The sequence below is a fragment of the Desulfoluna spongiiphila genome, from assembly GCF_900101345.1.
In the GTDB taxonomy this organism is placed as follows: Bacteria; Desulfobacterota; Desulfobacteria; order Desulfobacterales; family Desulfolunaceae; genus Desulfoluna; species Desulfoluna spongiiphila.
On the sequence record NZ_FMUX01000011.1, the window covers coordinates 1 to 115,343 of the forward strand.

Sequence of the window (115,343 nt, forward strand, 5' to 3'; positions counted from 1 at the left end):
GCCTTTAAAACGGCATTCATTCAAAAAGAGTTTTTAGAGCTGTTTGTTTAACTTTTTGTAACTATTCAGCTTGCCTCCGGCAGGTCGCTTTTTTGAAAAAAAGCTCCGCAAAAAACGTTTCTAATGCGAAAAAATGGAAATTATTTCGGCGGAGCCTGGAAAGGCTTGCTTAAGACCTGTTTGTCAAACTTTTTAAAAGTTTGGCCCCCGGCGGTGAGACTGTAGCGAAAAGAACCTCGAAAGCCGATCACCTATAACCTATTTCCTATTATCTATTACCTAAATCACCTGTTTCCCATGGCTTGAAATCATGATTACACTCATCATCGACATCTCCGGCAATCACCTGCCAGCCGTCTCCATGGAGTTGGCGGCCCTGGCCCTGCGGCTGAACAAAACCAATAAATCCGGCATAACGGCACTGGTGTACGGAAAAGAGGCAGCCCTTGGCGCCCGACAGTTTGCCGAAGCATCGGGGATAAAAACCCTGGGCCTGGTGTGCACCCCGGAGGAGCACTCGGCCATGGCCGTGGCAACGGCTCTCAAGGACGTACTCTCCGCAGAGGCCGCCCGATACCTTCTGCTCCCCCACACCCCGTGGGCCATGGAGGTAGCCCCTGCCCTTGCCGTTGTCCTGGGACTTCCCACGATCTCTTGCGTGACGGAATACGACACAGAGACGGCAACCTTTTTCCGGTCCGCCGGAGGTGGCACCTCCCGCCTGCACACCAAGGCCCCCCAAGGCGGGGTGGTCACATTGCAGCCCGGGGCCATCTCCCCGGCACCGGAGGCTGATGCGCCGGGGACTGTCACCGTGCGCCCCTTGCCCGTGCCCCCGGGAGCTGTCCGCATCCAATCCACATCGGCCCGGGAAAAAGGTAGCGCCGCCCTGGCAGGCGCCCGGGTGGTGGTCTCCGTGGGCCGTGGGATAAAAGCCAGGGAACACCTGCCCCTGTTCCACCGGTTCGCAGACGCCCTCCCCGGGGCTGCCAAAGCATGCTCCCGCCCCCTTGTGGACATGGGCTGGATGCCCTACCCCTGCCAGGTTGGCATCACGGGCACCTCGGTCTCTGCCGATCTCTACATCGCCCTGGGCATCTCAGGCTCCACGCAGCACCTTGCAGGAATCCCCCAAAGCACGACCGTGGTCTCAGTAAACCAGGATCCCGACGCCGCCATCCATGCCGTCAGCGACCTCATCATCGAAGCCGACCTCCTCCCCTTCATGGAGGCGACCCTGGTGCTGATGGCTGAGAAATAAAAGCGATGCCTCCGGCGGCGAGGTGTGCCACCTCGAAAGCAGGTTGCGAATGCGCTTTCCCCTTCGTTCCTCAGGGAAAATCACATTCGCCTTTGATTTTGATTGGCCTAAATCTATTTTTTAAAGCCTGTTTATCTAACATTTCAAAAACTTGCCCCCCTCGAAGCCGACGCAAGCCCTTCCCCCAAATAAAAAAGGGCACCGACCCCAAGGTCGGTACCCCTTATTTCATGCATGTAACGCTAAACGAATCAGGCTTCGGCGTCAGCCGCTTCCTTTTTTTCCTCTTTGGGTGCTTCCACTACTTTTTCAGGTGCGGCCGCCTCGGTGGCCTTGGCCTCGACCTTGTCTTCAAGTTCGGTCATCTTTCCGGTGAGGAACTTGATGGGGGCGCCATAACCGGGGGCGATAACCCCGGGCTTGCACTGCACCTGGAGACAGGGAGCGTCTTCACAGAACTGGCACTTGTCGTAGTCGATCTCGCAGAGGTTGTCCACCACCTTCATGGCATCGTGGGGGCAGGCTTTCACGCAGAGACGGCAACCGATACAGCCCACGTTGCAGACCTTCTTGGTCTGGCCGCCCTTCTGGCGGTTCTGGCAGCCGATGACGCTGACGGCGTTGTCGGGGACCAGGGCCATGATGCCCCTGGGACAGGCCGTAACGCACAGACCGCACCCCACGCATTTGCCCACGTTCACCTTGGGTACGTTGAGCTCGTCGATGACAAGGGCGTCGAAGGGACAGGCGCGAACGCAGTTACCCAGACCCAGACAGCCGTATTCGCAGCCTTTTTCCCCGGCAAAGAGATTGGCAGCGGCTTCGCAGTCGTTCAAGCCGTTGTAGATGTATTTGGTGGTGCTGTTGGTTTCGGGACAGCCCTTGCAGCGGGCCACAGCCTTCACAGGCTTGATCTCCGCAGCTTTTTTTCCGGTGAGGGCGGCAATTTTCTGGGCCACCTCATTGCCCCCCGGCGTGCAGAGGTCAGGGCGCACGTTCGGGTCTTCCACCACGGCTTCGGCATACTGACCGCATCCGGCAAAGCCACAGTTGGCGCAGTTACCCGCAGGGAGAATGTCGGAGACCTCGTCAATAAGAGGGTTGGTCTCGACGGCAAGTTTTTTGTCGGCAAGGGCAAGCAGAAGGCCGATGGCAGCTCCCAGCCCACAAAGTACCAGTAAAGGAATCACAATGGTCATAACTACCCCATAAAAGGATATTAGGTGTTGGTTCCGGCAACCACCGGGGTCGCCTCGTATCACCCGCCACACAGTCTTGATAAACGTGTCAAAAGTCAATGAGACGACGGGTCGTCCCGACCTCTTCACTCCGTAAGGTCGAGGTCACTTTACAGCTGGTTTCCCAAAATGTAAATACCTGACTTTTTACAACGATACCATTTCAGTAAATGGTGACCCGGTAAACAAGTACCGGCACATGGAATGGCCCCGTTGCCATACAACCTGTGGCTTCACCGGGGACACACCCTGCATCGGGCTTTTCCGGCCACCCCTTTCCACGGACGGGTTCGTGACCCGTCGTTGTCCCCTACTTCATACAAAAATTATGCCACTTTTTCAAATGCATCTTTTTTCCCACGGGGCACCCGGGGCCACCCAACGCTTGAAAATCCCATCTCTTTTGGCCGCACAGGCCTCGCCATTTTCCAAAAATCCGTACAGCCCCACCCACGCATCCGGTATTTCGGACACCCTGGGGACATCGGGCCGTCGCCTCCCCCTGAAATAGTTGGGAAAATTTTTGTGCGCCACCTGGCACGCATGTTGTAACGTTCTTTCGTTGCCTGCATTGGCACCGAACCCGCATCGTCCCGGCCCCTTGTCTGGAGAAACGAAAACCATCCCCCCGTTTTTCATTCTCCAGACCAGTCTCGGCCGCGGTTGACGATGCGGGTTTTTTAATTACCCCCCATGGCCCGAAGGGTGAGATAATCGAGCAGAAAGCGGTGAATTCCATTTGCGTTTTTGAAGCGTCTCAATCTCTCCCAGTAACACCCTGTCATGATCTCTTATTGCTTCGGACTGATCGTTTTTACATGAACTATCCGGAAGAGCCCTTCTCGCCACACACCGTTCTTTTGCCGGCACCCGATGCCGAAGGGACCGGGCCTTTGATTTTTATGCGGGCATCTTATATGGTGCCACTGGCCCCCTGAAAAGAGGCAGGCCGGATTGAACCTCTCACACCAAGGACACACCATGAGACAAGAAGAAGGCATCATCATTAAAAAAGCATCCCACGGCCGCGCCTGGGTGGAAACCGTCCGCACCTCCGCCTGCGAGGGCTGCGCCTCCAAGGGCTCCTGCCATGCCTCCGGAAAATCCATGGAAGTCTGTGCCATCAACGATGCAGGGGCCGACATCGGTGACCGTGTCCTGGTCTCCATCGGCACGGGCACCCTCATCAAGATGTCACTTCTTGCGTACATCTTCCCGGTGTTTGCCCTCATGGCAGGGGCTGCTGCGGGAAACACCCTGGGACCGGGCCACGGGATAAACCCCTCCCTTGCCGCCGGAATCGGCGGATTCGGCGCCCTGGCCGTCTCCTTTGTCATCATTCGCCTCTTCGAAGGAAAAATTGCCCAGGGCGAAACCTACACCCCACGCATTACTCGCATTCTTCCCGGCGCTCCCCTGGCCTGAGGACGGTCCTATCTCATCGATAATGCCCCTTTCAGGGAACGTTTTTCAAAAAGGGGCGCTCTCTTTTTTCTGGAATTGCTCCTGTAAATGAGACCTTTTTTGTCCTGATTTGCGGAGTCAATCCACTGTCAATTGCAGCTTTCCGGCAACCCGGAGCAAAAATCCCCCCCTGCCTTGTCAAATCCATCGCTACACAATAAGAAGGTTTTCTGGTACAGTTCTTGCGATTAATTGCTCGATGATTTTTCACCTGGCCCAAGGGTGTGCCCGGTTTCTACATAGATTCACAGTGGTTCCCCCAGGACGGCCAAAAAACAGGGATTTCTCAAGCTTGTGGAGCGACACGGAACGGCTGCCCCATTTTTTTACGGGCATGCCAAACCGGACCAAGGCGTCATCACATGAAGGGGGACAGTCAGGAAATCGGGAACAGGAACGTCGCATATACGTACGTTGCGGCCATCTTGGTCACGATACGTGACATCGGTCAGCTATCCGACCGGTGTTTCAGGACAACCGCCTTGGCGTTGTGCGCCATGGATTCCCATGGCCCTTCCGCTTGACGCTGCCTTGAGAAACACACTCACTATTTAACCACCCAGGACTTTATTGGAAGAACGGATGCAACACCCGTCGACATGCCGGAGGGTTTTGCACATGGGCGCCGGGCTCCGGCTCGCCCATGGCCGAAAAACCAAGGGGCTCACGCCTTCCACCAAGACCTGCAAGGATGAGAGAGGAAGTTGACTTAGGATGCGCCCAGAAAACGAGAGGAAACTGGCCGTAATACTGGGATTGGTTCTGCTGGCGACGGCGGCGCTGTGTTACACGGTGCTGAAGCCTGATGCGCCGGAAGAACCGGTTCGTATGCTCTTCAAGGGAAGCGCGGGGGATGTGCTTTTTACCCACCAGATCCATGTCAATGAGTACGACACGGACTGCGCTTCATGTCACCACAACCTGGATGACGGTGATGAAGAGTACAACTGCAGCGAATGCCATGAGCCCGGCGCGTCGGAAGACGACGATGTGATGGGTCGAACCGACGCTATACACGCCCAGTGTATCGGTTGCCATGAAGAGATGGAGGCCGGCCCCACCGAGTGCGCGTCATGCCATGCCACGCCAAAGTAAAGGGCCAATTCGTCATGTGATGATGCCACGACCCAAGCCTTGACGGACCGGCCTGCGAGCACACGGCCGCCTCAGGCGGGTGGACACATCAACAAAACACCATCACAACATAGGGACTGAGACTACTACAATGATACGACGATCGTTTTTCGGCTACCTGGCGGCAAAACTGCCCTACGAGACGGTGCAGGGCGGACTTCCCGACCCCGTGGACACCGGTCTTCCCGGGGAAGTCACCCTCCAGATTCAGGTGGGTGCCGATCAGAAAAGCCTCGTGGATAAAAAGAAAACCATCCTGAAAAAAGGGGTGGAGGTTCAACGAGGAGCCCTCTACGGACTGTTTGATGAAGAGAAAAAAGACCTGACCGTGCCCGTCTCCGGCACCGTCACCAGCGCGGAAACCCGTACCGGAAACTACGGACGGCACTTCGCCCTGATCAACATCGCCACAAGCGAAGAGGGGGAGGCCTCCCCCGTATTCGCCGAGGCCCTGGATCAGGACCCCAAAGGCGAGGCGAGCCTCACCTGCCTGTCCCATCTCCCCGGCTGCCCGCCCTTCACCCGGCTTGCGGACGAGGGCATCCACACCGTGATATTAAGCGCCATGGAGAAGGACCTCTTCACCAACGTGAACCAGTACGCCCTGCAGGCGCGGAAAGCCGACTTCAAGCGCGGTGCGGACTTTATCAAAGAGCTGGCCCCCAAGGCCCGCGTGGTTCTGGTCCTGCCCAGGTACCTGGAAGCCGAGGCCGGAGACACCGGCTGCGAAACCGTCGGGGTAAAAAACCTCTACCCCAACGGCAACCCCGCCCTTTTGGCCGCGCGCCTTTCCGGCACCCCCATTGAGGCAGGAAAAACCCTGGAAGAATCCGGCTTCCTTCTCTTCAGCGCCGAATCTGTGGCAGCTGCCGGAAAGGCCCTTCGCACCCGCAGCATTCCCCAGGAAAAACTCGTCAGCCTCACCCTCAAGGACAAACAGACCAAGCTGGTGAATGCCCGCATCGGTACTCCCATTGCTCGAATCTTTGAGGCGGTGGGAGAGACCCTTGTCAAGCGGGACCACCTCATCGTGGGCGGCCCCCTCACCGGCATGTCGGTCTACACCCCGGAGTTCCCCGTGGACCCCGACACCGACGCCATCCTCTGCTACGGCCCGGATAACATGCCGCGCCTCACCGACACCTACTGCATCAACTGCGGCAAGTGCGTGCGCGTCTGTCCGGCCAACATCCCGGTAAACCTTCTTATCCGCATGCTGGAAAACGGCCTCTACGAAGAGGCAGTGGAAAAGTACGACCTCGACGCCTGTGTGGAATGCGGCCTCTGCAGCTTCATCTGCGTGGCCAAGATGCCTCTGTTCCAGCAGATCATGCTGGCACGGCACACCCTTGCCGAGAGTAAAAAGAGTGCTGAAACGGGAGGCTCCAATGACTGATTCGACCAAACTGATTGTATCCCATGCGCCCTTTTACAGGGACGCCTGCACCGTCATGAAGCGCAGCTACCTCATCATGGCCGCAGCCCTTGTGGCCCTGATCCCCGGCTGGGTGATGTTCGGGGCCCCTGCCGTGGGCGTCTCCGCCCTGGCCGTTGCCTCGGCCCTCTTCTGGGAGCTCATCGCCAACACCCTCATGAAGCAGCAGCCCACCGTCGGAGACGGCAACGCGGCCATGGTCGGCCTCATCCTCTCCATGCTGCTGCCCGCAACAGCCCCCTGGTGGATGGTCATCACCGGCACCTTTGTGGCTGTCATCATGGGCAAGGTGGCCTTCGGCGGCATCGGGGGCAACCCCTTCTGCCCGCCCGCCCTTTCGGCGGCGGTCCTCACCGTCTCCTGGCCCTCCCTCATGAACTTCAACGGCATGCTCGTGGATTACGACATGCTGTGGACCATGGTGGACCCCCTGGTCAACGTGAAGTTCTTCGGCGCTGAAATGGCCGACCTCTACGCCCCCATGGAGCTCCTCATGGGCCACCAGGCCGGAGGCATCGGGGCGGTCTGCGGTGCCGGGCTCATCGCCGGCGGCATCTTCCTGATGATCCGCGGCATCAACCGCTGGGAGGTCTCCCTCTCCTTTCTGGCGGGCGCCTTTATCAGCGCCTGGCTCTTCAACATGAGCAACCCGGACCTTTACGCGGGGCCTGTTTTCCATCTCCTCAGCGGTTACACGCTGGTGGCCGCCTTCTTCCTGGCCACGGAAGACGCCTCCTCTCCGGTAAACGTCATCCCCATGCTGATCTACGGCTTCGGGGGCGGGGTTCTCACCGTGCTGATCAGAAACAAGGGTGCCTGGGTGGATGGAGCCCTGTTTGCCGTGCTTCTTATGAACCTGGCAAACCCCATCCTCGACATGATCCGACCGAAAGCTTTGGGAAAGGTGTAAAATGAACGACATGTTTAAGATGGTACTGGTTCTTGCCGTCCTCACCTCCGTCTCGGGCGGGGTGCTGGCCGGGGTTCGAACCCTGACGATGGACCGCATCGAGTACCAGCAGCTCAAATTTCAAAAGGAACCGGTCATCCGAAACATCCTTGCGGATGCGGAAAATGACCCCATGGCCGATCGTTTCAAGGTCAAAGACGGTGAGGTGTCCCACACCATCTTCCCCGGCAGGATCGGCGATCAGAAAATTGTAACCCTTGAAGCCTTCGGCAAAGGATTCTCAGGGCCCGTCGGGCTCCTGGTGGCCTTTGATATCGAAAGCGACACCATCGTCGGCAGCGGGGTCACCATCTCCACCGAGACCCCCGGATTCGGCTCCAAGGCCAAGGAGGACCCCTCCTTTGTGGCCCAGTTTGAAGGAACCGGCATCGACCAGACCGCCTCGGTCAGCAAGGACGGCGGTGACATCGACGCCATCTCCGGAGCCACCATCACCAGCCGTGCCGTCTGCGTGGCCGTGAATGAAGCCAACGCAATCTACACGCGCCTGAAGCCGGAACTGGTAAAAAGCATGGACAACCTCGCGTCTGAAGGAGGGACCAACTGATGGCCAAATCATTATCCCAGGAGTTCGTTAAGGGTCTTTGGGAAGAGATCCCCCCATTTCGCCTGGTGCTCGGCCTCTGCCCGGTCCTGGCCGTCACCCGGTCCGTGGAAAACGGCATCGGCATGGGCGTCGCCACCACCTTCGTGCTGGTCTGCTCCAACATCCTTATCTCCATGCTGCGGAACATCATCCCGTCGAAGATCCGCATCGCCTGCTTTATCACCATCATCGCCACCTTCGTCACCGTGGTGGAGTTTCTCATGCAGGCCTTCTCCTACCCCCTCTACCTGAAGCTGGGGATCTTTATTCCCCTGATCGTGGTCAACTGTATCGTTCTGGGCCGGGCCGAAGCCTTTGCCTGCAAGAACGATGTCGCCCACTCCCTGGCCGACGGCCTGGGCATCGGCCTGGGCTTCACCCTCTCCCTGGCGGTGCTCGGCACCTTCCGTGAGGTGCTCGGTGCAGGGACCTTTCTGGGGCACAGCGTTTTCGGAGATGCCTTTCAACCCTTCACCTTCATGGTTGAGGCCCCCGGCGCGTTCATCGGGCTGGGCATTCTCCTCTGCCTCATGAACATCGCATCGTCGAAATAGAAAGGAGGGCGACACACCATGACCGAATACATTATGCTGGCCATCAGCTGTATCTTCGTCAACAACATCATGCTCACCCAGAACCTGGGGGCCTGCCCCTTCCTGGGGACCTCCAAGAGCATGGACACCGCCGTGGGCATGAGCATGGCCGTCATCTTCGTTCTCGTGATGGCGGGCATCACCACCTGGACGGTGGAGGCGGCCATTTTGAAGCCCCTGGACCTTCAGTTCCTGAGGACCGTGGCCTTCATCCTCATCATCGCCTCCCTGGTGCAGTTTGTGGAGATGTTCCTTAAAAAGAGCATGCCCTCCCTCTACGCGGGCCTGGGCATCTTTTTACCCCTTATTACCACCAACTGTGCGGTAATGGGGGTCTGCCTCATCAACATCAACGAAGAGTACACCTTCATGCAGGCCCTGATCTCTTCATTCTGCTACGCCACAGGTTTCGGCCTGGCCCTTGTCCTCTTTGCCGGGGTCAGGGAGCGCGTGATCCTGGCCCGTGTCCCCCGCCCCTTGCGGGACACCTCCATCGGCCTCATCACCGCAGGCTTCATCGCCCTGGCCTTCTTCGGCTTCAAGGGCATGGGATAAGCGGTCTGAAGCGGAACCTGTAAGCACGCAAAAGGGCGACCCCGGGGGTCGCCCTTTTTTTATGGCCCCTTCGGAAAAGGACCCGTGGCCTCTGCCCGCCCAAAAACCTTGACCCGCAGCACCTATTCTGACAACGTGTTACCTCAAAGCGCCCCTTTTCAAACCACCCCTTTTTTTCTGTCCGGGACCGCGCACCCAACCACACGTACCGCCGTCCCGCACCAAAGACCGACCAAGAGACCCTCACCATGGAACACACACCGCCCCCGGGCACTCACAACCTGCCCCTCGGCACGGTCATCCATGACAAATGGATCGTGCTTGAATTTATCGCCAAAGGCGGCATGGGAGAAGTGTACCGTGCGCACCAGGCCAACCTGAAACGCGATGTGGCCATCAAGGTCATCTCCCAGGAGTGGCTCCACTCCTTTCAAGGGGACGACGAAGAGCGGGAGACGGCCCTCAAGCGCTTCAGGCGGGAGGTGGAGGCCATGGCATCCATCCGGCACCCTTACGTCGTCCAGGTCTATGACCACGGCATCTACACCCCGCCGGACGGCAGCGATGCCCTTGAGTTTATCGCCATGGAGTTCGTACCGGGGGCCACCTTGCGGGATACCATGCCCGAGAGCGGCTTCGACCCGGAAGATGACCTGGCCGCCCGGTGGATCCGGCGCACCTTTCTCCCCCTGCTGGAAGGGGTGGAGGCCATGCATGCCGGGGGCATTGTCCACCGGGACCTGAAGCCCGAAAACATCCTCATGGACGGGACAAAGCCCAAAATATCCGATTTCGGACTGGCGCGATCCGGAAAATGGCAGGGCCTCACCCACACCATGGACATGCTGGGAACCCTCCAGTACATGTCACCCGAACACATGGCCGATTTTCGCCAGACAACCCACCAGTCCGATGTCTACGCCCTGGGCAAGATCCTCTTTGAGGCCATGGCCGGCCCTGATGCCCTGAGACCCCTGACCTTCAAGCAGGCAAGGCTCTCATCCCCGGAATCCCCTTTTTTTATAGCCCTCGACAGGGTCATCGCCTCAACCACCGCCGAGGCCCCTGAGGAGCGCCCCGCCTCCGTGGCGCACATGAGTCGGCAACTTACCGAAGCCCTGCCCCTGGCCGGGGCCCCTTCGACCGCAAATGCAAAAAAAACACGGCACCCCCTGTACGCATGGGCCATCCTGTTTCTTCTTTCCGCCCTGTGCCTCATCCTTCTCTGGCACTTCTCCGGGCCGGATCTGGACGATCAACCCGATGGCATTCCGGCTGAAATGGCCGGCCCCTCCGGAGAACCCCCGGCGGGCCAGCCCCTCCTGGCGGAAAACAACACCACCATGTTCCGCGTCACCGTTCCCCCGTCCCAGAACGGTGGGAAAACCATTGCCCCCTTTTACATGTCGGAGACCCAGGTCACCAACCTCCAGTTCATCTCTTTTTTAAACCAGCAGCCCAGGGCGCGGGTCACCGTGACGAACAACCGGGTGCTGGGAGACGGGATACTCTGGATGGTCATCAATCAGGGGTCGGGGCACACGCCCCCGGGGGGCGTCAACCACCAGGCCCCCATCGCCTATGAAAACGGCCAGTTTGTCCTCATAAGCGGGGACAGCGCAGCCTGTCCCGTGGTCAATGTCTCGGGCCATGCGGCGCGTGCCTACGCCACATTCTACGACAAAACACTGCCCACCAGGGCCCAGTGGGACGCCGCGGCATCGGGTGCACCCTCCAACCCCGAGGAGCCTGCACCGGAGCGATTCCCCTTTCCCTTCCCCGTGCTTGTCTTCGAGCCAAACACCTTCGGTCTTCGGGGCATTGACACGTCGGTGATGACCGAGTGGATCCTCTCCGAACGCGATCCATCCGAAACCGGCCCGCCCCTTGCCCGCCCCGGCATGTACCCCGAAGCCACCCTTCAGGACACCTTCCCCAACGTGGGATTCCGACTGGTCACCCCGCCCCCCCAACGCCAGGACCAAGGGTAACCCTTCTATTGTAACGTGGACAGAAAAAGAGAGCCCCCGGCAGGACCGCCGGAGGCAGACAAGGAATGAACCGCTGTGACCAGGCTGGGGAGGCCCTATGGTTTTGTCCGGCGGAAACTGTTCAGTGCAACGGTGAGGCACACAGCGGCCGTGACGGCAGCCCAGGCCATGGGATGGGGTTCCCGAAGCATGACAGGAAGCCCGGAGACTCCGCGGCAAAGGCCCGCTGCAAAGGGGAAAAGAAAAAGGAAAAAAGCAAGGGAGAGGCCCAGGTTCTGGCGCAGGGAGCGACAAAAAGCGCGTCCCATGCCCACAACCCGGGAAACGTTTTCAAGGGTCCCGGAACCCAGCACCACGTCGGCGGCCTCTGCCGGCCCCTGGGAGGCGTTTTGAACGGCAATGCCCAGGTTGGCCTCAGCCAGGGCCGATGCGTCTTCAGCGCCGCCTCCGACCACACCGACCCGCTTTCCCCGGGCCCGAAGCGCGGCCACGGCCCCGCCTTTTTCCCCCGGGGCCAGATCGGCTACCACGCCGTCCATACCGAGGCGTAAAGCCAGCCCCCGGGCTGAGGCGTAAGGGCTACCGGTCATAAAAAGCACGGTGAGGCCCATGCGCTGAAGGTCTGCCACCACCGATTCCGCTCCGGGGACGATCCCATCGGAAACAGCCAGAAACCCGAAAATCTTGCCACCCGATTCCACCACCAGGGTGGTGTTCCCATCGGCTTCAAGGGCGTCGAGAACCTCGCCTTCATGATGAAAGCAGACCCCGAGGGACGTAAGCCAACTCGCCTTGCCCACCCGCACGATACGGCCGTTAACCTCCGCCTCGACACCACGCCCCCCATGGGATTGAAAACCGGTTGCCCGGCTCCGGAAATTGCCCACGCGCTCAGCGTACAGGGCCACGGCCCGGGCCAGCAGGTGGTCGGATCCCGCCTCCACCGCATCGGCAAGACGCACCAGCCGGGACTCGGTCTCGCCGTTCATGGGAATCGCGTGGATCACCCGGGGCCGCCCCCGGGTCAGGCCGCCACCGCTGCAAAACACCACCGTGTCAAGCCGGTCGCAGTGCTCCAGCGCCCGGCGGTTGACCAGGCCGATCCCCCTTACCGAAGCGCCCCGATAAGCGGCCATGGGCAGTGCCACCCCCAGGACGCATGGGCAGGCCAGCATCAGCACCATGGCTCCGTGCGTCAAGGCAGGGGCAAGGTCCCCGGTGGCTGTAAACCACCCCACGAAGGTGATCACAGCGGCAAGGGCCGCCAAAGAAAAAAACACCCACGCCACCCGACGGACGCCCCGAGGCATGGGAATCCTTTCCACAGCCATCGCCCCAGGACAGGGCTCCCTGGACGCTTCGCCCCGCCCTTCATCAACCGCCACAAGGGATTTTGCCCCCCCGGCACCTCCGGTGCCGTGCACCCCGTCAACGGGTGCCCTCATCTCTATGTCGCCCATCGTTACCCTAATCCGTTCGTCACTGTTCAAATCCCTCCCACACAAAAAACCTCCGGCGGCAAGGTGTGCCACCTTGAAAACAGGTTGCGGATACACTTTTGATTTGGATTGGTTTGAATGTTTTTTTTTAACCTGTGTAACTATTCAGCTCAAACAAGCCTCCGGCGGCCCTGCCGGGGGCCAAACTTTTAAAAAGTTTGACAAACAGGTCTTAAGCGAGCCTTTCCAGGCTCCGCCGAAATAAATTCCACTTTTTCGCATTAGAAACGTTTTTTGCGGAGCTTTTTTTCAAAAAAGCGACCCGCCGGAGGCAAGCTGAATAGTTACAAACCTGTTTATATAATTTTTAAAGTACTTACCCCCGACAAAACCGACGGAAACTCTTTTTGGCTGATGGGTTACCATCCGCCCATCATAATAAACGCACCCTCCACACACCGGGTACGGCGTCACGATAGTCGAACCCACCGGGAATGGCAATGCCGGGGGATGCCCGGATCGGGTCGAGCCACAAGGTTCAGAACCCTCAGCGGCGCAGCACCCGGGCCCAGCGCCAGACGTTGAAAAAACCGGCCAGGGCGGCAGCCACATAGGTAAGGGCGCAGGCAACAAGAATCCGTCGCGCTGCGGGAAGGTCCTCTTCGGGAATGTACGGGCCGGACTTGAGAAGGGGCAGGGCCCGGTTAAAGCTGGCGTCAAACTCCACGGGCAGGGTCACCAGGTGCACCAGGACCGGCATGAGAAGAAGAATCCCCGCCCCCACCAGAATGACCCGCCCCATAAAGGGAGCCTTGAGCACGATACCCACAAGGGGAAACACGATAAAGATAAGGGTGCCGCACCGATCCACGGCATTCGCCAGCCTGATGAGCCGGCCCCGGGCCAAGAGGGGAGGATAGCCCCGGGCATGCTGGAGGGCGTGGGCCACCTCATGGGCGGCCACCACAACGGCGGACAGGGTCCGTCCTTCGGCAAAGGCCGGTCGCAGCCCCACACTCTTTTGCTCCGGGTCATAATGATCGCCCAGGGGGGACACCGCCACGGTGACACCCTTTAACCCCAGCTCTTCTATCAGCAGCCGGGCAAACTCGGAGCCGGTACCCGAAAAATAGGCATCCCGGTTGTAACGGGCAAGGGTGTACCGTGCCCACGCCTGCGGGCCGAAGAGGATCACCAGTATAAGCAGCGCTGCAACAAGAAGAATCATGAACACTCCCGTAACATCGGAAGGCCCCGGCCACCTCACCATAGCCAGCCGTCATGAAATTTATTGATTTAGACCGGCCGTTTTCGCGTGAAGTATCCGGGATAAGGTGCAGATCAGATGGTGAGCCTCCCCCCAGCAAGGGATCGGTAGCGCACCTCGGCCGGGAGGGCGCATTTTTGCCCCTCCTCGTCCAGCCGGACGAAGGTGATGGTGGTGGAGAACACATGCCGCTCATCCGTGGCCCCGGGCTCATCGGAGAACACCTCCACCCCGTACCGCACCGACGAGCCGCCCTTTTTCACCGGCTCAATCTGAAACCTCAGGATAGCGCCGCTGATCACCCTCTGCTTGAAGACGATGTCTGCCATGCCGATGGTCACCAGGGTGCAGCCGGGAAAATCCCGGGAAGCCACGAGCCAGGCGTATTCGTCGATCCATTTGAGCAGGGCCCCTCCAAAAAGGTACCCGTGGTGGTTGAGGTGTTCGGGGCGCACAATGGCATAGGTATCCATAGACAATCTTCTCCAAGGTCTGACGTAAAATAAGCCGGAGCGGAACCGGGGGACCTCCTGCACTCTACACAGGCTTTTTCGTGGATTCAATGCAGATTTTTACGCCCCTTTAAGGTCGCTCCCGATCTGTGGTATACTGACACATTGCAAGTGCATCATGCGATGCCTGCCAAATGCCCCCACCGTCAGGGGCCCCGAGTCTTCGTGCAGGCCCTCTTCAACAAAGAACACCCCGACCAACAGACAGGCACCATCCCTTCGTTCGCGGCCCCTGCCCTCATGTTCCGCCGTCCAAAGGAAACCTGCCATGAGCCTTCGCCTTAAAATCACTCTTTTTATGGCCCTTTTTACGCTCATCCTGCTCTCCTGCTACCTCTTCTGGTGGCTGCCGTCCTACACCCGCAGGGTAGAAGCAGAGCTCCTGGTCCTGGGGGAGGCCGAGGTCTCCATCCTCGCCGAGGCCATGCGCCCGGGGATCATTTCCGCCCCTCCGGGGGGTCTTGTGGGCTCCCTGGAGCATGCCCTTGAAAGCTCACCGGTCTGGAGCCGCATCGCCCTGTCCGATGCCCGGGGAAAGCAGATCTACCCCCTGGCCCCCGAGCCCCCCGAGACCACCCCCCTGACCTGGTTTGAGGCCTCCATCACCCACGGGGTCGAAGAGATTGCCATCCTGCGCCTAGGAGCGGATGTCAAGGCCCTCACCGCAAAACGAACCCGGGCAGCCGCCCGCATGGGCCTCCTGTTTATTGCCCTGCCCGGAGCCCTGATGCTTGCCCTCCTGTTTTACACCACCAAACGAATCACCCGCCCCTTAAACAGGCTCGGCATTGCGGCCCACCACATCGCCAACGCCAAATTTGACATCGCCCTGCCCCAAAAATCGGGGGATGAAATCGGCCTTCTGACCCAGTCCATTCACACCATGAAAACCCGACTTGCCCTCCGCGATAAAGCATTCACCGAAAACGAACGACGCCTCTCGGCCATCATCGACACGGCGGCGGCCGGCCTGATCACCATCGACCACGCCGGAACCCTTCGTTCCTTCAACACCGCGGCCGAGCGCATGTTTGGGTACGCCTCCGGCGAGGTGTTGGGACAGAACATCCGCATCCTCATGCCCCTGCCCTACCGACGGGAACACGACCGCTTTATCCGGCGATACCTCCTGTCCGGAGAAAAACGGGCCATCGGCATCGAGCAGGAGGTCAAGGGCAGGAGAAAAAACGGAGAGGTGTTCCCCATATGGCTTGCCGTCTCTGAAATGAAACAGACCGAAGAGACCCTGTTTGTGGGCTCTGTCCTGGAGATCACCCACCAGAAAACCGCAGACGCCGAGCTGGTCAAACACCGGGACAACCTGCGTGCCATGATCCATGAACGCACAAAAGACCTGAAAGTCGCCATGGAAAAGGCCGAGGCCGCCAACCAGGCAAAGTCCAATTTCATCTCCAACATGAGCCATGAAATACGTACCCCCATGAACGCCCTGCTGGGGTTTCTGGCCCTGGCCCTGGAGAAAGACGACCTGCCCACGGAACTTCGAAGCTACCTGGAGGTTGCCCACCGCTCCTCCTGGAGCCTTTTGGGCCTCCTTGACGACATCCTGGACATCTCCAAACTCGAAGGAGGACGCATGGAGCTGGAGCTCACCCCCTTCAACCTGGCCGCCCTGCTGCGTGACGTGTGCCATACCATGGCTGTTGCCGCGCGGGAAAAAAAGCTCTCACTGCGGTTGTTCATGGCCACGCCCCTGCCCCGGTACTGCTCGGGTGACCCCATGCGCCTCAGGCAAGTCCTCTTCAACCTCCTTTCCAATGCCGTCAAGTTCACCCACAACGGAAGCATCACCATGCATGTGGAATCCCTCCAAAACAACGAGATCCATTTTGCCGTCGACGACACAGGCATCGGGATTCCCCAGAACCAGCTGAAACGCATCTTCGAACCCTTTGCCCAGGCCGACGACTCATCCACACGGCGATACGGGGGCACCGGCCTGGGCACGGCCATTGCCAAGCAGCTCACGGAACTCATGGGGGGCAACATCTGGGTAAAGAGCACGGTGGGTACGGGGAGTACCTTTCACCTGACCCTCACCCTGCCCGAAGCCACGGCCATGCAGCCGGAGCCTCCGTCTCAGCCTCAACGCCCGGCCTCCTTGCCAATGGTCCTCTCCGTCCTTGTGGCCGAGGACATCGATGAAAACGCCAAACTCATCATGATCCGCCTGGAACAGCAGGGCCACCGGGCCGTCTCCGTCAGCAACGGCCTTGAGGTTTTCGCCGCCCTTTCCCGTGGCCCCTTTGATCTCATCCTCATGGACGTCCACATGCCCGAGATGGACGGCCTGGAAGCCACCCGGGAGATCCGTCGGGGCGGCGCGGGAGAGGCCTGCCGAACCATTCCCATCATCGGCCTCACGGCCAGTGCCGGCAAGCAGGATGTCAAAGAGTGCCTGGACGCAGGCATGAACGAGGTGGTCACCAAACCCATTGACTTCATGCGCCTCTACGCTGCCATGGAGACCTCTCTGCCCGTTAAGGAGTTCTCCGGGCCCACCGTGAAAGAACCCCCGTCCCCCTCACCCGAAGAGTGGCCGGAGATTTCGGGGGTTGATACGCGGCAGGCCATGACCACCTGGGGAGACCGGAACGTTTACCTCAAGGCCCTTACCTCCTTCGTACACAAATTCAAGGAAGCCCCCAGGACCATGCTCAGGGCCATGGAAACCGGAGGTACCGATGCGGTTCACCAGACACTCCATGCCATCAAGGGGGCGTCGGCAAACCTGTGCATGACCGAGGTCCACAAGGCCTGCCAAGATCTCACCCCCCTTCCCGGCCCCGAAGAGATCGAGAAAACACGCCCCCTGATTGTTTCCCTTCACAGCGCTTTCCAGCGGTTGGTTCACACCCTGGATCCCCCGGCCACGGAAACCCCGGACCTGGCCACGGAACACCCCGAACGACCCTCCGACCAGGTGGCCACCTGGTTTGAAGAACTCCTTGGCGCCCTGTGCTCGGACAACCCGGACCGGGTCATCCCCCTTCTGGAGCCGTCTGCCGCCTGCATCTCCGAGGCTCACACCCGGCGGCTCCAAAACCGGGTGGATCTTTTTGACTTTCGAGGGGCTGAAGAAGAGGCCCGGAAAACAGCCCGCGAGATGAACATTTACCTAAACGGGAGAGCCCATGGTGCAGAGACATAAGATACTTGCGGTGGACGACGAGCCCGGCAACCTTCAGATCATCCGCCTTATTTTAAAGGAGAGCTACGACCTGGCCTTCTCCACCAGTGGTCGGGAGGGGCTCCACGCCGCGTACAAACATCAGCCGGACCTTCTGCTCCTGGACGTGATGATGCCGGACCTCAACGGGTACGATCTGTGCCGGAGCCTCAAGGAAGACCCCCGGACCCGACGTATCCCCATCATCTTTGTCACAGCCATGGGAGATGTGGAGGACGAAAAAAAAGGATTGCAGTTAGGGGCCGTGGACTACATCACCAAGCCCATCAGCCCCCCCATCTTAAAGGCACGGGTGAACACCCACCTGGCCCTCTATGACCAGAACAGGGAGCTTGAACATGCCGTTGCCAAACGGACCCGTGACCTCAACACCAGCCGCCTGAAAATCATTCAGCAGCTGGGGCGGGCCTCGGAGTACAAAGACGATGAAACCGGGGCCCACATCATCCGCATGAGCCACTACTCCAGGCTGATCGCCCTGGCCGCCGGCCTCACCCAGCAAGAGGCGGAACGCCTCTTCACCGCCGCTCCCATGCACGATGTGGGCAAAATCGGCATCCCCGACAAGATCCTCCAGAAAAAAGGCCCCCTCACCCCCGAAGAGTGGGCCACCATGAAGCTCCACCCCGAGATCGGAGCGGAAATTATCGGCGAAGATGACTCCGAACTCCTGAAATACGCGCGCACCATTGCCCTGACCCACCATGAAAAATGGAACGGTACCGGCTACCCCAGGGGTCTTGCCGGTGAAGCCATCCCCTATGAAGGACGCATCGTTGCCCTGGCCGATGTCTTTGACGCCCTGACCAGCAAACGGCCCTATAAAAACGCATGGCCCGTGGAAAAAGCCATGGCGCATATTGCCGAAGAGTCCGGAGGCCACTTTGACCCGGCGCTGGTAAAGGCCTTTATGGGCATAAAAAAACACGTTCTCTGGGTTCTGAACAAGTGGGGGGACAAAGCCTGACTGTCCCTGCCTGACACCCCAAGGCACCGTCAAAACCACCACCCATACCAGGAGACCACGCGTGGACAAATGGACCATCTTGACCGTGGATGATGAACCCATCAACCGAGAGGTCATCAAACATATCCTCAAAAACCATTATCACCTGATGTTCGCCGAAAGCGGGGCCAAAGCCCTGACCATGGCCACGGGGAGCCTCCCGGACCTCATTCTCCTGGATGTGATGATGCCGGGCATGAGCGGCTACCAGACATGTATCGCCCTTAAAAAAGACCCTCGAACCCGAAACATCCCCGTCATCTTCGTCACCGCCATGGCTGAAATCCAAGACGAAACAACGGGCCTTGAGATGGGGGCCGCCGACTACATCACCAAACCCATCAGCCCCTCCATCTTAAAAGCACGCATCTCCACCCACCTCACGCTCTACAACCAGAACCGCGTCCTGGATGCCAGGGTCAAGGAACGGACCGTGGAACTCAACGACACACGCCTTGAAATCATCCAGCGACTGGGAAGGGCATCGGAATACAAAGACGATGAAACCGGGCTCCACATCCTGCGCATGAGCCATTACGCCCGACTGCTCGGCCAGGCCATCGGCCTGCCCGAAGTTGAGGTCAATCGGCTCTACAACGCCGCCCCCATGCATGACATCGGAAAAATAGGTATCCCGGACCGCATCCTCCAGAAACAAACCGCCCTCTCCGAAGACGAATGGCAGATCATGAGACGGCATCCGAAAATCGGTGCGGAAATCATCGGACGCAACCCCTCTCTTCTTCTCCAGATGGCCCGCGCCATTGCCCTCACCCACCACGAACGCTGGGACGGCAGCGGCTACCCCCGCCGGCTTAAAGGGGAAGCCATCCCCATCGAAGGCCGCATCGTGGCCGTGGCCGACGTCTTTGATGCCCTGACCTCCAAACGCCCGTACAAAGAAGCCTGGGAAATGACCCGCGCTGTGGACTACCTCCGAAAGGAGTCCGGAGGCCTCTTTGACCCGGAGCTGATCACCCGGTTCATGGGCATTCTTCCCCGGATCATCGCCGTCAAAGAGCGCCTGGCAGACCACCCTGAGGCCACCCGTAACGCTGCCGCAAACTGACCCTGCCCCATGTGGAAAACCCCCGGCACGGGATGTCCTGGAGCCATGGAGCGCCCCAGTGGCCACCCGACACCCTGCCACAGCACCCCACCATTTGCCCAACAATTCAAGTCATTGCGCCCCATACCAAACAAAGACGCCAGCAGTTTTGAACGTCCCTTGACATTAAATGAACGATCATTTATTAAAATACCATGAGACCTAAAGACGAAACAAAACGAGAAGCCATCCTCAACGCCGCCATGGTGCTGATCAACAACCTGGGGCTGGCCCACACCTCCATGTCCAAGATCGCACGGGAAGCCGGTGTCTCCCCTGCTACCATCTACATCTACTTCGAAAACAAGGATCACCTCCTCCTCACCCTCTATATAGAGGTAAAGCGGGAAATGAGCAGGGCCATCTTAGACAGCCTGGACGACGAGCTGGACATCCGCGACGCCTTCCGCCTCATGTGGGAAAACCTCTACGCCTATTACCTCGCCTACCCGGACCACTTCGTGTTTGCCGAGCAGTTCTGCAACGCCCCCATTGCAGATGCAGTGGAAGAGGAAGAGGCCAAAGGATTTTTCGCCCCCTTTACCCACCTCATCGAACGAGGCCAAAAGGAGGGGGTCCTCAAACAGGTCCCCATGGAACTCCTTGTGGCCTTTGCCTTCCACCCCCTCACCCAGCTGGCCAAACAACACGTGAAAGACGGAATTGCCATGGACGACGACGGCCTCGAAGCCGCCTTCTCCTGCGCCTGGGATGCTGTGGCAGCCCCCGAGGCATAGCCTGCCGTCTATGGTCAACGTTGAACGGACCACAGAGGGCTCAGGAAAAAACAAAAGCAATGCCTCCGGCGGCAAGGTGGGGGCACCTTGAAACCCTATGGCGAATGCATGGAAGCTGTTGTTATGCATGCGTTCTCGGTGCATTCGCGTGATGTGTGACATGCCCTAACCGTTTTTGCAGGAGAGACCCATTTCATTCTTCTGAAAACACGATGAAGGGTATTGGGTGTAAACCCGTCGAATCCTCGACAAGGATCGATAAGGCCCACCGGAGGCAACGACAAGCTGAATCGTTACCGTTTTTTTGAAAACCTCGCCTTGGTCCGGGGAATCATTCCCCGGTCACCAAGACGGATCTACCCTTCACGTTCCCCATAAAAAGCATCGCCTTTCTATCTCACCTTTTTGGCCGCCCCAATGCACACCAGATCTGGACATCCTGTCAGCGACATTTGTCGTATCTTGATGATAACCTCCCCGGAAATGTGGAAGCGCCCCATGAATGCCATCCCTTTCCAGTCCAGAACGAAAGGCACGAAAAAGCTGAACTTTTGAGCCCTTATAAATAAACAATCGTTCATTCATTATTAAGTTTTTCAATCTTTCTGTGTATCGCAATGGCGCAAGGCCAACTCCCTTTCCCCTTAAAGGCCCCATGCCCCTCCGGCTTTCACCAAACCGTATGGCCATGCAAAATGGCAATCCCGTGATTCCTTGGGTATACGTCTCAAGGCCAAAGGACCTTCTCCCTTAGACGCACCCGGACCATCGCATAGTGTGTGATCGCACTTTTCATCCGTAAGAGCTAAACGATCGTTCTTTTATTATTTATTTTTTAAAACAGTATGATGATAACAGGGTCCACGGTCATAATACCCGATGCTACCGACACCCTTATCTTGAAAAGGGTCCCAGGAATGATCATGGGCGTCTTATGGACACCTATAAATAAACGATTGCTCGTTTATAGTTGGTATCCCGGGCACACGGCGTTTTTTTATGGATGATGGGGGTACCGATTCAGTTGCCGCCAGCGGCTCTGCAGAGACGTTCCGGTTCAGCCATGTCGTAAAGAACGTTCCTGTTAGCAACAGCTTGCAACATGCCGAACCATTCTCAAGACCTGTTTATCAAATTTTTATAGAATTTGGTCCCCGGCAGGACCGCCGGAGGCATAGGCGGAATCGTTGCAAAACCGGTGTACCAAAAAGACTAAAAGGAGAGCACAGGGGTGGGCAGGTTCTGCTTGGCGACGGTGATGGAGGTGTTGCTGCCGTTCAGGACCCCGTAGGCGGCGGCAAGGGCCAGATCAGGGGTATTGTTCTCTTCGCTCAGGTGAGCAAGGACGAGGTGGGAGAGCCTGGACCTGTCGATGGCATCGAGGAGGGTGGCGGCCTCTTCATTGGAGAGATGGCCCACGCGGCTGCGCACGCGCTGCTTGAGGGGCCAGGGGTAGTTGGGGTTGGCGTAGAGGAGTTCCGGGTCGTGGTTGGATTCCAGAACCAGGGCATGGCAACCGGACAGATGCTCTTTGACGAGATGCCCGGCAATGCCCAGGTCGGTGGCGATTCCGAGAACCGCCCCGGAGGAAGCGGTCACGCGAAATCCGGAGGTATCGGCCGCATCATGGGAGATGGAAAAGGGATGGATCTCAAGGGACCCGACGGAAAACCGCTTCCCGCACTCCATGGCCTGAATATCCATGGCCTTGGTCTTACCCAGCTTCTTGGTCGACCCGGTGCGGGTCGCCTCGGTGATGTACAAAGGGATCCCGAACCGGCGGCATATCACCCCGGCCCCGCCCACATGGTCCGTGTGCTCATGGGAGACCACCACGGCAGAAAGGGTCGTCGGATCAAGGTCCCGCTCGGCCATGCGCCGCTCAAGCTCCCGACCCGATAGCCCGCAGTCAAACAGCACCGCCGTCTCTCCCCCCTTCACATACAGGGCGTTGCCCTTGCTCCCGCTGGCAAGCTGGCAAAAACAGTTTTCCGGTTCCAGAATCTCAGTCATCTCACGTCATCCCAAAAAGAAACATGCCTCCGGGGGCGCTACCGGGGACCAACCTTTTGAAAAGGCTGTCAAACAGGTTTAAAAAAACGTAACTATTCAGCTTATGCCTCCAGCGGCCCTGACGGGGGCTAAACTTTTAAAAAGTTTAACAAACAGGTCTTAAAAAGACTTCTTGATTGAATTCTGTTTAATGGCGAATGTGCTTTGACCCGAGGAACGAGGGGTAAAGCGCATTCGCAAGCGGCTTTCAAGGTGGCACACCTTGCCGCCGGAGGCATCGCTTTTTTTATGTTTTGGTTTTGTACCGGCCTCATACTCCGGTGTGGCCGAAGCCGCCGTCGCCGCGCTCTGTGGCGTCAAGGTCGTCCACCACGGTGATTTCGGCCTGCCAGACGCGAGTCACGATCATCTGGGCGATGCGTTCGTTGCGGTTGATGGTGAAGGGATCGGCGCCAAAGTTGATAAGGGCCACCTTCACCTCGCCCCGGTAGTCGCTGTCGATGGTGCCCGGGGCGTTGACGATGCCGATACCGTATTTGACGGCCAGGCCGCTCCGGGGTCGGATCTGGGCTTCAAACCCCTTGGGAAGGGCCATGGAAAAGCCGGTGGGGATCAGGGCCACGGCTCCGGGAGCCAGGGTCACGGGGGTCTCGTTGGCGGCGTGGATGTCCATGCCGGCAGCCTCTTCGGTCATGTAGCGGGGCAGAGGCACGTCGCTGTTTTTCTGCGGGTCGAGGCGCTTAAAGGCCACCCGGGGTCTGTCGGTCATATCGGGCTCCAAATGAAAAATAAGAAATAAACTAAAAACGCCTCCGGCGGCCCTGCCGGGGGCCAAACTTTTGAAACGTTTGACAAACAGGTCTCAAGAGCGGTTACGGCATATTCGCAAGACGGTGCTACCATGAAAGAGGAACCGAAAGACAAGAGAGTGTGGACCAGACTTTTTTGCGGCGTCGTCAAAAAGCTACCGTAACAGGCAGAGACAAAAAAAGGTACCCCCCAAACGGGAGGTACCCTTGATTTTTTTCTCTCACGGAGCCGGCACTGGGGGTCAGCCTGCAGTCATCACAGCCCGAAGACCTTTCGGATCTTTGCTTCGGACGGATCGGGACCGAGGACGGCCACGGCCGGTTCCTGGCTGAAGGCCATCTCCGCGACACGCCGGACCTCTTCCACGGTGACGGCGTCGATCTGTGCCACCACCTCTTCCATGGGAAGCTGTCGGCCGAAGTGGAACTCGCTGGAGGCGAGACGGGCCATCTGGCTGTCCACGCTCTCGGAGGCGAGGAGGATGTTCCCCTTGGTAAAGGCCTTGGCCTCGGCCAGGGTCTCTTCATCCACGCCGTGTTCGCAGAGGCGGGTCAGCTCGTGTTGTGTCACGTCCAGGCATTCCGTCAGCTTGTCAGGACTCACGCCGGCGTAGACGCCAACCATGCCGCTGTCCACGTAGGATGCGTTGAACGAATAGACGTTGTAGGCAAGGCCCCGTTTTTCCCTGATCTCCTGAAAAAGCCGGGAACTCATGTTCCCGCCCAGGATGGTGTTCATCAGGGAGGAGGCAAAGCGCATCTCATCGGTGACCGGAAGACCGGGCCAGGCCAGGCTCACATGGGTCTGCTCGATGTCCCGGGACAAAACGCTCACCCCGGAAGAGGGCGTGGGCACTTCCCGAACGGGAAAGCCGTCGCGGGCCTTGATCCCTTCAAAGGCCGGAGCCAGAAGGGAGAGGATCTCATCGTGATCCACATGCCCCGCGCAGGAGATCAGCACCCGATCGGGCTGGTAGAGATGAGAAAAAAAGCTCACCAGATCCTCTCGGTTGTAGGCCAGGATCTGATCCCGTGTGCCGAGGATGGACCGCCCCAGGGCATGTTCACCCCAGAAACGCTCTTCAAGCAGGGTGTGGATATGGTCCTCGGGGTTGTCCTCCACCATGCCGATCTCAGACAGGATCACGGGTCTTTCGCTCTCCACCTCTTCTTCCGAAAAGGTGGAGTTCAAAAAGATATCGCTCAGGAGATCGGCCATGGTGACGAGATGCTCGTCCATCACGCGGGCGTGATAGCAGGTGTTCTCCATGGAGGTAAAGGCGTTGGTCTGACCGCCGATGGCATCGAATGCCTTGGCAATGTCGTAAGCCGAACGCTTTTGGGTCCCCTTGAAGAGCATGTGCTCGATGAAGTGGGAAAGTCCCCCTTCCGTCACGGCCTCGTCACGGGCGCCTGCGTCTACCCAGACGCCCATGGAGACAGATCGAACGTGGTCGATCCGTCTCGATACGATGCGTACACCATTTGCCAGTGTGGTCTTATCGACGGCCCCTGTCATTGCCCCCTCGACCGCCTCTTCCACCGCGTCCACGGTCATCCCGTCGTCCACCTCGGTCGTCCCGTCGCCCACCGCGATCTTCGCGGGGAGGACGCGGCTCGACACCTTCGGGAACGGGCAGCATGGCTTTGTGGCTCAGGCGGATCTTTCCGTCACGGGTCACTTCAAGGACACGGACCTTCAGCTTATCGCCTTCGCTGACGATGTCGGAGACGCTGTTCACACGGTAGTGGGCAAGCTCGGAGATGTGGACGAGGCCGTCCACACCCGGGCGGATGGCAACAAAGGCGCCGAAATCGGCAATCTTCACGACGGTGCCTTCGTACTCTTCACCGGGCTCGGGGTCGGTACCGATGTCGTTAACGATCTGAACCGCTTTGGCGGCGTCTTCGGCATTAACGGCGGTGATCTTCACGGTGCCGTCGTCGGAGACTTCCAGGCGGGTATTGGTGTCGGCCTGGATCTGACGGATGTTCTTGCCGCCGGGGCCGATGATGTCACGGATCTTGTCCGGGTTGATCTTGACCACGTGCACCTTGGGTGCGTGGACGGAGATCTCCTCACGGGGAGCGTCGATGGCTTCAAGCATCCTGTCGAGGATGTGGAGACGACCGGTTCGGGCCTGCTCCAGAGCTTTTACCATGATCTCCTTGGGGAGCTCGTTGATTTTGATGTCCATCTGAAGGGCGGTGATGCCCTCTGCGGTACCGGCCACTTTGAAGTCCATGTCGCCGGTGTGGTCTTCGTCGCCGAGGATGTCGGAGAGAATGGCCACCTTGTCGCCCTCTTTCACGAGTCCCATGGCGATGCCGGAAACGGGAGTGGAGATGGGCACGCCGCCGTCCATAAGGGCCAGGGTGCACGAGCAGACGGTGCCCATGGAGGAGCTGCCGTTGGACTCGGTAACCTCGGAGACGAGGCGCACGGTGTACTCAAAGTCTTCCTTGGTGGGCAGGATCGGCTCGATGGCTCGGAAAGCCAGGGCACCGTGACCGATTTCACGTCGGCTGGGAGCCCCTACGCGCTTGCACTCACCCACGGAGTAGGGAGGGAAGTTGTAGTGCAGCATAAACGGCTTGGTGGTGTCCCCGGAGAGGGTCTCCACACGCTGCTCGTCCATGCCGGAACCCAGGGTCAGGATACCCATGACCTGGGTCTCGCCGCGGGTGAACAGGGCGCTGCCGTGGGGGCGGGCCAGAACGTTCACGTCGCAGGAGATGTTTCGGATCTCATCAAAGGCACGGCCGTCGATGCGGTGTCCGTCTTCGAGGATGATGGAACGGGCCACTTTCTTGCTGAGCTTGCCGAAGATCTCGGAGATCTCGTCCTTGCGCTCGGCCTGCTCTTCGGAGAGGCCCTCAACGAGCTCTTTCTTGACAGCGGACACAGCGGCTTTGCGCTCCATCTTGTCTTTGACCTGCAGGGCCTCCTTGATCTTGGCTGCCACCTGACCTTCAACGAAGGCGTACAGGGACTCGTCCATGACGGGGGCTTCCACCACGCGCTTTTCACGGCCCACAGCGGCCCGCATCTGCTCCTGGAGTTCGATGAGGGGCTGAATGGCGTTGTGACCTGCTTCGAGGGCCTCGATCATGTCGGCTTCGGAAACCACTTTGGCTCCGGCCTCCACCATGGTGACACCGGTCTTGGAGCAGGCCAGGACGATGTTGATGTCGCACTCGGCAATCTGGCTCAAGGTGGGGTTGATGACAAACTCACCGTCCACACGGGCCACTCGCACGGCGGCGATGGGGCCTTCAAAGGGCAGCTCGGAGATGTGGAGCGCCGCAAAGGTGGCGATCATGGCCAGCACATCGGGCTCGTTCTCCTTGTCCATGCTCATGACGGTGGCGATGACCTGGGTCTCGCAGCCATACCCGTCGGCAAAGAGGGGACGGATGGGGCGGTCGATCAGACGGCAGGTGAGGATCTCCTTCTCGCTGGGACGACCCTGCTCACGCCTGAAGTAGTTGCCGGGGATACGGCCGGCGGAGTAAATCTTCTCCTGGTACTCCACGGAGAGGGGAAGGAAGTCGATTCCCTCCTTGTTTTTATCGGCACCCACAACGGTGACCAGAACACTGGTTTCGCCCATCTGTGCGATGACGGCCCCGGAGGCCTGCTTGGCGATTTTTCCGGTTTTAAGGGTCAGTGTCTTTCCATTCAGCTCGGTTTCAAAGCTGTATTCTTGCATCTATTGCTCCTTGGTTAGGTGAAACCGCTGCGTCATATAGAGGCCCCTCATCGAACGTCCTCATAAATAACGGCACGCGTGAGCCATCCACCCAGGTTACGGGGGTCGATACCTCAGGTGTGCTTATTTAAAAGGAGTTCGGTTACGAGTTGCCTCGTGTGCGGCGGTAAGGGGTATGGGAGAGCGGAAGGCACGGGAACTATTTCCCGCGCCTCCCGCTAAAAACCATCTATCGTTTGAGGCCGAGTCGTGCGATCAGCTCACGGTACCGAGTGATGTTCTTCTTCTTGAGGTAGTTCAGAAGACGACGGCGACGCCCGACGAGAATCAGAAGGCCACGACGTGAGTGGTGGTCTTTCTTGTGTACCTTGACGTGATCGGTGAGGTACTTGATTCGGTCGGTCAGAAGCGCGACCTGCACTTCGGGTGAGCCGGTGTCGGACTCGTGTGTTTTGTACTGCTCGATGGTTCCCAGTTTCTGCTCAGTGGTAAATACCATGGTACTGCCTCCTGTCTGGACGTGCACCCTCGGGAGGGATCCTTTCCGCTCCGTCGTGCATAATCGCCCTTAATGAATAAATTGGAATAATGAAAACCGGCAAACCGTTTGGCAAACGAATCCGCCAGCCCCGCCCGGCCTTATCCGATCCGATATTCCATTCAGACCGGCTGCATCATCGGGCAGTTGCTTCTGCTTTATGCATGCACCGGCAGGCCCCACAAGGGAACCCCGACGCACAAATAACGAATAATTATACCTTTATGCGTTAAAAACACAACAATATTTATGATGTGACCCGCATTTTGCTGCCTCCACCATGGCGATCAAGGCCCCCTCGGTGTCCAGGACCCGGCAAAAATCCGCCCCGGCCTCTTCGCCGCAGGGCGTCCAGGCAAGGGGATTTCCGTTCATCACAAGGGCCCGGGTCTTCTCGTCCACAACCATGGCAGGAAGGTGGGAGAGGGCGTCAGCCATGGGAATCAGGTTCAGCTCTTCCCTGTCCATGGTCTCTGTATCGGAAAGGGGCAGGGCTTCTTCCACATGGAAGCCGGAACTTTCGATGCGGCGAAGGGAGGTAAGGTGCCCCACGGTGCCCAGGGCTTCTGCCATGTCCCGGGCCAGGCTGCGGATATAGGTTCCCTTGGAGCAGTTGACCTCAAAATCGATATGGGGAAAGGAGAAGGCGATGAGCCGGTTCTCATGCAGGGTCACGGGCCGGGGGGGTTTTTCCACGGCCTGGCCCTTACGGGCCAGCTTGTACAAAGGCACCCCGTTGTGTTTCAGGGCGGAGTACACCGGGGGGACCTGCATAAAGTCACCGGTAAAGTCGGCACACAGGGCCTCCACCCTGGAGAGCTCCAGCCGCGCCTCAAGGGCGGTCATGGCCTCCGGGGTTTCGGTGGTGAGAACCTCTCCTTCGGGGTCCAGCGTGTCGGTGAGGGTGCCCAGGCCGAGGCGTGCGGTGTAGCGCTTGTCCGCGTCGAGAAAAAACCGGGAGAGGCGCGTGGCCTTCCCCACGGTGATGACCATCAGGCCGGTGGCAAAAGGATCCAGGGTGCCCGCATGGCCCACCTTGGAAAAACGAAACCGCTTCTTGATGCGATAGACAACCGACGCCGATGAGATTCCCGCCGGCTTGTCGATGAGTAAAATACCGTCGTTCATCTATTTTCTACAGTGCATCGGAGATCCGAAGCACTTCCTTTTTGATGTCCTTGAGGCTGGTGAAGGAGGTAAAGGCGGCTGCGCCCGGGTGCCCGCCGCCACCGTAGGCCGCGGCAATGGTTCCCACGTCCACGGGGCCGTTGGACCGCAGGCTGACGTGATAATGGGGCTTGGGGCTGTCTCCGGAAAGGGGTCGGGACTCCTGGATGAGAACGGCCACCTGCACATCTTCGATGTGCTTGGCATAGTTCACCAGGCCGTTGATGTCGTCCACGCTGGTCTCGGTCTCACGCAGCATTTCCTGGGTCAGGTACATGACCGAGAGCTTGCCGTTACCCGAGATCTCAATGGTGTCCAGCACCATGTTCAAAAGCTTGAGGCGACCCAGGGAGTAGGTGGCAAAAAGGGTCTGGGCCACCTTGTAGGAGTCCACCCCCATCTCCACCATGCGGCCGCAGATAAAATACGCCTCCGGGGTGGTATTCTGGAACAGGAACGAACCGGTATCGGTGAAGATGGCCGTGTAGATGGCATAGGCCATGCCCTCATCGATATCAGCATCCAGGTCGGTCAGCAGGCGGTACACCAGCTCCCCTGTGGAGGAAGCGGAAGAGTCCACCAGGCGATGGCAACCGAAGCCGGTGTTTGTCATGTGGTGATCGATGTTGAGAAGGGTCGGAATCCGCCCCACCTCATCGGCAAGGGATCCCACCCGGGAGAGGTCGCTGCAGTCCAGCACCACTGCGGTGTCGTAGGCCGACAGGTTGCCGGGGTCGGACACGATCTGTTCGATGCCGGGGAGAAAACGAAAAATGGCGGGAATGGGACTCTCGTTGTAAAGCCGCACGTGTTTGCCCATCAACGTCAGGGCGCGTCCCAGGGCCAGAGCCGACCCGATGGCGTCGCCGTCAGGCCGGACATGGGTCAGTAAAAGCAGACTCCTGCTCTCTTTCAGGGATTCCAGAATCTTCATCCTGATGGCCTCGTATAGCTCTTAAACGATCCGTCTGTATAAGGTCACAGGAAAAACCACGGAACCCTGCGTACCAACGCGTGACGTCGTCACTGAAGTTACCGGGTTACGAATCCGACTCGCCTTCTGTATCGGAATCACCATCCACCGAGAGGGACTTGAGTACCTCGTTGATATGCGACCCGTAATCGAGGGATTCGTCATACACGAAGGTCAACGCCGGCATGAACTTCAGCCCGAGCTTACCGGCCAGGGATTTCCTCAGGAACCCCGAAGCGCTCTTGAACCCTGCCAGGGCCTCGTACTTGGCTTTTTTTCCGCCGGAAACGCAGAAAAAGACCTGGGCATGGCGCAGGTCGTCGGTGAGCTTCACGCCGGTAACGGTGGCCATCTCAAGGCGGGGATCGCTCACCTTTTTATGCAGCAGCTCCGAGAGGGTGGACTGTATTTTTACGCTGACCCGTTCAGCACGAGAAAACGGCTTCATACTGGGTATGTATCCTTTGGTGTCAAACGCTGAAATGCCCCGTCATGAAAAACCGGTGAGGTGTATGGCGGGGCATTGCAACGAAGAATTCTTTTGAAAAGCATCAGAAAGAAATGCCGGCCCGAAGGCCGGCAGGTCGTTCTAATCGAGGGAAGGCTTGATCTCTTCCAGGTAGTAGCAGTCGATGGTGTCACCGAGCTTGACATCGTTGTAGTTCTCGATGCCGATACCGCATTCGTAGCCCTGGGCCACCTCTTTGGCGTCGTCTTTAAACCGCCTGAGGGAGCCGAGGTTGCCGTCGTAGACGATGACCCCGTCGCGCAGGAGGCGGACCTTGTTCCCGCGGACGATCTTGCCTTCGAGGACGTAACACCCTGCGATGGTCCCTTTCTTGGGAATCACAAAGGTGTCGCGAACTTCGGCCCTGCCGAGGATCTTCTCTTCGAAGGTGGACTCCATGAGTCCGACCATGGCATCCTTGAGGTCCTTGATGGCATCGTAGATGATGTCATAGAACCGCATATCCACGCTCTCTTCCTTGGCCATGTTCTGGACCTTGGTTGCAGGGCGTACGGCAAAGCCGAGGATAATGGCGTTGGACACCGCGGCCAGGGAGACATCGGATTCGGTGACGGTACCGGTGGCGGCGTGGATCACATTGACCTTGACCTCACTGGTGGTGAGCTTGCCCAAAGACTCCCTGAGGGCTTCGATGGAACCGTGAACGTCGGCCTTGATGATAAGGTTGAGATCCTTGACCTCGCCCTCTTCCATCTGCTCAAAGAGACGATCCAGGGTCACGCGGCTGTTCTTGGCCAGTTCACGTGCACGGGCCTTCTGGACACGGTGCGCGCTCACCTGCTTGGCGTCTTTGTCGTCCTTGACCGCAACCATCTCATCCCCTGCTTCGGGAACACCGGTCAAACCGATGATCTCAACAGGCATGGAGGGACCGGCAGTGGCAACCTGCTCGCCTTTGTCGTTGAACATGGCTCGGATCTTGCCGTGGTACATACCGCAGACCACGGACTGCCCTGATTTCAGGGTGCCCTCCTGGATCAGCACAGTGGCCAGGGGACCGCGCCCGATATCGAGCTTGGCCTCCACCACATGGCCGATGGCCAGGCGATCGGGGTTGGCGGCCAGTTCCAGGACTTCCGCCTGGAGAAGGACCATGTCCAAGAGATCGCTGATCCCTTCGTGGCTCTTGGCGGACACGTTGACAAAGATGGTATCCCCACCCCAGTCTTCCGCCAGGACCCCGTGCTCGGAAAGCTCGCGCTTGACGCGATCCGGGTCGGCATCGGGCTTATCGATCTTGTTCACCGCCACGATGATGGGAACTTCTGCTGCCTTGGCGTGGTTCAGGGCCTCAACGGTCTGGGGCATGACGCCGTCGTCGGCGGCCACCACCAGGATAACCAGGTCGGTAACCTTGGCACCGCGGGCACACATGGCGGTAAACGCCTCGTGGCCGGGAGTATCAAGGAAGGCGATGGCTCCGTTTTCGGTCTGCACATGGTAGGCACCGATGTGCTGGGTAATGCCCCCGGCTTCCCCGGAGGTGACGGAGGTCTTCCGGATCACGTCAAGGAGCGAGGTCTTGCCGTGGTCGACGTGGCCCATGATGGTGACCACGGGGGACCGGGTCACACGCTTTGAGGGATCCTCGTCCACGACGGAGGTGCTTAAGATGGTCTCCTCTTCGAAGGCCGCACGCTCCACTTCAAAACCGAACTCCACAGCAACAAGTTCGGCGGTATCGTAATCGATGGTCTGGTTTACCGTGGCCATGACACCCATGCCCATGAGCTTGATGATCATGTCATTGGCTTTGATGCCCATGCGCTTTGCAAGCTCGGACAGGGCGATGGTATCGTCCACCTTGATGCGGCGCTTGATGGCCTTGGGTACGGTAATCTGGGTTTTCTGGCCCACGGGCTGCTGCTTGTGCCTGCCGCCCTTGCGCCCTTTGCGGCCGCGACCTTCGGAGTAAAGGGCGTTGCCCTCCACCACGGTCTTCTTGCGGCCCTTCTTGCGAGCCCCGTAGGCATCGCCTCCGGCTTCCCCGCCACGTCCGCGACGGCCTTTCTTGCCGCGGGCATCGCCGGCCGCTTCTCCGCCCGTGGGCGGCATGTTCGGCTCAGCGGGTCGCTCATTGCGATCACGGGAAGGCGCTGCAGGTCGGGAGTAACCATTGCCACGATTGGTGGGTGCCTCTTTCTCCTTGAGGAAGGAAGGCTTGGTGCCCGGCTCGGGAAGCTTGATAATCTTGGCAGCGGTGAATTTCTTCACTTTTTTGCGCTTCTTCTTGGGCTCGTCTTTATCAGCCGCAGAAGCATCCGCCTCATCAGATTCTCCCGTCTTACCGGCATCTCCGGCTTCAGGAGCCGGAGTCACGTCTTTTTCAGCGACTTTCTCAGCCACCGGTGCCGCCTCTTGGGCGGGTTCGGCATTCATTTCTGCGACACTCTCCTCTTCGTTCTTAACCTCAGCAACAGGCTCTTCCGGTGCTTCGGCAACGGGAGCTGGCGTCACGCTTGCGGGCTCAGGGGCGACCTCGGGTACTTCGGGCTCTTCCGGGGAAGGCTCGTCAGCCACGGGGCGCTTGATGATGCGGGCCGGCTCACTTTTCTTAGCTTTCTTGGGTTTCACGGAATCGGACTCCGCATTGGCATCGGGTGCCTCGTCGTCCGCCGCGACCACAGGCGTATCCGCCTCTACCGCCTCTTCAACAGGGGGAGTGGTCTCGGGGGCGGCTTCGTCAGCGGTTTCTGGCTGAGGAGGCTCGACCTCGGGACGCTCCACCTCTTTTTCCGCCCCGGCGGGGGCTTCCATCTCGGAGGCCTCGTCGGCCTCGGCGTTTTCTTCATCGTTACTGCGCTTGCGTCGCCTGATAACGGTTTTTCGAACGCGCTTGTCCCGAGTCTCCGGATCTGTATCGCCAAAGAGATTCTTTCGGATCAACTCAACGGTCTCATCCTCAAGAGAACTCATATGACTTCCAACCTCAATGCCCATTGCCTCAATCTTGTTGAGCAACGCTCGGTTGGTCATATTCAGGCTTTTGGCAAGTTCATAGACTCTGATTTTTGCCATTCACTCCCCCTAATATATTCTGCAATATATTCTGCAACAACTCCCTGTTCACACGGCTTACCGAAAAACCAATCCTTGTGTGACGCCCGCCCGGGTTTTAAGGCTTACGCGTCGGGATTCGGCTCGGGGTCTGATTCCTGCTCCGGGCTATCGCCTTCCTCGTCGGCCTCATCGGCGTCCAGGGGTTCCGGCTCGGGTTCTGATTCCTGCTCCGGGCTGTCGTCATCCCCGTCGACCTCATCGGTCGCCGAAGTCTCCGGCTCGGATTCCACTGACATCTCGTCTTCAGGGATGTCGGTTGCAGCGGCGTCGTCTGCCGCTGACTCGTCTTCTTCGCTTCCCGTCTCCGCAGGCTCCGGATTTCGGGCGGATTCAAGGACCAGGGTTGCCCGTTCCTCGTCGAAGCCGTCAATATCAAGGAGATCGCCCATGGAGGCATCCGCCACATCTTCGACGGTGTAGTACCCACTGGAATGAAGGGCTTCGGCCTGGGCCGCGCCGACACCGGGGATACTCATCAGGTTATTGAACTCGTCCTTGAGAGACCGGCTGTGCTCTTCTTCACTGACCACATCCAGCTGCCATCCGGTCAAAATGGATGCAAGCCGGACGTTCTGGCCTTTCTTTCCGATGGCCACGGAGAGGTAGTCCACAGGGACAATCACTTCCATGGTCATGGTATCTTCATCAATGATCACCTTGGCGATCTCGGCAGGGGCCAGGGCGTTGCAGACGTAGCGCGCGGCATCGGGATGCCAGGGAATGATATCGATCTTCTCCCCTTTAAGCTCCTGAACCACGTTCTGGACGCGGCTTCCCCGCATGCCCACGCAGGCACCCACGGGATCGATATCCGAATCGATGGAGCTGACGGCAATCTTGGCGCGAACACCTGACTCCCGGGCAGCGCCGTTGATCTTGACCACCCCTTCCATGATTTCGGGGACCTCGGTCTTGAACAGGGCGATGAGAAACTCCGAGCTGGCTCGGGTCAGGACCACCTGGGGACCACGGGACTCCAGGAGGATGTCCTTGATCAGGGCGCGTACGCGATCGCCCCTGCGGAAGGTCTCCCGGGGGATCTGCTCCCGAACGGGAAGCACGGCTTCGGTGTTGCCGAGGTTGACGATGAGGTCTCCCCGGTCCACACGCTGAACAATGCCGTTGATGATCTCACCCTTGCGGTCAATGAAGCTTTCGTAGATGGCTTCACGCTCGGCGTCCTTCATCTTCTGGATGATGACCTGCTTGGCCGACTGGGCGGCAATGCGACCAAACGTGGAGGTGTCGACCTTCAGGCCGAGGCTGTCCCCCATTTCGCAGTCGCGGTCCAGCTTGCGCCCGTCTTCGAAGGTGATCTCCACATCGGGGTCCACCACCTCGTCCACCACTTCTTTAAACTGGAAGACCTCGATCTCACCGGATTCTTCGTTATACTGAACCTCGATGTCGGCATTCTTGCCCAGTTTTTTCCGGGCAGCAGACGCAAGGGCCTCTTCCATCGTCTTGATCAGCACATGAAAATCGATACCCTTGTCTTTGCTGACCTGCTCAACAACTCGTTTGATCTCTGAAATTTGCATCAGCTCTCTCCAATATTTCCGACAAGTCTGGCACGTTTGATGTTCTCAAGGGCAATCTCGTGCGTTGTTCCATCCACGTCCATGCATACCATCTCACCCGGGGCCAGCCCGAGGAGAGTGCCTTTGAAGCGGCTTCTCCCTCCGATTGGAGAGTGCGTCGTGATCATAGCCAAGCGGTCTTTAAAGCGATCAAAATCCGACGGCTTGGAAATCGGACGATCAAGGCCCGGTGACGAGACCTCCAGGCGATATTCGCCCCGGATCTCCAGGGAAACATCCAGCAGATCGCCAAGCTGGCGGCTCACGCCGGTGCAGTCTCCCAGGCTCACCCCGCCTTCTTTATCAATATAAAGGCGCAGGATCGACTGGCCGAGCTCCGTCACGGTCTCCATGTGAACAAGCTCCAGCCCTTCCCCCTCGCACAGGTCATCGGCTATACGCCGAGCCTCGGCAAGGTGCCTTTCGGTGATAACCGAACGCGGTCGGCTCTCTTTTTTTCGATTTTTCTGTTTTTTGGAGCTGGTACCCATACCGCCTATCCGTTCATCCCACTGTAACACAGCGCAGTAAAAAACAAAAAACGGGCGTTTTGCCCGTTCCCGAATGCAACAGACCTTCATGTAACGGCAGTGACCCGAAGATCACATGCCACTGCCGAATGGCCTCAAGGAACGGGGCTCACCCAGCAAAAGCCCCGAAAAATGGGACTGTTCCGAGGGGCGCACGAATGGTGAATACGACAGGGCAAAACCCTTCGACGCCCGGTGCCGGCGGGATTCAACCCACCGGAGCAAGCGTTGCGCGCAGCTCCCTCAAATTTCCAGCCTATTCTAATAAGATAAAAAAAGTGTATTGTCAATACATTAATCAGAGGCGCGGCTCATGCGGCCCCTCCCGGCCTAAACCATGGCCCGAATCAACCGCAATTCATCGACAATCTCTTTGAGAAAATCACGGGTCCCCGCCGGGGAGGCATCTTTCTCTTTGCCCCTGGCCCCGATCATTTTTTTGGCCCCTTCAATGGTATAACGCTCATCGTGAAGCAGGCGCTTGATCTCCAGGATCACGTCGATGTCTTTCCTGCGGTACATCCGCTGACCGGACTCTGTACGCTTGGGCCGAATGGCGGAAAACTCGCCTTCCCAGAAGCGCAGAACATGGGATTCCAACCCGGTCAGACTGCTCACCTCACTGATCTTAAAATACTTTTTCTGAGGGACAATACCCATTTTCTCCTCCCCTCCATGAAGTATCCAGGCAACTGGACCGTCTTTGCGGAAAGCCCGCACCAACCTCCATTTATCACCGCCTGACACATCGCGTGCCCCGCCCCATGGCAGGGGGCGCAGCAACGCCTGACTCCCTTCGGCAGGGCGCTTTGCCCGGCCCCGCCCAAGGGCGGCCCCGGGCTCGGCAACCTCAAAAAAAAGGGGCGCCATAGACGCCCCTCTTCTGCCCGATCACAGCGTTTCCTGTGCTATCGGCTCCTGAGTGGAACGTTAGGGAAGGACACCATCGAAACGCGTAAGCAGCATCTCCATGATTCGGGTATGGATCTTGTTGACGGCCTTGTCGTTGAGGGTCTTGTCGGCAGATCGATAAACCACCCTGAAGGTAAGGCTCTGCTTGCCTTCGGGGATGTTCTCACCGGCATACCGATCCAGGAGCCACGCCCCCTCAATGAGGGGCTGCTTTTCATCCAGGATGGATGCCACGGCATCACCTGCACGAACGGAAGCCTCACAGATCATGGTCACGTCCCGGGTCACGGAGGGAAATTTCGGGATGGGCATCGCCTGACGGTCCCCTGAAATACGGGCCGCAAGGGGCGCCATGGCCATTTCAAACACATAGACATCCTGCTTGAGCTCAAAGCTTTTCAGGACCTCGCCGTGCACTTTACCGGCAAGACCGATCACCTCATCGTCCAGCAGAATCTCAGCCGTGTAACCGGGGCGGGTATAGCTGCAATCATCTGCCGCCATGGGCCGGAAAGCGACCCCGGAAACGTGCAGCGCCTCAAAAAAACCTTCGAGGGCCCCTTTGAGATCGAAGAAGTCACACGGCTCCTCCTTGCCGAACCAGGAAGCGGACCGGCGGTCACCGGTAACAAGACCTGCCAGCATCTCGGGCTCCCGGGGAAGGGACTCCCCCTCTCCGGCGATGAAGGTGGCCCCGACTTCAAAAAGCCTCAAGCTGCGTTCCTGCACGCTGATGTTCCGAACGGCGGAGGACAAAAGCCCTGCCACAAGGGAAGTTCGCATCACCTTCTGCTCTTCGGAGATGGGGTTCAAGATGGTCACCAGGCAACGCCTGGGGTCCCCGTCTGCAAACCGCAGGCGATCCACGGCATCTTCCCGGATAAAGCTGTAGTTGACGGCTTCATTGAATCCAAGCCCCACAAAGGCACTGCGAACCGCCTGGCGGGCCACAAAGGCAGGTGGGTAACTCTCGTTGGCAGCCACCACCTTGGCATAGGAGGTCTCGATGTTGTTGTACCCCCAGAGACGGGCAATCTCCTCGGAGATATCCTCGGGCCGTTCCACATCCACGCGGAAGGAGGGAGGAATCACTTCCAGGGTATTGGCGTCCGCAACGGTGACGGCAAAATCAACACGGGCAAGGTACCCGGCCATCTCCTCGGCCGTCAAAGAGGTACCGAGACGGTTGTTCAGGGCCTCGACGTTCACCGAAATGGTCCGGGGCGCATAGGGCACCGGGTTCTCGTCGATGAGCCCCTCCACCAGGGCACCGCTGCCGAGCTCTGCAATGAGAGCCGTGGCCCGGTTCAGGGCATACAGCACGCCTTCAGGGTCGCTGCCGCGCTCAAAGCGGTGGGAGGCATCGGAGTGAATCCCGGTGAGCTTGGAGGTCTTGCGCACCGACGTGGGGTTGAAGCAGGCACTCTCCAGGAGCACACGGGTGGTCCCCTCTTCGATCTCAGAGTTCACGCCACCCATCACCCCGCCGATGGCAACGGGCTTTTCGCCGTCGCAGATCATCAGCATATCCGAGGAGAGCTTGTGCTCTTTGTCGTCCAGGGTGGTAAAGGCCTCGCCCTCGGTGGCCCGCTTGACCACAATGCGGTTTTCCGCCAGGCGGTCAAAATCAAAGGCGTGCAGGGGCTGTCCGGTCTCCATCATCACAAAGTTGGTGATGTCCACGATGTTGTTGATGGGCGTAAGCCCCACGGAGAGCAGGCGCCGCTGGAGCCAGGCAGGAGAGGGCCCCACCGTGACGTCGAAAACAAGGCGGGCGGCATAGCGCCAGCACAGGTCCGCGTCTTCGATGGTGACCGAGGTGTGATCGGCGATGGTGCCCAGGGAGGCCTTGGCCTCGGGAAGGGCAACCTCAGGAAGGGTGAGCTTCACCGGCGGCTCCTGAAAAGATCCGGCCTCACGGGCCACACCCAGCACGCTCAGGCAATCGGGGCGGTTGGGAGTCAGGTCGATCTCCACCATGGAGTCGTAAAGCGCCAGGGCCTCCTTTATGGGCGTGCCGGGCACAAGGTCGGCAGCGAGCTCCATCAAGCCCGAGGCATCGGTGTCCAGCTGAAGCTCCCGCGCACTGCAGAGCATGCCGCCGGATTTTTCACCGCGGATTTTCCCCTTCTTGATCTTGACGCCCCCGGGCAGCACCGCACCGGGAAGGGCGCAGGGCACCACAAGGCCCTCGGCGGCATTGGGTGCGCCGCAGACGATCCCCACGGGCTCTTCGCCCCCGGCGTCCACCTGACAGAGCCGAAGCTTGTCGGCGTTGGGGTGGGGCTTTGCCTCCACAATCCGGGCAACGACGACACCGTCAAGGGAGTCATAAAGAGGGGTAACGGAGTCGACCTCCAGGCCGGCCATGGTGAGCCCGTCGGTGAGGCCTTCGATCCCCATCTCCAGGGGTATGTATTCTTTTAACCAGCTTAGACTGAATTTCATCTTAGAATTGCCTCAGAAACCTGATGTCGTTTTCGAAATATTTCCGGATATCATCCACGCCGTATTTCAGCATGGTGATACGCTCAACGCCCATGCCGAAGGCGAAGCCGCTCACCTTGTCGGTATCGTAGCCCACGTTCTCCAGGACCGCCGGATGAACCATGCCGGACCCCAGGATCTCAAGCCAGCCGGTATGGGAACAGACACGACATCCCTTGCCCCTGCAGATCACGCACTTGATGTCCACCTCGGCGCTGGGCTCGGTAAAGGGAAAAAAACTGGGACGGAACCGAAGGGAGATGCCCGGATCGAACATCTGATGGATAAAGGAGGTAAGCACCCCCTTCAAGTCCCCGAAGGAGACCTTTTTATCCACGTAGAGCCCTTCCACCTGGTGGAACATGGCGGTATGGGTCAAGTCGGAGTCGCACCGATACACCTTGCCCGGAGCGATGATCCGCACGGGCGGCTCGCTCTTTTCCATCACGCGGGGCTGGGTGGGGGAGGTGTGGGTCCTGAGAACGGTTTCAGGGGAGATATAGAAGGTGTCCTGCATGTCCCGGGCGGGATGGTGCTTGGGGATATTGAGAGCTTCAAAGTTGTAGTAGTCGCTCTCCACCTCGGGCCCTTCAACAACGGAAAATCCGAGACGGGTAAAAATCTCACAGATCTCGGTGGTAATCCGGGTGATGGGGTGGAAGGAGCCGGCTTCGGCCTGGCGCCCGGGAAGGGTGACGTCAATCCCGGGATCAGACGCCTCGGCTTCCGCCGCAAGGACGGCAAGGCGCTGTGTGATCGCGCCGTCGAGACCCCGCTTCATTTCGTTGGCCCGCTTGCCCGCCAGGGGACGCTCCGCTTCGGGAAGCGAGGAGATGTTTTTAAGGTACTGAGTCACAAAACCCTTTCGACCCAAATAGTGGGTGGAAAGGGTTTTCACGCTTTTCTCATCGGAGGCCGCCTCAATGTCGGAAAGGGCCTCACTATAGATCTGTTCGATATTAGTTTCCACGGTCGCGCTACGTGTCCCGTTTGGATGGCCTCAACCTTCAAGAGGGTCGGGACCTGTTAAAAAAACGAGGCAAGGCGGCTTGCTTCATCAAAGCGAGCGCCTTACCCCGAAAAAGTCCCATCCGAAAGAGCGGGTCGACATGCGTGGCACCAAGGCCGCCAATGCACGACCCGACTGTGGCAGGGAATCGATCTCCTTAAAGCTGCTGGGACGCTCGCTCTGCAATCACGGTAAACGCTGCAGGATCGGACACGGCCAGTTCAGCCAGAACCTTTCGGTCCAGGTCGATCTTGGCCAGCTTCAGGCCGTGAATGAACTTGCTGTAGGAGAGGCCGTTCATTCGGGCACCGGCATTGATTCGGGCGATCCAGAGCCTGCGGAAGTCACGTTTCTTCTGCTTGCGGTCGCGGTATGCGTACATCAGCGCCTTGTCTACGGAGTCGGCCGCCGTGCGAAACAGTTTGCTGCGACCTCCACGAAAACCTTTGGCCAGCTTAAGAACCTTATTTCTGCGCTGCCTCGCTTTAGTTCCTCTTTTTACTCTCATTGTCTTTCTATCTCCTTCGTTACATCACAGCCCGACTTCTTTACCTTGAAGGGGTCAGCGATGTCCGCCGTTTTTTCTGGTGATGGTGGCTGAGGCTGAAACCGTGTCCAGCTGCAGTCCGATAACTTTCAAGATACTGCAGGCCAACCCGCTTCAACCCGTGATCGCATGTTTCATGCGCTACTTCTGCTGCACACAACATGGATTCTTAGGTGGGGTGACCGTCTCCGTCAAAGAACTATCCGTTGGGAAGCATTCGCTTGACAGCTTTTACGTTGGTTGCATCAAGCACCTGTGCAAGCCGCAAAGACCGCTTACGCTTGGTGGTCTTTTTGGTAAGGATGTGGCTTGAGTTGGACTTGTTGAACTTAATTTTACCGGAACCGGTAATTTTAAAGCGCTTTGCAGCCGCTCTGTTGGTCTTGATCTTGGGCATGGTGTAAAACCTCTTTCACTTTTAAGATGGCGCAGACATCTGCAGGCCAAAGGCCGTAAAATGACAGGCTCACCGAACGTGCACGGTACCGCCTGCGCCGAATGTCATCACGTTGACGCCCCGAACCGGGAAACGGGGGACCCCGGAGTCGAAGGCATTATGATGACCCCGCAAAAAAGCCGCAAGTCACCGGCCAGGCCTTCCGGGTATCCGGGGGGACCAGGGGGTGACGTGTGCGCTTTGCGAAGACATCTTACTTGGGAGCGAGGATGATGAACATGGTACGCCCTTCAAACTTGGGCATCTGCTCTACCGTCGCGACGTCTGCAGTCTCTTCGGCAACACGGGCAAGCAACTCGCGCCCCAGGGCGGAGAGGGTAATTTCACGCCCGCGGAACATACAGGTTACCTTGACCTTGTTCTTTTTACCGATAAACTTTTTGATGTGACCGACCTTGGTCTCCAGGTCATGGTCACCTGTCTTGGGCCGGACCTTGATCTCCTTCATCTGGAAGGAGCTCTGCTTCTTCTTCGCCTCCTGCCGCTTCTTGGTCTCTTCATACTTGAAACGACCAAAATCCATAATCTTGCAAACAGGAGGAGTCGAGTTCGGTGCCACCTCAACAAGATCGAGTCCGCCTTCAGCGGCTGTGTTCAATGCCTTCTGAATAGGAAGCACGCCAAGTTGTGTTCCATCGGAACCAATGACGCGTACTTCTCTTGCTCTGATCTTGTTGTTGACGTTGATTTTGCTGCGGTTAGCTATGTTCTCCTCCTCGTGGTCTACTGTTTCAAGCTATCGTTCCGCAATCACAGTCTATTTTGCGGATAATGTATCATTAACAAACGTTCTATTTATAGAAGATTTGGCACAAATGCAAGAAAAAAGATACTTTTTCCGGGTTGTTAATCGTGGAAACCCTACCGGGCCGGGGCTCACCGACGCCCCGCCCCCGAAGCATCAAACAGCCTCAAGGGTATACTTCTCCAGAAAACTGTCCTTCCAGTACCCGTTATCGGGGTTGGCGAAAAACGATTTAAACAGCGCCAGACTCTCTTTCCGCAGAACCCGGCCCCGAACCTCGACGCCAGCCTGGGCATACAAAGGCCCCACACTGGCAAGATCACAGGACGCCCCGCCCCCCATGGCGTCTTCATAGGCCCACACCACGCGGGACACCCCGCTGAGCAAAATAGCCCCAAAACACATGAGACAAGGCTCCATGGTGCAGTACAAGGTGGCGTCCGCCCCTTCGGGCAACCCCCCGGACTCCAGCAGGCACCTCAGCGCCGTCACCTCGGCATGATCCAGCTCATTGCCGGGCCCGGCGGCGGTTCCGCTGCGCCTGCCGGTGGCAACCACGCGCCCGCGTGCCACCACAATACAGCCCACAGGGAAATCTCCTCCCTCAAGGGCCTTTTCCGCCTCGTCAAGGGCAACCCTCATCCAACGGACATCCTCTCCACACACACTCACACCCCGCTTCCGGTTGAATCAAATAAAAAAAGCCTGGCTCCGGCGGCCCCGCCGGGGGCTAAACGTTTAAAAAGTGCAACAAACAGGTTTTAAAAAATCTTTTTGGGCAAATCACATCCGCAACCTGCTTTCAAGGTGGCACACCTTGCCTCCGGAGGCTTGTTTTATCCAAGCCAAAGGGCGTCATCAATCCAGCCTGCTGATCGATGTATCGCAGGGACAGCTGTCATCCACCTCACAGGCAAAGAGAATCCGGTGGGCCAACTCCCGGCGCCTGTCGGACACCGGCGCCATATTGGCCTCCGAAACCACGGCCTCAAGCTCGCCGCGGGAGGGGATTGCATCAAACCCCTGACCCCTTAACTCTCCGGTGCCGCCATGCAACACGTCGGCTTCCTCCCCGTTGGTCACCACAACAACGGGAATTTCGTGGGGGGCCAGCACCAGACACAGGGCCTGGCCCGAACGGTGCCGGGTAACGATGGAGCCGGGCCGATACCGCACCACCATGGCGGCGATTCCGCCAAGCGAGACAATAAAATCCACGGGAAACCGGGCTTTTTTCTCCCCGGCCCCCACCTCAATGACCCGGGACGCCTCGATCTCCTCCGCTGCAAACCCGCACACGCCCAACAAGTGCCTGGCAATCCCCTGTCGATATCGCTCATCGTGGGTATCTGTCAGTGTTTTCCCTGTCAGGCAGTCGGTGAGCGTCCCCAATACAAGATGGTGCCCTTCCGTCATACATGCCTCCTTGAGGCGCAACCCCTTTTTCCACCAAGCCAGTTTAACCGATCCCACACACCGAGACAAGGGCCCGCACCACACCCGTCAGGGCAAACGCATGCAACCGTGAGTTGCCTCCGACGGGTCGCTTTTTGAAAAAAAACGCCGCAAAAACTTTTCGGCTGCCTGTGCTTTAGGCGAAATCAAGAGAAATACGAGTATATTTAAATGAACCAGAGTGACACTCAACACCTGTTTGCCAAACCTTTCAAAAGTTTGCCCCCCAGCAGGACCGCCGGAGGCAAAATCCACATGCGTTGGCCCTGCCACACCCGTGGTCGTCGCTGAAAGGGCCTGCACAGCGGGGCTTTCCCGGACCCACCTTGTATTTACCCCCCAACCTGTTATATAAAGGTTGTTTTATTTCGCCATGGTGCGCCCATGGACGGTCACGCCCTGCGCAGGTAAAGGCACCACGCACCTGCCGCGTCCACCGTTCGTTTCCGGCGCCTTGCACGCCACCAGAGATGGTTCTGAAGAGAGGGACAAGGCCATCATGACATCACGAGAAGAATTCGAAAAAAGGGAGGAGAGCTTTATCTCCCCCTACGGGCTACCAAGCTCGCAATCCAGAGGCCGGGTCCGGGGCGAAGAGGCCTGCCCCATCCGAAGCGACTTTCAACGCGACCGGGAACGCATTGTCTACTGCAACGCCTTCAGGCGCCTTAAACACAAAACACAGGTGTTTCTCTCCCCGCTGGGCGAACATTACCGCACCCGGCTGACCCACACCCTTGAGGTGGCCCAGATTGCGCGGGCCGTTGCGCGGGCCATGCGCCTCAACGAGGACCTGACCGAAGCCATCGCCCTGGGCCATGACCTGGGCCACACCCCCTTCGGGCACAGCGGAGAAACCGTCCTGAAAGAGATCTACTCCGGCAATTTCTCGCACCCCATCCAGAGCCTTCGGGTCATCGATATCCTGGAAAAAAACGGGGCCGGACTCAACCTCACCCTTGAGGTGCGCGACGGGATCCTGAAACACTCCAAGGGCTACGGCACCATCATCCCGGAGAGCAAACGGGAAAAGGCCTGCACCGTGGAGGGCCAGGTAGTCCGCGTGGCCGATATCATGGCCTACCTGAACCACGACCTCGATGACGCCATCCGGAGCGGGGTCATCTGTGAGAAGCAAATCCCCGAGCGGTGCGTGCGGGTCCTCGGCAACACCCACCCGGACCGGGCCACCACCATGGTCCGGGATCTCGTCTACGCCTCCCACCCTGAAAACGGGGAGCTGAAACTCCAGATCACCGACGAAGTTCACCGGGCCATGGACGAGCTGCGCAATTTTCTCTACCACAACGTCTACAGATCACCCCAGGTCCACAACGAGTTCGTAAAATCCAAAAAAATCCTGCGGGAGCTCTACACCTTCTTCCTGCAAGAGGAGAACGAAACTATCTTCTCCCACGAGCTCGCCGCTTTAGAGATGCCGAACCACAACAAGAGCCGCTCCAAGGAGCGCTCCGTATGCGACTTCATTGCCAGCATCACCGACCGGTACGCCCTGGAGCTTTACGAGCGCCATTTTTTTCCGTCGTCGCTGGTATGAACACCGCCTGCGAAAACCCAGGGAGCCCTCGCCACAGCAAGGCCCCGACACCCGATACAAAGGCAGAGACCCCATGAGCAGACCCCGCCCCCTCATCAAAATAGAGAACCCCGAATGGGCCCACAGGATAAAACACCTCTTCGACAAAATGGACCGCAGCTACGACGCGGCCTCGGCGGGAAGCGGGTTCACCTGCACCGGGTGCGAGGACAACTGCTGCCTTTCCCTTTTTTATCACCACACCCTCATGGAACTCTTCTACCTCAAAGAGGGGCTGGCCACCCTCCCGGAGGAGGCCCTTGCCACCATCACGTTCCGGGCCCAGGAGGCCGCCCCCCTGCTTCACCGGCGGGCAAACGGCGAGACAGACGAAAAAGTCCCCTGCCCCCTCATGGAAGAAGGCAAATGCATGCTGTATGACCATCGCCCCATGGTGTGCCGCCTCCACGGCGTGGCCCATATCCTGGAACGGCCCGACGGCTCCGTCATCGACGGCCCCGGATGCGCCCGTTTTGAACAGGCCAGCCCCGAAAGCCAGCCCCTGAACCGCACCCCCCTCTACCGGGAGATGGCCATCCTTGAAAAGGGGCTGAGGGAAGAGACCGGCTTTGCAGACCGCCTGAAGCTCACCATTGCCGAAATGATTCTGCTGTAGCGGATCAGCACGGAGAAACACCCATGAAACAAGTGAAAACAGAGACCATAGACAACCTGGAGGGACTCATCGGCACAGGCGAGACCTTTCGGTTCCGCTGCCACGACGGCCTGGCCTGCTACAACCGATGCTGCCGCAACCTGAACCTGTTCCTCAGCCCCTACGATGTGCTGCGCCTGAAGCAGGGCCTGGGCCTTTCTGCAGGGGACTTCATCGACAGGTACACCGACGCCGTCCTGCGGGACGGCAAAGCCCTTCCCGAGCTGCTGCTCCGCATGAACGACAACGAAGAAGCCACCTGCATCTTCCTGTCCGAAGCAGGCTGCACCGCCTACGCGCACCGCCCCGACACCTGCCGCACCTTCCCCTGCGAACACGGTATCTACTACAACGCCGACGGCGCCAAAGAGCGGGTCCTTTTCCTGCGCCCCCCGTCCTTCTGCGAGGGCATCCACGACCCCCGGGAACTCACCCCCGAAGCATGGCAAAAAGACCAGAACGCCGAAAACCACAACGCCATGAACGAACTCTGGGGCGAAGTGGAGGCCCTGTTCTCCGGCAACCCCTGGGGCGCGGAAGGCCCGCAGGGCCAGCGCGCCAAGATGGCCTTTATGGCGGCCTACAACGTGGATGATTTCAGGGAGTTTATCTTCGGGAGCTCGTTTTTAAAACGCTGCAAGATCAAAAACGATCTCAAAATGAAGCTGAGGCGGGATGACGTGGCCGTCATGAAATTCGGATTTGAGTGGATCCGGGTCTTCCTCTTCGGGCTGCCGTCAAAAACAATCAAAATGAAATAAAGCCGTAACTATTCAGCTCAAACAAGCCTCCGGCGGCCCTGCCGGGGGCCAAATTTTTGAAAAGTTTGACAAACAGGTTTTAAAGTCGTTGCGGTCGTATGCACCTTTATTGACCCGTCATATACCTTCAATTTGGCAACAGCCCTTCTTCCCCGCAGGGCGGGGAAGAAGGGCTGTTGCCAACCGGAAAGTTTTTGCGGAGCTTTTTTCAAAAAGCGACCCGCCGGAGGCATGCTTTTTGGATTTTTGTTGGCCATTGAAGGTATTTCAAACCAGCCCTTAGAGTTTCTCCACACCCTCAGGCATCTCCCACACCGCGTCCCCCCCCAGCACATACCCCCCGTCCAGGCGAATCACGGAGCCGGTCATAAAAGGGGCGTCAAAGACAAGAAAGTTAACGGCCTTTACCACGTCTTCAGGTGCGCCGGTCCGACCCAGAAGGGTATGGTCCACAATCCCCTCCTTGACATTCTCGGGATACATGCCCCACCCGCGGGTACCCTTTCCGTGGCGGGTATCCATGATACCCAGCATCAGCTCGTTGACCCGGACGGACGGCGCGCCCAGACGGGCCCAGGTTTCAGTCAAAAGGGAGATGCCGCGGTTCAGCGCGGAGTAGCCTTCATTGAAGATATAACTGGCGGGCCCGCTTCGTCCCACCACGCCGGCAATGGAGGAGAGGTTCACCACGCAGCCCGAAGGGGCTTTTTTAAGGTGAGGCAAGGCCGCTTCGAACACCCAGCGCTTGGCCGTAAGGGTGGTTGCCACCTCGAGCTCCCACTGATTTTTCGTATAGCTCCCGTGGACCACGGGCATGCCCCCGCGTTCGATGTTGTTGATGAGGATATCCAGGCGGCCGAAGCGTTCGATCACCCGCTCAATAAGCCCGGGGATCGCCTCGGTGTCGGTCAAGTCCACACGGACGATCTCATGGTCGCACCCCGCCTCCCCAAAGGCTGCTTCCAGCTCCGGCAGGCTCTCTTCCCAGTCGTGCCAGGTCAGCACCGTCCGAATACCACGCCGCGCAAGGGACAACCCGATCTCCCGGCCGATCCCCTTCACAGCACCCAACACCAGCGCCACACGTTCATCTGTCATTATTCAGGATCCCTTTCTTTCGGCCAAGGCCAAAAACCGGAAAAAAGCCTTCTATGGTTAAACTGCATGGAAAAGCCTGCCTCCGGCGGCGAGGTGAGCCACCTCGAAAGCAGGTTGCGAATGCGCTTTCCCCTTCGTTCCTCAGGGAAAATCACATTCGCCTTTCAAGTAGAGTTCATTGCAACTATTCAGTTTGCCTCCGGCGGGTCGCTTTTTGAAAAAAGCTCCGCAAAAACTTTCCGGTTGCATCCCCTTCTGGCGCCCAGCCCCGTCGGGGCTGGGCGCCAGAAGGGGATGCACAATCGTTAAGTCAGGAATTTTTGAGTTAACAGCGGGTTCCGAATATACCGAGACCGTTCACAAAACCTGTTTGTCAAACTTTTCAAATATTTGGCCCACGGCAGGGCCGCCGGAGGCATCTTTGGCCGGAAAGCTTCCCTGAGCCCGAGATTACGAGGCCCGCCGACTGCCGAAGAGGCGCTCACGAATCCAGTCCATGGCCCCGTGCAGGAGGGCATCGTCGTCTTCCATGATGGCTTTTTTCTGGTCTGCATCAAAGGCGATGGAGCCATCCGCCACCTGGGCACGGAATGCGTCAAGGTCGTAACAGGCCAGCTCGAAGGCCTTGCGGTCGTCCCCTTCCAGGCGACCGGGCATGAGCTGCTGCTTCAAGCTGATGAGCTCGATCATGAGATCGTTGCGCTCGTTGTAGGGAACAAGGCCCTGATTTTCCACCCAGCGCCTGGGTGTCCACAGCTCACCACCGACAAAGCCTTCGCAGATGGGGTCCTCGATGACGGCATAATACTCGTTGACGGAGCCGTCCTCCCGGGAGCGGGCAAGGGCCCGGGCAAGGGGAAAGATGCGACAGGAGGCGGGGCGGTCCTCGTACACCGAGCAGCCCTGGTCCGTGACAAAGGGACAGGCATTGTGATCCCTTGTTGAGGTCTTGAACGAGACCACGGGAAGCCCGGTGCTATCCCCTGTGTATATAAAGGTATAGGTATCCAGAAACTCCCCCGTGGGTATTTTCAGGGCCCGGCTCAACCGCAGGATGTCGTAGGGGTAGAGAAACTGGTTGAGATCGCAGCAGCACTGGTTGAAACACCCCTTGTGGGAGCCGCATGCAAAGGTAAAGGATTCGTCGATTCCAATAAACTGTGGTTCACCGCTCATAACACCTCCGTCTAAGGTCAAACCTAAAACAAGTCTCCGGGGCCTGTCGGCTCCCCGATGGTTGCCGCGGATGCTCGCATCCCGCAGCGATCACTGCATCATACCCAAAGGAACACCTCCTTCGTTTTCAGGGCCGCATCGCCCCGACGGCACCCCATGGTCACCCAGGCCGGTACCAATGTCAAGGCCGCGCGACGGAGGCTTCCCTCGGCTTCGAGACCCCCGACAGGTCACCACACCCATACTGCGGCTCCACTGAACGTCAATTCACTGATGGAAACCTTCAATATTATTGATTTACTAGAACATCGTTCACCCTGACTTATGATAAATTCCTTTTAACGAACCCTGAAAAAAGGCCCGAAAAGCACCATAAACCGTCGCATCTTAAAGATGTTACCTCAGACACAGCCCCCCGGGTTCAGAGGCAAAGCTTTCCATTTAAAATCCGACAGATACCTATATCTGGTATGAACAACCCCTCATAATCGAAGATGTGGAAACACCCCTAAAAACACAGTAGATAGCTCTTTTTTTTAGGGAATTTACTTCTCTAAAAATGGTTGACAAGGCCCAGGCCCGGTGATACTTTGCAGCTTAATTATTATCATGGGAAGTAGGATTGATAGACACTATCACCTATTAAATAAAGCAATTCGAGAAGAACATTATATATCTGTGGAGAGGACGAACTCTGCGGATACATAATTTTTTTATTATCGTAGCCAGGAGTTGTAACACTTCAGGCAACAGTGTCAGTGGTGATGCCTCCACTCCGGAGAATCACCAAAAGTTAACGAGGCATTGAACAGGTGATCAATGCCCTATCAGGGAGGTATAGCAAATGCCAAGCTATGTAATCGCTGAAAAATGTGACGGTTGCAAAGGCGGGGAGAAGACAGCATGTATGTACATCTGCCCCAACGACTTGATGGTTCTGGATCCCACCGCGATGAAGGCTTACAACCAGGAGCCTGATCAGTGCTGGGAATGCTTTTCCTGCGTCAAAATCTGCCCCTCACAGGCCATCGAAGTACGTGGTTACTCCGACTTCGTGCCCATGGGCTCCAGCATCATGCCCATGATGGGCACCGAGGACATCATGTGGACCTGTAAGTTCCGCAACGGCGTCGTCAAGCGCTTCAAGTTCCCCATCAGAACCACTTCCGAAGGCTCAGCCAACGCCTACGACGATCTCAAAGGCAAAGACCTGAGCTCAGCCCTCCTCTCTACCGAGGAAGCAGACGGCGTTACCCTTGCACGGCCCCTTGAGCTTGCATAGGTTTGTTGTCACCACGAAGGTGTTTCTGATTACGACACAAAAATTTCTTTTTAGGAGGAAATAATAATGGCATTACCTAACAAGCCTTTGGGAGAACTGAAAGCTGTTCGCGACCCTGAAGTCGTCGAAATGGAAGTTGATATTCTGATTGTAGGCGGCGGCATGGCTGCCTGCGGTACCGCTTTCGAAGTCAAGAAGTGGGCCAGCGACGACACCAAAATCCTTCTCGTTGACAAAGCCGCCATGGAGCGTTCCGGTGCTGTTGCCCAGGGTCTCTCCGCCATCAACACCTACATCGGCGACAACACCCCCGATGATTACACCCGCATGGTCCGTAACGACCTCATGGGTATCATCCGTGAAGACCTCTCCTTTGACGTAGGCCGTCACGTGGACGACTCCGTTCACCTCTTCGAAGAGTGGGGCCTTCCCATGTGGAAGAAGTCCGCCGACGGCAAGAGCATGGACGGCAAAAAAGGCCTCAAGATGGGCCTCCTGAAAGATGGTGCCACGCCTGTTCGTACCGGCAAGTGGCAGATCATGATCAACGGTGAATCCTACAAGCGTATCGTTGCTGAAGCCGCCAAAAAGGCCCTCGGCGAAGAGAACATCCTTGAGCGTGTATTCATTGTTGAACTCCTCAACGACAAAAACGATCCCTCCAAGATCGCCGGCGCCGTTGGTTTCTCCACCCGTGAGAACAAGGTCTACATCATCAAGGCCCAGACCATGATGGTTGCCTGCGGTGGCGCGGTTAACATCTACCAGCCCCGTTCCGTTGGTGAAGGCAAGGGTCGTGCATGGTACCCCGTATGGAACGCAGGTTCCACCTACACCATGTGCCTCCGTGCCGGCGCTCAGCTCTCCATGATGGAAAACCGTTTCACCCCCGCCCGTTTCAAAGACGGTTACGGCCCCGTGGGTGCCTGGTTCCTCCTCTTCAAAGCTCACCTTGAAAACGGCATCGGCGAAAACTACGCCGCCACCGATCGTTCCAAGGAAGAACTGGCCAACTACGCTCCTTACGGAACGGCTGCCATCACGCCGACCTGTCTGCGTAACCACCTGATGCTCTTCGAAATGAAAGCCGGTCGTGGTCCCATCATCATGAAGACCACCCTCGCCCTTCAGAAACTCGGCGAGACCATGGACAAGAAAGAGCTCAAGCACCTCGAGTCCGAAGCTTGGGAAGACTTCCTTGACATGACCTGCGGCCAGGCCAACCTCTGGTGCGCCACCAACACCGAGCCCGAGAAAAAAGACTCCGAGATCATGCCCACCGAACCGTACCTCCTCGGATCTCACTCCGGTTGCTGCGGCCTCTGGTGCTCCGGTCCCGATGAGGACTGGGTTCCCGAGTCTTACAAGTGGGGCGTCGGCGACAAGGTCTACAACCGTATGACCACCGTCCCCGGCCTCTTCACCGCAGGTGACGGCGTTGGCTGCTCCGGTCACAAGTTCTCCTCCGGTTCTCACTACGAAGGTCGTGTGGCTGCCAAGGGTATGGTCCAGTACATCACGGACAACCCCTTCAAGCCTGAGCTGGCCGAGACCAAAGAAGAGCTCGTCGACCTCGTGTGGAAGCCCGTTCGCACCTTCCTCGACAACTGCGAGTTCACCACGGCTCAGAACCTGAACCCCAACTACTGCAAGCCCGACGGCATGGCCCTTCGTCTCATGAAGGCCACCAACGAATACGGCGGCGGTACGGCCACCTACTACCAGACCAGCTCCAAGGCCCTCGAGATCCTCATCGACGACCTGCTCAAGATGATGCACGAAGACTGCGAGAAACTCGCAGCCGGCGATCTTCACGAGCTGATGCGATGCTGGGAAATCTACCACCGTATCTACACGGTAGAAGCCCACGTCCGTCACATCCAGTTCCGTAAGGAAACCCGTTATCCTGGCTTCTACTACCAGGCGGATTACCCCGGACAGGACGACGAGGAGTGGTTCTGCTTCGTAAACTCTGCCTTCGACAGGAAGACCAACGAGTGGACCATGATCAAAGAGCCCTACCACAGAATCATCCCCATGAAGTAATTCTAAGGGAAGCTGTGATGAAGTAGCTTAAATAAGCCTCCAGATGTCCCTTGCGATGTCTGGAGGCTTTTTTTAATGCCCATTACTCTTTCATGGGACTGAATTTATTTTTTGGTCGTGAACATTTTTTCCTTCGCCGAAATGTTGTGTCCAGATTTTTGCGGGCTTCAGCACTCCACGCCGAAGCCCGACGGAATGTGGACACGCACACCAAGGTGACAAAAGGAGAAAGTGAACAAAACGCCATCTTGTCCCCCGGGTCTACAAAAAAGAGTAGCGAATACATAGGTTTTCGACAGTTTATAAACATTTATGCATGGAGGGATAGCATGACAATCGACAAAGCAGCCCCTGCTAGTGCAAGCATTTTGGTCGTTGGCGGTGGGATCAGCGGACTGACCACCACCCTCGAAGCCGCGGAAACCGGCCACGAGGTCATCCTGGTTGAAAAAAATGCCTACCTTGGCGGACGTGTTCTCCAGTTGAACCAGTACTTTCCCAAACTCTGTCCTCCCACCTGCGGACTTGAAATCAACTTCCGCCGGATCAAGGACAACCCTGCCATTCACGTGCAGACCATGACAGAAGTGGTGAAGGTCGAAGGGACCCCCGGGAATTATGAGGTGACCCTGAAAACCCGTCCCCGCTTCGTCAACGACAACTGCACCGGCTGCGGCGCCTGTACCGAAGCGTGTGAAGGGGAAATTGAAAACGAGCTCAACTTCGGGATGGACCGCACCAAGGCAGCGTACCTGCCCCACCCCATGGCCTTCCCCGCCAAGTATGTCATCAGCGAGTACATCAGCGCCGACGACAAGAAGAAGTGCGAAGAGGCCTGCAAGTACGACGCCATTGATTTTTCCATGACCGAGACCACCACCACCGTGAAGGTGGCCTCCGTGGTCTGGGCCACCGGCTGGAAGCCTTACGACGCAACCCGCATCGACAACCTGGGTTTCGGTCGCCACCAGAACATCATCACCAACATGATGCTGGAGCGCATGGCCTCCTCCACCGGTCCCACCGAGGGCAAGATTGTCCGTCCTTCAGACGATGCCGCTCCGAAAAGCGTTGTCTTTGTTCAGTGTGCGGGCTCCCGGGATGAGAACCACCTTCCCTACTGCTCCTACATCTGTTGCATGGCGTCCCTCAAGCATGCCACCTACCTGCGCGCCCAGTACCCCGACTGCGAGGTCACCATCTACTACATCGACCTCCGTGCTCCGGGCCAGCGCTATGAAAAATTTTACAACAAGCTCAAGGAAGACGAGAAGGTCTTCTTCGTCAAGGGCAAGGTGGCCGAGGTATCCGATGCCGACAACGGCTGCGTGACCGTGGTGGCGGAAAACGCCGTCACCGGCAAAAAAATGCGCCAGACAGCCGATCTCGTTGTCCTGGCCACGGGCATGGAGCCCAGCCTCTCAACGGACAAGCCCCAGGCAGATCTCACCTTCAACGACAACGGCTTCATCGTCAACGACTTTGAAAAGGGTGGCATGTTCGGGTGCGGTTGCGCCAACAAGCCCGCCGATGTTGTGTCTTCCAACCAGAATGCTACAGGTATGGCCCTGAAAGCGATTCAAACCGTAGTAGGGAGGTAAATAACCATGGCTAAAAAATATGGTGTATATATCTGCACAGGTTGTGGAATCGGCGATGTCTTAAATATCGACGAGCTGGCGGGTGTGGCTGAAGACGACGGCTACACCGTCAAGCGTCACGAGTGCCTCTGCGGCAAAGCCGGCCTTGAGATGATCAACGCCGACGTCAACGACGGCGTCAACACCCTCTCCATTGTGGGCTGCTCCCGAAGGGTCAATTACGACATCTTCAAATGGGACAACTGCCTCGTGGACCGCGCCAGTGTCCGTGAGCAGGTGGTCTGGACCATGAGCCGCGAGAAGTACCCCGCCAAGGGCCCCGACGACGACGATTACTTTGTGGACAACATCCAGCTGGCCGCCAACGACTACCTCCGCATGAGCCTGGCCCGCCTGGACAAGGTGGAACTGCCCGAGCCCTTCAAGCTTGAGAACCAGAGCAACAAGATCCTGGTCATCGGCGGCGGCATCACCGGCATGAACTCGGCCATCGATGCCGCAAAAACCGGCGCCGATGTCACCATCGTTGAAAAAGAGGCCAAGCTGGGCGGTTGGGCAGCCAAGATGCGCAAGCAGATGCCCCAGGGTGAGCCCTACACCGAGCTGATGCCTCCGGTGGTAAACGACACCATCGCCAAGCTGAGCTCTTTCTCCAACATCACGGTAAAAACCGGTACGGTTGTGGCCCGAATCGCCGGCCAGCCCGGTGACTTCACCGTGACCCTGAAAAAACCAGGCGAAAAGATCCCCTTTGACGTGCCCTTTCCCCTCCCCGCAGAGATGAAGGTGGACGAAGCGGGCAACGAGCTGGACGCCGAAGCCCAGGCCGCAAAGTATAAGGAGTACAACGAGGGCCGTGAGGACATCCTCACCGTCGACCCCGACGGCGAAAAATTCGGTGCTGTGGTCCTGGCCGCCGGCTGGCGACCCGCTGAACTCACTGCCGAGGCGTACCCCCACCTCTCCATCGACGACCCCGATGTGGTGACCAACGCCCAGTTCGAAGAGATGGCAGCAGCAGGCAAGCTGACTCGCCCCTCCGACGGCAAAGAGGCCAAGAACGTGGTCTTTATCCAGAGCCCTGGTGCCGGAAGCGACCGCGACTTCGACTACGCAGGCTCCGTCACCAGCCTTGTGGCCCTGAAACAGGCCAAGTACGTCCGCGAAGACTACGAAGATGGCAAGGCATACATCTTCTACCAGCACATGCGCACCCCCGGTCTCACCGAGGAATTCTACAAGAGCATGCAGCAGGACAACGGGGTCTTCATGACCAAGGGCGACATCGCCTCCGTTGCCAAAGAGGGCAAGGGCTTTCTTGTGGAAGCCAACGGCACCCTGCTGGGCGACAACCTCAAGGTAAAGGCCGATCTCGTGGTCCTGGCCGCCGGCATGGTCCCTGTTACCGTGGACGACGCCGTCATCAACCTGGCTTACCGCCAGGGACCGGGCTTCCGTGACAACGACATCTTCGACGGGTACGCAGACTCCAACTTCATCTGCTTCCCCTACGAGACCCAGCGAACGGGCATCTACGCGGCAGGTGCCATTCGCCGCGCACTGACCATGGAAGAGTCCATCGAAGACGCCAGCGGCGCGGCCCTGAAAGCCATTCAGTGCCTTGAGTCCGTCAACCGCGGGGTTGCGGTTCACCCCCGAAGCGGCGACATGACCTTCCCGGACTTCTTCTTCCAGCGCTGCACCCAGTGCAAGCGCTGTACCGAAGAGTGCCCCTTCGGCGCCCTGGACGACGACGAGCGCGGGACCCCGAAACCCAACCCCACAAGGTGCCGCCGCTGCGGAACCTGTATGGGTGCCTGCCCCGAGCGTATCATCGGTTTTGCCGACTACAACATCGACTCCGTCGGTTCCCAGGTCAAATCCGTCTGGGTCCCCTCCGAAGACGATTACTACGAGCCCCCCATGCGTATTCTCGGCCTCATCTGCGAGAACGACGCCCTGCCGGCCCTGGACATGGCCGCCATGAAAAAACTCGGCGTGGATGCCCAGGTTCGCTTTATTCCCGTCCGTTGCCTGGGATCCGTCAACGTGGTCTGGATCAAAGATGCCCTCTCCCAAGGTATGGACGGTGTCTTCCTCCTCGGCTGCAAGCACGGTGACGACTACCAGTGCCACTTTGTCAAAGGCTCTGAGCTGGCCGATGTCCGTATGAAGAAAATCGGTGACGCCTTGGCTTCCCTTGCCCTTGAAGAAGAGCGTGTGGCCCAGTTCGAGATCGCCATCGACGAAGCCGACAAACTGCCTGAAATCGTCAACAGCTTTGTTGAGCAGGTGGTGGCCCTGGGTCCCAACCCCTTTAAGGGATTCTAAGACCCGGCCTTTTTGATGCAATGATCGGAGCCTCCTTTCCCATGCGAGGGGAGGCCCCTTCAAGCGAGTTTCTAACGCAGAAATACGATGAGGAGGAATTCTCATGTCCGATAATACCCTTGTGAATCCAAACCTGGAGTTCATTGATGAAGTGGTGGGACTCGGCGGCGACTCTCTGAAGAAGTGTTTTCAGTGTGCCACCTGCTCCGTTGCATGCCCCATTGCCCCTGAAGATTCACCCTTTCCCCGAAAAGAGATGATCGCGGCCTCCTGGGGCCTTAAAGATCGCGTGGTGGGCAGTGCCGACATCTGGCTCTGCCATGAGTGCGGCGACTGCTCCACCCTGTGCCCCCGAGGCGCCCAGCCCGGTGATGTGCTCTCGGCCATCCGCTCATACGCCATCTCCGAGTATGCCCAGCCCAAAAAGCTGGCCAAAATGGTCACCGACAAGAGCAAGTTCTGGATCCTCACCGCCATTCCGGCGGCCTGGTTCGCCCTCATGGCCATCATCACCATGGCCTTCGGCGGCACCATGGAAAAGCTCTTCGGCTTTTTCGGCGCTCACTGGGTACACCACACCGACGCCCCCATCGCCCAGGCCCGCTTTATCTCCTCCTGGCTGGTGGACCTGACCTTCATCCCCCTGGCCACTGCTGCCATCGTGATCTTCTACCTGGGCCTCAAGCGCATGCTGAACGACATGCACGAAAATGCCCTGGCCGAAGGCAAGACCGACAAGCAGGACCTGGACATCAAAGCGTTCCTCAAGACCATCCCCGCCGTGCTTCCCAAGATTCTCAAGCACACCCAGTTCAACGAGTGCGGAGAAAACAAGGCACGCGGTACCGCCCACATGATGGTTCTCTACGGATTCGTCGGTTGCTTTATCGCCACGTCCATCGGGTTCTTTCTCCTCTATGTGGTGGGAAGCGCCGGTCCCTACTCCCAGATCAACCCCCTCAAGTGGTTCGGTAACCTGGGCGGGATCCTCATTGTTCTGGGCGCGACCCTGATGATCAAGGACCGCCTCGGCAAAGACAAGACCAGCAACTACAAAGACTGGTACCTCCTGGGCCTTGTCGTTCTCCTGGGTGCCACCGGTCTCTTGACCGAAATGGCCCGCCTGGCAGGCTCCACCTTCGGGACCTACCTGCTCTACTACATCCACCTCATCGCGGTCTTTCACCTCTTTGCGTACGTGCCCTTCTCCAAGCTGGCACACTTTGTCTACCGCATTGTGGGTATGACCTACGCAGAATACGCAAACCGCCAGTAGTGGCTATGGCCACATCTGATTAAAAAAAGGAGAGCCTCGCTTCGCGCGGCTCTCCTTTTTTTGTTTGTCATACGTAACTGGGCATGGAGAAAATCGAAAAAACCTGGACAGCCCGCCTAAAAGACCTTCGGAAGCAACACATCTTCCCGGTAATTCCGCACCTCACTGTCGGCCCATCACCATATCAGTGCAGGTTTGACTCGTAATGAGAACTTCATCATGGCCCGGGCTTCTTCATACCCGAATAAGAGTCCACTCCATTTCGAGCGTTTTCACTGCCCTGAGGGGCAACCACAGACACACTGCACCATGGTTTATGTTCTCCGGGTTACAATAGAGACGGTTATCCCCCGTCGTGATGGGCACAGTATGACCTTCCCCATCCTACCAAAGTTCCTGCTATCCCCGATTTTGCATTAACAAGATTAACTATTCAGTTCCAAAAAGCTGCCCCCGGCGGCAAGGTGTGCCACCTTGAAAGCAGGTTGCGGATGCACTTTGCCCCTCGTCCCTCGGGTCAAAGCACATCCACCCTTTAAACGAAATCCATTCCAGCAGTTTATAAGACCTGTATGATTAACTTTTTAAAAGTTTAGGAGCCGACAGGGCCGCCGGAGACTTAACCTGAATAGCTACGATAAAGAATCATAATCAAAAAACAAAAAGGGCGGTGCATCTCTGCACCGCCCTTTTACAAGCAAACAAACTATCTCACCCCGTCAGGAGTGAAGGCCCATGCTATTTGCCGAGAGCGGCAGCGTGGGTTTTGATCTCAACTTTCTCGGTGAGACCGGCATAGTACTCGCGGAGGATGACGAGAACTTCTTCACGACCAAAGTGATCGGGAATCTCGGTACCTTCGGAGAGGCCTTTACGCAGCATGGTGCCGGAAAGGATAACGCGGTCTTCTTTGCTGTGGGGGCAGGTTCGCAGGGAAGCCATGCCGTCGCACTTCTTGCAGTAGAAGGTCCAGTCGATCTTCAGGGGCTCACAGAGGAGGCGCTTGCCTGCATCTTCGGGCTGGGGAATCTTGTCGAAGAGATCCTGGGCTTCGAACATGCCGTAGAAGTCGCCAACACCGGCGTGGTCACGGCCGATGATCATCTTGGAGACGCCGTAGTTCTGACGGAAGGTGGCGTGAAGGAGGCCTTCACGAGGACCTGCGTAACGCATGTCAAGGGGATACCCGCCCTGGAGAACGTTCTCTTTGACAAAGTACTTATCAACGAGGGTATCGATGCATTTTACGCGAACTTCCGCGGGGATATCGCCGGGCTTCAGGTTGCCCACGAGGGAGTGGATGAACACGCCGTCACATACCTCGGCAGCAAGCTTTGCCAGATACTCATGGGAGCGGTGCATGGGGTTACGAAGCTGAAGGGCAGCAACGGTGCTCCAGCCGCGCTCGTCAAAAATGGCACGGGACTCTGCGGGAGTCAGGTACACACCTTTGTACTTCTCGGGGTATTCGCCTTCGGAGAGAACCTTCACGGGGCCGGCCAGGTTGAAGGCCTTCTGGTTCATGACCATTTGAACACCGGGGTGATCGTCTTCGGCGATTTTCCAGAACTCTTCAGCCGTGGGAGTGCCTTCACCCATGAAGACCTTCTCGCACTCGTAGCGCTTGTCGGCTTCGGTCATCTCAAACTTCTCGGTGACCTTCATGGTGGCCATGATCTCGCCTTCGGCGGTCACCAGGGCAATCTCTTCGCCGTCGGTGATGGCGTCGGCGTCTTCCTTGGCGGCGTCGAGGGTCACGGGGATGGGCCAGAAGGTCCCGTCAGCCAGGAGGAAATCATCACAAACGCCTTTCCAGTCGGCTTTGCCCATGAAGCCCGTCAGGGGGCTGAAACCGCCGATCCCCATCATGATGAGGTCGCCTTCGGCACGGGGGCTGATGGTGATCTTCTTGAGGCCTTCGGCTTTTTTCAGTTCTGCTTCTTTTTCAGCCCCTTCGAGAAGGCAAATGGTAAGGCCTTTTCCACCATGGGGAGCAACTAAGTTGGACATGTGCACGTCTCCTTTCATTAAAAAAAATGACTTGGATATAATTCGAATAAATGTTCTTCACATTTACTTCATGTGCGTTATCACTATTATTAAAGTAGATGAATAGGAAACAAGGCCGTGTTTGTCAAGTTGAATTTAGGACTTTCATCAACCCAGATGATGATCACAAACATACCCCGTGGATGTTTTCTCTTTATTCTTAAGGACTTGATTGCTTATTCACCCTATATGGTACCGGTGCGACGCCTTCACACCACCTGTGGCGGGACAACTTCGGCACAGAATCAATAAAAAAAAATGGCACCTCGTCTCCGAAAAGACAGGGTGCCACCTTTTTTATGTCAAATCAGCCGTTACCGGTTGATCTGTACCCTTTGAATTACTTCAGGGAAGACAAAACAAAATAGGAGCGACCTTTGCCGGAAAGGCCGGCCTTTTTGTTCAGGATGCCGCCAAAGACTTCCAGCTCGCCGTCTCCGTCGATATCCACGATGTCAAAGTCGATTAAAAAGCCCTTAAAGGCAGCCGAGGTTGCCTGGGGAGCCAACTCATACCCGTTCCACCCCACAACCACCACCCGGCCGTTTTTGTATCGTGTCATCCCCTGAAACAGATGCCCCAGCGAGTCCTTGTGCTGCAGTACCCCCACCCCTTTTAACGCCCCATGGTCCACGGATTTCACGCGTGAAACCAGATAACGCCTCTCTTCTTGCTTTCTGGACCCTTCTGTCTTGGTGAGAAAAAAACGGGACCCCCCGTAGTTTTCATCGCTGCGGTACACGCTGTCGGAGGTGGCATCGCCCCAGAATGCCAGGCGCCCCCCTTCTGAAAGAAGAAAATAGCCTTTGCCTTCGCCCTTTAAGATAGGTGCCATGTCCCATCCAAGGACATGAAAGGCATCGCCCATCTCCAGAGGCTGACCCAACTCAAGGCCTTTAGCCCCCAGGCTCACCCGGTGCATGTCGCCCCAGTAATCGATGCCGCTGAGCCGCTGAGCGATACAAGTACGCCCCCCTTCAGGAAGGGTCACAACAGCAGTAAGGAATGGCGCCGGTTTTCCCATCTGGGCCAGTGTGGTGCCGTCGTGACGGAACACAAGGGTAAAGGGGTCCTGGTTCACGGTATGTACGGTTGAAAGCAGAAGCTCTGCCTTGCCGTCATTGTTAAAATCGAGCATATCAAGACGCACAGGTTTCAGGTAATCTGGACAACTCACCCGGCCCACTTCGGTGATGGCCTCTTTGGAAACCGACAGAAGCTGCAGGACCCCTCTGGATGCCACCACGGCTTCCATAACCCCGTCGCCGGTGAGATCTCCCACAGCGACGCTCTGGACTTCCAAAGGAAAGACCTCGCTTCGAAGGGGTTGCACATCGGCAGCGGCAGTATCGGGTGTTGGGGCCTTTTCCGTTACCGCCGGAGCAGGAGAAGCCTTGACCTTGCCGGTCATCTTTGCAGCCACTTCATCGGCAAGTTCCTGTACAAAACCAATCAGTTCTCCCTCGACGCCGGAGCGGGAAAAATGAAACCCTTCCTTTTTAATCGTGGCTCCCAGGTTGGCGGTACCGCCAAACAGGGTCACGCTGATGGCAAGGGAGGGCCCATCGCAGGTTTCAAGAACAAAGACACCGGCTTCGCCCAAGCGGTTGGCCACCATCTGGGACACCCCCGTTTTCAGATACCCGCTGGTTTCCGGCCCGTTGTAAGCCACCTCGTCAATGGACAGGCAGGGCTGAGCCCCCATGGCCGTTCCAGCAGCAAGGAACACCAGGGTTACCAACAAGCCGACAACCCGCTTCATCATGTGGAATCTCATAAACATCCTCTCTCGGCTCACTCGCCGTGTTCAGACCCATAAGGGCTCGGACAAATAGCATGATACAATTGATACGTGTTGAACGCCTCAACGAGGACGATCCCCCACCCGCCACTCAGGATACGTGTGTCTGGTCCATCACTTGATGGCGCGTATCGTTTAATTTGCCAGAGCACTCATTTATAAAGGTAATTTTCCATAGTAGTGTATTGACAATACATACAAACTTCACTTTTTTTAGACTATCATCATATCCCCGCTGGGTGAAGTTTTTTTCTACCCGGAACAGACCTTCCTCATATCTCCTTGTTTTTATGAATGATCATAACACCCAGCAGCCTTCCAAAATCGCATAATTATATTGACATTCCCCATGAAATTTTTTAAGAACTAAATCTTAATTAAGGTAACATAATTGACGTGTTGCTTTATGTTATCCGGTTGCTGCTTGTTGTTACGCCCGGGAATCTTCATGTTTTTCTAACGATTCCCACACAGTATGGTGATACCTTCCTGCGAAACCGGAGTCATGGTCAACACCGGCAATGCCACGCATCCTGCCTTGCGATTGGTCTGACGCGCCTTCAGGGACCTGTCCGAAGCTTACATGCCACGCGCCGGGGGACTATTTGAAACCTGAACGATAAGGAGATTTATTAATGTTCAAGAAAGTGTTCGCTGCAATGCTCGCCGGCCTTTTCATCAGCGCTCCTGCCTTCGCAGAAGTGAAGATGAACGGTTCTTTTTTCATTAAAGGTCACGCCAACCAGAGCAAAGATGGTAACGACTACAGCTACTATGAGTCTGACTTTGAAGTGAAAACCGACTTCATCGTAAACGAAAACACCTCCGCCAAACTGGTTGTGGAAGCCTTCGACGAAGACTGGGTAAGCTCTCCAAAGGCTAATGCCTACAAAAATGACTTTGATGCTCAGAATAGCCTTCAGGTAACCACCGCCACCATGACCCACAAGTTCGCCACCGACACCACCTTCACCGGCGGTGTTGCTCCCAACCGCGACTCTTGGGGTACCCTCTTCGGCGACAACGCCGACAAGAACTACTTCGTACAGGTTGAGCAGGCCCTCCCCTTCGGCACTTTGGTCCTGAAAAACGAAAAGATTGAAGAAGGCCTTACGACCGACGACGACTTGGACCAGGACGGCTACCTCCTCGGTTTCACCGCAAATGCCGGTGACCTGAGCATCATGCCCGCCATCTACTACAACGACGACCAGAAAAACGACAAAGAAGAAGCTCGTTTCATGGTTGCCGTTACCGGTAAACTCGGCGCCATCAGCATTGAGTCTGAATTCGGTTACGCTGACTTCTCCAATGACAATGACAACAAAGCCGAAGGCAGCGTTTTCGGTGCATGGGTTGACGCCGGTACCACTGTTGGCGGCCTCAGCGTTAACCTCGGCATCCTCTACGCCGGTGCTGACGACAAGTCCGTTTACGTTGTAGGCGACGAGCTCGCTCCCATGGATATCCTTGGTGACGACGTAACCCTCGATGGCTCCTCCCTGGTACGTGTCAAACTTGGCAAAACCATCACTGAAAAAGTAAGCGTCGACACTTCCCTTGCTTACGCCTTCACCAACGTGGATAAAGACTACATAGGCGAAGATGACCCCACCTTCGGTACCGCCTACTACTATGACAGCGTTTACGAACTCGATGTCAACGCTTACTACAAGGCTTCCGACGCAGTGACCCTCTCTACCGGCGTTGCTTACCTTGACGGTGACAACGCAGACGAGTCTTCTTTCGAAGACGCTCGTTACGACGCCTACGCCAAAATCAACGTTGCTTTCTAATTTAAGCAATACTTAGATTTTAGGTAATTTAAAAAGGGCTCGCCATTTCGGCGGGCCTTTTTTATACACCAAGAATCATACGCTTGTTTTACACTGCGACATAAAGGCTGGGATAACTCACCGTATTTCTTTTATTACCACACCATTCCCACTATCCCTCCGCATTTCCCCACAATTGCAAAGCACTACAAAAAGGACGGCCTGCACTGCTACATGGCTGTAACTGTTCGAATATAATCAATCATGGCATTCCCAGCCCACCCACAAGAAGTAACCGACCATGCCGGAGGCCTTCCGCAACAACAGACCAAAGTTGCACGAAGCCCCAATCACCCCGTACCGACAAAAAAAGCCCCTGCAATCTATAGAAAGCAGGAGCTTTGATAACACAAACCTGTTTATCAAACTTTTCAAAAGTTTGGCCCCCGGCAAGGCCGCCGGAGGCTTTTTTTATGCTTTTGCTTTTTCTTTTTCAGCCCATCAACCGTTCAACTTCTCGTTCAGGAGTTGATTCACCACCTTGGGGTTGCCCTTGCCCTTGGTGGCCTTCATGACCTGACCCACGAAGAAGCCCATGAGCTTCTTCTTGCCGCCGCGGAAGGCCTCCACCTCTTTGGGGTTGTCGGCCAGGAGCTTGTCCACAACGCCTTCGATCTCGGAGGTGTCGGAGACCTGGGCAAGGCCCTTCTCGTCCACAATCACCTTGGCCTCTTTCCCGCTTGCGGCCATTTCGTCAAAGACGGTCTTGGCCATGGTGCCGCTGATGACATCGCTCTCGATGAGGGCAAGGAGCCCGGCCAGCATGGGGGCGGACACCGGCACGTTTGCCAGGTCCATGCCATCGGTGTGCAGAAGGGCCAGAACCGATCCCATGACCCAGTTGGCTGCCAGCTTGGCCTGCTTGGGTTTTGTGCCGAAGCTTGCCAGACAGGCGTCAAAGTAGGTGGCCAGTTCGATGGAGGAGGTGAGGACCTCGGCATCGGCAGCAGGCAGACCCAGCTCCTCCACGTAGCGCCTCTTCATGGCGTCGGGAAGCTCGGGAAGGCCACCTGCGATTTCGTCGTACCAGGCGTCGTCGATGACCACGGGCAGAAGGTCGGGATCGGGGAAATACCGATAATCGTGGGCATCCTCTTTGCTGCGCATGGAGGTGGAGATCTCCTTATCCGCGTTCCAGAGTCGGGTCTCCTGGATCACCTCACCGCCGTTGTCCAGGATATCGGCCTGCCGGTTGATCTCGTAGCGGATGGCCCGCTCAATGTTCCGGAAGGAGTTTAGGTTCTTCATCTCGGTGCGGGTGCCGAACTCCTTCTGGCCCCTGGGACGCAGGGAGACGTTGGCGTCGCACCGCAGGCTTCCCTCCTCCATGTTTCCGTCGCACACCCCGATGTGGCGCACGAGCTGATGCATTTTTCGCACGAGGGCACCGGCCTCTTCGGCGGAACGCATGTCCGGCTCGGACACGATCTCAATGAGGGGTACCCCGGCCCGGTTGAGGTTCACCAGGCTGATGGGCCGCATGGGGTCGTGATTGAGCTTACCGGCATCGTTTTCCATGTGGATCCGGGTGATGCCGATGCGCTTGGTGGAACCATCGGACAATTCGATGTCCAGATGGCCGTGCTCGGCGATGGGCAGGGCAAACTGGGTGATCTGGTACCCCAGGGGGAGATCCGGATAGAAGTAGTTCTTCCGGGCAAACCGGTTCACCCGGTTGATGGTGCAGTTGGTGGCGATCCCGGCCTTGGCCGCGTAGGCCACGGCCGTCTTGTTAAGAACCGGCAGCACCCCGGGCATCCCTGTGCACACCGGACAGGTCTGGCTGTTGGGCTCCGCCCCGAAGGCGGTGGAGCACCCGCAAAAGATTTTCGTGTTGGTTTTCAGCTGTGCATGTATTTCAAGGCCAATGACGACTTCATATTCCATATCCGACTCCGCTGCATGGGCGATATCATAACAAAGAACCGGCCCCTCAAGCGACAGACCGGTAAGTGTGTAAAAGGAAGGATTATAGAAGATTTCAGGTTTGATGACAAACCCTTATTCATGGGCACCGGACATTCCAAGGAGCAGGGCCCTGTGCGTTGACCTTGATTCCGGTACCACCGCGGGAGCCTTTGCTGTCTCGTCCCCGCCCCGACAGCTGGCCCTCACCCAACCCCATTGAGACGCATTCCTCCGTAACCGAAGGGGGATACAGCGAACAACCCCTCACCGAGACCAGCCCATATACATTTTGACAAACCCCGATCCCCATACTATAAATACGGGTTTTTCAAACTGTTTTGGGCCGGAGCCAAGGCGACCGGCACATGAAATGAACCACACCGGGCGGGACAGGCCGATCATGTTGCCGTTCCTACCGATGTGTCAAGGCACAGCAGACCATATGAAATACTTTCTTTGCGTTATCGGAATGGTGATGATCGTTGAAGGCCTTCCCTGGTTCGGCTTCCCGAACAGGGCACGCCAGATTCTCCTGACCCTGGCTGCCCAGCCGGAAAACCGATTGAGAAGCATGGGGCTGTTCATGATGCTTGGGGGGCTTGCCCTCGTCTATCTGGGGAATATGTAAGAGATGTACCAACTCAGTGATTATCGATTCGACCTTCCGGACGAGCTCATCGCGCGCCACCCGGAAAAAAACCGCACCGACTCAAGGCTCCTGCACCTGGAACGCACCACCGGCGCAAGGCACCACCGGCATTTTTCCGACCTCTCCGGCCTCCTTAATAAAGGCGACCTCCTGGTGGTGAACAACACCAGCGTCATCCCCGCCCGGCTCATCGGCCACAAGGAGAGCGGCGGAAAGGTGGAGGTGCTAATCCTGGACTACCGGGAAGGGATGGCGGCCATGGACCGCGAAGGGACCTTCTCCTGCCGCTGCCTGCTCAAGGCCTCCAAACGCGTCAAGCCCGACACCCCCATCCGCTTCGGAGAACATTTCTCGGCTGTGGTGGAAAGCTTTGACCAAGGCATCTACCGCCTCCGCTTCGAATGCGACGGCGACTTTGACCGGCAACTCGAAGCCCACGGCAACATGCCCCTACCCCCGTACATCAAGCGGGACGCGGACGCCTTTGACAAAAAGACCTACCAGACGGTCTACGCCAAAAACCGCGGTGCCGTGGCTGCCCCCACCGCAGGGCTCCACTTCACGGACGAGCTCATGGAGACCCTGAAGGCAAAGGGCGTCGACATTGCCGAACTGACCCTCCACGTGGGGTACGGTACCTTCGAGCCCGTACGGGTAGACGACATCCGGGACCACGCCATCCACACCGAATGGTACGAAGTCTCCGAAGAGACTGCCCATGCCGTCAACACCGCCAAAGCCCAAGGGCGCCGTGTGGTGGCCGTGGGCACCACCTCGGTGCGCACCCTGGAGTTCGCCTCCAAAGAAGACGGCACCCTCACCTCCGGCGCCGGCCCCTGCGACATCTTCATCTACCCCGGCTACCGGTTCAAATGCGTGGATGCCATGGTCACCAACTTCCACACCCCGGAGTCGACACTGCTCATGCTCGTCTCCGCCTTTGCCGGAAGAGACACCATCTTTACCGCCTACGAAGAAGCCGTAAGCCAAAAATACCGATTCTTCAGCTATGGCGATGCGATGTTTATCGGGTAGATGGATGCCGCAAAAACATGCCTCCGGCGGCGAGGGTGGCGAAGCCACTATAGCGAAAACACCTCGAAAGCTGATTGCCCTTGCGCTTTGCCGCGGGCTACGCCCGCCACCAATGCTGGAGACTACCCGGGCATTGCCGCAAGCTCCGTAAGGCTGGGGATACGATGTCGTATCTTCTTCGATTTCGAATAGACCCCACGTTTCAAGCGCCCTCGAGCTCCACGGAGGTGAAATTACCACCTCAACCGTTCCCACGGGCGAAACCCGTCAGCAAATGTGACGTTCCTGAGGAACGAAGGGACGGAGCATTTGCAAGCCTGGGGTCAAGGGGCTCAGCCCCTTGCCGCCGGAGGCAGATTTTTAATAAATTTAAGGACAGACGATGAGACTTACATATACCAAAGAGGCCCAGTCCACGGAGTGTCGGGCCCGGGCAGCCACGATCAAGACCCGTCGGGGAGAAATCAAGACCCCCATTTTCATGCCTGTGGGCACGGTGGGGTCTGTGAAGGCCGTGTCGGTGGAGGACCTTGAAGAAGCGGGAGCCCAGATCATCCTGGGCAACACGTACCATCTGTACCTGCGGCCCGGCACTGAGGTGCTGGACGTGTTTGGCGGGCTCCATGATTTCATGAAATGGAAGCACCCCATTTTAACGGACAGCGGCGGGTTTCAGTTTTTTTCCCTGGCCAAGCTCACCAAGCGCACGGAAGAGGGGGTGTCGTTTCAATCCCACATCGACGGCTCCCGGCACGTCTTTACCCCGGAAAGATCCATCGAGGTTCAGAACCACATCGACTCGGACATCATGATGTGCCTGGACGAGTGCACCCCCTACCCCTCGGACCACAGGGCCACCAAGGAGTCCATGGAACTCACCACCCGTTGGGCCCAGCGCTGCTTTGATTTCTGGCAGCAGGAGACCGACCTTCGCAACAACGCCTTCGGCATTGTCCAGGGGGGCATGTACAAGGATCTGCGCTCCGCCTCGGTGGAACAGATCTGCGGCATCGATTTCCCCGGCTACTCCATCGGCGGCCTCTCCGTGGGTGAGCCCAAGGAGCTGATGATGGAAATGGGCGAGCACACCCTGGCCCTGATGCCCGAAGAGAAACCCCGCTACATCATGGGCGTTGGCACCCCCTCGGACATCGTGGAGCTGGTCATGATGGGCGCCGACATGTTCGACTGCGTCATGCCCAGCCGAAACGCCCGAAACGGAAAGCTCTTCACCTCCGAAGGGGCCCTCAACATCGCCAACCAGCGATACCGGAAAGATGAAAAACCCCTGGATCCGGTGTGCACCTGCTACACCTGCCGCAACTACTCCAGGGCCTACTTGCGGCACCTCTACAAATCCAAGGAACTCCTGGCCTACCGCCTCAACACCATCCACAACCTTCATTATTATATGAACCTCGTGGGAGAGATCAGGCAGGCCATCATGGAAGACCGCTTCATGGCCTGGCGCAAAGGGTTCTACGCCGCCATGGAAGGCGGAATCCAGTAATAGAGAAGCCTCCGGCGGCCCTGCCGGGGGCCAAACCTTTGAAAAGTTTAACAAACAGGTCTTTGGCAAGCCTTTCGGTGCTCTGCCGAAACAATTTCGATATTTTCGAATCAGATACGTTTTATGCTGAGCTTTTTTCAAAAAAGCGATCCACCGGAGACCTCCCCCGGCACTGCCCAGCCGCCTCTTTATGGATAAATTTCTTTGATTTTTTTCCACATCCTGTGAAATAAAAGTGATTCATACCGATCTCATCAAACGCTTCGTTTGGTTTGCAGCAACCATATCGGTTCCCAGGTAAAAACATGGACGCCGCGACGATGCCGCCTGCCCGGACACACGGCAGGCTTCGTGGCTGATATGCGTTCTTTTCATTCACCATAGAGATAGACGGACCGGAGGATTTCATGACCATTTCGACCAAGATCAAGGGTGCCATCGAAAAATCATCATTTATCCGCAAAATGTTTGAGGAGGGTGCCCGGCTCAAGGCTGAGCACGGCGCGGACAAGGTATACGACTTCAGCCTCGGCAACCCCTACCTCGCCCCCCCGGCTGAATTCAAGGAGAGCCTCATGAAGGTGGCGGCCTCCTCCGGAGAAGGCATCCACTCCTACATGCCCAACACCGGCTACCCCTTTGTGCGCGAGGCTGTGGCGGGGTTTGTCTCCGAGCAGCAGGGGGTCACCCTGGATGAAAACGACATCGTCATGACCTGCGGGGCGGCAGGTGCCCTCAACGTGGTCCTGAAAACCCTCATGGACCCCGGCGACGAGGTGATCTGCCCGGCGCCCTACTTTGTGGAATACAACTTCTACGCCGACAACCACGGCGGGGTGGTGAAAACCGTCCAAACCAACCCGGACTTTACCCTGGACCTTGACGCCATCGAAGAGGCCGTCTGCGAAAAAACCAAGGCCGTCCTCATCAACACCCCCAACAACCCCACCGGCCAGGTATACGACAAGGCGAGCCTCGATGCGTTGGGAGACCTTCTTGCCCGCAAGAGCCGGGACATAGGCCATCCCATTGTCCTCATCTCCGACGAGCCTTACCGGAAGATCACCTACGTGGGCATTAGCGTGCCCTCCATCATGACCAGCTACCCCAACAGCGTGGTGGTGACCTCCTACTCCAAGGACATCTCCATCCCCGGCGAGCGTATCGGCTACATCGCGATTCACCCCGACTTCGAAGGCAAGGGCCTCTTCCTGGGCGGCCTGGCCCTGTGCAACCGCATTTTGGGCTATGTCAACGCACCGGCCATCATGCAGCGGGTCATTGCAGAAATTCAGGGCGTCAACGTGGACATGACCCCCTATGAGAAAAACCGACAGCTCCTCGTTGACGGCCTCACCGACGCCGGCTATGAATTTACAGCCCCCAAAGGCGCCTTCTACCTCTTCCCCAAATCCCCCATCGAAAACGACGTGGCGTTCGTAAGAGAACTTCAGGAGGAACTCATCCTCGTGGTGCCGGGCAGTGGATTCGCAGGACCCGGCCATTTCCGCATCTCGTTCTGCGTGGATGCGAAAACCATCACCGGGGCCCTCCCGGGATTTGCCAGGGTCATGAAAAAATACAAGTAGTTACCCACAGAGGAAAACGGCGATCAACACCCGTTCACAACCCTTCCAGTGGTTACCCGGCGGAAAGATGTTTTTCACTTGCATCTTTCCGCTTTTTTTATGCTCTGCGGCAGGCAAACCGAGGCAACAGACCAAAATACCGATCAATCCGAAGGCTTTCAAAATCCCTCCCCCCAAGGCCAGTTCAGCCCGACAAATAACAGGCCCTGCCGTATCAATATTCATGAAATCCACTGCTTGCCAAGTTCCCCACCCCATCGCCACGCATCATTTCAAAGGTATCGTCCTACAATAGCTCGTATTTTTTTTACTTGACATTATCGCACAAATGTACAAAATTGTTCGATTCTAGTAATATACTTTCAGTGCCTACATGGCCAATACCTCGATCTGAACGACACAATTAACGTACGTCTGACGACAAAAAAGGAATTGGGAGCCGTCTCAAGGTGATCATTGTCACCACAAGGGAGTACTGCCCCCTGGGATCCATCGCTTTTCGGTTTTCCGAGGGCTTTGACCCGCCTTACCGATATTGAAGATTGATGCGCGAATGCCCCCTGCCCGATGGGATACGGGCAGGTGCCGTTCGGCATACATTGATGCCGTGGAAACATGGCATCATCATGAGAAAAGATGCTTTCGCACCGGGCGTGGCTTCTGCCTGCCGCGGGATGTATCGACCGCACCGTCGACTCCGCGCATTCACCCTGCCTTGAGCAGATGGAACGCCTATTGGATGAAAGACATCGATTATTATGTGGAGGGGATAGAGTATGATTGTTGAAGGTCTGGGATTGATGGTTGCAGGCATGGGAGTGGTCTTCGCGTTTCTGACCCTCCTGGTCTACGCAATGAAAATCTCGGCAAAGGTGCTAGAGCGATTTACCGATGCCGATGTGACGGGTGGACCTTTGGAAAAACCGAAAACCGCAGTGTTTCAGCAGGCTGGAGATGACCTGGCTGAAATCGCGGTGGCCATTGCGGCTGTAAAAGCCTGCGCGCGCAGCTAACGAAAGGGATAGAAGATTATGGCTAAGAAATTAGTTCGTTTCATGAACACAGCGTTTCGTGATGGTTTCCAGTCGGTCTACGGAGCGCGAGTATTTACTGACGATTTTATGCCCGCCGTTGAAGCAGCAGCTGCTGCGGGCTGTAACTATTTTGAAGCAGGCGGCGGCGCCCGTTTTCAGGCACTCTATTTTTACAGCAACGAGTGTGCCTTTGACATGATGGACCGGTTCCGCGCTGCGGCCGGTCCCGACGCAGACCTGCAGACCCTGGCCCGAGGCATCAACGTGGTGGCTCTGGACTCCCAGCCCAAGGACGTCATCAAGCTCCACGCCGAGATGTTCAAAAAGCACGGGATCAGCTCCATCCGTAACTTTGACGCCTTGAACGACGTCAACAACCTTATCTACAGCGGGCAGTGCATCGCCGAAGCCGGCCTCAAGCACCAGGTGGTCATCTCCATGATGGCCCTGCCTCCCGGCTGCACCGGCGCCCACGACGCCGATTTCTACGTCAACATGCTCAAGCAGATCATAGACGCGGGCATCCCCTACCACTCGGTCTGCTTCAAGGACGCCTCGGGCACCAGCTTTCCGTCCACGGTCTACGACACCATCAAGCGTGCCAAGGAGATCCTCCCCGCGGACGTCCCCGTGCAGTTCCACACCCACGACACCGCTGGCATCGGCGTCATTGGCTACAAAGCGGCCCTGGACGCGGGCGTGGATGTCATCGACCTCTCCATGGCGCCCTGCTCCGGCGGCACCTGCCAGCCCGACATCATGACCATGTGGCACGCCCTGCGCGGCACCGACTACGAGCTGGACTGCGACATCGACAAGATCCGTGAGGCCGAAGAGGTGTTCAAGGAGTGCATGAAGGACTACTTCCTGCCCCCCGAAGCCAAGGCCGTGGAGCCCATCATTCCCTGGTCTCCCATGCCCGGCGGTGCCCTGACGGCGAACTCCCAGATGATGCGCGACAACAACATCATGGACCGTTTCCCCGAAGTGATCGAAGCCATGGACGAAGTGGTCCGTCGCGGCGGGTTCGGCACCTCCGTCACCCCCGTAAGCCAGTTCTACTTCCAGCAGGCCTTCAACAACGTCATGATGGGCAAATGGAAGAAGGTTGCCGAAGGCTACGGCAAGATGGTCCTCGGATACTTCGGCAAGACCCCCGTGGCCCCCGATCCCGAGATCATGAAGATCGCCTCCGAGCAGCTCGGCCTTGAGCCCACCACCCGAAGCCCCCTGGAGATCAACGAAGAAGATCCCACCAAGGGTCTCGGCTGCGCCCAGAAAAAGCTCGAAGAGAACAACCTGCCCGTCACCGATGAGAACCTGTTCATCACCGCATCCTGCGGGGACAAAGGCATCAACTACCTCCTCGGCAAGGCCACCATCGGCGTCCGCAAGAATGCGGCCAAAGAGGAAAAGGTCGAAACCAAGGCGGCCCCCGAAGGCTACACCGTTACCGTGGGCGGCAGCACTTACGCCGTGAAGCTCGACGGCAACACCGCCGTGGTCAACGGAACGGCCTACAACGTCAATGTTGCCGAAGGACTTGCCGCCGCACCTGCCGCACCGGTTGCTGCAGCCCCGGGCGCCAAAGAGGCCGTCAAGGCCCAGATGCCCGGCGCCGTGGTTCGCATCACCGCCGCCCAAGGCTCCCGGGTCAAGGCCGGTGACACCCTGCTTGTCCAGGAAGCCATGAAAATGGAAGTGGAGGTGAAAGCCCCCATGGACGGCACCGTCGCTGAAATCCTCGTGGCCACCGGCGACCAGGTAAACGCCGACCAGGTCCTCCTCCAGATCCAGGCCGACGGTGCGCCCGTTGCAGCCCCGGTTGCCGCTCCGGCTCCCGCAGCAGCAGCCCCCGCACCCGCATCGGGCGGAGAAGAGGTGAAGGCCCAGATGCCCGGCGCCGTCATCAAGGTCCTGGTCGCAAACGGGGCCGCCGTCAAGCCCGGCGATACCCTGCTCGTTCAGGAAGCCATGAAGATGGAAGTGGAGGTCAAGTCCCCCGTGGGCGGTACGGTCACCAGCGTTTCGGTATCTGCCGGCGACCAGGTGGCATCCGGCCAGAGCCTGGTCACCATTGCTTAGGGGATTGACCCACGCACGCTTTATGCCTTCAAACGACTGAACGGACAGGATAGAACCATGACTCGATATATGAGATTGACACAAAAATTCTCCGCCAAGCCCCTGGCGGTTGTGGCAGCGATTGTCGCTCTCTGCCTCTTCACCGGGGTCTCCATGGCGAGCGCTGCCAGCGCTCCGGCACCGGCACCCGCCGCAGATGCCTCCATGGGGAAAGTGGAAAAGCTCTGGAAAAGCACCGGGCTCAACGCCTTTGTAAACGGTGCCAAAGAGATTTTCTCTGAGAAGACAACCGACAACCACCAGCTGATTCCCCTGGGAATCGGCCAGCTCATCATGATTGCCGTGGGCTGTATCCTCATCTGGCTGGCCATCAAGAAGGGATTTGAACCCCTCCTCTTGATTCCCATCGGCTTCGGCGGCATCCTTGCCAACATTCCGGTGGCAGGCATTGCCGGGCCGGAAGGGTTCCTCGGCCTCATCTACGGCTTCGGGATCAAAACAGGGCTCTTTCCCCTGCTGATCTTTATGGGCGTGGGTGCCATGACGGACTTCGGCCCCCTCATCGCCAACCCGAAGACCGCCCTCCTGGGTGCGGCAGCCCAGTTCGGCATCTTCACCACCCTCATCGGTGCCCTGGTGCTGACCCAGGTTGTCCCCGGCATCGATTTCTCCCTGCAGGACGCCGCTGCCATCGGTATCATCGGAGGCGCGGACGGCCCCACGGCCATCTTCCTAGCGGGGCGGCTATCACCGGATCTGCTGGGAGCCATCGCCGTGGCGGCATACTCCTACATGGCCCTGGTGCCCATCATCCAGCCGCCCATCATGAGGGCCTTCACCTCCAAAGAGGAACGGGCCATTGAGATGAAGCAGCTTCGCCACGTCAACAAGGTGGAAAAGATTGTCTTCCCCCTGATGGTCCTGGGTATCTGTATCCTGCTCCTGCCGGATGCAACGCCCCTGATCGGCATGCTGATGTTCGGCAACCTGCTCAAGGAGTGTGGTGTTGTGGAGCGACTCTCCAAGACCGCCGCCAACGAGCTGATCAACATCGTCACCATCCTGCTGGGCATCTCCGTGGGCTCCAAGCTGGCTGCGGATAAATTCCTGCAGCTTGAAACCCTGGGGATCCTCCTCCTCGGTCTCGTGGCCTTTGCCATCGGCACCGCAGCAGGTGTTCTCCTGGCGAAGTTGATGAACCGCATGAGCAAAGAGAAGATCAACCCCCTCATCGGCGCCGCCGGTGTCTCCGCCGTCCCCATGGCAGCACGCGTGGTCAACGGTGTGGGTGTTGAAGAGAACCCCCACAACTTCCTGCTGATGCACGCCATGGGCCCCAACGTGGCCGGCGTCATCGGTTCGGCGGTTGCCGCCGGTGTTCTTCTGGCCCTCTGCGGGTAAGCAGCACCTGACCTGCACGCCGGATGTAAGACAGGAAACATTTAAAAGCCCCGTTCACAGCGAGCGGGGCTTTTTTTATCAAACAGCACGCCCTTTTCATTTTGCAGGCAATTGCGAGGCGTTACCCCTCCCGCCTGCTTGACACGCCAAAAAAAAATGTGGTACGTAACCCGTGACTGAGCGACCGTTCAGGCCGCCTGCCACCCCGCCGTCTCCGCTCACGCAAGCTCAAAACGCCCAGGTCAGTATTCCAGGCACCCGAAGGCAAGCCAGTCACAACGCCCACGAAGCCATACCTTCGTAACACACACTCCAATGCACCGGTCCCGCCCGCTGCCCCCATTCCATGGGGCATGCCGAGGGCCAATTGACTTTTTTCAGGCCACCACAAAAATCAGTGGGCCATTCCCCTGATTCGGCTTTCATGATAATAATGTTCACCCCGATTATCGCCCGTATGCAAAGCGCATCATTTCCATCAACCGGGAACCCGTAAGGAGAACGCATGAATCGCGTCCAGAAAATGATCCACAACCTGAAGGAGAAAGACGCAGAGACGCTGACCATGGGGGGAGCAACGGCCGTTGAAAAGCAAAAGGCCAAGGGCAAGCTCACGGCCAGGGAACGCCTCGACCGCCTCTTTGACAGGGGCTCCTTCCGGGAAATAGACCGCTTCGTGGCCCACCGCTGCACCAACTTCGGCATGGACCGGGTGGAGATCCCAGCCGACGGCGTGGTCACCGGCCATGGCCTGGTAAATGGCCGGCCCGTCTTTGCCTATGCCCAGGATGTCACCTCACGCGCCGGCAGCCTGGGGGAAATGCACGCAAAAAAAATCTGCAAGGTCATGGACATGGCCATGAAGGCCGGGGTTCCCATTATCGGCATGAACGACTCCGGCGGCGCCCGCATCCAGGAGGGGGTGGACGCCCTGGCAGGGTACGGAGAGATCTTCTTTCGAAACGCAGGCGCCTCCGGGGTAATTCCCCAGATCTCAGCCATCATGGGCGCCACGGCGGGGGGGGCCGTCTACTCCCCGGCCATGACCGATTTCGTCTTCATGGTCAAAAAATCCAGCCACATGTTCATCACCGGGCCCGACGTCATCCGATCGGTCACTGGCGAAGACGTGGGCTTCGATACCCTGGGCGGGGCCGTCACCCACTGCACCAAAAGCGGGGTGGCCCACTTTGCCTGCGAAGACGATGACGACTGCATCACCAACATAAAGGCCCTTCTCTCCTACCTTCCGGCCAACAACAGGGAAGCGCCGCCACGGGCCCTTTCCGAGGAACCCATCCACCGCCTCTGCCCGGAGCTCGATACCCTGATCCCGGAAAACCCCATGAAGCCCTACGACATGTTCGACCTCATCCGGGCCGTGGCCGACCACGGGACCTATTTCGAGCCCCACAGCCTCTTTGCCCCGAACATCATCACCTGCTTCATCCGCCTGGGGGGCCGAACGGTCGGCGTCATCGCCAACCAGCCCAAGGTCCTGGCCGGGTGCCTTGATATCAACACCTCGGACAAGGCCAGCCGCTTTATCCGCTTCTGCGACGCCTTCAACATCCCGCTCTTGACCCTTGCCGACGTGCCCGGCTTTCTCCCCGGTATTCAGCAGGAGTGGGGGGGCATCATCCGCCACGGGGCCAAACTCCTCTGGAGCTACTCCGAAGCCACCGTGCCCAAACTCCTTCTCATCACCAAAAAGGACTACGGGGGTGCCTACCTCGCCATGAGCTCGCGTCACCTGGGCGCCGACATGGCCTTTGCCTGGCCCACGGCGGAAATCGCCGTCATGGGGGCCCAGGGCGCCGCCAACGTCATTCACCGCAAAGAAATCAAAGGCGCCGACAACCCCGAGGCCATACGCACCGAAAAAATCGGGGAATACAATGATCTTTTTCTCACCCCCTATATCGCTGCGGCCCGGGGCTATATCGACGCCGTCATCGTGCCCTCCGAGACCCGGAACCACCTCCTCGACGCCCTGGATGTCATGTGCTCCAAACGGGAATCCAGGCCTGAGAAAAAACACGGCAACATCCCGTTGTAAGAAGGGCAATAACAAAGGCCTCCGGCGGGTCGCTTTTTGAAAAAAGCTCCGCAAAAACGTTCCGGTCACATCCCCTTTTGCCGTTCAGCCCCGTTGGGGCTGAACGGCAAAAGGGGATGTTTATTCGTTAAGCTTAAAGCCGCCGGTAAACCAAGACATAAGAATAAAACGACACAGCACTCAAAACCTGTTTATCAAACTTTTCAAAAGTTTGGCCCCCGGCAGGGCCGCCGGAGGCATAAGCTGAACAGTCGCGATTTTTCTTCCCCAAAACCCCGCGATATACTACCTTATATTAAAATAAATCCAGGAGGGGAGAGTATGGGTGCAAGAAAGCGCGCGGCCCTTCGCGGGCAGTGGTATCCGGAGAGCCGGGAGGCCTGTCTCAAGGAGCTGGAAGGGTATCGGAAAGAGGGGTGGTTGAAACGCCCCGACGGGGAAGGGTACCGGGCGGGAATCGTGCCCCATGCGGGGTGGTTTTTTTCAGGGAGCATCGCCTGCCGGGTGATTGAAACCGTCGCCCGGGGCGAATTGCCGGACCTGGTGGTCCTGTTCGGGCACCACCTGGGCCCGTCGGACCCCACCAGCGTCATGACTGAAGGGACCCTTGAAACCCCCTTCGGAGATTTGAAGATCCACGAGGCATTCTCCGAGGCCTTGGGCAAAAACCCCTTTGTGCGAAGGGAAATGGGGCCGTTCATGGCCCCTGAGAACACCCTGGAACTCCAGCTTCCCTTTATCCGCTATTTCTTCGGAGAAACACCGGTCTGCCTCATGGGAGTCGCCCCCAACAAATGTGCCGAGACCGTCGGAGAATCCGTGGTAACCACCGCCTGCAACCTGGGGCTTACCGTAAAGGTCATCGGCTCCACCGACCTCACCCACTACGGGCCCAACTTCGATTTCACCTCCCAAGGCAAAGGCAAAGAGGCAAGGGCCTGGGTCTATGATGCCAACGATCAAGAAGCCATCGATCGCATGACCGGCCTTGACGCCGCCTACTTCACCGGAGACGCCCTCACCCGGCGCAACGCCTGCTGCGCCGGTGCCGTCACCGCCACCCTGGCTGCCGCCCGCGCCCTGGGCATTGACCGCGGCCTTGAAGTCGCCCATATCACCAGCTTTAACAAGAGCCCCTCGGACAGTTTCGTGGGATACACCGGAGTGGTATTCTAAACCATGAACATTCCAGCATACTGGGCCAAAGGTACCACACGCCATGACGTCCACACGCGAAACATCCTCACGGGAAAACCCATGGCCCCCCTTTCCTGCTGGGGCTGGTCCGATACCAGCGTCGCCGACGCGAAGGAAAAAGGACGCCGACGGGCTGACGCTGTGGCTGAAATGATCCTCAAGGGCAATCGCCCGGACACCTACCTCTATGGTGACCGCCCCATGCGGGAAGAGATCCTCGACACATGGCCGTCAGAAGATGGCAGCCTCTGGGCAGCCGTCACCCTCAATGCTTACGGCTGCAGGGTTCTCAACACGGCGCGGGCCATGTTTATCGACGTGGATCTGCCGGAGCCGTCCCTGTGGGACCGGCTCAAACACAGGGCAAGCGCCGTGTTCGGCAACAACCCCATGCCTCCGCGTGAGTTAAAGGAAACCGAAGCCCTTTCAAAGGTGGAAACCATGGTACGGGCCGATTCGAATTTTGGCATCAGGGCCTACCGGACACGGGGCGGCCTTCGCTACCTTGTCACCCACACCCACGCGGCCCCCACGGCAAAGCTGACCTGCGACATGATGGAGGTCTTAGGTGCCGATCCCCTCTACATAAGGCTCTGCAAAGCACAAAAATGCTTTCGAGCCCGCCTCACCCCCAAACCCTGGCGCTGCGGGCTCCGCGCCCTGCACGTGCCTTTTCCGTGGCCGGATCAAGGGGCAGAGCAGGAAGTTCGCCACTGGCTTTCGGCCTATGGGGACAAAACCAGGGAACTGGCCACCTGCACCCTGATCAGGCACTTCGGCTCCGACGCCATGGACGATGAGATGTCCCGCATCGTCTCCTTTCACGATGAAGCGACCCGGGCCCAGTCCGGGCTTGAGCTGGCATAAAACCGACAACACCGTCAATGCTCTGCAGGCCAGAGCCCTGCTCAAAATGCCTCCTGCAGGACTGCCTGATACAACGCAAATCCGAATGCATGCGAGACTAAAAAAGAATGCCCAAACGCAAAAAAGCCCCTTCGATTGCTCGAAGGGGCTTTATATTCGGTGTGGCTGGGATGCAGGGATTCGAACCCCGATAGACGGAATCAGAATCCGTAGTCTTGCCATTGGACGACATCCCAGCAGACAACTCAATCGGTTGCGAGACGTTTATAGGCCAGAGAGCCCAAAGAGTCAAGAAAAAAAAGTGAGCACTGCACTTTTTTTCATCCCTGGAAGTAACCCTTATCCTAATAGCCCACCCTCGAAAAGGGCCCCCGTTCTTGGGTTGCCGGAAAGAAATGGTCTCACAATGCCTTAACAGAATACCGCCGGAGTTTGACCCGAGAAACGAGGGGACAAAGCCCAGCGGCAACCTGCTTTCAAGGTGGCACACCTTGCCGCCGGAGGCATTATTTTTTGTATGTTTTTTTTTCTCTTGTACCCTTACCCGAGGCTTCGGATGTGTGCCACGGCGTCGTCGATGCGCTTTAAGGTCTCCTCTTTGCCGAGGACTTCGAGCATCTCGTACATGTCGGGGCTGGCGCCGGTACCGGAGACAGCCAGGCGCATGGGCATGGCAACCTTGCCGAAGCCGACCTCCAATTTTTCCACCACGGCCTTGAAGGTCGCAGAAAGGGCTTCCTGGGTAAACGCCACCTCGGCCAGGGCTTCTTTCATGGCAAGAAGCACGTCTGCGGCCTCGGGCTTGAAGGCTTTTTTGGCCATTTTGGCGTCGTACTCTTTGATCCCTTCGAAAAAGAAGCGGGCGTTCTCGGCCATCTCCACCAGGGTGTGGCTTCGGGGGGCCAGGGTTTTCACCGCCTTTTCCAGCTGCGCCCGGTCTTCGGCCACAATGCCCGCCTTGTCGAGGAAAGGCAGAAGGGCGTCGGTGATCTCTTCGGTGGGCTTGGCCTGGATGTGCTCGTGGTTGATGGCCATGAGCTTGTCCTGATCAAAAACGCCGGGGGAGCGACCGATGTTGTCCGGGGTAAACTTTTCGATGAGGTCCTCGCGGGTGAAGAACTCCTGGTCCCCGCAGGACCAGCCCAGACGCGCCAGGTAGTTGATCATGGCATCGGGAAGGATCCCCATGTCCCGGTACTCGGTGACGCTGGTGGCGCCGTGGCGCTTGCTGAGACGGGCCTTGTCCGCCCCCAGTACCATGGGCACGTGGCCGTAGGTGGGCACCTCTTCCCCCATGGCCTTGACGATGAGGACCTGCTTGGGGGTGTTGTTGACGTGGTCGTCGCCCCGCAAGATGGTGTTCACCTTCATGGTCAGGTCATCCACGGCCACGGCGAGGTTGTAAGTGGGGGTTCCGTCGCTTCGCTGGATGATAAAATCATCGAGCTCGGCATTTGGAATGGAGATCCGCCCCTTGACCATGTCGTCAAAGGCGGTGGATCCGGCCAGGGGCACCTTGAAACGAACCACGGCCCCTTCGGTGGGCCCCAGGTTTTTCTCGCGGCATTTCCCGTTGTATTTTGGCTTCTCCCCTTTGGCCCGGGCGGTCTCCCGCATCTCATCGATCTCTTCCGGGGTGCAGGTGCACCAGTAGGCATGACCGTCTTCAAGGAGCTTGTTGATCACCTCCTTATAAAGGTCAAAGCGCTTGGTCTGGTAGAAGGGACCCTGGTCCCAGTCAATGCCCAGCCACTCCAGCCCGTCGAAAATGGCCTGAACAGACTCCTCGGTGGAACGTTCCAGATCTGTGTCTTCGATGCGGAGGATGAAGGTTCCGCCGGTCTTGCGTGCGTAAAGCCAGTTGAACAGGGCGGTGCGTGCTCCGCCGACGTGAAGGTAACCCGTGGGACTCGGCGGAAACCGTGTTATAATCTCACCCATAACATCTCCTGTGGTATCTATTATAAAAAGGAAAATGGCGATTCAGCCTGCCCCCGGCGGGTCGCTTTTTGATAACAAGCACCTCACCCACGCCCCCAGGCGCGGCAAAAGGAACCGAGGTGCATCAGGGCGCGACATAAACGGCGGAATAGCCGATATCGCCTTAAAACCGGTTTATCAAATGTTTCAAAAGTTTGCCCTCCGACAGGGCCGTCGAAGGCAACCTTCAGCCGGGCAGGGGCAAAAAAAATATTTTTTTAGGCCCGTCAATCCGCATCCGCACAAAAAAAACGTTGTGGATCGATAGGGATCTGCGCTATCTACGGCTCATGGCCAATTACCACAGTTGCTGTGCCAGCACAAGTAGCCAAAATATAAGCACGTGAATATTCTTGACAATCGCCTTTAAATAAAATAAATAAGGGCGGTTAAGACTGTTCTATTATTATACATAATTTTTCAAAGAAATAAATGAGTTAGGAGATAACCATGGCAGTTCCAAAGCACAAGACCTCCAAATCCAAGGCGAGAAAACGTCGCACCCATTACAAAACCGAGGCCCCCAATGTCTCTGTCTGCCCCGAGTGCGGTGAGCCCAAGATGATGCACCAGGCGTGCCCCGACTGCGGAACCTACAAAGGCCGCAGCGTTCTGGCTGAAGACGAAGAGTAGCGATCACACGATGTGTCGAATCCGCACGTTGTCAGTTAAAGCGTGCAAGGCGCCACGTTTATTCCCTGGAGTGTAGGGTCCATGCCTGACACCAATCCACGCAGCATCGTTGTCACCGGAGGGTCCCGGGGCATAGGCCGAGCGGTCTGCCTCGAATTCGCCGGTCCCGATACCCGCATCTTTTTCAACTATGCGTCGTCCGAAGAGGCGGCAAGGCAGACCGAGTCCCTTGTCGCTGAAAAGGGCGGAACGGCCGTGGGCATCCGTGTGGATGTCACCTCCGAAGCGGAGGTATCCGCCTTTATAAAAAAGGTGGTGGACGACACCGGGCGCATGGATGTGCTGGTGAACAATGCCGGCGTCACGCGGGACGGCCTTCTGGTCCGCATGAAAGAGTCCGATTGGGAGACGGTGTGCGACACCAATCTCAAAGGGGCTTTTTTCTGCCTGAAAGCCGCGGCACGGCCCATGATGAAGCAGCGTTACGGCCGCATCATCAACATCACCTCCATGGTGGGAGTCACGGGCAATGCCGGCCAGGCCAACTACTGCGCCTCCAAGGCGGGGCTCATCGGCCTCACCCGTTCAGCGGCCCGCGAGCTGGCCTCCAGGCAAATCACGGTCAATGCCGTGGCACCGGGGTTCATCGATACCGACATGACCGCCACCCTTTCGGAGGAAGCCATCGGGTCTATCATCGACCAGATCCCCATGCAACGTACCGGCTCACCTTCCGAGGTGGCCGGTGTTGTGGCGTTTCTCGCCTCGGAGCGAGCCGCCTACATCACCGGGCAGGTACTCCATGTCAATGGGGGCATGTTCACATCATAACGACACAAGAGGTAGCGATGTCCGTAGAAGACAAAATCAAAAAAGTAGTCTCTGAAAAGCTGAAAGTCGAAGCCGGTGACGTGGTCCCTGACGCACATTTCGTCAACGACCTGGGAGCCGACTCCCTGGATCTCGTGGAGCTGATCATGTCCATGGAAGAGGTTTTCGATATCGAAATCTCCGACGATGAGGCTGAAGAGCTCGTTCGCGTCAAAGACGCCATCGAGTACATCGAAGCACGCGTGTAGCGTGCCGGCCGCAAGGCCGACGAGGGACTCTCCCCCTTGCGGGGAGAAGAGACAAAAAGACCATGACGATCAGGTTGACAGGGTGGGCCGTTCCCACCCTTCCTTGTATGTATAAGGTACGATGAGATCATGAGCAACGACACAACCCCGTATGAGACCGAAGTCATCATCGGATGCGACCACGCCGCCTATCCCTTGAAAGAGACCATAAAAATCTTTCTGGAAAGCAAAGGGGTAAAGGTAGTGGATGCGGGTTGCCACGGACCCGAGTCCGTCAACTATCCCGATTTTGCTAAAGAGGTGGCCGGCAAGGTCTCCGACGGGACACACCCGAAGGGCATCCTTCTGTGCGGTACCGGCCTCGGCATGTCCATGGCCGCCAACCGTTTCAAAGGTGTCCGTGCGGCCCTGGTAAGCGACGGTTTTTCCGCCCGCATGAGCCGCATGCACAACAACAGCAACATCCTGGTCATGGGCGCCCGCGTCATCGGCGAATCCCTGGCCCTGGACCTTGTCCGGATCTGGATGGAAACCCCCTTTGAGGGAGGACGTCACCTGGATCGTATCCAGATGTTTGAATCCTTCTGATCAACAAGGGAAAACTGCACGGCGACACCGCTTTTCTATGGGGAGCGAACCCTTGAGGGCAGGGGCCTGCACGGCGGGAGTCCTGACGATGGGGGGCGCAGGCGGTGAGAGCCTGAAAGCTGTGACCCGCGTCGAAAGTGACCTGCCGCTCTTTGTTAAGGGCACATTCCCGGCAAAGACCGCGGCCATGCCGTTGGTCCACCGCACACCCGTAGATGGCCAACCCACACCGGCCAGGCCGCAAGGCCCCTCGGCTGCGGTACCTTCAAAGCCATTCGACGTGGCGTCCTTCACCAACCGAAAACACGGCTGATAAGCCCAAACCCGGCTGACATGCCGAACACACGGCTGAAGAGGAAGCAAAGGTGAACCTGAAGTGTATTAGAGATGTGGACCCGGATATAGCCCTTGCCATTGAGAACGAGATCTCACGGCAAGAGAACAACCTCGAACTTATCGCATCGGAAAACGCGGTCAGCGCGCCGGTCATGGAGGCCATGGGCTCTCCCCTGACCAACAAGTATGCCGAGGGGTACCCCGGCAAGCGCTACTACGGCGGATGCGGTCACGTGGACACGGCCGAGGCCATCGCCATCGAGCGCGCCAAAGAGCTTTTCGGTGCGGCCTACGCCAACGTTCAGCCCCACTCCGGCTCCCAGGCCAACATGGCGGCCCTTTTCGGCATGCTTGAGCCCGGCGACACCGTCATGGGCATGGACCTCGCCCACGGCGGCCACCTTACCCACGGCAGCCCCGCCAGCTTCTCCGGCAAGCTGTTCGACTTTGTCCACTACGGCGTGGAAAAAGAGACCGGCATGATCGACCTCGATCATGTGGAAGCCACGGCCCGGGAGTGCAAGCCCAAGCTCATCATCGTGGGGGCCAGTGCCTACCCGAGGACCCTCGACTTCGAAGCCTTTGCCGCCATTGCCAAGCGCACCGGCGCCGCCCTGATGGTGGACATGGCGCACATTGCCGGCCTGGTTGCCGGTGGCGTCCACCCCAACCCCGTCCCCTATGCGGACGTGGTCACCTCCACCACCCACAAGACCTTAAGGGGTCCCAGGGGCGGCCTGATCCTTTCGGGTAAAGACCTTACCAGCGTCATGAACAAGCAGATCTTCCCCGGTATCCAGGGAGGACCCCTCATGCACGTCATCGCAGCCAAGGCCATCGCCTTCAAGGAAGCGGCCACCGACGAATTCAAGGCCTACCAGGCCCAGATCGTCAAAAACGCTGCCGTCCTGGCCGATGCCCTCATGGAAAACGGCTTCGACCTCGTCTCCGGCGGGACCGACAACCACCTCATGCTCCTGGACCTCACCCGCATGGACATCACGGGCAAAGAGGCCGAAGAGACCCTGGACCGCGCCGGCATCACCGCCAACAAGAACGTGGTTCCCTTCGACACCCGCAGCCCCTTTGTCACCAGTGGTATCCGCATCGGCACCCCGGTGCTCACCACCCGCGGCATGAAGGAGGCGGAGATGAAGCAGGTGGCCGGTTTCATGGCCAAGGCCCTGACGAACAAAGACAACCCCTCTGCCATTGAAACGATTCGACACGAGGTGAAGGCCCTTTGCGAGGCCTTCCCTCTGTTTACTGCCTAACGGGTCATCGACACCGACCCTGTTGCCCGAACGGATGGCCCGGTCACACGCACCGGGCCATCCGACCGCCAAGGAGCCGCCCACATGGAACCGGAACAGACACGCCCCTCATGGGCCCAGTACTTCATGGACATCACCGAGCTGGTGGCCAAGCGCTCCACCTGCACGCGCCGTGCGGTGGGAGCCATCCTTGTCAAAGACAAGCGGATTCTGGCCACGGGCTACAACGGTGCCCCCAGCGGGGTTCGCCACTGCGCCGAAACCGGCTGCCTGCGAGAGCAGCTGGGCGTCCCCTCCGGAGAGCGCCATGAGCTCTGCCGCGGTGTCCACGCGGAACAAAATGCCATTGTCCAGGCCGCCCACTACGGGGTCTCCATCAACGGCGCCACCCTCTTCTGCACCAACCTGCCCTGCTCCATCTGCGCCAAACTGCTCATCAACGCAGGGGTAAAGAAGATCGTGTACCAGTCGGGCTATGCCGACGCGATTTCCGAAGAGATGCTCAGCGAAGCAGGTGTTGAAGTGATTCAGGTCCCCTGAACCGGAGTGTAGGCAATCAGACCACTGTCACAAGGAGAACGCCATGAAATGCCCCTACTGCGCCGAAGACAACACAAAAGTCGTGGACTCACGGGACACCAAGGATAAAAACGAGATCCGGAGGCGCCGGGAGTGCCTCGCCTGCGGCCGGCGCTTCACCACCTATGAACACGTGGAAAAACTCCCGGTGATGATCGTTAAAAAAGACGGCCGACGGGAAGAGTTCAACCGAAGCAAGGTGGCCTCGGGCCTTTACCGGGCCTGCGAGAAACTGGATATCAGCGTCAACGTCATCGACGCCTATCTGGACGAGCTGGAACGGGACCTTCGGGAGACCGGAGAAAAGGAGATCCCCTCCCAGAAAATCGGCGAGAAGGTGATGATCTGGCTCCACGGCAAGAACGACATCGCCTATGTCCGATTCGCCTCGGTCTACAGAGAGTTCAAAGACGTCAACGACTTCGTCATGGAGCTCAAAGGGCTTCTTTCGAAAGAGACGCAATAACAAAACGGCCTTCGGCGGCCAGGGGATGATCCCCTTGACCCCAGGATGCAAATGCTCCCGACCTTCGTTCCTCAGGTCCTTCACATTTGCTGACGGGCAGCGCCCGTTAAAAACGCCTGAGGTCATTCGGCCCCCAACGGCAGTCCGAAAGGCGATCTTGACACGAAGCCACAAAATCCATAAATCGGCCCATAGATTTTTTAAAACCTGTTTATCAAACACAGCTCATAAAATGGGCAAAAGTTTGGCCCCCGGCAGGGCCGCCGGAGGCGTTTTTTAATATAAAAGGGGAGAGCCATGGAGGCTCAGGAGTACATGGAGATGGCCCTTGCCTTAGCGGCACGGGGCATCGGATGGACCTCCCCCAACCCCGCGGTCGGGGCTGTGGTGGTCAACAACGGACGGGTGGTGGGACGCGGCTGGCACAAGGCCTGCGGAGGCCCCCATGCCGAGGTCTTTGCCATTGATGAGGCAGGCGACCGGGCCGAAGGGGGCGACATCTATGTCACCTTAGAGCCCTGCAATCACACCGGCAAGACCCCGCCCTGCACTGAAAAAATCTTAAACGCCGGGATCCGGCGTGTCTTCATCGCCATGGAAGACCCCAACCCCGTAGCCTCAGGCGGCATTGCGCGCCTCAGGTCCCAGGGGGTCGAGGTAACCTGCGGCATCCTCCGCGAGAAAGCCCTTGCCATAAACGAAGGCTTCATCAAGCACGTCCAAACGGGCCTCCCCTTTGTCATCGCCAAGAGCGCCGCCACCCTGGACGGGCGCACCGCCGCCTCCACGGGCCACTCCCAGTGGATCACCGGTGAAAAATCCAGGCGCCACGTCCACGAACTCCGACACGCAGTGGACGCCATCCTGGTGGGCATCGGCACGGTCAAAGCCGACAACCCCTCCCTCACCTGCCGCCTGGAATCCGGCGGAAAAGATCCTGTCCGCATTGTCCTCGACAGCCATCTCACCATCGACGAGCAGGCGAAGGTATTGCAGCTCAAATCCGATTCTGATACAATAATCGTTTGCGGTAAGATTCCACCTGAAAAGAGCGAAACCGCCCGGAAAAAGGCGCGCCTCACGGCCGCCGGAGCGCGGGTCCTTGAGGTTCCCTTAAAGGACAACCACGTGGATCTTGACCGACTCATGGCAATTCTGGGAGAAGAGAAGATCCAGAGCATCCTCCTCGAAGGGGGGGCCACGCTTCTCAAATCCGCCCTGGACGCGAAGATCGTGGACAAGTTCCGCATCTACATCGCGCCCAAGCTCCTCACCGGAGACGACGGGTTTCCCGTCACGGCGGGCCGAGGGCCCCTCTCCATGGACGAGGCCCTGACCCTTTCCCGGGTTGCTGTTCGACACTTTGACAATGATGTAATGATCGAGGGCTACCTGTAGGGCGCCAGCCGCCCCTTGCGCTGATGGACGTGCCTGCTGCACGCCGCGCCAGGAACAGCTTTCTTGATAAAAGGCGATGAGGTATGTTCACCGGAATTATTGAAGGATTCGGCACCATCAGGGACATCCGCCCCACAGGCCAGGGGTCCCGCTTTGCCATCGAGGCAGACTTTCCCCTCGACCACGTCAAGATCGGGGACAGCATCGCTGTGAACGGCTCCTGCCTCACCGCCGTGGTTCTGGACGGCCGTCGTTTTGAAGTGGACGTCGCCCCCGAGACCATTCGTCGCACCGTCTTTTCCACCATCCATGTCGGCACCCGCGTTAACCTGGAACGGGCCCTGCGCCTCTCCGATCGCCTGGACGGCCACATCGTCTCCGGCCACGTGGACGGCGTCGGTACCATTGTCAGCAAAGAGCGCCAGGCCAACGCCGTCATTGTCACCATCGCCGTGGAAAAGCACCTCTCCCGCTACATGATCGAAAAAGGATCCGTGGCCGTCGACGGCATCAGCCTTACCATCAATGCCATCACCGACACCACCTTCACCCTGAGCATCATCCCCCACACCGCAGAGATCACCAGCATCGGCCAGAAACCGCCGGGGTCCATCGTCAACATCGAAACCGACCTGGTGGGCAAATACATCGAAAAATTTCTCATGACGCCCAAGGCCGAACAGGAGCCCAAGGCCTCACCCATCGATATGGCCTTTCTGGCGGACAAGGGGTTTCTTTAAGCCATAGACGCGAGAAAAAGAGGCCGATGCGGGCCTCTTTGATATAGAGTGCAAGAGGAGTAAGAGGAGTCTGATATGCCCGTTATATCCATTGAAGAAGCCATTGAAGAGATTCGTTCAGGTCGCATGGTCATCCTGGCCGATGACGAGGACCGCGAAAACGAAGGAGACCTGACCATGGCCGCCGAGGCGGTCACTCCCGAGGCCATCAACTTCATGGCCAAATACGGACGGGGGCTCATCTGCCTGCCCATGTCCTCTCAGATGTGCGACCACCTGGAGCTTCCCATGATGGTGGACGACAACACCAGCCAGTTCGGCACCGGGTTCACTGTCTCCATCGAAGCCAGGGAAGGGGTCACCACCGGTATCTCCGCCGCCGACCGTGCCACCACCATCCTCACCGCGGTGGCCGACGAAACCACGGCGGCCGACATTGCCCGACCGGGCCACATCTTCCCCTTGCGCGCCCGGGACGGTGGGGTCATGGTCCGTGTAGGACAGACCGAAGGGTCCGTGGACCTGTCACGCCTGGCCGGCCTGAAGCCGGCGGCCGTCATCTGTGAGATCATGGATGACGACGGCACCATGGCCCGCATGCCCTCCCTGGAAGAGTTCAGCAAGGAGCACGGCATCGGCATCTGCACCGTGGCGGACCTGGTGGAGTACCGCATGAAAAAAGAGTCCTTTGTCAAAAGGGCCGCCGAGACCATTATCCCCACCTCCTTCGGAGGCGACTTCAAGATCATCGCCTATGAAAACGACCTGGACAACCTGACCCACATCGCCATGGTCAAAGGGGAGATCAACCCGGAGGAGCCCGTCCTCGTGCGCGTGCACTCCGAGTGCATGACCGGCGACATCTTCGGTTCCATGAAATGCGACTGCGGCGACCAGCTCCAGCGCGCCATGGCCCGTATCAACGACGAAGGCTCAGGGGTCATCCTCTACCTTCGCCAGGAGGGGCGCGGCATCGGCCTGGTCAACAAGCTGAAGGCCTACGAACTCCAGCGCCAGGGCTACGACACCGTGGAGGCCAACGAAAAGCTGGGCTTCAAGGCAGACCTGAGGGATTACGGCATCGGGGCCCAGATGCTCGCCGACATCGGCGTGCGCAAGATGCGCCTCATGACCAACAACCCCAAGAAGATGGTCGGCCTGCAGGGATACGGGCTCTCCGTTGTGGAACAGGTGCCCATTGAGGTGCACACCAACGTCTACAACCAGGGCTACCTGACCTGCAAAAAACTGAAAATGGGCCACACCCTGAACATCGAACCAAAGAAAGACTCCCACAACATGTAGGGAGCAGGCCCCAGAGACAATAAACCCGGAGCGGCCGGCCCGCCGGTCGCTTCCGTTTTCACATTTTTGACTGAACCTTCAAGGGAAAGGGACTCACCATGCCCAATATCATCCAGTCCAACCTGATTTCCGAAGGCAAAAAATTTGCCATCGTCGTGAGCCGCTTCAACGACTTTATTACTGAACGCCTTGTGGGCGGTGCAGTAGATGCCCTCACGCGAAGCGGCACGCATGACGCCGACATCGACATCATCAAAGTCCCCGGAGCGTACGAAATCCCCCTGCTGGCTAAAAAAGCCGTGCAGACCGAAAAGTACGACGCCGTCATCTGTCTGGGTGCCGTCATCCGCGGGGCCACTCCCCACTTCGACTACGTCTGTGCCGAAGTGTCCAAAGGCGTGGCCCACGTCAGCCTGGAAGCCAACATCCCCGTGATCTTCGGGGTCGTCACCACCGATACCATCGAGCAGGCCATTGAGCGTGCAGGCACCAAAGCCGGCAACAAAGGATTTGACTGCGCCCTGGCTGCCATCGAAATGGCCAACCTCATGACCGTCATGGATGAAGGACAGAAGTAAATGGGAGTAAGACGAGGCGCACGGGAGCTTGCATTGCAGGCTCTCTTTTTTGCGGATATACAGCCCCATGCCCGCCACACAGCGGTGGAGCTCTTTCGTGGCCATTACATCACCGACGAGGCGTGTCTGCCCTTTTTCGATACGCTCACCCTCGGTGTCCTGGACCACCTTGAAGAGATCGACGCCGCCATCGCAAGCCGATCCAAGAACTGGAAGGTCTACCGCATGTCTTCCGTGGATCGAAACGCTTTGCGAGTCGGGGTGTTTGAGATCATGTTCCTTGAAGATGTCCCGGACAAGGTAGCCATCAACGAGGCCATTGAGATCGGCAAACACTTTGGAACCGCAGAGTCGGGCGCCTTTATCAACGGTATCCTCGATGCCGTGTCCGCTGACAACAGCTAAATTCTTAGGAGGACCCGACCTTGCTGATCACAGACCTTGTTGTGGGACCCATCGGTGCCAACTGCATCATCCTCGGGTGTGAAACCACCCGCGAAGCGGTCGTCATTGATCCCGGCGACGACGCCTCACGCATCTTAAAGGCCCTGGCCGATGAAAAGCTCACCGTGAAAGCCATCATCAATACCCACGGGCACTTTGACCATGTGGGGGCCAACAAGCGCCTGAAAGAAGCCACGGGCGCAGATCTCATGATCCATGAAGCCGACGCATCCATGCTCCAGGAGCTGTCCGTCACGGCCATGGCCTTCGGCCTCAGGGCGGAAAACTCGCCCCCCGCCGATCGCCTCCTGGCCGACGGGGACACCGTCACCTTCGGCAACAAGACCCTGGCGGTCCTCCACACACCGGGCCATACCCCCGGCGGGATCACCCTGTACTGCAAAGAGGAGAAGACGGCCTTCTCCGGGGACACCCTCTTCTACGGCTCCATCGGAAGAACCGATCTCCCCGGCGGAAACTACGCCACCCTCATCTCCAGCATCAAGGAGCAGCTCTTTTCCCTGCCCGATGACACCGTGGTCTACACGGGCCACGGCCCCAAAACCACCATCGGCACCGAAAAGCAGTACAACCCCTTTCTCAAGTAAGAAAGGGGCGGGCTAAACGCCCGGGCCCTGATAAAAATCAAAACGGGCCGTTTTCCATCCTCTTCCGGATGGGAAACGGCCCGTTTTTTTTACGTCGTCGCAGCGTAAGCGAAGGCACAACGATGAGCCCAAATGGCCCACGTTGCCTCCGGCGGCCCTGCCGGGGGCCAAGCCGGGGGCCAAGCCTTTGCAAAGTTCAGTAAACAGCTATTTGACACGATGCCTTCACCATGCCTTGAACGAAGGGGAAAACGCATTTGCAACCCGCTTTCAAGGTGGCACACCTTGCCGCCGGAGGCTTTCTTCCATGCACTTTACCCCTCCTCCTCCGCCACAGAGCCGGGACCGGCCAGGGGCCGGAAGCTCTTTTTGGAGGCCTGACAGAACGGGCAGGCCCAGTCGTCAGGCAGGTCTTTAAACGCGGTGCCGGGCGGGGTGTTTGTTTTGGGCTCCCCCTTGTCGGGGTCGTACACATAGCCACAGTTGTGGACCTGGCATTGATACATGTCTTTGGGCAAGGCCATGGAAGTACCTCCTGAAAGAATTAAATGGACGTAACTATCCAGCTTATGCCTCAGGCGGCCCTGCCGGGGGCTAAACTTTTAAAAAGTTTAACAAACAGGTCTTAAAAATCCTTCCTGCATGAATCCCGTTTTAAAGGCGGATGTGATTTTCCCCGAGGAACGAGGGGCAAAGCGTATCCGCAACCTGCTTTCAAGGTGGCACACCTTGCCGCCGGAGGCAGCTTTTCGGAGCTGAACAGTGACAAATGGACATCTGCACCGTTAAAAATATGGCGCAGCGGCTCGGTACAACGGATAAACAATACGGCAACCACGGAGACAGCCTACCAAGTTTTTTGATATTATTCCAATATGTTTTACCCTTACCTGCCGACATTCCGGTCCCTTAAAAAAACGCGCCCAGCTGGCAGGCCCGGATCTTGACCCCCGTCTTCTCGCAGGCCCCGGCCAAGAGGGCCCTGGAGAGCCCGTCCTCTTTGGCCTTGGCAAAAATCTCCGAACAGGTGATGTGGCCATGTGCCTCGGCACGATCCGCCATCCAGTCCGCCACCTCGCCGGAGATGGTCTCGGGCATCTGAATCCGTTTCTGCTTTCCGGGTCCGTACCCGAAGAGCCCGAGCTGGCAGGACTCGATACGGATCCCCTGCTCATCAAGGCATGTTCCGGCTTCCCCCGGCGTCACGCCACAGCGAAAGGCCGTGGACAGGGCGAGGGCACAGCTGATGCGCCCCTGCCGTGCAGCCCCTTTCAACTCCTTGATTACCTCGTCTTTTGACACTGCCATTGCGTCACCTCCCCGTGCACGGATCTTTCCTTCGTTGATTTACCCCAAGCCCCATGAAACGGGCCTTTTCCCTGCCTCATTTCCCTTGCCATGGGCTGTGCTGTTCTGATACTCTTTTCCAACATTTATCATGACGGTTCCCGCCAGAAACAATGCATTCCGCTCATCCCGACCGGCAGGTGGTATCCACGCACCGATGGTGCCCGTTGTGCCCATCTGTAGGGTGCATAAACCGCCCCGTCGCCCAAGGGATGTTTGCCTGTTTCTTCCGGGCCGTTATGATTACAAGGGACTCGGAACCACTGCATGGATCGCGACCCGCGGCACAGGCCGTCTCAGCGCACACGCGCCCGACAGCTCCCTGGCGGGCAACACGCCAGCCGTGTGAATCAAGTGATCTGTTTGTTACATTTCCGGGTGCCTGACTCCCAGACATGCATCAAGGCGGGACAGAACCATCTGGTTCACCCCATCCCCGTCTGATACAATAGCAGCTGGAAGGCGCTTTCGCCAAGCCCCTCGGTAAGGAGCCGGTATGATCTCATCCCGGCCACCGTAGCGGCCCCCATCCTGCCGAAGCCCGCATGGCGCCGGCCCGGCACCGGCCCCTTCCAGCGAAAGAGATAAAACGATGTCCCTGGTTCAGACACGAAAAAAGACCCGAACCCTCCGTGTCGGAGGGGTGCCCGTGGGAGGTGACGCCCCCATCTCGGTGCAGTCCATGACCAACACCCGCACCGAAGACGTTGCCGCCACCGTGGCCCAGATCCACCGCCTGGAAGAGGTGGGATGCGAGATCGTCCGGGTGGCGGTACCCGGAATGGAGGCGGCCGAAGCCATCGCCGCCATCAAAAAAGAGATCACCATTCCCCTGATCGCCGACATCCACTTCGACCATCGGCTGGCCATTGCCGCTGCCGAGCACGGAGCCGATGCCCTGCGGATCAACCCCGGCAACATCGGCAGCCGGGAAAAGGTCATCAAGGTGGTCTCCTGCGCCAAAGAGCGCGGCCTGCCCATCCGTATCGGCGTCAATGCCGGCTCCCTCTCCCAGGAGATCCTGGACCGGTTCGACGGGGTTACCCCCGAGGCCATGGTGGCAAGCGCCATGGAGAACATCCGGATCCTGGAAGAGCTCGACTTTTTCGATATCAAAATCTCCCTCAAGGCCTCGGACGTTACCCGGACCGTGGAAGCCTACCGCCTCCTCTCCGGCCAGGTGGACTACCCCCTGCACGTAGGGGTTACCGAGGCGGGTTCCCTCTTCCCCGGGGTGGTAAAATCCTCCATCGGCATCGGCATGCTCCTTGCCGAGGGCATCGGGGACACCATCCGAGTCTCCCTCACCCGGGACCCCGTGGAAGAGATCCGCGTGGGCCAGGAGATCCTAAAATCCCTCGAGCTCCGGCGCTTCGGCCCGGAGATCGTCTCCTGCCCCACCTGCGGCCGCTGCAACATCGACCTGTTCTCCATTGTGGAGCAGGTGGAACAGGCCCTTCTGGGACGCAAAACCCCGGTGAAGATCGCCATCATGGGATGCGTGGTCAACGGCCCCGGAGAGGCCCGGGAAGCAGACATCGGCGTGGCAGGGGGCCACGGCATCGGAATTCTGTTCGAAAAGGGGAAGGTGGTCAAAAAATTCCCCGAAGATCAGCTGGTGGAGGTGCTCCTGGCCGCCATCGATGCCTTTGAAAAAAAATAATGCCTCCGGCGGCCCTGCCGGGGGCTATACTTTTAAAAAGTGTAACAAACAGGTCTTAAAAAGGCTTCTTGAATAAATTCTACTTTAAAGGCGGATGTGATTTGCATTCGCAACCCGCTTTCAAGGTGGCACACCTTGCCGCCGAAGGCTGTTTTTTTTGAGCTGAATAGTTACCATCATTTTTGGTTATGGGCGCACGTCGCCACACCAACACACAAGAGCTGTTTGCCAAACCCGGCTCAACTATCTGGCAAAAACAGCGCCTTAAAGAAACCGATCACGGCCCGCATTGAAAAACCGGCCGCTATACGCATGAGGACGACAATGGCAAAAAAGGTACAGACAGCGATTACCCCCACCCGAACCGACGACTACCCCCAGTGGTACCAGCAGGTGGTCAAGGCCTCCGACATGGCTGAAAGCTCCCCTGTGCGCGGCTGCATGGTGATCAAACCCTGGGGCTACGCCCTGTGGGAGAACATCCAGAAATCCATGGACGCCATGTTCAAGAAGACCGGCGTCAAAAACGCCTACTTTCCCCTCTTCATCCCTTTAAGCTTCCTTGAAAAAGAAGCGGAACACGTGGAAGGGTTTGCCAAGGAGTGCGCCGTGGTGACCCACCACCGCCTCGAAGCAGGCCCCGAAGGCGGCCTGGTGCCCGCCGGAAAGCTCGCCGAGCCCCTCATCGTGCGCCCCACCTCCGAGACCATCATCGGGGACTCCTTTGCCAAGTGGATCTCAAGCTACCGGGACCTGCCCGTCCTCATCAACCAGTGGGCCAACGTCGTCCGCTGGGAGATGCGAACCCGAACCTTCCTTCGCACCAGCGAATTCCTCTGGCAGGAGGGGCACACGGCCCACGCCACCTCGGAAGAAGCGTTTTCCCGCACCGAGCAGATGCTGGAAGTCTACGCAAACTTTGCCGAAGAGTACCTCGCCATGCCCGTGATCCGGGGGCGAAAATCCGACTCCGAGCGGTTCCCCGGTGCCGTGGATACCCTCTGCATTGAGGCCATGATGCAGGACCGAAAGGCCCTCCAGGCCGGTACCTCCCATTTTCTCGGCCAGAACTTCGCCAAAAGCTCCGGCATCACCTTCCAGAGCGCCGACGAAAAAGAGGAGCACGCCTGGACCACCTCCTGGGGCACCTCCACCCGCCTCATCGGCGGGATGATCATGACCCACGGAGACGACGACGGCGTCATCATGCCCCCCCGCATCGCCCCCGCCCACATCGTGCTCCTGCCCATCTTCCGCAAGCCCGAAGAGAAAGAGGCGGTCCTTGCCTACACCCGGAAGCTCGCCGAAGAGCTCTCCCAGGTCACCTACCACGGCCGCGCCATCGAGGTGGAAGTGGACGAACGGGAGATCGGCGGTGCCAGGGGCTGGGACTGGATCAAGAAGGGGATTCCCGTGCGTGCCGAGATCGGCCCCCGGGACATGAACGAAGACTCGGTCTTCATGGCCCGACGCGACCTCTCCCCCAGGGAGAAACGCGGCGTCAAGCGCGAAGAGCTTTTGGCTACCCTGCCGGCCATCCTGGACGAGATCCAGCAGAGCCTTTTTGACCGGGCCCTGGCTTACAGGGAGGAGAACACCCGCCCCATCGACGACAAAGAGGCCTTCTACGCCTGGTTCACCGCGGAAAATGAAGACAAGCCCGAAATCCACGGTGGCTTTGCCCTCTCCCACTGGTGCGGAGACGGCGCCTGCGAAGAGAAGATCAAAACCGACCTTAAAGTCACCATCCGATGCATCCCCTTTGAAGGGGAGGAAGAGGAAGGCACCTGCATCTGCTGCGGCAAGCCCAGCAAAAAGCGGGTTGTCTTCGCCAAGGCCTATTAATACTTTTTGAAAGCATAGGACTTGTTAACAGCGGTGAATGTGGTCGAGATTCTTTATTTCAAGACCTGTTTGTTAAACTTTTTGGTAACTATTCAGCTTGCCTCCGGCGGGTCGCTTTTTTGAAAAAAAGCTCCGCAAAAAACTTTTCGAATGTGAAAAAGTGGAAATTATTTCGGCGGAGCCTGGAAAGGCTTGCTTAAGGCCTGTTTGCCAAACTTTTTAAAAGGTTGGCCCCCGGCAGGGCCGCCGGAGGCAACATTCATCTGAACAGTTCCGTTTTCTTACAGAAAAACCACCGGGCGCCCCATGGCGCCCCCATCGACAACCTTTAGATATGGCCCCGTAGCGGCCACGTGGTGAGGCAGCAGTACCGATGATCCGTATTAACGATATCCTGGACAGAATCATAGAAATCCATCCCGATGCCGACCTGGACATCGTGGAACGGGCGTACATCTTTTCCGCACGCGTCCACGACGGCCAGACCCGCCTGTCCGGAGAGCCCTACCTCACCCACCCCCTGGAAGTGGCCTACATCCTGGCCGACATGAAACTCGACGTGGAGAGCGTGGCAGCCGCCCTGCTCCACGACGTCGTTGAGGACACCCACGCCACGGAAGAGGAGATCGCCCAGTACTTCGGCACCGGAGTGTGCCATATCGTGGCCGGCGTGACCAAACTCAGCAAGCTCAGCTTCGCCACCTCCCAGCAGCGCCAGGCCGAGAGCATCCGAAAGATGATCCTGGCCATGGCCAACGACATCCGGGTCATCCTCATCAAGCTGGCCGACCGCCTGCACAACATGCGCACCCTGAAGTTCCACAAAAAAGAGGAGAAAAAGAAGCAGATCGCCAAGGAGACCATGGACCTTTATGTGCCCATCGCCTCCCGTCTGGGCATCTACTGGCTCAAACAGGAGCTGGAGGACATGGCCTTTGACACCCTGCTCCCCGATGAATACAAAAAAATCCGGGAGCAGGTGAAAGACGATCAGCTGGCCCAGGAAGAGATGGTGGCCACCACCAAGAAGCGCATCCGCGAGCTCATGGAAGATGCGGGCCTCCACGGCCAGGTCATGGGCCGTTACAAGCAGCTCTACAGCATCTACCACAAAATGATCTCCCAGCAGCTCTCCTTCGACGAGATCTACGACCTCGTGGCCTTCCGCATCATCCTCGACACCATCCCCCAGTGCTACACGGCCCTGGGCATCATCCACAGCACCTGGAGCCCCATCGCCGGAAAATTCAAAGACTACATCGGCGTGCCCAAGCCCAACATGTACCAGTCCCTCCACACCACGGTGGTGGGTCCGGGGGGCCACCGCATCGAGGTGCAGATCCGCACCAAGGAGATGGACAAGGTCGCCAAATCGGGCATTGCCGCCCACTGGTCCTACAAAGAGGGGAAGGTCGCCGACGAAAAGTTAGGGGAGGCCTACGCCTGGGTACAGGATCTGGTGGAGAACCAGGAAAATGTCAAAAACCCGGGCGAGTTCATGGAAAACGTCCGCATCGATCTTTTCCAGGACGAGGTGTACGTCTTCAGCCCCAAGGGAGAGATAAAGACCCTTCCCAAGGGCGCCACCCCCATCGATTTTGCCTACGCCATCCACACCGAGGTGGGCAATCAGTGCAGCGGCGCCAAGGTCAACGGCCGCCTGGTCTCCCTCACCTACGAGCTCCAGACCGGAGATGCCGTAGAAATCATCATCACCAAGGGCAACACCCCCAGCAAAGACTGGATCGGCTTTGTAAAAACCGTCAAGGCCCGCTCCAGGATCCGCCACTTTATCCGCTCCGACGAAAAAGAGCACAGCGTGGCCCTGGGCAAGGACCTCCTGGAAAAAGAGTTCCGAAAGCACAGCCTCAACTTCAACAAGCTCTCGGCCACCCCGGAGATGGAAGAGGCCTCCACCGCCTTCGGCTACAAAGGGGTCTCCTCCCTCATCGAAAATGTGGGCTACGGAAAGGTCACGCCCCGGCAGGTGGTCAACCGGTTCCTGCCCCAGGAGGATAAACAGCCCAAGCACGAACCCTCCCTTTTCCACCGCCTCATGGGTCGGTCACGGAAAAAGAAAGAGGGAGATGCCGTCATCGTCAAGGGCATCGACAACATCCTCATCCGCCTGGGCAAATGCTGCAACCCCGTGCCGGGCGACGAAATCACCGGCTACGTCACCCAGGGCCAGGGCATCACCATTCATCGCAGCAACTGCACCAACGCCCTCACCCTGAGCCCGGAACGCTGCGTGGATGTCACCTGGGCCAATGAAACCCAGGAGAGCCTTCCCGTCAGCATCCTGGTCCGCTCCCAGGACCAGGTGGGCCTGCTGGCCAAAATCACCTCGGCCATCAGCGACAGCCAGGCCAACATCGTGGATCTTGTCATGAGCCGCCAGGAACAGGGTGGTTACGAGTGCACCTTTACCTTGAATGTCAGCAACACCGACCAGATCAAAAAAGTCATCCAGAACATCAAGCGCATCCGCTCCGTACGGGAGGTGCGCCGCATCGGTGATTGATGCGCCTTGCAGGCGGCAGGGATCGGGCTCGTCATGCCCCCCTGCCGCACCCCACCCCCCTCACTTACCCCACCATGGGCAGGGTCTCCTGCCGCGACTCCCCAGTATCCTCAAAACGGCTTGAAACACCCACAAAACGGTCTTCACAGGCAACAAAGGCATCCACCACATCCGGATCAAAGTGGGTGCCCCGCCCCTCAAGGATAATCCGGCGCGCCTCACCGTGGTCACAGGCATCCTTATAAACCCGCCTGGATCGCAGGGCGTCGTAGACATCGGCCAGGGCCATGAGCCTCGCCGAAAGGGGAATACCGCAGCCCGACAGCCCCCGGGGATACCCGCTGCCGTCCCACTTTTCATGGTGCCCCCCGGCAATCTCCCTGGCGCAGCTGAGAAACGAGGTGTCCGCTCCGGGACCCATCTTGAACTCCGCCCGCCGGATGGCTTCCTCTCCCCTCAGGGTGTGAAGCTTCATGACTGAAAACTCTTCCTCTGTAAGGGGACCGGGCTTCAGGAGAATGGCATCCGGTACCCCCACCTTTCCAATGTCGTGGAGGGGGGCGGTCTTGTACAGGAGGTCAATGGCCGAAGGGGTCAGCACGTCCCGATACCCGGGAACTTCCGCCAGGGTCTCGGCAAGGAGCTTCACGTAGTGCTGGGTCCGCCGAATGTGGGAGCCGGTTTCGTTGTCCCGGGTTTCCGCCAGGGAGGCCATGCTGTTGATGATGACATCCCGGAGCTTCTCCACCATGAGATTCTGGGCCTGCAGCCCGTCAATCATCCGATTGGTGTAGCTGGCGATGACCCCCAGCTCGTTGTTGAAGGCCACAGGCACCCGGGTATTAAAATTTCCGGCGGCCACGGCGCTTAAGGTTCGCGTCTCCTCGTCAAGAAACAAGTGTATGTTCCGGGCGTAGGTCATCACGATATTGGCCGTGTAGCCCATGAGCATGGTGATGACAAATACCTGGTTGAAAAACACCGCTTTTTTATAGCTTGCCAGCGCCTCCATGCTTTGGCCGGTGAGCCAGTAAAAATCATTGAAAATCACAATGCCCAGGGTCACCGTCACAGCCACAAGGGAACTGACCGTCACCAGCACCAGCTTTCTGGACACCGATACAAAATGCCCCGTCATGGTAAACAGCCCGCGCCCCAGGGTCAAAGCCAGCCGCCGGTTATGAATCAATGCCAGATCCGTCCCGATAAAAAAGCCCAGGCTCATAAAACCGGTGGAGAGCTCAATGGCACTTCGCATTCCGCCACCGTACCAGCTGTCACCCTGCATGCTGATGACAACCCCCGCCCCCCCCAGAAGCACCACATCCAGAAAAAAGAGCCCTGCCACCTGCCATCGGGGCGGCGTCCGTTGAAACACAAACCGGCTGAGCCCGGCCCTGGCCCCGCGCGCAAAGACCAGCACGGTGCCGACGATAAAAAGCCACGCCACCACCGGCATGGAATGAACCATGGGGCAGATCCCCGCACCGTATCCCCCCATCACCACAAGAACCAGGAGATAATGGACCGTCGCCCGCAGGTCGTGCTCAAGGCCTTCGGTAACTGTGTTGTAACGCATAAAAACCATACTCCAAGGGGTTCATAGAGGTCCAAAGCACACATCACGATTCGCGTTTGGCAAACGCCGGCACCACCTCCTGACGGACACGCCAAGGCGCATCGCGCGGACGGGTCAGGGAACAATCACGGCACATGCCTGAGGTGTGATATACCTGCTGATTCAGCCTGTCAATACGCGTTGACAAATAACAGAACAACCGGTCTTTAAAAGGGCGAAAAAATCAGAACACACCTGAATTTCAACGAACTATGCCCGCCCCCTCAGATCCCCCGACAGCGCTGCCCCGGGAACATCCCGGCAAAGGACCGATGATAAAACGCGACGAAATGCCGTTACAGCTCGCGTGTCCCTTCGCACAAAAAAAACGCCTTCGGCGTTCACCGAAGGCGTTTCTCATTACATCGTATGACTAAAATGGGGATCAGGCCACGTCAAGCCCCTGTTGCTCCATCAGCGCAAGGCCGTACTCAATGGAGACGGCATAGCTGATCTGGGTATCGTACCCGGAAAGCCTACTGCCCCGGGCAAAATCCCCCCCGTCTTCAACCGGGGAAAAACGCCCGATGACCACGCCGACGACCCGGCCGTCATCGGCATTGACCAGGGGGCCACCGGCCACGCCGTCGTAGACCATGGCGTCGAAGAGCAAAAGCCGTGTCCCGTTTCTGGACCGCACCTTGGAACTTAAAATTGCACTCTGGGCCACGAGGTTGTGCATTTCGTCGTGCCCGAAGGGAAAGCCCAGGCTGAGCAGGCTGGTCCCCATGCTCAGGTTCGCCGTAGTCCCTCCCAAGTGATCCGGGGTCCGGATACGCAGGTTTCGGTCGATTTCGAGCAACGCGGCGTTGTGGACCGTGTCCACGGCCGAGACGGTGACGCTCATGGCCGATACCCGGTCCAGGCTGATGGGCATGAAATCGTCCGGGTTGCTTGTGGGAACCACCATCAACCCTTCGGGATCGTCTCCGATAAGATGGGATGCCGTAAGCAAATACCCGTCATCGTGCATGAGAAAGGCTGTTCCGAGGAACACCACGGCGCTCTCTTTCTTCCGCACCAGCATCATGCACCCGCCTGCAAATTTCTGACTCACATCCTGTAGCATCTCATGTCCTCCTTTGCAGATCAGGCGCTTTTCTTGCGTCCAAAAATCACATGGGGCGCCTCGGCCCCTTCAATCTCAAACTCTTCGGTTTTCTTTTTCCCTGTTTTTACGCTGAAGGTCTGAATCCCTATGTACTCATTGAGCCCTTTTTTCAGGCTCACACACATGATGATCAACACAACACCAAAGGGCAGCCCCGTGGTGATCACCGCGGACTGCAGGGCGGCCAGGCCGCCGCAGAGAAGCAGGGTCGCAGCCACCACCCCTTCCAGGACAGCCCAGAAAAGGCGCTGGGGAATGGGAGGATCCGGGTTGCCGCCGGCGGTAATGATGTCGATAACCATGGAACCGGAGTCCGAAGACGTGACAAAAAAGCTCACCACCACCAGAATCCCCAGCAGGCAGGAAACGTTGGAAAAAGGAAAATTCTCAAGAAGCACAAACAAAGAGACCGGTACGTTCTTGGCCACAACCTCGGCGATACCGCCGCCGCCGAACATCTCGATGAACAGCGCGGAGTTGCCGAACACCGTCAGCCAGACAAAGGTGACAAAGGCCGGGACGCAGAGGACGCCCATGATAAACTCCCGAACGGTACGCCCCTTGGACACCCGGGCAATAAACATCCCCACAAAAGGAGACCAGGCAATCCACCACCCCCAGTAAAACACGGTCCAGCCGTTCTGCCAGTTGGTGTTCTCAAAGGTTTCGCTCCAGGTGGCCAGCCTGGGGAATTCCTGGATATAGGATCCGATGTTTTCGAGCAGGCCGTTGAAAATAAAGAGGGTGGGCCCGCACACCAGGACAAACAGCAGCAGCCCCGTGGCCAGCCAGACGTTAAGTTCCGAGAGCCTTCGAATACCCGAGTCCAGACCTTTGACCACGGAGGTCGTGGCAATGGCCGTGATCCCTGCGATGAGCCAAAGCTGGGTGGTGGCGCTCTGCTCCCACCCGAAGAGGTGTGCCAGCCCGGCGTTTATCTGCTGCACCCCGAACCCAAGGGACGTGGCCACACCGAAAAGGGTGGCCACCGTGGCCAGGATGTCTATGACATTGCCCCAGAAGCCGTGGATTCGCTCACCGAGAAGGGGATAAAACACCGCACGAATGGACAGGGGAAGCCCCTTGTTGAAGCTGAAAAAGGCCAGGGCCAGCCCCACGATGGAGTACACCGCCCAGGGATGGAATCCCCAATGGAGAAACGTAATGGCCATGGCGGTTCGGGCCGCTTCCGTGTTCCCCGCCGCAGGAAACGGGCTGGCGCCGAAGTGATACATGGGCTCTGCCACCCCGTAAAAGAGAAGGCCGATGCCCATGCCCGCTGAAAAAAGCATGGCAAACCAGCTCATGGTGCTGAAGTCCGGCTCGGCGTCTTCCCCTCCCAGGCGGATGTCGCCGTATCGGCTGAACATCAGGTAGAGTGCAAAAAAGAGAATGATGTTCATGGTCCAGACAAAGAACCAGCCGGCGTTGGACGAAATAGCGGCCTGGAGCGGACCAAAAAAATCGCCGACCTTCTGATGAAAAAAGATGGTGAACACCACAAAGCCAACGATAATGGCGGCCGAGGTGAAAAATACCTGGGGATGGACATCGAAACGGGGGGACGCACCCGAAGGCTCCGAAGAGGGAGCGGAGGGGTCCTGGGAGCTTAACTCACTGTCTGTCATAAAAAAAATCCACTGAGAGTTTCAAGACAACCCGAAGTGGCGATGGAAAGCCTGACCGTCGACCCGTGTGACACGGGCCGTTGAAACATCATGAAGCCCTGCAGCACACCCGAAGAAACCAGGCTCATAGTCCTGATTTCTTCGGGTGTTGCCGCCGGAAAGCTGCCGTACGGGCCCCATGCAAAATATGCCTGCAGATCCTTCTCGCCTCTCCGGAACAACCGGAATCCGCCCCACGGCACAAGGACAACCTCGCCGGGGGCCGAGAAAACATGCGGGATGATCACTCACTTCATACCTTACACGAGCAGCAGACTACCCGAAATTTAAAATACTAAGAAAGCAATAAAGCAACAATTTGTTTTCAAATAACTTTTCAAAACCTTGTCGCATCTAAAAAGCGCAACAAAGTCAGTCATCTCGCAAAAACCGGAACAGGCTAACATAAATATACCGACTTTAAAACCCTTGTAATTATGATGCTAACAGCGCCCCGTTCCCGCACCATTCTAAAGACATACGCCCATCAAGGGGTTCTCGTACCACCCATAACCCACTGTTTCACAAATTTAAATTTTCGCACAACTGGACATTTAAAACAGGAGCATTCCTAATATTAGATGGACATTCATGCCCACGTGGCCCAGGGCCGCCCCCGGGATAACCACCCGGTAATATTCAAGCCTTGCCCGGGGTGGACACACTCTTTCCTTGACATTTAAAATGAATTATATTTTTATTCTGAATAGCATTCAATTTTGGAATTGCGTTTCATCCAAGCTTCCCGCCCGGCCCTGCCTGATCGCCGGGACCACCCACCCCACCCTTGGAGGCCTTATGGAATTCGCGTTTACCAAAGACCAACTGATGTTCAAAAAAGAGGTGATCCGGTTCGCCCGGAAAGAGATCCTCCCCCGAGTGGAAGAAAACGACCGCAACCACACCTTCGACTTTGAAGCCTTCCGCAAAATGGGAGAGTTTGGCCTCCTGGGCCTCCACCTCCCGGAAGCCTACGGGGGGGCCGAGGCCGACGTGGTTACCACGGTACTGGCCGGAGAAGCCCTGGGCGAAGCAGGTGTGGACGGAGGCCTCACCCTCTCCTACGGTGCCCACTCCTTCCTCTGCGCCGACACCCTCTTCTGCCACGGCACCGAGGCCCAAAGGCAAACCTACCTGCCGGACCTCATCTCCGGAGAAAAAATCGGCTGCATGGGGCTCACCGAACCCAGCGCCGGCTCCGATGTCGCCTCCATGAAAACCACGGCCATCAAACAAGGCGACACGTACGTGTTGAACGGCAGCAAAACCTTCATCACCAACGGCCCCATCGCCGACGTGGCACTCATCTACGCCAAAACCGACCCGGAAAAAGCCCACGACGGCATCTCCGCCTTTATCGTGGAAAAAGGAACCCCAGGCTTTGAGTCGGGTCCCCCCATGAACAAACTGGGCTGCAGAAGTTCCCAGACCTCGGAACTCTTCTTCTCCGACTGTGCCATCCCGGCAAAAAACCTCGTCGGCGAAGAAGGCACGGGCTTTCTCATGGCCATGCAGACCGTGGAGTGGGACCGGAGCGCCCTGCTCTCTCCCATGGTGGGGGGAATCAACCACGCCCTGGCCCGGTCCGTGGCCTACGCCAAAGGCCGGGAACAGTTCGGCCGCCCCATCGGAACATTCTACGCCACCAAAGAAAAACTCGCCTCCATAAAGATCTTCGCCGAAGCGGCAAAGCTCCTCGTCTACCGCATCGCCTGGTGCAAAGGCCAGGGCAAGCCTGTCAACCACCTGGAGGCCGCCGTGGCCAAGCTCTTTGTGGGGGACTGGCTCCTCGGCCCCAGCAACGACGCCCTCCTGCTCCACGGCGGCTACGGCTACTGCCACGAATACGGCGTGGAACGCATGTTCCGGGACGGACGCCTCGCCCCCATCGGCGGCGGCACCTCCGATGTCCAGAAAATGATCATCTCCAAAATGATATAGGGGGGACCAGCCCATGAATTTCGACCACACCCGGGAAGAACGCGACCTGTTTCTCTCCCTTGAAACCATCCTCGGCACCAACCCCGATGAGCACCCGAAGCCCTTGATCACACTGCTGTCGGACACCGGCTACACGACCCTGGACGCCCCCGGCCTCTCAAACGCCCTGCCCGGCGCCCAGGAGCGCCTGGCCCAATGGAAGCCCGCAGCCTACCGCACCATTGAATACGGCCTGCGCATTGCAGCCCCCCTCATGGAACGGTTCGGACCGGACTCCTGGCAGGCTGCCTGGGTGGAGCCCGTCCAAAAAGGAGAAACCCTTGCCACCGCAGCCTTTGAGACGGTCCAGGGCGACCCGGGGCTCACCGGAAAAGCCCACGGCACCGAAACCCTCATCTCCGGCACCTTAACGGGAATCCCCGGCGCCGACTCAGCCGATCTCATCCTCGCCGCCGGGACCGTGGACAAAGCCCCTGCCCTTTTTATCATCGAGCAAGGGACCCCGGATATCACCCTCACCCAGGGGGCCACCGGCCTGTTTACCTTAACGGCCTACGGCGCAAGCCTTGCCCACACCCACGTGGCCGTACCCGATCCAAGCGCCCCCATCCCCACCCTGCTCACCCTCCTGAAAACCCAGCTCCAGGCCTCCGAAGCCACCGGCCACGCGGCCGCCCTCTTCGAGCAGGCCAAAAAAGCGGCCAAAACCAAACCCGACGGCGGCAAGCCCCTCATCGCACGCCAGGAGGTGGGCTTCACCCTGGCCACCATGTACACCCTGCTCCAGACCAGTCGCCTCATGAACGCCAACGCCTCAGCCCTCATCAACACCGAGGAGAGCGACGCCGCCATGGCCGCACACTGCGCCCGGGTCTTCTGCAGCGACGCCGCCGAAGAGATCGTCTCCTCCGCCCTCTCCGTCATGGGCGAACAAGGCTTTGAAAAAGGAGGCCCCGCCGACCGACTGGCGACCATCCAGGCCCTGCGCGTGGAAGGCGCCTCCGTAGGCCAGGCCAAAGAGGCCATCGGCAATATGCTGCTGAAATATTGACGGTATAAAAACAGCCTCCGGCGGCAAGGTGTGCCACCTTGAAAGCCGATTGTCATTTCGGCCTTGATCATCGTTTGGGCCGCGACCTGCAAAGAACCGATTCGTAGGGTGCACTCCGTGCACCAAAATCAAAACCCGCCATGCCCCGAACGTATCGGTAAAATGGAGGCCTTTGGTGACCCGGACACGGTGCACAGAGTGCACCCTACGGGCTGTCGACCTTTTGGGGCGGTGTCATCAATAACATCCTGGTGGCCCAAACGATGACCAAGCCCCACATTTCAAATGCTGCCACAAACGTCGACTATTCGTTGGATACGATTTTACGACGGTCATCATGACACCATTTTAAACCACGGGCGCAGCCCATCGGCGAATGTGAGCGACCTGAGGAACGAAGGTCGGGAGCATTTGCAACCCGCTTCCGAGGTGTTTTTCGCTATAGAGGCTTCGCCACCCTCGCCGCCGGAGGCACGCTTTTATTTTTTCTCTGTGCTCTATGGTTCCCATAGAAAGCATGATTCTAAATACGGAGGATTTATGGCTGTTATCAGATCTGCGGTGGATACAAAGTCTGACACCTACCGGAAGAATTTTGAGGCGATGGCTGAGCGGGTGGGGGTACTCAAACAGCGGCTCGGTGAGGCGCGGGAAGCGCGCTCGGAAAAGGCGAGGTCCCGTCTGGCCCAGCAAGGCAAACTTTCGGTGCGGGAGCGGCTGGACCTTCTCCTGGATCGCAACACGCCCTTTCTGGAGCTGGGGGCCCTGGCCGCCTACGGGCAGTACGACGGAAAAGTCCACGGAGCGGGCAGCGTCATGGGCATCGGGGTGATTCACGGCCGGGAGGTGATGGTCCACGCCAACGACCCCACCATCAAGGGGGGCACGGTCTACCCCATGGGGGTGAAAAAGACCCTCCGGTGTCAGGCCGTGGCCATGGAGAATCGCCTGCCCACGGTCTACCTCATCGACTCGGGCGGAGCCTTTCTGCCGTTGCAGTCCGAGGTGTTTCCCGATATCGACGACGGGGGCCGGGTCTTCTACAACCAGGCCATGATGTCCAAGATGGGCATCCCCCAAGTCACCTCGGTCATGGGCCTCTGCACGGCCGGGGCTGCCTACATCCCGGCCATGAGCGACGAGGTGGTCCATGTGAAGGGCACCGGGGCCATCTTCCTGGGTGGCCCCCCTCTGGTCAAGGCCGCCACAGGGGAGGAGGTCACCGCCGAAGAACTTGGCGGGGCCGACCTCCACTGCCGGGAGTCCGGGGTCTCCGATTACCAGGCGGAAAACGACGCCCAGGCACTGTCCATGGTGCGCGAATCCATCCGGCAGCTCCCCAGAACCGAAAAATGCCCCCTCCCCATGGAGGCCCCCAAAGAGCCCCTCTACGACCCCGAAGAGATCTACGGCATCGCCAGCCAGGAGCTCAAAACCCCCTACGAGGTCCGGGAGATCATCGCCCGCCTCGTGGACGGCAGTGACTTCCATGAGTTCAAGCCCCTCTACGGCCCCACCCTGGTGTGCGGCTTCGCCCGCATCCACGGCTACCCCGTGGGCATCCTGGGCAACAACGGCATCCTCTTCTCCGAGAGCGCCCTCAAAGCCACCCAGTTCATCCAGCTCTGCGACCGGCGGGGCATCCCCCTGGTCTTCCTCCAGAACATCAACGGCTACATCATCGGCAAAGCCTACGAAGCCCAGGGCATCACCAAAGACGGCCACAAGATGGTCAACGCCGTGGCCACCGCCTCGGTCCCCAAGTTCACCGTCATGGTGGGCGCCTCCTTCGGCGCCGGCAACTACGGCATGTGCGGCAGGGCATACAGCCCCCGCCTCCTCTGGACCTGGCCCAGCCACGAAATCGGCGTCATGGGCGGAGAGCAGGCCTCTGACGTCCTTGTCACCGTTAAGAATGAGCAACTCGCACGGGAAGGTCAGCCCCCCCTCACCGACGAGATGGTCGATCAGATCAGGGTCCCGGTCATGGACGCCGCCCGAAAGGAAGGAGACGCCTACTACAGCACCTCCCACCTCTGGGATGACGGCATCATCGACCCCAAAGACACCCGCACCGTCCTGGCCCTCTCCATCTCCGCAGCCCTCAACGCCCCATTGCGCGATGACAAGGAAGGGTTTGGGGTATTTCGTATGTAAGGGGAAAAGCCTCCGGCGGCGAGGTGTGCCACCTCGAAAGCGGGTGGCGAATGCTCCCGCCCCTCGTTCCTCGGGTCGATCACATTCGCTGACGGGTTTCGCCCGTGGGTAAAGGAAACGAGGATCAAAATGTTAGAAACGACCCTAAAAAATAAAATGGCTGAAGGCACACAGATCAAATCTGATTTACGGCAAGGTGACGACACCGTATCCGCACCTTCACGGAACTTGTGAAAAGACCCACATAGGCCTCAGCTTTGGAGGCGGGCGCAGCCCGCGGCGAACGCCATTGCGATTTGCCCTGAGGAACGAAGGGCGAAGCGCAATGGCAATATGCTTTCGAGGTGGCTCACCTCGCCGCCGGAGGCACGCTTTTTAACCCGATGTTAACCACGAGGCAAAAATGACTCAGACCATTGATAAGATGTTGATCGCCAATCGAGGGGAGATTGCGGTTCGGATTATGCGCACCTGCCGTGAGATGGGAATCGGGACGGTGGCGGTGTATTCGGAGGTGGATCGCAGGGCGGCCCATGTGCTCATGGCAGATGAGGCGGTGTGTATCGGGCCTGCCGAGGCAACGCAGAGCTATCTCAACATGGACGCCATTGTTGGGGCGACCCGGGCAACGGGAGCCGGAGCTGTTCACCCGGGGTACGGGTTCCTGGCTGAGAACGCGGAGTTTGCCGAGAGGTGCAGGGCCGAAGGGTTTCTCTTTATTGGGCCGGAGCCTGGGGTGATCCGCCTGCTGGGGGACAAGACGGCTGCAAGAAAGAGGCTGTCTGCCGAGGGGCTTCCCATCATCCCGGGGACTTTAGGGGGAGGGGCCTCCCTGGAAGAGCAGGAGAAGGCGACCCTTGCCATGGGATATCCCGTGGTGGTGAAGGCGGCTGCCGGAGGTGGGGGCAAGGGGATGCGCACGGTGGCTCGGCCTTCGGAGCTTGAGGCGGCCCTGACCTCGGCATCGGGAGAAGCCCTGGCAGCCTTTGGAAGCGGTGAGGTCTACATCGAAAAATACCTGGAAGGGCCCCGCCACATCGAGGTGCAGGTCCTGGCCGATACCCATGGCAACGCCATTCACCTCATCGAGCGGGAGTGTTCGGCCCAGCGCCGCCACCAGAAAATCGTGGAAGAGTGCCCCTCCCCGGTGGTGGATGACACGCTCAGGCACACCATGGGCATGGCGGCGGTCAACGCGGCCAAAGCCGTGGGGTACACCAACGCAGGTACCTTTGAATTCCTGGTCGACAAGGAGATGAACTTTTACTTTTTGGAGGTCAACACCCGCCTCCAGGTGGAGCATCCCGTCACCGAAATGGTCACCGGCGTGGACCTGGTGAGAGAACAGATCCGCATCGCAGCGGGCGAGCCCTTGGCCTTGTCCCAGAAGGACATCATTCCACGGGGCCACGCCGTGGAGTGCCGCATCTACGCAGAAGACCCGGCAAACGGCTTCATGCCCTCCCCCGGCACCATCCAGACCCTGGTGGAGCCCTCAGGGCCCGGCGTCCGTGTGGACAGCGGGGTTTACCAGGGGTGGACCGTGCCCATGGAGTACGACCCCATCCTGTCCAAACTCATCACCTTCGGCCAGGACCGGCAGGCCGCCACCCAACGCATGGTCCGGGCCCTCAAGCAAACCGTCATCACCGGCATCACAAGCCCCGTGCCCTTTCTCATCGACCTCCTGGAGTCCGAAGCCTTCCGGGACGGTCAAGTCAAAACCGACACAATCGACACCACCCTCTCGGACTGGTCCCCGACCCGCCCGGAGGTGGAAGCCCTGCTCGCCTACGTGGCCCACGACCTCTTCGGCCAGGCAAAGGCAACATCGCCCGAAGGCCCCTCCGCCCAACCGTCTCCCTGGACCCAACTCGGAGCCTTTCGCATATAAGCAGGGGATAAATCCCCTGCACCCCAGGGGCGCGAATGCTCCCGGCCTTCGTTCCTCAGGCCGATCACATTCGCTGACGGGCTTCGCCCGTAACCGCAAACAAAGTCATCGCATATCACTGACGGTCACCAAACCGCCTTTCATCCGACATGGAGAAGACCATGGACTACCGATGCAAAACAGGAGACACCGAAACCACCCTCACCTGCACCACCCACAAGGACGGATTCTCCACCGAAATGGACGGAACCCCGTACAGCGTCTCGGCCGTGCCCGTGGATGAGACAAAACTCCACCTGTGTATCAACGGCCGGGGCCTCCTCGCCCATGTGGAGGCCATCGAAGGTGGAAAGCGAGTCACCATAGGCGGCATCTCCATGGATGTCCTCGACGCGGACCGGCTTGCCCACACACCAAGCGCCCCCGACGAGCTGCCCGGAGACGTCACCCCCCCCATGCCCTCGGTGGTGGTGGCCGTCCTCGTGGCCCCAGGCGACCATGTGGACAAAGGCACCCCCCTTGTCACCCTCTCCGCCATGAAGATGGAGACCACCCTGGCAGCCCCCTTTGACGCCATGGTTTCGGCCATCAACACCAACCCGGGCGATCAGGTGATGCCGGGCGAGATCCTTGTGAGCATTGAACCCAAAGGGCAGGAGGAAGAAAAAACAGGAACCGGCGGTTAACCCAGACAATCAACATCTTAAGATCACGGTTCCTGCGACTTCGAAGCTTGCGACTCTGTCCGAATAAATCGTTAACCTTTATGTTGGGCAAAGCCCGAGCCCTTGCACTTTTTCCTGAGGAACGAAGGAAAAAGTGCAAAGGCAATCAGCTTTCGAGGTGGCTCACCTCGCCGCCGGAGGCTTGCGTTTTGAATTGACGTTCACCATAGAAGGCGTTTTTTTCCACAACAAAGGAGATTGCCATGACGGACGCACCCCACCTGCTTTACATGGTCACGGATGCCGCGGCCTGCATCACCATCAACCGCGAGGCCCGGAAAAATGCCTTGAGCCCGGAGGCCATTGCTCTCTTCCACGATCATCTGGACGCCGCTGAGGCGGACACCTCGGTACGGTGCGTTCTCATCCGTGGTGCCGGACCCCGGGCCTTCTGCACCGGGGCGGACCTGGGCTCGGCCATCAAGACCGACGGGGACTCCCTGCCCACGGCCCTGGCCTACGCCCGGCTTCTCCACCGACTTTACAGCTTTCCAAAGCCCACGGTGGCCATGGTCCGAGGGTACTGCCTGGCCGGGGGCATGGGCCTGATGCTCGCCTGCGACATGGTCCTGGCCGATGCCAAGAGCCGCTTCGGCACCCCGGAGGTCAACGTGGGGCTCTTTCCCATGATGATCGGGGCCCTCATCTTCCGAAACGTCCCCCGCAAAAAAGCCATGGAGATGATCCTCACCGGCCGCATGATCGAAGCCGACGAAGCCCTGTCCATGGGCCTTGTCACAAGGCTCCACCCCGCAGAGGCCCTTGAGACCGAGACCCGTGATCTCCTCTCTATTCTGGCAGGCAAGAGCCCCATCGGCCTGCGCCTGGGTAAGGAAGCGTTCGCATCCGTGGAGACCCTGCCCTTTGACAAAGCAGTTGACAGTCTCGCCCAGGCCCTCACCCGCGTCATCGCCACACAAGACGCAGCCGAAGGCCTCAAGGCCTTTATGGAAAAAAGGGCTCCGGAGTTTACGGGAACATAATAAAAAAAAGCCTCCGGCGGCGAGGTGTGCCACCTCGAAAGCAGGTTACGAATGCTCCCCCCTCCCTCGCTCCTCGGGGTGATCACATTCGCTGACGGGCTGCGCCCGTGATCTTTGCTGTGGGGGTATTCATACACCCTTGTCCCCTGGAGCGCCGCACTCCTGTGCGGCACTGGTAACAACGGACAAAAAAAGCCGCACCGGAGTGCGGCGCTCCGTTTCTGTCGATCTTTCTCGGTTTTTTGAAGGTCGCAGCACAAACGATGACCAAGACCCAAACGTCATTCAAAACGAACCATAAAGACCTGTTTGTTAGACCGTCTTTATGAGATCAGGCAAAAGCTTGCCCCCCGGCAGGGCTACCGGAGGCATAAGCTGAACAGATACGGGATTTGTACATTTGTTTTTTGCGTAATCCCTTACCATTCACCACGGGCAAAGCCCGTAAGCAAATGTGCAGGGGCGAAGCCCCGAAGCATTTGCAGAGCAGGAGGCCTCATGCCACACGAACATGCCGGCGAAAAATTGATCATCGCCAACTGCAGCGGTTTTTACGGGGATCGGTTCTCAGCCATGAAGGAGATGGTGGAAGACGGAGAGATCCATGTGCTCACCGGGGATTACCTGGCGGAGCTGACCATGGCCCTGCTCTTCAAGGCCCGGCGCAAGGATCCGTCCCTGGGGTATGCGGGGACCTTTTTAAAACAGATGGAGCAGGTGATGGGCACCTGCCTGGAGCGCGGAATCCGCGTGGTGGCCAACGCAGGGGGGCTCAACCCGAAGGGACTTTGCGCTGCCCTTGAAAAGATGGCGGCTGCATTGGGGCTTTCACCGATCATTGCCTGCATCGAAGGGGACGACCTCATGCCCAACCTTGCAGGGCTCCAGAAAGGCGGGGAGGCGTTTTGCCACCTTGACCGGGACACGCCCCTGTCCGAGGGCGGGGTCTTTCCCATCACGGCCAACGCCTATTTGGGAGGTTGGGGGATTACCGAAGCCCTAAGCCAGGGGGCGGACATCGTCATCGGGGGACGCCTTGCCGACGCAGCCCTTGTGTCGGGCCCCAGCGCCTGGCATTTCGGCTGGAAGCGGGACGACTGGGATGCCCTTGCAGGCGCGGTGGCGGCCGGCCACGTCATTGAATGCGGCACCCAGGCCACCGGGGGCAACTACTCCCATTTCGAAGAGGTCCCCTCCTGGACAAAGGTGGGTTTTCCCCTGGCCGTCATGGATCAAGACGGCTCTTCGGTCATCACCAAGCACGAGGGCACGGGGGGCCTTGTCTCCGTGGGGACGGTCACGGCCCAGCTCCTCTATGAAATCGAGTCTCCGGCCTACCTGAACCCGGACGTCACGGCCCGGTTCGACACCCTGCACGTTGCCGAAGACGGAAAAAACCGGGTGCGGCTCTCGGGGTGCAAGGGCACGTCACCCCCTGCAACGGCAAAGGTGTGCATCAACACCATCGGAGGGTACCGGAACACGATCTCGGTTCTTCTCACGGGCCTTGACCCGGACGAAAAGGCTCGCATCGTGGAAGAGATGCTCTTTGACGGCCCCGACGGGCGGGACGGATTCGCTTCGGTGGAGACCCAGCTCTTAAGATGCGCCCACACGTGCCCCCGGTGCATGGAGGAGGCCATGAACCTTCTTCGCATCACCGTGCGGGACCCGGACGAAAAAAAAGTGGGTCGCGCCTTCACCGCCAAGGTGGTGGAACTCGCCCTCTCCTCCATCCCCGGGTTCAACCTCACGGCCCCTCCGGCACCGGCCGTCCCGGAGACCATCCACTGGCCCGCCCTCATCCACAAAGGCAACCTTTGCGAAGCCGTTCACATCAAAGGCACCACCTTCCTCGTGGATCCCGTGGAGGGAAGCGGCGCCGGTGCCCTGCCCCCGGATACGCCCGGGGACAAGACGCCAGCGGCAGGCGCCACCGTCACCCTGCCCATGGGGCACCTGTTCGCAACCCGCTCCGGGGACAAGGGGGGCAACGCCAACCTGGGCGTCTGGGCCAAAACCCCGGAGGCCTTTCACTTCTTGCAGGAAGCCCTCACCCCGACACGCCTAAAGGAACTCCTGCCCGACCTGGCCCCCTTTGCCGTGGACCGCTGGTCCCTGCCCAACTTAAACGCCGTCAATTTTTATATCCGGGGCCTCCTGGGCGACGGCGTGGCCGCCTCCTCCCGCATCGATGCCCAGGCAAAAACCCTGGGAGAATACCTCCGGTGCCAGCCCATGGAGGTGCCGGCGGCGCTGGGAGAACAGTGTGTCAGCCACCCAAGATAAAAGAAAAAAAGCAGGTTGCGGGTGCGCTTTCCCCCTCGGTCCTCGGGAAAAATCGCATCCGCCTTTCAAACAAACGTCGGGCCTTAATGTAACCATTCAGCTCAAACGCAAGCTGAATAGTTGCGCTCCATCGGCCTAATTTATATCACCCCCCCAAGCCCCCTTGTCCCCTGGAGTGCCGCACTCCTGTGCGGTACGGGTAACGACGGCCACAAAAGCCGCACCGGGGTGCGGTGCTCCGTTTCAGTCGACCTTTCTCGGTTTTTTTTAACGCTTCGAGAACCGCACCCTAGGGCCACGGCATACCCGAAGCGCCGAGCGCATCACAAAACGTCTCATGGGCCGATACCGCCTTCTTTGCCTTGGCCCGCGTTGTGGGGTTTGCTATGAAATACGGATGGATTGCCCAGAAACACAGACTTCGGAGAGATTGATGCAGGAAAACACAGACACCCCCATGCAGGAAAAACCCTCAACGGTACGCCGCAAACGGGAAAAGGCCCACCGGGAGCGCACCATTCTTGATGCGGCCTTAAGGCTCTTTGTGGCAAAAGGATTTCACCGGACCAGCGCCAGCGAAATCGCCAACGCCGCCGAAGTCTCCGTGGGCACGGTCTACTTCTACTTCAAAAACAAAGAGGCCCTTCTCATCCGACTCACCGAAGAGATCTCCTACGAACTCAGAAAACTCGTGGGCTCGGAATTCAGCCTCTCCGACGGCACCCTTGACGGGTTCAAGGGGGCAGGGCTCTCCTTTTTCAAGGACTTTTGCATCCCGCACCCTGAAAAGGTAACCCTTCTTTTCCGGGAAGCAGTGGGCCACAGCCAGGCCGTGGAAAAAGCCAGGAAAAAGGGCTTTACCCAGCTCACCGAGGATGTAAGAAAAGCGATTTTGTTCATGGCTGAAAACATGGACCGGCCCCTGACCAACCCGGAATCTGCGGACGTATTGGCCGTCAGTATCGTCGGTATCTACGAACGGGTAGCCTACAACTACCTTTTCTGGAAAGAGGGAGAGACAGATATCCTCAAGGTGGGGGAAGACGCGGTGGCGTTTCTCGTGGCGGGGGTGGAGCGGTTTCTTAAGCCTTAGGATATGATAGACAGCTTCATCCGGGAGCCATTCTCCGTTACGACTCCGGAGCGGACACTTCCGCTTTGCGGGCCAACTCCTCATGGAGCCAACTGGGAACCGGGGCTTTAAAATAGGCTCGAACCACGGCATGGCCGATTTCATGACGCAGAATACGGATTTCACACTCCCTCGGGATCACGATGAGGTTTTTCACGGAAGAATAAAATGCGGGTGCATCGGTTTCCCGCCCATAAATGCGCTTGTGTTCCATGGTAACAGCCTTTCTGTCCGGAACGATGAGGATACGATAGTCTGTCTGGGAAGGATAAAGCTGGAGAGTCTTTGACACCTCTCGCTCCATCGCCACCGTGTTCACCTTCCATTCCGAGGTAGACGCACACCCCGTGAAACTCAGCACACAGATAAATATCATCAAATATTTCATAACCGACTCCTGTTTTTAGCAGAACATGATGCCCCATGTCTAAAACGGACGCTTGAACGATAGAGTCGGATGCAAAAAAGAGGGCTGAACCTTTGGTACGCGTTTCGTGCGACTTGGGGGGTTTGCTTATTCGATTTTGCACGTTGTGTTCCACTATTTGGTAAAAACAGGACGATTTAGCCCCAAAAGCAAACAGATAAAAATAGTCAAAAAAACAGATACTTGTAAGACTGAAAGAATATATTTATTTACAATGGCAGAGACACTGCCCTTAAGCATTATTTTTCCACGGCCACTATCGTGGATAAACACCTGTAGTTCAACATGATGAATCACCTCTCGTTCAATAAATTGAACATCTCAAACGAAAAAGCCGTGATCAATCCAGCTAAGGATCAATCACGGCCCTTTGTGCTCCACGAAAACCTCTGCTTTTGATTTTTTATGACACCTCGTAATCCACCACAATACGCTCGGAGATGACGGATCGGATATAGGCCAGGACTTCCAGGTGCTCGGGATGTCCCGCGTAGGTGCCCAGGGCCTCCTTACTGAGATGGGTGGTGGTGAGGACCACATCAAAGGCGGCATCCGTAGGGTTGAAGTTGATGCCCACCTCCGCTGCTTCCAGTTCGTCTATTTTCGGAGGAAGCGCCTCCAGAAGGGATTTCATCTTATTCATCGCATCTGTTTTTTCATCTGCGCTGAGTTTTTTGTCCATTCGAAATGCGACGACATGCTTGATCATCTGATCCTCCTTTGGTGTCATCCCGAAGCCACGGCCCCGGGTGTGCGGTTGCCTCCTCCCGTTGTCCGGGTGGGGCAAGGGTCCCTGTCTTCCCCCCACCTGCCTGCAGGTCACTCGTTTCGGCTGCTGCGTCGCAGCGCCAAGAGAAAGTGTACCAGCCCGCCACCGTGCTGTCAGCCCATTTTCACGCAGGATACTCCCTCAACGGTTGCACCCAAGCGGTCCTTAAGGTCCTTGATACATCGGATATTGCCTGTATTTCTAAACAGGACCCCGGTCCGTGTTCCTTCCGCACGGATCCTACCTGCGGAGACGAACCCCTTTCTTAGCAAACGGCCCAGCCTGGCACATAACCACCCGGCACATAAGGAGAAAGCGC

The 115,343-nt window shown here is 58.2% G+C and carries 94 protein-coding genes and 1 tRNA gene; 56 read left to right on the forward strand and 39 right to left on the reverse strand.

The window, feature by feature from the left end:
• The first annotated feature begins 310 nt into the window (after positions 1-310).
• Positions 311-1,261 (forward strand): electron transfer flavoprotein subunit alpha/FixB family protein, encoded by a 951-nt coding sequence (locus BLQ12_RS14970; RefSeq protein ID WP_092211479.1) that lies wholly within the window; start codon positions 311-313, stop codon positions 1,259-1,261.
• Positions 1,262-1,512: 251 nt separating this feature from the next.
• Here the strand turns inward: BLQ12_RS14970 and rnfB are convergent, their stop codons facing one another.
• The gene (rnfB, locus tag BLQ12_RS14975; RefSeq protein WP_092211480.1) at positions 1,513-2,460 is read right to left on the reverse strand and encodes an RnfABCDGE type electron transport complex subunit B; all 948 of its coding nucleotides are present in this window, start codon (positions 2,458-2,460) and stop codon (positions 1,513-1,515) included.
• 1,020 nt (positions 2,461-3,480) lie between these two features.
• On the opposite strand from rnfB, the gene BLQ12_RS14980 reads away from it, so the two are divergent.
• The 8 genes from BLQ12_RS14980 to BLQ12_RS15015 all read left to right on the forward strand — a co-directional run bounded on the left by BLQ12_RS14980 (position 3,481) and on the right by BLQ12_RS15015 (position 11,227).
• Positions 3,481-3,924: a SoxR reducing system RseC family protein gene (locus tag BLQ12_RS14980; protein WP_092211481.1), complete on the forward strand. Its 444-nt coding sequence runs from the start codon at positions 3,481-3,483 to the stop codon at positions 3,922-3,924.
• A gap of 753 nt (positions 3,925-4,677) precedes the next feature.
• The gene (locus BLQ12_RS14985; RefSeq protein WP_092211482.1) at positions 4,678-5,058 is read left to right on the forward strand and encodes a cytochrome c3 family protein; all 381 of its coding nucleotides are present in this window, start codon (positions 4,678-4,680) and stop codon (positions 5,056-5,058) included.
• Between the two features lie 130 nt (positions 5,059-5,188).
• Entirely contained in the window at positions 5,189-6,493 is a 1,305-nt protein-coding gene (locus tag BLQ12_RS14990; protein ID WP_092211483.1) for a 4Fe-4S dicluster domain-containing protein, read from the forward strand.
• Positions 6,486-7,442, forward strand: a complete 957-nt coding sequence (locus tag BLQ12_RS14995; RefSeq protein WP_092211484.1) for an RnfABCDGE type electron transport complex subunit D — start codon at positions 6,486-6,488, stop codon at positions 7,440-7,442. The genes BLQ12_RS14990 and BLQ12_RS14995 overlap by 8 nt, the downstream gene beginning before the upstream one ends.
• A 1-nt stretch (position 7,443) precedes the next feature.
• The gene (gene rnfG / locus BLQ12_RS15000; protein WP_092211485.1) at positions 7,444-8,049 is read left to right on the forward strand and encodes an RnfABCDGE type electron transport complex subunit G; all 606 of its coding nucleotides are present in this window, start codon (positions 7,444-7,446) and stop codon (positions 8,047-8,049) included.
• Positions 8,049-8,642 (forward strand): electron transport complex subunit RsxE, encoded by a 594-nt coding sequence (rsxE, locus tag BLQ12_RS15005; RefSeq protein WP_092211486.1) that lies wholly within the window; start codon positions 8,049-8,051, stop codon positions 8,640-8,642. The genes rnfG and rsxE overlap by 1 nt, the downstream gene beginning before the upstream one ends.
• Before the next feature lie 18 nt (positions 8,643-8,660).
• Positions 8,661-9,236: an electron transport complex subunit RsxA gene (rsxA, locus tag BLQ12_RS15010; protein ID WP_092211487.1), complete on the forward strand. Its 576-nt coding sequence runs from the start codon at positions 8,661-8,663 to the stop codon at positions 9,234-9,236.
• Positions 9,237-9,484: 248 nt separating this feature from the next.
• Positions 9,485-11,227, forward strand: coding sequence for a bifunctional serine/threonine-protein kinase/formylglycine-generating enzyme family protein (locus tag BLQ12_RS15015; RefSeq protein ID WP_092211488.1), 1,743 nt, complete (start codon positions 9,485-9,487; stop codon positions 11,225-11,227).
• A gap of 95 nt (positions 11,228-11,322) precedes the next feature.
• Here the strand turns inward: BLQ12_RS15015 and BLQ12_RS15020 are convergent, their stop codons facing one another.
• The 3 genes from BLQ12_RS15020 to BLQ12_RS15030 form a co-directional block, all read right to left on the reverse strand.
• A complete protein-coding gene (locus BLQ12_RS15020; protein WP_092211489.1) occupies positions 11,323-12,687 on the reverse strand; it encodes an HAD-IC family P-type ATPase in 1,365 nt (454 codons plus the stop codon).
• Positions 12,688-13,213: 526 nt separating this feature from the next.
• On the reverse strand, positions 13,214-13,894 hold the full coding sequence (locus tag BLQ12_RS15025) for a zinc metallopeptidase (protein ID WP_217640324.1): 681 nt from the start codon (positions 13,892-13,894) through the stop codon (positions 13,214-13,216).
• Between the two features lie 113 nt (positions 13,895-14,007).
• Positions 14,008-14,406, reverse strand: coding sequence for an acyl-CoA thioesterase (locus tag BLQ12_RS15030; RefSeq protein WP_092211491.1), 399 nt, complete (start codon positions 14,404-14,406; stop codon positions 14,008-14,010).
• A 307-nt stretch (positions 14,407-14,713) separates the two neighbouring features.
• Here BLQ12_RS15030 and BLQ12_RS15035 point away from each other — a divergent pair, with 307 nt between their 5' ends.
• The 4 genes from BLQ12_RS15035 (at position 14,714) to BLQ12_RS15050 (ending at position 20,507) form a co-directional block, all read left to right on the forward strand.
• Positions 14,714-17,617, forward strand: coding sequence for an ATP-binding protein (locus BLQ12_RS15035; protein ID WP_175469846.1), 2,904 nt, complete (start codon positions 14,714-14,716; stop codon positions 17,615-17,617).
• Positions 17,601-18,623 (forward strand): HD domain-containing phosphohydrolase, encoded by a 1,023-nt coding sequence (locus tag BLQ12_RS15040; protein ID WP_092211493.1) that lies wholly within the window; start codon positions 17,601-17,603, stop codon positions 18,621-18,623. Before BLQ12_RS15035 ends, BLQ12_RS15040 begins: the two co-directional genes overlap by 17 nt.
• A gap of 61 nt (positions 18,624-18,684) precedes the next feature.
• Positions 18,685-19,731 (forward strand): response regulator, encoded by a 1,047-nt coding sequence (locus BLQ12_RS15045; protein ID WP_092211494.1) that lies wholly within the window; start codon positions 18,685-18,687, stop codon positions 19,729-19,731.
• Positions 19,732-19,925: 194 nt separating this feature from the next.
• The gene (locus BLQ12_RS15050; protein WP_092211495.1) at positions 19,926-20,507 is read left to right on the forward strand and encodes a TetR/AcrR family transcriptional regulator; all 582 of its coding nucleotides are present in this window, start codon (positions 19,926-19,928) and stop codon (positions 20,505-20,507) included.
• Between the two features lie 1,212 nt (positions 20,508-21,719).
• On the opposite strand, the gene BLQ12_RS15060 is transcribed toward BLQ12_RS15050, so the two are convergent.
• The 19 genes from BLQ12_RS15060 to BLQ12_RS15150 form a co-directional block, all read right to left on the reverse strand.
• Positions 21,720-22,520 (reverse strand): MBL fold metallo-hydrolase, encoded by an 801-nt coding sequence (locus tag BLQ12_RS15060; protein ID WP_092211497.1) that lies wholly within the window; start codon positions 22,518-22,520, stop codon positions 21,720-21,722.
• Between the two features lie 310 nt (positions 22,521-22,830).
• Positions 22,831-23,289: a dUTP diphosphatase gene (dut, locus tag BLQ12_RS15065; RefSeq protein ID WP_092211498.1), complete on the reverse strand. Its 459-nt coding sequence runs from the start codon at positions 23,287-23,289 to the stop codon at positions 22,831-22,833.
• A gap of 296 nt (positions 23,290-23,585) precedes the next feature.
• Entirely contained in the window at positions 23,586-24,920 is a 1,335-nt protein-coding gene (locus BLQ12_RS15070; RefSeq protein WP_139163992.1) for a M16 family metallopeptidase, read from the reverse strand.
• The gene (locus tag BLQ12_RS15075) at positions 24,829-27,042 is read right to left on the reverse strand and encodes a polyribonucleotide nucleotidyltransferase (protein WP_092211500.1); all 2,214 of its coding nucleotides are present in this window, start codon (positions 27,040-27,042) and stop codon (positions 24,829-24,831) included. The genes BLQ12_RS15070 and BLQ12_RS15075 overlap by 92 nt, the downstream gene beginning before the upstream one ends.
• Before the next feature lie 229 nt (positions 27,043-27,271).
• The gene (rpsO, locus tag BLQ12_RS15080) at positions 27,272-27,541 is read right to left on the reverse strand and encodes a 30S ribosomal protein S15 (RefSeq protein ID WP_092211501.1); all 270 of its coding nucleotides are present in this window, start codon (positions 27,539-27,541) and stop codon (positions 27,272-27,274) included.
• A 261-nt stretch (positions 27,542-27,802) separates the two neighbouring features.
• Entirely contained in the window at positions 27,803-28,708 is a 906-nt protein-coding gene (truB, locus tag BLQ12_RS15085) for a tRNA pseudouridine(55) synthase TruB (RefSeq protein WP_092211502.1), read from the reverse strand.
• A 7-nt stretch (positions 28,709-28,715) separates the two neighbouring features.
• A complete protein-coding gene (locus tag BLQ12_RS15090; protein ID WP_092211503.1) occupies positions 28,716-29,681 on the reverse strand; it encodes a DHH family phosphoesterase in 966 nt (321 codons plus the stop codon).
• 106 nt (positions 29,682-29,787) lie between these two features.
• Complete coding sequence (gene rbfA, locus BLQ12_RS15095) at positions 29,788-30,168, reverse strand: 30S ribosome-binding factor RbfA (RefSeq protein ID WP_092211504.1); 381 nt, start codon at positions 30,166-30,168, stop codon at positions 29,788-29,790.
• Between the two features lie 141 nt (positions 30,169-30,309).
• Positions 30,310-33,267 (reverse strand): translation initiation factor IF-2, encoded by a 2,958-nt coding sequence (infB, locus tag BLQ12_RS15100; protein ID WP_092211505.1) that lies wholly within the window; start codon positions 33,265-33,267, stop codon positions 30,310-30,312.
• Between the two features lie 104 nt (positions 33,268-33,371).
• Positions 33,372-34,850: a transcription termination factor NusA gene (nusA, locus tag BLQ12_RS15105; protein ID WP_092211506.1), complete on the reverse strand. Its 1,479-nt coding sequence runs from the start codon at positions 34,848-34,850 to the stop codon at positions 33,372-33,374.
• Positions 34,850-35,380 (reverse strand): ribosome maturation factor RimP, encoded by a 531-nt coding sequence (gene rimP / locus BLQ12_RS15110; protein WP_092211507.1) that lies wholly within the window; start codon positions 35,378-35,380, stop codon positions 34,850-34,852. Before rimP ends, nusA begins: the two co-directional genes overlap by 1 nt.
• A gap of 369 nt (positions 35,381-35,749) precedes the next feature.
• Complete coding sequence (locus tag BLQ12_RS27485; protein WP_175469847.1) at positions 35,750-36,079, reverse strand: MerR family transcriptional regulator; 330 nt, start codon at positions 36,077-36,079, stop codon at positions 35,750-35,752.
• Between the two features lie 270 nt (positions 36,080-36,349).
• Positions 36,350-38,779 (reverse strand): phenylalanine--tRNA ligase subunit beta, encoded by a 2,430-nt coding sequence (pheT, locus tag BLQ12_RS15120; RefSeq protein ID WP_092211509.1) that lies wholly within the window; start codon positions 38,777-38,779, stop codon positions 36,350-36,352.
• Between the two features lies 1 nt (position 38,780).
• Positions 38,781-39,788 (reverse strand): phenylalanine--tRNA ligase subunit alpha, encoded by a 1,008-nt coding sequence (gene pheS, locus BLQ12_RS15125; protein WP_092211510.1) that lies wholly within the window; start codon positions 39,786-39,788, stop codon positions 38,781-38,783.
• Positions 39,789-39,984: 196 nt separating this feature from the next.
• Positions 39,985-40,335 carry a 50S ribosomal protein L20 gene (rplT, locus tag BLQ12_RS15130; RefSeq protein ID WP_092211511.1) on the reverse strand — a complete coding sequence of 117 codons (351 nt, stop codon included), beginning with the start codon at positions 40,333-40,335 and terminating at the stop codon, positions 39,985-39,987.
• A 238-nt stretch (positions 40,336-40,573) separates the two neighbouring features.
• Entirely contained in the window at positions 40,574-40,771 is a 198-nt protein-coding gene (gene rpmI / locus BLQ12_RS15135) for a 50S ribosomal protein L35 (protein WP_092211512.1), read from the reverse strand.
• Between the two features lie 253 nt (positions 40,772-41,024).
• Positions 41,025-41,537, reverse strand: coding sequence for a translation initiation factor IF-3 (infC, locus tag BLQ12_RS15140; RefSeq protein ID WP_092211514.1), 513 nt, complete (start codon positions 41,535-41,537; stop codon positions 41,025-41,027).
• Between the two features lie 195 nt (positions 41,538-41,732).
• The gene (locus BLQ12_RS15145; protein ID WP_092211515.1) at positions 41,733-42,218 is read right to left on the reverse strand and encodes a nucleoside deaminase; all 486 of its coding nucleotides are present in this window, start codon (positions 42,216-42,218) and stop codon (positions 41,733-41,735) included.
• 216 nt (positions 42,219-42,434) lie between these two features.
• The gene (locus BLQ12_RS15150) at positions 42,435-42,992 is read right to left on the reverse strand and encodes a type I restriction enzyme HsdR N-terminal domain-containing protein (RefSeq protein WP_092211517.1); all 558 of its coding nucleotides are present in this window, start codon (positions 42,990-42,992) and stop codon (positions 42,435-42,437) included.
• A 538-nt stretch (positions 42,993-43,530) separates the two neighbouring features.
• Between BLQ12_RS15150 and BLQ12_RS15155 the strand changes: the two genes are divergently transcribed.
• The 3 genes from BLQ12_RS15155 to BLQ12_RS15165 all read left to right on the forward strand — a co-directional run bounded on the left by BLQ12_RS15155 (position 43,531) and on the right by BLQ12_RS15165 (position 46,044).
• Complete coding sequence (locus tag BLQ12_RS15155; RefSeq protein ID WP_092211519.1) at positions 43,531-44,589, forward strand: deoxyguanosinetriphosphate triphosphohydrolase; 1,059 nt, start codon at positions 43,531-43,533, stop codon at positions 44,587-44,589.
• A 73-nt stretch (positions 44,590-44,662) separates the two neighbouring features.
• Positions 44,663-45,244: a YkgJ family cysteine cluster protein gene (locus BLQ12_RS15160; RefSeq protein WP_092211521.1), complete on the forward strand. Its 582-nt coding sequence runs from the start codon at positions 44,663-44,665 to the stop codon at positions 45,242-45,244.
• Between the two features lie 23 nt (positions 45,245-45,267).
• Positions 45,268-46,044 (forward strand): YkgJ family cysteine cluster protein, encoded by a 777-nt coding sequence (locus BLQ12_RS15165; protein ID WP_092211523.1) that lies wholly within the window; start codon positions 45,268-45,270, stop codon positions 46,042-46,044.
• Between the two features lie 279 nt (positions 46,045-46,323).
• Here the strand turns inward: BLQ12_RS15165 and BLQ12_RS15170 are convergent, their stop codons facing one another.
• Both BLQ12_RS15170 and BLQ12_RS15180 read right to left on the reverse strand, forming a co-directional pair.
• Positions 46,324-47,142 carry an SDR family NAD(P)-dependent oxidoreductase gene (locus tag BLQ12_RS15170; protein WP_092211525.1) on the reverse strand — a complete coding sequence of 273 codons (819 nt, stop codon included), beginning with the start codon at positions 47,140-47,142 and terminating at the stop codon, positions 46,324-46,326.
• A gap of 450 nt (positions 47,143-47,592) precedes the next feature.
• Positions 47,593-48,318, reverse strand: a complete 726-nt coding sequence (locus tag BLQ12_RS15180; protein WP_092211529.1) for a YkgJ family cysteine cluster protein — start codon at positions 48,316-48,318, stop codon at positions 47,593-47,595.
• 844 nt (positions 48,319-49,162) lie between these two features.
• Here BLQ12_RS15180 and aprB point away from each other — a divergent pair.
• The 5 genes from aprB to qmoC all read left to right on the forward strand — a co-directional run bounded on the left by aprB (position 49,163) and on the right by qmoC (position 56,854).
• Entirely contained in the window at positions 49,163-49,600 is a 438-nt protein-coding gene (aprB, locus tag BLQ12_RS15185) for an adenylyl-sulfate reductase subunit beta (protein ID WP_092211531.1), read from the forward strand.
• A 66-nt stretch (positions 49,601-49,666) separates the two neighbouring features.
• Positions 49,667-51,646, forward strand: coding sequence for an adenylyl-sulfate reductase subunit alpha (aprA, locus tag BLQ12_RS15190; protein WP_092211533.1), 1,980 nt, complete (start codon positions 49,667-49,669; stop codon positions 51,644-51,646).
• 329 nt (positions 51,647-51,975) lie between these two features.
• Positions 51,976-53,247, forward strand: coding sequence for a CoB--CoM heterodisulfide reductase iron-sulfur subunit A family protein (locus tag BLQ12_RS15195; RefSeq protein ID WP_092211535.1), 1,272 nt, complete (start codon positions 51,976-51,978; stop codon positions 53,245-53,247).
• A gap of 6 nt (positions 53,248-53,253) precedes the next feature.
• Positions 53,254-55,578 (forward strand): FAD-dependent oxidoreductase, encoded by a 2,325-nt coding sequence (locus tag BLQ12_RS15200; protein ID WP_092211537.1) that lies wholly within the window; start codon positions 53,254-53,256, stop codon positions 55,576-55,578.
• 103 nt (positions 55,579-55,681) lie between these two features.
• A complete protein-coding gene (gene qmoC / locus BLQ12_RS15205) occupies positions 55,682-56,854 on the forward strand; it encodes a quinone-interacting membrane-bound oxidoreductase complex subunit QmoC (RefSeq protein ID WP_092211539.1) in 1,173 nt (390 codons plus the stop codon).
• Positions 56,855-57,592: 738 nt separating this feature from the next.
• Here qmoC and sat read toward each other — a convergent pair.
• Entirely contained in the window at positions 57,593-58,864 is a 1,272-nt protein-coding gene (gene sat / locus BLQ12_RS15210; RefSeq protein ID WP_092211541.1) for a sulfate adenylyltransferase, read from the reverse strand.
• Positions 58,865-59,243: 379 nt separating this feature from the next.
• Positions 59,244-60,668, reverse strand: a complete 1,425-nt coding sequence (locus tag BLQ12_RS15215) for an FG-GAP repeat domain-containing protein (RefSeq protein WP_092211545.1) — start codon at positions 60,666-60,668, stop codon at positions 59,244-59,246.
• A 671-nt stretch (positions 60,669-61,339) separates the two neighbouring features.
• Between BLQ12_RS15215 and BLQ12_RS15220 the strand changes: the two genes are divergently transcribed.
• A complete protein-coding gene (locus BLQ12_RS15220; RefSeq protein WP_092211547.1) occupies positions 61,340-62,500 on the forward strand; it encodes a hypothetical protein in 1,161 nt (386 codons plus the stop codon).
• A 480-nt stretch (positions 62,501-62,980) separates the two neighbouring features.
• Here BLQ12_RS15220 and gatB read toward each other — a convergent pair whose 3' ends face one another.
• Positions 62,981-64,426 (reverse strand): Asp-tRNA(Asn)/Glu-tRNA(Gln) amidotransferase subunit GatB, encoded by a 1,446-nt coding sequence (gatB, locus tag BLQ12_RS15225; protein ID WP_092211549.1) that lies wholly within the window; start codon positions 64,424-64,426, stop codon positions 62,981-62,983.
• A gap of 463 nt (positions 64,427-64,889) precedes the next feature.
• Here gatB and BLQ12_RS15230 point away from each other — a divergent pair, with 463 nt between their 5' ends.
• The 3 genes from BLQ12_RS15230 (at position 64,890) to tgt (ending at position 67,641) form a co-directional block, all read left to right on the forward strand.
• Positions 64,890-65,075 carry a DUF2065 domain-containing protein gene (locus tag BLQ12_RS15230; RefSeq protein ID WP_092211806.1) on the forward strand — a complete coding sequence of 62 codons (186 nt, stop codon included), beginning with the start codon at positions 64,890-64,892 and terminating at the stop codon, positions 65,073-65,075.
• Between the two features lie 3 nt (positions 65,076-65,078).
• Positions 65,079-66,131, forward strand: a complete 1,053-nt coding sequence (gene queA / locus BLQ12_RS15235; protein ID WP_092211551.1) for a tRNA preQ1(34) S-adenosylmethionine ribosyltransferase-isomerase QueA — start codon at positions 65,079-65,081, stop codon at positions 66,129-66,131.
• Between the two features lie 382 nt (positions 66,132-66,513).
• Positions 66,514-67,641 (forward strand): tRNA guanosine(34) transglycosylase Tgt, encoded by a 1,128-nt coding sequence (tgt, locus tag BLQ12_RS15240; RefSeq protein ID WP_092211553.1) that lies wholly within the window; start codon positions 66,514-66,516, stop codon positions 67,639-67,641.
• 121 nt (positions 67,642-67,762) lie between these two features.
• Here tgt and BLQ12_RS27055 read toward each other — a convergent pair whose 3' ends face one another.
• Positions 67,763-68,050, reverse strand: coding sequence for a hypothetical protein (locus BLQ12_RS27055; RefSeq protein WP_139163993.1), 288 nt, complete (start codon positions 68,048-68,050; stop codon positions 67,763-67,765).
• Here BLQ12_RS27055 and BLQ12_RS15245 point away from each other — a divergent pair.
• Positions 68,049-69,230 (forward strand): pyridoxal phosphate-dependent aminotransferase, encoded by a 1,182-nt coding sequence (locus BLQ12_RS15245; RefSeq protein ID WP_092211556.1) that lies wholly within the window; start codon positions 68,049-68,051, stop codon positions 69,228-69,230. The genes BLQ12_RS27055 and BLQ12_RS15245 overlap by 2 nt on opposite strands.
• Here BLQ12_RS15245 and BLQ12_RS15250 read toward each other — a convergent pair whose 3' ends face one another.
• Positions 69,231-69,455, reverse strand: a complete 225-nt coding sequence (locus BLQ12_RS15250; protein WP_139163994.1) for a hypothetical protein — start codon at positions 69,453-69,455, stop codon at positions 69,231-69,233.
• Between the two features lie 551 nt (positions 69,456-70,006).
• On the opposite strand from BLQ12_RS15250, the gene BLQ12_RS15255 reads away from it, so the two are divergent.
• From BLQ12_RS15255 to BLQ12_RS15280, 6 genes are all read left to right on the forward strand, one after another.
• Complete coding sequence (locus BLQ12_RS15255) at positions 70,007-70,243, forward strand: OadG family protein (RefSeq protein WP_092211564.1); 237 nt, start codon at positions 70,007-70,009, stop codon at positions 70,241-70,243.
• Positions 70,244-70,261: 18 nt separating this feature from the next.
• Complete coding sequence (locus tag BLQ12_RS15260; protein ID WP_092211567.1) at positions 70,262-72,349, forward strand: biotin/lipoyl-containing protein; 2,088 nt, start codon at positions 70,262-70,264, stop codon at positions 72,347-72,349.
• 57 nt (positions 72,350-72,406) lie between these two features.
• Entirely contained in the window at positions 72,407-73,750 is a 1,344-nt protein-coding gene (locus tag BLQ12_RS15265) for a sodium ion-translocating decarboxylase subunit beta (RefSeq protein WP_226860069.1), read from the forward strand.
• A 505-nt stretch (positions 73,751-74,255) separates the two neighbouring features.
• A complete protein-coding gene (locus BLQ12_RS15270; protein WP_092211569.1) occupies positions 74,256-75,809 on the forward strand; it encodes an acyl-CoA carboxylase subunit beta in 1,554 nt (517 codons plus the stop codon).
• Positions 75,810-76,130: 321 nt separating this feature from the next.
• The gene (gene amrB / locus BLQ12_RS15275; RefSeq protein WP_092211571.1) at positions 76,131-76,985 is read left to right on the forward strand and encodes an AmmeMemoRadiSam system protein B; all 855 of its coding nucleotides are present in this window, start codon (positions 76,131-76,133) and stop codon (positions 76,983-76,985) included.
• Positions 76,986-76,988: 3 nt separating this feature from the next.
• Complete coding sequence (locus tag BLQ12_RS15280) at positions 76,989-77,873, forward strand: hypothetical protein (RefSeq protein ID WP_092211573.1); 885 nt, start codon at positions 76,989-76,991, stop codon at positions 77,871-77,873.
• A gap of 162 nt (positions 77,874-78,035) precedes the next feature.
• Here BLQ12_RS15280 and BLQ12_RS15285 read toward each other — a convergent pair.
• Positions 78,036-78,109: transfer RNA gene (locus BLQ12_RS15285), tRNA-Gln, on the reverse strand.
• Positions 78,110-78,413: 304 nt separating this feature from the next.
• A complete protein-coding gene (gene gltX / locus BLQ12_RS15290; protein WP_092211575.1) occupies positions 78,414-79,814 on the reverse strand; it encodes a glutamate--tRNA ligase in 1,401 nt (466 codons plus the stop codon).
• Between the two features lie 489 nt (positions 79,815-80,303).
• Here gltX and rpmF point away from each other — a divergent pair, with 489 nt between their 5' ends.
• From rpmF to BLQ12_RS15365, 13 genes are all read left to right on the forward strand, one after another.
• The gene (gene rpmF / locus BLQ12_RS15300; RefSeq protein ID WP_092211579.1) at positions 80,304-80,486 is read left to right on the forward strand and encodes a 50S ribosomal protein L32; all 183 of its coding nucleotides are present in this window, start codon (positions 80,304-80,306) and stop codon (positions 80,484-80,486) included.
• An 81-nt stretch (positions 80,487-80,567) separates the two neighbouring features.
• Complete coding sequence (gene fabG / locus BLQ12_RS15305) at positions 80,568-81,317, forward strand: 3-oxoacyl-[acyl-carrier-protein] reductase (protein WP_092211581.1); 750 nt, start codon at positions 80,568-80,570, stop codon at positions 81,315-81,317.
• A 17-nt stretch (positions 81,318-81,334) separates the two neighbouring features.
• Positions 81,335-81,565, forward strand: coding sequence for an acyl carrier protein (gene acpP, locus BLQ12_RS15310; RefSeq protein ID WP_092211583.1), 231 nt, complete (start codon positions 81,335-81,337; stop codon positions 81,563-81,565).
• A 129-nt stretch (positions 81,566-81,694) separates the two neighbouring features.
• A complete protein-coding gene (rpiB, locus tag BLQ12_RS15315) occupies positions 81,695-82,153 on the forward strand; it encodes a ribose 5-phosphate isomerase B (RefSeq protein WP_092211584.1) in 459 nt (152 codons plus the stop codon).
• A gap of 365 nt (positions 82,154-82,518) precedes the next feature.
• Positions 82,519-83,763 (forward strand): serine hydroxymethyltransferase, encoded by a 1,245-nt coding sequence (gene glyA / locus BLQ12_RS15325; RefSeq protein ID WP_092211590.1) that lies wholly within the window; start codon positions 82,519-82,521, stop codon positions 83,761-83,763.
• Between the two features lie 84 nt (positions 83,764-83,847).
• Positions 83,848-84,303 (forward strand): deoxycytidylate deaminase, encoded by a 456-nt coding sequence (locus BLQ12_RS15330; RefSeq protein WP_092211593.1) that lies wholly within the window; start codon positions 83,848-83,850, stop codon positions 84,301-84,303.
• A gap of 43 nt (positions 84,304-84,346) precedes the next feature.
• Positions 84,347-84,808, forward strand: a complete 462-nt coding sequence (gene nrdR, locus BLQ12_RS15335) for a transcriptional regulator NrdR (protein ID WP_092211596.1) — start codon at positions 84,347-84,349, stop codon at positions 84,806-84,808.
• A gap of 297 nt (positions 84,809-85,105) precedes the next feature.
• Positions 85,106-86,206 (forward strand): bifunctional diaminohydroxyphosphoribosylaminopyrimidine deaminase/5-amino-6-(5-phosphoribosylamino)uracil reductase RibD, encoded by a 1,101-nt coding sequence (gene ribD, locus BLQ12_RS15340; RefSeq protein ID WP_092211599.1) that lies wholly within the window; start codon positions 85,106-85,108, stop codon positions 86,204-86,206.
• Between the two features lie 83 nt (positions 86,207-86,289).
• Complete coding sequence (locus BLQ12_RS15345; RefSeq protein WP_092211602.1) at positions 86,290-86,946, forward strand: riboflavin synthase; 657 nt, start codon at positions 86,290-86,292, stop codon at positions 86,944-86,946.
• A gap of 75 nt (positions 86,947-87,021) precedes the next feature.
• Positions 87,022-88,251, forward strand: coding sequence for a bifunctional 3,4-dihydroxy-2-butanone-4-phosphate synthase/GTP cyclohydrolase II (locus BLQ12_RS15350; RefSeq protein ID WP_092211605.1), 1,230 nt, complete (start codon positions 87,022-87,024; stop codon positions 88,249-88,251).
• A gap of 98 nt (positions 88,252-88,349) precedes the next feature.
• Positions 88,350-88,829 carry a 6,7-dimethyl-8-ribityllumazine synthase gene (gene ribH / locus BLQ12_RS15355; RefSeq protein WP_092211608.1) on the forward strand — a complete coding sequence of 160 codons (480 nt, stop codon included), beginning with the start codon at positions 88,350-88,352 and terminating at the stop codon, positions 88,827-88,829.
• On the forward strand, positions 88,830-89,234 hold the full coding sequence (nusB, locus tag BLQ12_RS15360; protein ID WP_092211610.1) for a transcription antitermination factor NusB: 405 nt from the start codon (positions 88,830-88,832) through the stop codon (positions 89,232-89,234).
• Positions 89,235-89,254: 20 nt separating this feature from the next.
• Positions 89,255-89,881 (forward strand): MBL fold metallo-hydrolase, encoded by a 627-nt coding sequence (locus BLQ12_RS15365; protein WP_092211612.1) that lies wholly within the window; start codon positions 89,255-89,257, stop codon positions 89,879-89,881.
• A gap of 314 nt (positions 89,882-90,195) precedes the next feature.
• Here the strand turns inward: BLQ12_RS15365 and BLQ12_RS15370 are convergent, their stop codons facing one another.
• Positions 90,196-90,405 (reverse strand): rubredoxin, encoded by a 210-nt coding sequence (locus BLQ12_RS15370; protein ID WP_092211613.1) that lies wholly within the window; start codon positions 90,403-90,405, stop codon positions 90,196-90,198.
• Between the two features lie 385 nt (positions 90,406-90,790).
• Complete coding sequence (locus BLQ12_RS15375) at positions 90,791-91,189, reverse strand: hypothetical protein (protein ID WP_092211615.1); 399 nt, start codon at positions 91,187-91,189, stop codon at positions 90,791-90,793.
• 631 nt (positions 91,190-91,820) lie between these two features.
• On the opposite strand from BLQ12_RS15375, the gene ispG reads away from it, so the two are divergent.
• From ispG to BLQ12_RS15390, 3 genes are all read left to right on the forward strand, one after another.
• Positions 91,821-92,891, forward strand: a complete 1,071-nt coding sequence (gene ispG, locus BLQ12_RS15380; RefSeq protein ID WP_092211617.1) for a flavodoxin-dependent (E)-4-hydroxy-3-methylbut-2-enyl-diphosphate synthase — start codon at positions 91,821-91,823, stop codon at positions 92,889-92,891.
• A 324-nt stretch (positions 92,892-93,215) separates the two neighbouring features.
• Positions 93,216-94,736: a proline--tRNA ligase gene (gene proS, locus BLQ12_RS15385; protein ID WP_092211619.1), complete on the forward strand. Its 1,521-nt coding sequence runs from the start codon at positions 93,216-93,218 to the stop codon at positions 94,734-94,736.
• Between the two features lie 373 nt (positions 94,737-95,109).
• The gene (locus BLQ12_RS15390) at positions 95,110-97,260 is read left to right on the forward strand and encodes a RelA/SpoT family protein (RefSeq protein ID WP_092211621.1); all 2,151 of its coding nucleotides are present in this window, start codon (positions 95,110-95,112) and stop codon (positions 97,258-97,260) included.
• Between the two features lie 64 nt (positions 97,261-97,324).
• Here the strand turns inward: BLQ12_RS15390 and BLQ12_RS15395 are convergent, their stop codons facing one another.
• The 3 genes from BLQ12_RS15395 to BLQ12_RS15405 form a co-directional block, all read right to left on the reverse strand.
• Positions 97,325-98,839, reverse strand: a complete 1,515-nt coding sequence (locus BLQ12_RS15395) for an HD domain-containing phosphohydrolase (RefSeq protein WP_175469848.1) — start codon at positions 98,837-98,839, stop codon at positions 97,325-97,327.
• A 424-nt stretch (positions 98,840-99,263) separates the two neighbouring features.
• Positions 99,264-99,947, reverse strand: a complete 684-nt coding sequence (locus BLQ12_RS15400) for a S1 family peptidase (protein WP_092211625.1) — start codon at positions 99,945-99,947, stop codon at positions 99,264-99,266.
• A gap of 20 nt (positions 99,948-99,967) precedes the next feature.
• On the reverse strand, positions 99,968-101,617 hold the full coding sequence (locus tag BLQ12_RS15405; RefSeq protein ID WP_092211627.1) for a BCCT family transporter: 1,650 nt from the start codon (positions 101,615-101,617) through the stop codon (positions 99,968-99,970).
• Between the two features lie 837 nt (positions 101,618-102,454).
• On the opposite strand from BLQ12_RS15405, the gene BLQ12_RS15415 reads away from it, so the two are divergent.
• The 8 genes from BLQ12_RS15415 (at position 102,455) to BLQ12_RS15450 (ending at position 113,789) form a co-directional block, all read left to right on the forward strand.
• Positions 102,455-103,597 carry an acyl-CoA dehydrogenase family protein gene (locus BLQ12_RS15415; protein ID WP_092211631.1) on the forward strand — a complete coding sequence of 381 codons (1,143 nt, stop codon included), beginning with the start codon at positions 102,455-102,457 and terminating at the stop codon, positions 103,595-103,597.
• Between the two features lie 13 nt (positions 103,598-103,610).
• Complete coding sequence (locus BLQ12_RS15420) at positions 103,611-104,648, forward strand: acyl-CoA dehydrogenase family protein (protein WP_092211632.1); 1,038 nt, start codon at positions 103,611-103,613, stop codon at positions 104,646-104,648.
• Positions 104,649-105,188: 540 nt separating this feature from the next.
• Positions 105,189-106,805, forward strand: coding sequence for an acyl-CoA carboxylase subunit beta (locus BLQ12_RS15425; RefSeq protein WP_092211634.1), 1,617 nt, complete (start codon positions 105,189-105,191; stop codon positions 106,803-106,805).
• 403 nt (positions 106,806-107,208) lie between these two features.
• Entirely contained in the window at positions 107,209-108,699 is a 1,491-nt protein-coding gene (gene accC, locus BLQ12_RS15430; protein ID WP_092211636.1) for an acetyl-CoA carboxylase biotin carboxylase subunit, read from the forward strand.
• Between the two features lie 161 nt (positions 108,700-108,860).
• On the forward strand, positions 108,861-109,385 hold the full coding sequence (locus BLQ12_RS15435) for a biotin/lipoyl-containing protein (RefSeq protein WP_217640325.1): 525 nt from the start codon (positions 108,861-108,863) through the stop codon (positions 109,383-109,385).
• Positions 109,386-109,627: 242 nt separating this feature from the next.
• Complete coding sequence (locus BLQ12_RS15440; protein ID WP_092211640.1) at positions 109,628-110,407, forward strand: enoyl-CoA hydratase/isomerase family protein; 780 nt, start codon at positions 109,628-109,630, stop codon at positions 110,405-110,407.
• 498 nt (positions 110,408-110,905) lie between these two features.
• The gene (locus BLQ12_RS15445) at positions 110,906-112,696 is read left to right on the forward strand and encodes an acyclic terpene utilization AtuA family protein (RefSeq protein ID WP_092211642.1); all 1,791 of its coding nucleotides are present in this window, start codon (positions 110,906-110,908) and stop codon (positions 112,694-112,696) included.
• A gap of 433 nt (positions 112,697-113,129) precedes the next feature.
• Complete coding sequence (locus tag BLQ12_RS15450; RefSeq protein ID WP_175469849.1) at positions 113,130-113,789, forward strand: TetR/AcrR family transcriptional regulator; 660 nt, start codon at positions 113,130-113,132, stop codon at positions 113,787-113,789.
• 37 nt (positions 113,790-113,826) lie between these two features.
• Here BLQ12_RS15450 and BLQ12_RS15455 read toward each other — a convergent pair whose 3' ends face one another.
• Entirely contained in the window at positions 113,827-114,216 is a 390-nt protein-coding gene (locus BLQ12_RS15455; RefSeq protein ID WP_092211646.1) for a hypothetical protein, read from the reverse strand.
• 442 nt (positions 114,217-114,658) lie between these two features.
• Positions 114,659-114,964, reverse strand: coding sequence for a Dabb family protein (locus tag BLQ12_RS15460; protein ID WP_092211648.1), 306 nt, complete (start codon positions 114,962-114,964; stop codon positions 114,659-114,661).
• Positions 114,965-115,343: the final 379 nt, after the last annotated feature.

Excerpts from the sequence above, each read along its gene's own strand:
- tgt (WP_092211553.1), top strand. The coding sequence starts at position 66,514 with ATGAGACTTACATATACCAAAGAGGCCCAGTCCACGGAGTGTCGGGCC.
- dut (WP_092211498.1), bottom strand. The coding sequence starts at position 23,289 with ATGACCGACAGACCCCGGGTGGCCTTTAAGCGCCTCGACCCGCAGAAA.
- BLQ12_RS15255 (WP_092211564.1), top strand. The coding sequence starts at position 70,007 with ATGATTGTTGAAGGTCTGGGATTGATGGTTGCAGGCATGGGAGTGGTC.
- BLQ12_RS15170 (WP_092211525.1), bottom strand. The coding sequence starts at position 47,142 with ATGACAGATGAACGTGTGGCGCTGGTGTTGGGTGCTGTGAAGGGGATC.
- infB (WP_092211505.1), bottom strand. The coding sequence starts at position 33,267 with ATGGCAAAAATCAGAGTCTATGAACTTGCCAAAAGCCTGAATATGACC.
- aprA (WP_092211533.1), top strand. The coding sequence starts at position 49,667 with ATGGCATTACCTAACAAGCCTTTGGGAGAACTGAAAGCTGTTCGCGAC.
- BLQ12_RS15420 (WP_092211632.1), top strand. The coding sequence starts at position 103,611 with ATGAATTTCGACCACACCCGGGAAGAACGCGACCTGTTTCTCTCCCTT.
- BLQ12_RS15370 (WP_092211613.1), bottom strand. The coding sequence starts at position 90,405 with ATGGCCTTGCCCAAAGACATGTATCAATGCCAGGTCCACAACTGTGGC.
- ribH (WP_092211608.1), top strand. The coding sequence starts at position 88,350 with ATGCCCAATATCATCCAGTCCAACCTGATTTCCGAAGGCAAAAAATTT.
- aprB (WP_092211531.1), top strand. The coding sequence starts at position 49,163 with ATGCCAAGCTATGTAATCGCTGAAAAATGTGACGGTTGCAAAGGCGGG.
- BLQ12_RS15270 (WP_092211569.1), top strand. The coding sequence starts at position 74,256 with ATGAATCGCGTCCAGAAAATGATCCACAACCTGAAGGAGAAAGACGCA.
- BLQ12_RS15030 (WP_092211491.1), bottom strand. The coding sequence starts at position 14,406 with ATGGATACCTATGCCATTGTGCGCCCCGAACACCTCAACCACCACGGG.
- rnfG (WP_092211485.1), top strand. The coding sequence starts at position 7,444 with ATGAACGACATGTTTAAGATGGTACTGGTTCTTGCCGTCCTCACCTCC.
- BLQ12_RS27485 (WP_175469847.1), bottom strand. The coding sequence starts at position 36,079 with ATGGGTATTGTCCCTCAGAAAAAGTATTTTAAGATCAGTGAGGTGAGC.
- BLQ12_RS14980 (WP_092211481.1), top strand. The coding sequence starts at position 3,481 with ATGAGACAAGAAGAAGGCATCATCATTAAAAAAGCATCCCACGGCCGC.
- rimP (WP_092211507.1), bottom strand. The coding sequence starts at position 35,380 with ATGGGTACCAGCTCCAAAAAACAGAAAAATCGAAAAAAAGAGAGCCGA.
- BLQ12_RS15160 (WP_092211521.1), top strand. The coding sequence starts at position 44,663 with ATGAGCAGACCCCGCCCCCTCATCAAAATAGAGAACCCCGAATGGGCC.
- ispG (WP_092211617.1), top strand. The coding sequence starts at position 91,821 with ATGTCCCTGGTTCAGACACGAAAAAAGACCCGAACCCTCCGTGTCGGA.
- nrdR (WP_092211596.1), top strand. The coding sequence starts at position 84,347 with ATGAAATGCCCCTACTGCGCCGAAGACAACACAAAAGTCGTGGACTCA.
- ribD (WP_092211599.1), top strand. The coding sequence starts at position 85,106 with ATGGAGGCTCAGGAGTACATGGAGATGGCCCTTGCCTTAGCGGCACGG.
- BLQ12_RS15090 (WP_092211503.1), bottom strand. The coding sequence starts at position 29,681 with ATGAAGATTCTGGAATCCCTGAAAGAGAGCAGGAGTCTGCTTTTACTG.
- BLQ12_RS15230 (WP_092211806.1), top strand. The coding sequence starts at position 64,890 with ATGAAATACTTTCTTTGCGTTATCGGAATGGTGATGATCGTTGAAGGC.
- BLQ12_RS15400 (WP_092211625.1), bottom strand. The coding sequence starts at position 99,947 with ATGCTACAGGATGTGAGTCAGAAATTTGCAGGCGGGTGCATGATGCTG.
- BLQ12_RS15145 (WP_092211515.1), bottom strand. The coding sequence starts at position 42,218 with ATGAGGGTTGCCCTTGACGAGGCGGAAAAGGCCCTTGAGGGAGGAGAT.
- BLQ12_RS15050 (WP_092211495.1), top strand. The coding sequence starts at position 19,926 with ATGAGACCTAAAGACGAAACAAAACGAGAAGCCATCCTCAACGCCGCC.
- BLQ12_RS14995 (WP_092211484.1), top strand. The coding sequence starts at position 6,486 with ATGACTGATTCGACCAAACTGATTGTATCCCATGCGCCCTTTTACAGG.
- rbfA (WP_092211504.1), bottom strand. The coding sequence starts at position 30,168 with ATGAAGCCGTTTTCTCGTGCTGAACGGGTCAGCGTAAAAATACAGTCC.
- truB (WP_092211502.1), bottom strand. The coding sequence starts at position 28,708 with ATGAACGACGGTATTTTACTCATCGACAAGCCGGCGGGAATCTCATCG.
- rpmF (WP_092211579.1), top strand. The coding sequence starts at position 80,304 with ATGGCAGTTCCAAAGCACAAGACCTCCAAATCCAAGGCGAGAAAACGT.
- rpmI (WP_092211512.1), bottom strand. The coding sequence starts at position 40,771 with ATGCCCAAGATCAAGACCAACAGAGCGGCTGCAAAGCGCTTTAAAATT.
- rnfB (WP_092211480.1), bottom strand. The coding sequence starts at position 2,460 with ATGACCATTGTGATTCCTTTACTGGTACTTTGTGGGCTGGGAGCTGCC.
- qmoC (WP_092211539.1), top strand. The coding sequence starts at position 55,682 with ATGTCCGATAATACCCTTGTGAATCCAAACCTGGAGTTCATTGATGAA.
- queA (WP_092211551.1), top strand. The coding sequence starts at position 65,079 with ATGTACCAACTCAGTGATTATCGATTCGACCTTCCGGACGAGCTCATC.
- BLQ12_RS15250 (WP_139163994.1), bottom strand. The coding sequence starts at position 69,455 with ATGAATATTGATACGGCAGGGCCTGTTATTTGTCGGGCTGAACTGGCC.
- rpsO (WP_092211501.1), bottom strand. The coding sequence starts at position 27,541 with ATGGTATTTACCACTGAGCAGAAACTGGGAACCATCGAGCAGTACAAA.
- BLQ12_RS15395 (WP_175469848.1), bottom strand. The coding sequence starts at position 98,839 with ATGCGTTACAACACAGTTACCGAAGGCCTTGAGCACGACCTGCGGGCG.
- proS (WP_092211619.1), top strand. The coding sequence starts at position 93,216 with ATGGCAAAAAAGGTACAGACAGCGATTACCCCCACCCGAACCGACGAC.
- amrB (WP_092211571.1), top strand. The coding sequence starts at position 76,131 with ATGGGTGCAAGAAAGCGCGCGGCCCTTCGCGGGCAGTGGTATCCGGAG.
- BLQ12_RS15150 (WP_092211517.1), bottom strand. The coding sequence starts at position 42,992 with ATGACGGAAGGGCACCATCTTGTATTGGGGACGCTCACCGACTGCCTG.
- rplT (WP_092211511.1), bottom strand. The coding sequence starts at position 40,335 with ATGAGAGTAAAAAGAGGAACTAAAGCGAGGCAGCGCAGAAATAAGGTT.
- BLQ12_RS15215 (WP_092211545.1), bottom strand. The coding sequence starts at position 60,668 with ATGATGAAGCGGGTTGTCGGCTTGTTGGTAACCCTGGTGTTCCTTGCT.
- BLQ12_RS15390 (WP_092211621.1), top strand. The coding sequence starts at position 95,110 with ATGATCCGTATTAACGATATCCTGGACAGAATCATAGAAATCCATCCC.
- BLQ12_RS15165 (WP_092211523.1), top strand. The coding sequence starts at position 45,268 with ATGAAACAAGTGAAAACAGAGACCATAGACAACCTGGAGGGACTCATC.
- BLQ12_RS15200 (WP_092211537.1), top strand. The coding sequence starts at position 53,254 with ATGGCTAAAAAATATGGTGTATATATCTGCACAGGTTGTGGAATCGGC.
- nusB (WP_092211610.1), top strand. The coding sequence starts at position 88,830 with ATGGGAGTAAGACGAGGCGCACGGGAGCTTGCATTGCAGGCTCTCTTT.
- BLQ12_RS15015 (WP_092211488.1), top strand. The coding sequence starts at position 9,485 with ATGGAACACACACCGCCCCCGGGCACTCACAACCTGCCCCTCGGCACG.
- gltX (WP_092211575.1), bottom strand. The coding sequence starts at position 79,814 with ATGGGTGAGATTATAACACGGTTTCCGCCGAGTCCCACGGGTTACCTT.
- BLQ12_RS15330 (WP_092211593.1), top strand. The coding sequence starts at position 83,848 with ATGGAACCGGAACAGACACGCCCCTCATGGGCCCAGTACTTCATGGAC.
- sat (WP_092211541.1), bottom strand. The coding sequence starts at position 58,864 with ATGTCCAACTTAGTTGCTCCCCATGGTGGAAAAGGCCTTACCATTTGC.
- BLQ12_RS15445 (WP_092211642.1), top strand. The coding sequence starts at position 110,906 with ATGCCACACGAACATGCCGGCGAAAAATTGATCATCGCCAACTGCAGC.
- BLQ12_RS15350 (WP_092211605.1), top strand. The coding sequence starts at position 87,022 with ATGCCCGTTATATCCATTGAAGAAGCCATTGAAGAGATTCGTTCAGGT.
- BLQ12_RS15440 (WP_092211640.1), top strand. The coding sequence starts at position 109,628 with ATGACGGACGCACCCCACCTGCTTTACATGGTCACGGATGCCGCGGCC.
- BLQ12_RS15245 (WP_092211556.1), top strand. The coding sequence starts at position 68,049 with ATGACCATTTCGACCAAGATCAAGGGTGCCATCGAAAAATCATCATTT.
- rsxA (WP_092211487.1), top strand. The coding sequence starts at position 8,661 with ATGACCGAATACATTATGCTGGCCATCAGCTGTATCTTCGTCAACAAC.
- BLQ12_RS15195 (WP_092211535.1), top strand. The coding sequence starts at position 51,976 with ATGACAATCGACAAAGCAGCCCCTGCTAGTGCAAGCATTTTGGTCGTT.
- BLQ12_RS15450 (WP_175469849.1), top strand. The coding sequence starts at position 113,130 with ATGCAGGAAAACACAGACACCCCCATGCAGGAAAAACCCTCAACGGTA.
- BLQ12_RS15180 (WP_092211529.1), bottom strand. The coding sequence starts at position 48,318 with ATGAGCGGTGAACCACAGTTTATTGGAATCGACGAATCCTTTACCTTT.
- BLQ12_RS14985 (WP_092211482.1), top strand. The coding sequence starts at position 4,678 with ATGCGCCCAGAAAACGAGAGGAAACTGGCCGTAATACTGGGATTGGTT.
- BLQ12_RS15460 (WP_092211648.1), bottom strand. The coding sequence starts at position 114,964 with ATGATCAAGCATGTCGTCGCATTTCGAATGGACAAAAAACTCAGCGCA.
- BLQ12_RS15415 (WP_092211631.1), top strand. The coding sequence starts at position 102,455 with ATGGAATTCGCGTTTACCAAAGACCAACTGATGTTCAAAAAAGAGGTG.
- BLQ12_RS14990 (WP_092211483.1), top strand. The coding sequence starts at position 5,189 with ATGATACGACGATCGTTTTTCGGCTACCTGGCGGCAAAACTGCCCTAC.
- gatB (WP_092211549.1), bottom strand. The coding sequence starts at position 64,426 with ATGGAATATGAAGTCGTCATTGGCCTTGAAATACATGCACAGCTGAAA.
- BLQ12_RS15265 (WP_226860069.1), top strand. The coding sequence starts at position 72,407 with ATGACTCGATATATGAGATTGACACAAAAATTCTCCGCCAAGCCCCTG.
- BLQ12_RS15375 (WP_092211615.1), bottom strand. The coding sequence starts at position 91,189 with ATGGCAGTGTCAAAAGACGAGGTAATCAAGGAGTTGAAAGGGGCTGCA.
- BLQ12_RS15025 (WP_217640324.1), bottom strand. The coding sequence starts at position 13,894 with ATGATTCTTCTTGTTGCAGCGCTGCTTATACTGGTGATCCTCTTCGGC.
- rsxE (WP_092211486.1), top strand. The coding sequence starts at position 8,049 with ATGGCCAAATCATTATCCCAGGAGTTCGTTAAGGGTCTTTGGGAAGAG.
- BLQ12_RS15155 (WP_092211519.1), top strand. The coding sequence starts at position 43,531 with ATGACATCACGAGAAGAATTCGAAAAAAGGGAGGAGAGCTTTATCTCC.
- BLQ12_RS15260 (WP_092211567.1), top strand. The coding sequence starts at position 70,262 with ATGGCTAAGAAATTAGTTCGTTTCATGAACACAGCGTTTCGTGATGGT.
- nusA (WP_092211506.1), bottom strand. The coding sequence starts at position 34,850 with ATGCAAATTTCAGAGATCAAACGAGTTGTTGAGCAGGTCAGCAAAGAC.
- BLQ12_RS27055 (WP_139163993.1), bottom strand. The coding sequence starts at position 68,050 with ATGAAATCCTCCGGTCCGTCTATCTCTATGGTGAATGAAAAGAACGCA.
- fabG (WP_092211581.1), top strand. The coding sequence starts at position 80,568 with ATGCCTGACACCAATCCACGCAGCATCGTTGTCACCGGAGGGTCCCGG.
- BLQ12_RS15455 (WP_092211646.1), bottom strand. The coding sequence starts at position 114,216 with ATGAAATATTTGATGATATTTATCTGTGTGCTGAGTTTCACGGGGTGT.
- accC (WP_092211636.1), top strand. The coding sequence starts at position 107,209 with ATGACTCAGACCATTGATAAGATGTTGATCGCCAATCGAGGGGAGATT.
- pheT (WP_092211509.1), bottom strand. The coding sequence starts at position 38,779 with ATGAAATTCAGTCTAAGCTGGTTAAAAGAATACATACCCCTGGAGATG.
- BLQ12_RS15345 (WP_092211602.1), top strand. The coding sequence starts at position 86,290 with ATGTTCACCGGAATTATTGAAGGATTCGGCACCATCAGGGACATCCGC.
- BLQ12_RS14970 (WP_092211479.1), top strand. The coding sequence starts at position 311 with ATGATTACACTCATCATCGACATCTCCGGCAATCACCTGCCAGCCGTC.
- BLQ12_RS15405 (WP_092211627.1), bottom strand. The coding sequence starts at position 101,617 with ATGACAGACAGTGAGTTAAGCTCCCAGGACCCCTCCGCTCCCTCTTCG.
- BLQ12_RS15220 (WP_092211547.1), top strand. The coding sequence starts at position 61,340 with ATGTTCAAGAAAGTGTTCGCTGCAATGCTCGCCGGCCTTTTCATCAGC.
- BLQ12_RS15020 (WP_092211489.1), bottom strand. The coding sequence starts at position 12,687 with ATGGGCGACATAGAGATGAGGGCACCCGTTGACGGGGTGCACGGCACC.
- acpP (WP_092211583.1), top strand. The coding sequence starts at position 81,335 with ATGTCCGTAGAAGACAAAATCAAAAAAGTAGTCTCTGAAAAGCTGAAA.
- BLQ12_RS15425 (WP_092211634.1), top strand. The coding sequence starts at position 105,189 with ATGGCTGTTATCAGATCTGCGGTGGATACAAAGTCTGACACCTACCGG.
- rpiB (WP_092211584.1), top strand. The coding sequence starts at position 81,695 with ATGAGCAACGACACAACCCCGTATGAGACCGAAGTCATCATCGGATGC.
- BLQ12_RS15435 (WP_217640325.1), top strand. The coding sequence starts at position 108,861 with ATGGACTACCGATGCAAAACAGGAGACACCGAAACCACCCTCACCTGC.
- BLQ12_RS15280 (WP_092211573.1), top strand. The coding sequence starts at position 76,989 with ATGAACATTCCAGCATACTGGGCCAAAGGTACCACACGCCATGACGTC.
- BLQ12_RS15040 (WP_092211493.1), top strand. The coding sequence starts at position 17,601 with ATGGTGCAGAGACATAAGATACTTGCGGTGGACGACGAGCCCGGCAAC.
- BLQ12_RS15035 (WP_175469846.1), top strand. The coding sequence starts at position 14,714 with ATGAGCCTTCGCCTTAAAATCACTCTTTTTATGGCCCTTTTTACGCTC.
- BLQ12_RS15075 (WP_092211500.1), bottom strand. The coding sequence starts at position 27,042 with ATGCAAGAATACAGCTTTGAAACCGAGCTGAATGGAAAGACACTGACC.
- BLQ12_RS15060 (WP_092211497.1), bottom strand. The coding sequence starts at position 22,520 with ATGACTGAGATTCTGGAACCGGAAAACTGTTTTTGCCAGCTTGCCAGC.